The sequence below is a fragment of the Marinovum algicola genome (assembly GCF_900109145.1).
In the GTDB taxonomy this organism is placed as follows: domain Bacteria; phylum Pseudomonadota; class Alphaproteobacteria; order Rhodobacterales; family Rhodobacteraceae; genus Marinovum; species Marinovum algicola.
Genome location: NZ_FNYY01000002.1, coordinates 221,759 through 333,101, shown reverse-complemented (window position 1 = coordinate 333,101; position 111,343 = coordinate 221,759). Strand labels below are relative to the sequence as shown.

Annotated in this window: 109 protein-coding genes and 3 riboswitches (2 of these 112 cut by a window edge); of the genes, 63 read left to right on the top strand and 46 right to left on the bottom strand. The window is 66.8% G+C overall.

Annotated features, from left to right (window positions below; all coding sequences use genetic code 11):
• The 4 genes from BMW90_RS04590 to BMW90_RS04575 all read left to right on the top strand — a co-directional run.
• Window positions 1–353 carry the final stretch of an NAD(P)/FAD-dependent oxidoreductase gene (locus BMW90_RS04590; RefSeq protein WP_074835230.1) on the top strand. The gene continues 865 nt to the left of window position 1, outside the view, so only the last 353 of its 1,218 coding nucleotides appear in the window; the start codon falls outside the window, past its left edge; the stop codon is at window positions 351–353.
• 216 nt (window positions 354–569) lie between these two features.
• On the top strand, window positions 570–1,601 hold the full coding sequence (locus tag BMW90_RS04585) for an amino acid ABC transporter substrate-binding protein (RefSeq protein WP_048530769.1): 1,032 nt from the start codon (window positions 570–572) through the stop codon (window positions 1,599–1,601).
• Between the two features lie 69 nt (window positions 1,602–1,670).
• Window positions 1,671–2,807: an ABC transporter permease subunit gene (locus BMW90_RS04580; RefSeq protein ID WP_083415950.1), complete on the top strand. Its 1,137-nt coding sequence runs from the start codon at window positions 1,671–1,673 to the stop codon at window positions 2,805–2,807.
• A 1-nt stretch (window position 2,808) separates the two neighbouring features.
• Window positions 2,809–3,888, top strand: coding sequence for an amino acid ABC transporter permease (locus BMW90_RS04575; RefSeq protein ID WP_074835227.1), 1,080 nt, complete (start codon window positions 2,809–2,811; stop codon window positions 3,886–3,888).
• Window positions 3,889–4,022: 134 nt separating this feature from the next.
• Here the strand turns inward: BMW90_RS04575 and BMW90_RS04570 are convergent, their stop codons facing one another.
• Window positions 4,023–4,658: a VOC family protein gene (locus tag BMW90_RS04570; protein WP_074835225.1), complete on the bottom strand. Its 636-nt coding sequence runs from the start codon at window positions 4,656–4,658 to the stop codon at window positions 4,023–4,025.
• A gap of 2 nt (window positions 4,659–4,660) precedes the next feature.
• Window positions 4,661–5,845, bottom strand: a complete 1,185-nt coding sequence (gene metC / locus BMW90_RS04565; RefSeq protein WP_074835224.1) for a cystathionine beta-lyase — start codon at window positions 5,843–5,845, stop codon at window positions 4,661–4,663.
• A gap of 102 nt (window positions 5,846–5,947) precedes the next feature.
• On the opposite strand from metC, the gene BMW90_RS04560 reads away from it, so the two are divergent.
• Window positions 5,948–8,254 carry a molybdopterin-dependent oxidoreductase gene (locus BMW90_RS04560; RefSeq protein WP_074835444.1) on the top strand — a complete coding sequence of 769 codons (2,307 nt, stop codon included), beginning with the start codon at window positions 5,948–5,950 and terminating at the stop codon, window positions 8,252–8,254.
• A gap of 33 nt (window positions 8,255–8,287) precedes the next feature.
• Window positions 8,288–9,058, top strand: a complete 771-nt coding sequence (locus BMW90_RS04555) for an IclR family transcriptional regulator (protein WP_048530781.1) — start codon at window positions 8,288–8,290, stop codon at window positions 9,056–9,058.
• A 157-nt stretch (window positions 9,059–9,215) separates the two neighbouring features.
• On the opposite strand, the gene BMW90_RS04550 is transcribed toward BMW90_RS04555, so the two are convergent.
• Window positions 9,216–9,620 carry a rhodanese-like domain-containing protein gene (locus BMW90_RS04550; protein ID WP_048530783.1) on the bottom strand — a complete coding sequence of 135 codons (405 nt, stop codon included), beginning with the start codon at window positions 9,618–9,620 and terminating at the stop codon, window positions 9,216–9,218.
• Window positions 9,621–9,745: 125 nt separating this feature from the next.
• Here BMW90_RS04550 and BMW90_RS04545 point away from each other — a divergent pair, with 125 nt between their 5' ends.
• The 7 genes from BMW90_RS04545 to BMW90_RS04515 are packed head-to-tail and all read left to right on the top strand — an operon-like array spanning window position 9,746 to window position 18,482.
• A complete protein-coding gene (locus BMW90_RS04545) occupies window positions 9,746–11,020 on the top strand; it encodes an NAD(P)/FAD-dependent oxidoreductase (RefSeq protein ID WP_048530785.1) in 1,275 nt (424 codons plus the stop codon).
• Window positions 11,021–11,023: 3 nt separating this feature from the next.
• Window positions 11,024–13,111, top strand: coding sequence for a hydantoinase/oxoprolinase family protein (locus BMW90_RS04540; protein ID WP_074835223.1), 2,088 nt, complete (start codon window positions 11,024–11,026; stop codon window positions 13,109–13,111).
• Complete coding sequence (locus BMW90_RS04535) at window positions 13,108–14,754, top strand: hydantoinase B/oxoprolinase family protein (RefSeq protein ID WP_074835221.1); 1,647 nt, start codon at window positions 13,108–13,110, stop codon at window positions 14,752–14,754. Before BMW90_RS04540 ends, BMW90_RS04535 begins: the two co-directional genes overlap by 4 nt.
• A 4-nt stretch (window positions 14,755–14,758) precedes the next feature.
• Entirely contained in the window at window positions 14,759–15,460 is a 702-nt protein-coding gene (locus BMW90_RS04530; RefSeq protein WP_083415965.1) for an SDR family NAD(P)-dependent oxidoreductase, read from the top strand.
• A 12-nt stretch (window positions 15,461–15,472) separates the two neighbouring features.
• Window positions 15,473–17,386 carry a propionyl-CoA synthetase gene (locus BMW90_RS04525; protein ID WP_074835218.1) on the top strand — a complete coding sequence of 638 codons (1,914 nt, stop codon included), beginning with the start codon at window positions 15,473–15,475 and terminating at the stop codon, window positions 17,384–17,386.
• The gene (locus tag BMW90_RS04520) at window positions 17,383–17,733 is read left to right on the top strand and encodes a RidA family protein (protein ID WP_074835216.1); all 351 of its coding nucleotides are present in this window, start codon (window positions 17,383–17,385) and stop codon (window positions 17,731–17,733) included. Before BMW90_RS04525 ends, BMW90_RS04520 begins: the two co-directional genes overlap by 4 nt.
• Window positions 17,734–17,744: 11 nt before the next feature.
• Entirely contained in the window at window positions 17,745–18,482 is a 738-nt protein-coding gene (locus BMW90_RS04515) for an amino acid ABC transporter ATP-binding protein (protein ID WP_083415949.1), read from the top strand.
• Between the two features lie 90 nt (window positions 18,483–18,572).
• Here the strand turns inward: BMW90_RS04515 and BMW90_RS04510 are convergent, their stop codons facing one another.
• The 4 genes from BMW90_RS04510 to BMW90_RS04495 all read right to left on the bottom strand — a co-directional run bounded on the left by BMW90_RS04510 (window position 18,573) and on the right by BMW90_RS04495 (window position 22,662).
• A complete protein-coding gene (locus BMW90_RS04510) occupies window positions 18,573–19,253 on the bottom strand; it encodes a GntR family transcriptional regulator (protein ID WP_048530798.1) in 681 nt (226 codons plus the stop codon).
• A 143-nt stretch (window positions 19,254–19,396) separates the two neighbouring features.
• Window positions 19,397–20,377, bottom strand: a complete 981-nt coding sequence (locus tag BMW90_RS04505) for a 2-dehydropantoate 2-reductase (RefSeq protein ID WP_074835213.1) — start codon at window positions 20,375–20,377, stop codon at window positions 19,397–19,399.
• Entirely contained in the window at window positions 20,374–21,915 is a 1,542-nt protein-coding gene (locus tag BMW90_RS04500) for an acyl--CoA ligase (protein ID WP_074835212.1), read from the bottom strand. The genes BMW90_RS04505 and BMW90_RS04500 overlap by 4 nt, the downstream gene beginning before the upstream one ends.
• Window positions 21,916–21,975: 60 nt before the next feature.
• Window positions 21,976–22,662 carry a fumarylacetoacetate hydrolase family protein gene (locus BMW90_RS04495; protein WP_074835210.1) on the bottom strand — a complete coding sequence of 229 codons (687 nt, stop codon included), beginning with the start codon at window positions 22,660–22,662 and terminating at the stop codon, window positions 21,976–21,978.
• A gap of 184 nt (window positions 22,663–22,846) precedes the next feature.
• Between BMW90_RS04495 and BMW90_RS04490 the strand changes: the two genes are divergently transcribed.
• From BMW90_RS04490 to BMW90_RS04470, 5 genes are all read left to right on the top strand, one after another.
• Window positions 22,847–23,521 (top strand): FadR/GntR family transcriptional regulator, encoded by a 675-nt coding sequence (locus BMW90_RS04490; RefSeq protein WP_244526426.1) that lies wholly within the window; start codon window positions 22,847–22,849, stop codon window positions 23,519–23,521.
• Between the two features lie 81 nt (window positions 23,522–23,602).
• Entirely contained in the window at window positions 23,603–24,583 is a 981-nt protein-coding gene (locus BMW90_RS04485) for an ABC transporter substrate-binding protein (protein ID WP_211568852.1), read from the top strand.
• A 73-nt stretch (window positions 24,584–24,656) separates the two neighbouring features.
• Window positions 24,657–25,418 (top strand): ABC transporter permease, encoded by a 762-nt coding sequence (locus tag BMW90_RS04480; RefSeq protein WP_048530806.1) that lies wholly within the window; start codon window positions 24,657–24,659, stop codon window positions 25,416–25,418.
• The gene (locus tag BMW90_RS04475; protein WP_048533719.1) at window positions 25,405–26,205 is read left to right on the top strand and encodes an ABC transporter ATP-binding protein; all 801 of its coding nucleotides are present in this window, start codon (window positions 25,405–25,407) and stop codon (window positions 26,203–26,205) included. Before BMW90_RS04480 ends, BMW90_RS04475 begins: the two co-directional genes overlap by 14 nt.
• Window positions 26,206–26,209: 4 nt before the next feature.
• Entirely contained in the window at window positions 26,210–26,962 is a 753-nt protein-coding gene (locus tag BMW90_RS04470) for an ABC transporter permease (RefSeq protein ID WP_048530808.1), read from the top strand.
• Window positions 26,963–27,063: 101 nt separating this feature from the next.
• Here the strand turns inward: BMW90_RS04470 and BMW90_RS04465 are convergent, their stop codons facing one another.
• Entirely contained in the window at window positions 27,064–27,450 is a 387-nt protein-coding gene (locus BMW90_RS04465) for a YciI family protein (RefSeq protein WP_074835441.1), read from the bottom strand.
• A 91-nt stretch (window positions 27,451–27,541) separates the two neighbouring features.
• On the opposite strand from BMW90_RS04465, the gene BMW90_RS04460 reads away from it, so the two are divergent.
• From BMW90_RS04460 to BMW90_RS04430, 7 genes are read left to right on the top strand one after another with little or no spacing between them, the layout of a single operon-like run.
• Window positions 27,542–28,435 (top strand): fumarylacetoacetate hydrolase family protein, encoded by an 894-nt coding sequence (locus BMW90_RS04460; protein WP_074835209.1) that lies wholly within the window; start codon window positions 27,542–27,544, stop codon window positions 28,433–28,435.
• Window positions 28,432–29,088 (top strand): malonic semialdehyde reductase, encoded by a 657-nt coding sequence (locus tag BMW90_RS04455; protein WP_244526425.1) that lies wholly within the window; start codon window positions 28,432–28,434, stop codon window positions 29,086–29,088. The genes BMW90_RS04460 and BMW90_RS04455 overlap by 4 nt, the downstream gene beginning before the upstream one ends.
• A gap of 6 nt (window positions 29,089–29,094) precedes the next feature.
• The gene (locus BMW90_RS04450) at window positions 29,095–29,550 is read left to right on the top strand and encodes an OsmC family protein (RefSeq protein WP_074835207.1); all 456 of its coding nucleotides are present in this window, start codon (window positions 29,095–29,097) and stop codon (window positions 29,548–29,550) included.
• 32 nt (window positions 29,551–29,582) lie between these two features.
• A complete protein-coding gene (locus BMW90_RS04445) occupies window positions 29,583–30,668 on the top strand; it encodes a C4-dicarboxylate TRAP transporter substrate-binding protein (RefSeq protein ID WP_074835206.1) in 1,086 nt (361 codons plus the stop codon).
• A gap of 31 nt (window positions 30,669–30,699) precedes the next feature.
• Window positions 30,700–31,212, top strand: coding sequence for a TRAP transporter small permease subunit (locus BMW90_RS04440; protein ID WP_244526424.1), 513 nt, complete (start codon window positions 30,700–30,702; stop codon window positions 31,210–31,212).
• Window positions 31,209–32,516, top strand: coding sequence for a TRAP transporter large permease (locus BMW90_RS04435; RefSeq protein WP_048530817.1), 1,308 nt, complete (start codon window positions 31,209–31,211; stop codon window positions 32,514–32,516). The genes BMW90_RS04440 and BMW90_RS04435 overlap by 4 nt, the downstream gene beginning before the upstream one ends.
• Before the next feature lie 11 nt (window positions 32,517–32,527).
• Window positions 32,528–33,397, top strand: coding sequence for a dioxygenase family protein (locus tag BMW90_RS04430; RefSeq protein ID WP_074835203.1), 870 nt, complete (start codon window positions 32,528–32,530; stop codon window positions 33,395–33,397).
• Between the two features lie 33 nt (window positions 33,398–33,430).
• On the opposite strand, the gene cobF is transcribed toward BMW90_RS04430, so the two are convergent.
• From cobF to cbiE, 7 genes are all read right to left on the bottom strand, one after another.
• Window positions 33,431–34,174, bottom strand: a complete 744-nt coding sequence (gene cobF / locus BMW90_RS04425) for a precorrin-6A synthase (deacetylating) (RefSeq protein WP_074835201.1) — start codon at window positions 34,172–34,174, stop codon at window positions 33,431–33,433.
• Between the two features lie 69 nt (window positions 34,175–34,243).
• Window positions 34,244–34,921 carry an energy-coupling factor ABC transporter permease gene (locus BMW90_RS04420; RefSeq protein ID WP_074835200.1) on the bottom strand — a complete coding sequence of 226 codons (678 nt, stop codon included), beginning with the start codon at window positions 34,919–34,921 and terminating at the stop codon, window positions 34,244–34,246.
• A 57-nt stretch (window positions 34,922–34,978) separates the two neighbouring features.
• A riboswitch (cobalamin riboswitch) is annotated at window positions 34,979–35,160 on the bottom strand.
• Between the two features lie 33 nt (window positions 35,161–35,193).
• Window positions 35,194–35,928 (bottom strand): uroporphyrinogen-III C-methyltransferase, encoded by a 735-nt coding sequence (gene cobA / locus BMW90_RS04415; RefSeq protein ID WP_074835198.1) that lies wholly within the window; start codon window positions 35,926–35,928, stop codon window positions 35,194–35,196.
• Entirely contained in the window at window positions 35,925–37,241 is a 1,317-nt protein-coding gene (locus BMW90_RS04410) for a cobyrinic acid a,c-diamide synthase CobB (protein WP_074835196.1), read from the bottom strand. The genes cobA and BMW90_RS04410 overlap by 4 nt, the downstream gene beginning before the upstream one ends.
• Window positions 37,234–38,046 carry a precorrin-4 C(11)-methyltransferase gene (gene cobM, locus BMW90_RS04405; RefSeq protein ID WP_074835195.1) on the bottom strand — a complete coding sequence of 271 codons (813 nt, stop codon included), beginning with the start codon at window positions 38,044–38,046 and terminating at the stop codon, window positions 37,234–37,236. The genes BMW90_RS04410 and cobM overlap by 8 nt, the downstream gene beginning before the upstream one ends.
• Entirely contained in the window at window positions 38,043–38,423 is a 381-nt protein-coding gene (locus BMW90_RS04400; RefSeq protein WP_074835438.1) for a cobalamin biosynthesis protein, read from the bottom strand. Before BMW90_RS04400 ends, cobM begins: the two co-directional genes overlap by 4 nt.
• Window positions 38,420–39,628 (bottom strand): precorrin-6y C5,15-methyltransferase (decarboxylating) subunit CbiE, encoded by a 1,209-nt coding sequence (cbiE, locus tag BMW90_RS04395; protein WP_074835193.1) that lies wholly within the window; start codon window positions 39,626–39,628, stop codon window positions 38,420–38,422. The genes BMW90_RS04400 and cbiE overlap by 4 nt, the downstream gene beginning before the upstream one ends.
• Between cbiE and BMW90_RS04390 the strand changes: the two genes are divergently transcribed.
• A complete protein-coding gene (locus BMW90_RS04390) occupies window positions 39,627–40,382 on the top strand; it encodes a cobalt-precorrin-6A reductase (protein ID WP_074835192.1) in 756 nt (251 codons plus the stop codon). The genes cbiE and BMW90_RS04390 overlap by 2 nt on opposite strands.
• On the opposite strand, the gene cobJ is transcribed toward BMW90_RS04390, so the two are convergent.
• Genes cobJ through BMW90_RS04355 form a run of 7 tightly spaced genes read right to left on the bottom strand, consistent with a single transcriptional unit; the run spans window position 40,355 to window position 48,419 of the window.
• Window positions 40,355–41,107 (bottom strand): precorrin-3B C(17)-methyltransferase, encoded by a 753-nt coding sequence (cobJ, locus tag BMW90_RS04385; RefSeq protein WP_074835190.1) that lies wholly within the window; start codon window positions 41,105–41,107, stop codon window positions 40,355–40,357. The two genes, BMW90_RS04390 and cobJ, sit on opposite strands and share 28 nt — an antisense overlap.
• Window positions 41,104–41,871 carry a precorrin-2 C(20)-methyltransferase gene (cobI, locus tag BMW90_RS04380; protein ID WP_074835188.1) on the bottom strand — a complete coding sequence of 256 codons (768 nt, stop codon included), beginning with the start codon at window positions 41,869–41,871 and terminating at the stop codon, window positions 41,104–41,106. Before cobI ends, cobJ begins: the two co-directional genes overlap by 4 nt.
• On the bottom strand, window positions 41,868–42,497 hold the full coding sequence (locus BMW90_RS04375) for a precorrin-8X methylmutase (RefSeq protein ID WP_074835187.1): 630 nt from the start codon (window positions 42,495–42,497) through the stop codon (window positions 41,868–41,870). Before BMW90_RS04375 ends, cobI begins: the two co-directional genes overlap by 4 nt.
• On the bottom strand, window positions 42,498–43,631 hold the full coding sequence (locus BMW90_RS04370) for a hypothetical protein (RefSeq protein WP_074835185.1): 1,134 nt from the start codon (window positions 43,629–43,631) through the stop codon (window positions 42,498–42,500).
• Window positions 43,628–46,936, bottom strand: a complete 3,309-nt coding sequence (gene cobN, locus BMW90_RS04365; protein ID WP_074835184.1) for a cobaltochelatase subunit CobN — start codon at window positions 46,934–46,936, stop codon at window positions 43,628–43,630. The genes BMW90_RS04370 and cobN overlap by 4 nt, the downstream gene beginning before the upstream one ends.
• 7 nt (window positions 46,937–46,943) lie before the next feature.
• Window positions 46,944–48,002, bottom strand: a complete 1,059-nt coding sequence (gene cobW / locus BMW90_RS04360) for a cobalamin biosynthesis protein CobW (RefSeq protein ID WP_074835182.1) — start codon at window positions 48,000–48,002, stop codon at window positions 46,944–46,946.
• 3 nt (window positions 48,003–48,005) lie between these two features.
• The gene (locus tag BMW90_RS04355; protein WP_048530846.1) at window positions 48,006–48,419 is read right to left on the bottom strand and encodes a DUF1636 family protein; all 414 of its coding nucleotides are present in this window, start codon (window positions 48,417–48,419) and stop codon (window positions 48,006–48,008) included.
• 90 nt (window positions 48,420–48,509) lie between these two features.
• A riboswitch (cobalamin riboswitch) is annotated at window positions 48,510–48,735 on the bottom strand.
• Between the two features lie 36 nt (window positions 48,736–48,771).
• Here BMW90_RS04355 and cobO point away from each other — a divergent pair.
• Window positions 48,772–49,383, top strand: coding sequence for a cob(I)yrinic acid a,c-diamide adenosyltransferase (gene cobO, locus BMW90_RS04350; protein WP_048530848.1), 612 nt, complete (start codon window positions 48,772–48,774; stop codon window positions 49,381–49,383).
• Between the two features lie 16 nt (window positions 49,384–49,399).
• On the top strand, window positions 49,400–50,845 hold the full coding sequence (locus BMW90_RS04345; RefSeq protein ID WP_074835181.1) for a cobyric acid synthase: 1,446 nt from the start codon (window positions 49,400–49,402) through the stop codon (window positions 50,843–50,845).
• Here BMW90_RS04345 and cobD read toward each other — a convergent pair.
• Genes cobD through BMW90_RS04325 form a run of 4 tightly spaced genes read right to left on the bottom strand, consistent with a single transcriptional unit; the run spans window position 50,842 to window position 54,180 of the window.
• Window positions 50,842–51,837, bottom strand: a complete 996-nt coding sequence (gene cobD / locus BMW90_RS04340) for a threonine-phosphate decarboxylase CobD (RefSeq protein WP_074835437.1) — start codon at window positions 51,835–51,837, stop codon at window positions 50,842–50,844. The genes BMW90_RS04345 and cobD overlap by 4 nt on opposite strands.
• Window positions 51,834–52,784, bottom strand: coding sequence for an adenosylcobinamide-phosphate synthase CbiB (cbiB, locus tag BMW90_RS04335; protein ID WP_074835179.1), 951 nt, complete (start codon window positions 52,782–52,784; stop codon window positions 51,834–51,836). The genes cobD and cbiB overlap by 4 nt, the downstream gene beginning before the upstream one ends.
• Window positions 52,781–53,566, bottom strand: a complete 786-nt coding sequence (locus BMW90_RS04330; protein WP_074835177.1) for a hypothetical protein — start codon at window positions 53,564–53,566, stop codon at window positions 52,781–52,783. The genes cbiB and BMW90_RS04330 overlap by 4 nt, the downstream gene beginning before the upstream one ends.
• Window positions 53,563–54,180: a histidine phosphatase family protein gene (locus tag BMW90_RS04325; protein ID WP_074835175.1), complete on the bottom strand. Its 618-nt coding sequence runs from the start codon at window positions 54,178–54,180 to the stop codon at window positions 53,563–53,565. Before BMW90_RS04325 ends, BMW90_RS04330 begins: the two co-directional genes overlap by 4 nt.
• Before the next feature lie 22 nt (window positions 54,181–54,202).
• On the opposite strand from BMW90_RS04325, the gene cobU reads away from it, so the two are divergent.
• Genes cobU through cobS form a run of 3 tightly spaced genes read left to right on the top strand, consistent with a single transcriptional unit; the run spans window position 54,203 to window position 56,482 of the window.
• The gene (gene cobU, locus BMW90_RS04320) at window positions 54,203–54,739 is read left to right on the top strand and encodes a bifunctional adenosylcobinamide kinase/adenosylcobinamide-phosphate guanylyltransferase (protein ID WP_074835436.1); all 537 of its coding nucleotides are present in this window, start codon (window positions 54,203–54,205) and stop codon (window positions 54,737–54,739) included.
• On the top strand, window positions 54,723–55,739 hold the full coding sequence (gene cobT, locus BMW90_RS04315; protein WP_074835173.1) for a nicotinate-nucleotide--dimethylbenzimidazole phosphoribosyltransferase: 1,017 nt from the start codon (window positions 54,723–54,725) through the stop codon (window positions 55,737–55,739). The genes cobU and cobT overlap by 17 nt, the downstream gene beginning before the upstream one ends.
• Window positions 55,736–56,482: an adenosylcobinamide-GDP ribazoletransferase gene (gene cobS, locus BMW90_RS04310; protein WP_074835170.1), complete on the top strand. Its 747-nt coding sequence runs from the start codon at window positions 55,736–55,738 to the stop codon at window positions 56,480–56,482. Before cobT ends, cobS begins: the two co-directional genes overlap by 4 nt.
• Window positions 56,483–56,487: 5 nt before the next feature.
• Here cobS and bluB read toward each other — a convergent pair whose 3' ends face one another.
• Together bluB and BMW90_RS04300 are read right to left on the bottom strand one after the other, a co-directional pair.
• Window positions 56,488–57,171, bottom strand: a complete 684-nt coding sequence (bluB, locus tag BMW90_RS04305; RefSeq protein WP_048530862.1) for a 5,6-dimethylbenzimidazole synthase — start codon at window positions 57,169–57,171, stop codon at window positions 56,488–56,490.
• Between the two features lie 46 nt (window positions 57,172–57,217).
• Window positions 57,218–57,399, bottom strand: a riboswitch (cobalamin riboswitch).
• Window positions 57,400–57,438: 39 nt separating this feature from the next.
• Window positions 57,439–58,500 carry a LacI family DNA-binding transcriptional regulator gene (locus BMW90_RS04300; protein WP_074835435.1) on the bottom strand — a complete coding sequence of 354 codons (1,062 nt, stop codon included), beginning with the start codon at window positions 58,498–58,500 and terminating at the stop codon, window positions 57,439–57,441.
• 154 nt (window positions 58,501–58,654) lie between these two features.
• Between BMW90_RS04300 and BMW90_RS04295 the strand changes: the two genes are divergently transcribed.
• From BMW90_RS04295 to BMW90_RS04240, 12 genes are all read left to right on the top strand, one after another.
• Window positions 58,655–58,837 carry a hypothetical protein gene (locus BMW90_RS04295; protein ID WP_048530865.1) on the top strand — a complete coding sequence of 61 codons (183 nt, stop codon included), beginning with the start codon at window positions 58,655–58,657 and terminating at the stop codon, window positions 58,835–58,837.
• A gap of 22 nt (window positions 58,838–58,859) precedes the next feature.
• Window positions 58,860–60,005, top strand: a complete 1,146-nt coding sequence (locus tag BMW90_RS04290) for a TRAP transporter substrate-binding protein (RefSeq protein ID WP_048530867.1) — start codon at window positions 58,860–58,862, stop codon at window positions 60,003–60,005.
• A 102-nt stretch (window positions 60,006–60,107) separates the two neighbouring features.
• Window positions 60,108–60,623, top strand: coding sequence for a TRAP transporter small permease (locus BMW90_RS04285; RefSeq protein WP_048530869.1), 516 nt, complete (start codon window positions 60,108–60,110; stop codon window positions 60,621–60,623).
• 10 nt (window positions 60,624–60,633) lie between these two features.
• Window positions 60,634–61,962 (top strand): TRAP transporter large permease, encoded by a 1,329-nt coding sequence (locus tag BMW90_RS04280; RefSeq protein WP_048530870.1) that lies wholly within the window; start codon window positions 60,634–60,636, stop codon window positions 61,960–61,962.
• Between the two features lie 11 nt (window positions 61,963–61,973).
• Complete coding sequence (gene hisD, locus BMW90_RS04275) at window positions 61,974–63,281, top strand: histidinol dehydrogenase (RefSeq protein ID WP_074835168.1); 1,308 nt, start codon at window positions 61,974–61,976, stop codon at window positions 63,279–63,281.
• Between the two features lie 4 nt (window positions 63,282–63,285).
• Window positions 63,286–64,044: an SDR family NAD(P)-dependent oxidoreductase gene (locus tag BMW90_RS04270; RefSeq protein WP_074835166.1), complete on the top strand. Its 759-nt coding sequence runs from the start codon at window positions 63,286–63,288 to the stop codon at window positions 64,042–64,044.
• Window positions 64,041–65,030: a zinc-dependent alcohol dehydrogenase gene (locus tag BMW90_RS04265; RefSeq protein ID WP_048530876.1), complete on the top strand. Its 990-nt coding sequence runs from the start codon at window positions 64,041–64,043 to the stop codon at window positions 65,028–65,030. The genes BMW90_RS04270 and BMW90_RS04265 overlap by 4 nt, the downstream gene beginning before the upstream one ends.
• 3 nt (window positions 65,031–65,033) lie before the next feature.
• The gene (locus BMW90_RS04260) at window positions 65,034–65,324 is read left to right on the top strand and encodes a UxaA family hydrolase (protein WP_048530878.1); all 291 of its coding nucleotides are present in this window, start codon (window positions 65,034–65,036) and stop codon (window positions 65,322–65,324) included.
• A 43-nt stretch (window positions 65,325–65,367) separates the two neighbouring features.
• Window positions 65,368–66,549, top strand: coding sequence for a UxaA family hydrolase (locus BMW90_RS04255; RefSeq protein ID WP_074835164.1), 1,182 nt, complete (start codon window positions 65,368–65,370; stop codon window positions 66,547–66,549).
• Window positions 66,550–66,602: 53 nt separating this feature from the next.
• Entirely contained in the window at window positions 66,603–67,613 is a 1,011-nt protein-coding gene (locus BMW90_RS04250; protein ID WP_074835162.1) for an Ldh family oxidoreductase, read from the top strand.
• Entirely contained in the window at window positions 67,606–68,646 is a 1,041-nt protein-coding gene (locus BMW90_RS04245) for a YeiH family protein (RefSeq protein WP_074835160.1), read from the top strand. Before BMW90_RS04250 ends, BMW90_RS04245 begins: the two co-directional genes overlap by 8 nt.
• 94 nt (window positions 68,647–68,740) lie before the next feature.
• Entirely contained in the window at window positions 68,741–69,130 is a 390-nt protein-coding gene (locus BMW90_RS04240) for a carboxymuconolactone decarboxylase family protein (RefSeq protein WP_074835158.1), read from the top strand.
• A gap of 17 nt (window positions 69,131–69,147) precedes the next feature.
• On the opposite strand, the gene BMW90_RS04235 is transcribed toward BMW90_RS04240, so the two are convergent.
• The 6 genes from BMW90_RS04235 to BMW90_RS04210 all read right to left on the bottom strand — a co-directional run bounded on the left by BMW90_RS04235 (window position 69,148) and on the right by BMW90_RS04210 (window position 76,244).
• Window positions 69,148–70,644 (bottom strand): sulfatase family protein, encoded by a 1,497-nt coding sequence (locus BMW90_RS04235; protein ID WP_074835156.1) that lies wholly within the window; start codon window positions 70,642–70,644, stop codon window positions 69,148–69,150.
• 3 nt (window positions 70,645–70,647) lie between these two features.
• Window positions 70,648–72,138, bottom strand: coding sequence for a choline-sulfatase (betC, locus tag BMW90_RS04230; protein WP_074835154.1), 1,491 nt, complete (start codon window positions 72,136–72,138; stop codon window positions 70,648–70,650).
• Window positions 72,135–73,166, bottom strand: coding sequence for a PdxA family dehydrogenase (locus BMW90_RS04225; RefSeq protein WP_074835434.1), 1,032 nt, complete (start codon window positions 73,164–73,166; stop codon window positions 72,135–72,137). Before BMW90_RS04225 ends, betC begins: the two co-directional genes overlap by 4 nt.
• Window positions 73,167–73,219: 53 nt before the next feature.
• Complete coding sequence (locus BMW90_RS04220) at window positions 73,220–74,731, bottom strand: tripartite tricarboxylate transporter permease (protein ID WP_074835152.1); 1,512 nt, start codon at window positions 74,729–74,731, stop codon at window positions 73,220–73,222.
• Window positions 74,732–74,743: 12 nt separating this feature from the next.
• Window positions 74,744–75,214: a tripartite tricarboxylate transporter TctB family protein gene (locus BMW90_RS04215; protein ID WP_074835151.1), complete on the bottom strand. Its 471-nt coding sequence runs from the start codon at window positions 75,212–75,214 to the stop codon at window positions 74,744–74,746.
• A 73-nt stretch (window positions 75,215–75,287) separates the two neighbouring features.
• Complete coding sequence (locus tag BMW90_RS04210) at window positions 75,288–76,244, bottom strand: tripartite tricarboxylate transporter substrate binding protein (protein WP_074835149.1); 957 nt, start codon at window positions 76,242–76,244, stop codon at window positions 75,288–75,290.
• 261 nt (window positions 76,245–76,505) lie between these two features.
• Here BMW90_RS04210 and BMW90_RS04205 point away from each other — a divergent pair, with 261 nt between their 5' ends.
• The gene (locus BMW90_RS04205; protein ID WP_244526423.1) at window positions 76,506–77,198 is read left to right on the top strand and encodes a GntR family transcriptional regulator; all 693 of its coding nucleotides are present in this window, start codon (window positions 76,506–76,508) and stop codon (window positions 77,196–77,198) included.
• A 20-nt stretch (window positions 77,199–77,218) separates the two neighbouring features.
• Here the strand turns inward: BMW90_RS04205 and BMW90_RS04200 are convergent, their stop codons facing one another.
• From BMW90_RS04200 to BMW90_RS04160, 9 genes are all read right to left on the bottom strand, one after another.
• Entirely contained in the window at window positions 77,219–78,979 is a 1,761-nt protein-coding gene (locus BMW90_RS04200; protein ID WP_074835148.1) for a sigma-54-dependent Fis family transcriptional regulator, read from the bottom strand.
• A gap of 96 nt (window positions 78,980–79,075) precedes the next feature.
• A complete protein-coding gene (locus BMW90_RS26620; RefSeq protein WP_048530897.1) occupies window positions 79,076–80,176 on the bottom strand; it encodes an NAD(P)/FAD-dependent oxidoreductase in 1,101 nt (366 codons plus the stop codon).
• Complete coding sequence (locus BMW90_RS26615; protein ID WP_074835147.1) at window positions 80,173–81,198, bottom strand: histone deacetylase family protein; 1,026 nt, start codon at window positions 81,196–81,198, stop codon at window positions 80,173–80,175. Before BMW90_RS26615 ends, BMW90_RS26620 begins: the two co-directional genes overlap by 4 nt.
• Before the next feature lie 88 nt (window positions 81,199–81,286).
• Window positions 81,287–82,213 carry a 3,5-dioxohexanoate:acetyl-CoA acetone transferase gene (locus BMW90_RS04185; protein ID WP_074835145.1) on the bottom strand — a complete coding sequence of 309 codons (927 nt, stop codon included), beginning with the start codon at window positions 82,211–82,213 and terminating at the stop codon, window positions 81,287–81,289.
• 1 nt (window position 82,214) lies between these two features.
• On the bottom strand, window positions 82,215–83,552 hold the full coding sequence (locus BMW90_RS04180) for an aminotransferase family protein (protein ID WP_074835144.1): 1,338 nt from the start codon (window positions 83,550–83,552) through the stop codon (window positions 82,215–82,217).
• A 1-nt stretch (window position 83,553) separates the two neighbouring features.
• Window positions 83,554–84,630: an ABC transporter ATP-binding protein gene (locus tag BMW90_RS04175; protein WP_074835142.1), complete on the bottom strand. Its 1,077-nt coding sequence runs from the start codon at window positions 84,628–84,630 to the stop codon at window positions 83,554–83,556.
• Window positions 84,631–84,682: 52 nt separating this feature from the next.
• Window positions 84,683–85,831: an extracellular solute-binding protein gene (locus BMW90_RS04170; protein WP_244526422.1), complete on the bottom strand. Its 1,149-nt coding sequence runs from the start codon at window positions 85,829–85,831 to the stop codon at window positions 84,683–84,685.
• Window positions 85,832–85,869: 38 nt separating this feature from the next.
• Window positions 85,870–86,661: an ABC transporter permease gene (locus tag BMW90_RS04165; protein ID WP_048530908.1), complete on the bottom strand. Its 792-nt coding sequence runs from the start codon at window positions 86,659–86,661 to the stop codon at window positions 85,870–85,872.
• Window positions 86,661–87,527 carry an ABC transporter permease gene (locus BMW90_RS04160; RefSeq protein WP_048530910.1) on the bottom strand — a complete coding sequence of 289 codons (867 nt, stop codon included), beginning with the start codon at window positions 87,525–87,527 and terminating at the stop codon, window positions 86,661–86,663. The genes BMW90_RS04165 and BMW90_RS04160 overlap by 1 nt, the downstream gene beginning before the upstream one ends.
• 94 nt (window positions 87,528–87,621) lie before the next feature.
• On the opposite strand from BMW90_RS04160, the gene BMW90_RS04155 reads away from it, so the two are divergent.
• From BMW90_RS04155 to BMW90_RS04140, 4 genes are all read left to right on the top strand, one after another.
• Window positions 87,622–88,614 (top strand): LysR family transcriptional regulator, encoded by a 993-nt coding sequence (locus tag BMW90_RS04155; RefSeq protein ID WP_074835141.1) that lies wholly within the window; start codon window positions 87,622–87,624, stop codon window positions 88,612–88,614.
• 383 nt (window positions 88,615–88,997) lie between these two features.
• Window positions 88,998–89,288 carry a hypothetical protein gene (locus BMW90_RS04150; protein WP_074835139.1) on the top strand — a complete coding sequence of 97 codons (291 nt, stop codon included), beginning with the start codon at window positions 88,998–89,000 and terminating at the stop codon, window positions 89,286–89,288.
• Window positions 89,289–90,425 carry a WD40 repeat domain-containing protein gene (locus BMW90_RS04145; RefSeq protein WP_074835138.1) on the top strand — a complete coding sequence of 379 codons (1,137 nt, stop codon included), beginning with the start codon at window positions 89,289–89,291 and terminating at the stop codon, window positions 90,423–90,425.
• A gap of 25 nt (window positions 90,426–90,450) precedes the next feature.
• A complete protein-coding gene (locus BMW90_RS04140; protein WP_048530918.1) occupies window positions 90,451–90,630 on the top strand; it encodes a hypothetical protein in 180 nt (59 codons plus the stop codon).
• Here the strand turns inward: BMW90_RS04140 and BMW90_RS04135 are convergent.
• On the bottom strand, window positions 90,627–91,580 hold the full coding sequence (locus tag BMW90_RS04135; RefSeq protein ID WP_074835137.1) for a hypothetical protein: 954 nt from the start codon (window positions 91,578–91,580) through the stop codon (window positions 90,627–90,629). The two genes, BMW90_RS04140 and BMW90_RS04135, sit on opposite strands and share 4 nt — an antisense overlap.
• Window positions 91,581–91,663: 83 nt before the next feature.
• Here BMW90_RS04135 and BMW90_RS04130 point away from each other — a divergent pair, with 83 nt between their 5' ends.
• The 13 genes from BMW90_RS04130 to BMW90_RS04070 all read left to right on the top strand — a co-directional run bounded on the left by BMW90_RS04130 (window position 91,664) and on the right by BMW90_RS04070 (window position 107,958).
• Window positions 91,664–92,902, top strand: coding sequence for an RNA polymerase factor sigma-54 (locus tag BMW90_RS04130; RefSeq protein WP_074835136.1), 1,239 nt, complete (start codon window positions 91,664–91,666; stop codon window positions 92,900–92,902).
• A 472-nt stretch (window positions 92,903–93,374) separates the two neighbouring features.
• Entirely contained in the window at window positions 93,375–95,039 is a 1,665-nt protein-coding gene (locus BMW90_RS04125) for an aromatic/alkene/methane monooxygenase hydroxylase/oxygenase subunit alpha (RefSeq protein WP_074835134.1), read from the top strand.
• 76 nt (window positions 95,040–95,115) lie between these two features.
• Entirely contained in the window at window positions 95,116–96,174 is a 1,059-nt protein-coding gene (locus BMW90_RS04120; RefSeq protein ID WP_074835133.1) for a 2Fe-2S iron-sulfur cluster-binding protein, read from the top strand.
• A gap of 47 nt (window positions 96,175–96,221) precedes the next feature.
• A complete protein-coding gene (locus BMW90_RS04115) occupies window positions 96,222–97,283 on the top strand; it encodes an aromatic/alkene monooxygenase hydroxylase subunit beta (protein WP_074835131.1) in 1,062 nt (353 codons plus the stop codon).
• Between the two features lie 21 nt (window positions 97,284–97,304).
• A complete protein-coding gene (locus tag BMW90_RS04110) occupies window positions 97,305–97,679 on the top strand; it encodes an MmoB/DmpM family protein (protein WP_048530927.1) in 375 nt (124 codons plus the stop codon).
• A 90-nt stretch (window positions 97,680–97,769) separates the two neighbouring features.
• Window positions 97,770–98,795, top strand: a complete 1,026-nt coding sequence (locus BMW90_RS04105; RefSeq protein ID WP_074835130.1) for an amidohydrolase family protein — start codon at window positions 97,770–97,772, stop codon at window positions 98,793–98,795.
• A 4-nt stretch (window positions 98,796–98,799) separates the two neighbouring features.
• Window positions 98,800–99,603, top strand: coding sequence for an iron-sulfur cluster assembly protein (locus tag BMW90_RS04100; protein ID WP_074835129.1), 804 nt, complete (start codon window positions 98,800–98,802; stop codon window positions 99,601–99,603).
• Window positions 99,604–99,669: 66 nt separating this feature from the next.
• A complete protein-coding gene (gene groEL / locus BMW90_RS04095) occupies window positions 99,670–101,301 on the top strand; it encodes a molecular chaperone GroEL (RefSeq protein WP_074835127.1) in 1,632 nt (543 codons plus the stop codon).
• A gap of 60 nt (window positions 101,302–101,361) precedes the next feature.
• Window positions 101,362–102,405, top strand: coding sequence for an NAD(P)-dependent alcohol dehydrogenase (locus tag BMW90_RS04090; protein WP_048530934.1), 1,044 nt, complete (start codon window positions 101,362–101,364; stop codon window positions 102,403–102,405).
• A gap of 105 nt (window positions 102,406–102,510) precedes the next feature.
• Window positions 102,511–102,906, top strand: coding sequence for a VOC family protein (locus BMW90_RS04085; RefSeq protein WP_048530937.1), 396 nt, complete (start codon window positions 102,511–102,513; stop codon window positions 102,904–102,906).
• A gap of 87 nt (window positions 102,907–102,993) precedes the next feature.
• Complete coding sequence (gene katG / locus BMW90_RS04080; RefSeq protein WP_074835126.1) at window positions 102,994–105,210, top strand: catalase/peroxidase HPI; 2,217 nt, start codon at window positions 102,994–102,996, stop codon at window positions 105,208–105,210.
• 184 nt (window positions 105,211–105,394) lie between these two features.
• Window positions 105,395–105,886, top strand: coding sequence for a hypothetical protein (locus tag BMW90_RS04075; protein ID WP_074835124.1), 492 nt, complete (start codon window positions 105,395–105,397; stop codon window positions 105,884–105,886).
• Between the two features lie 71 nt (window positions 105,887–105,957).
• The gene (locus BMW90_RS04070) at window positions 105,958–107,958 is read left to right on the top strand and encodes a sigma-54-dependent Fis family transcriptional regulator (protein WP_083415944.1); all 2,001 of its coding nucleotides are present in this window, start codon (window positions 105,958–105,960) and stop codon (window positions 107,956–107,958) included.
• Window positions 107,959–107,979: 21 nt separating this feature from the next.
• On the opposite strand, the gene BMW90_RS27270 is transcribed toward BMW90_RS04070, so the two are convergent.
• Both BMW90_RS27270 and BMW90_RS27265 read right to left on the bottom strand, forming a co-directional pair.
• A complete protein-coding gene (locus BMW90_RS27270; protein ID WP_083415943.1) occupies window positions 107,980–108,834 on the bottom strand; it encodes a sulfatase family protein in 855 nt (284 codons plus the stop codon).
• Window positions 108,835–109,509: a sulfatase-like hydrolase/transferase gene (locus tag BMW90_RS27265; RefSeq protein WP_170850509.1), complete on the bottom strand. Its 675-nt coding sequence runs from the start codon at window positions 109,507–109,509 to the stop codon at window positions 108,835–108,837.
• A gap of 136 nt (window positions 109,510–109,645) precedes the next feature.
• Between BMW90_RS27265 and BMW90_RS04060 the strand changes: the two genes are divergently transcribed.
• Window positions 109,646–110,869, top strand: coding sequence for an ABC transporter substrate-binding protein (locus BMW90_RS04060; protein ID WP_074835122.1), 1,224 nt, complete (start codon window positions 109,646–109,648; stop codon window positions 110,867–110,869).
• Window positions 110,870–110,933: 64 nt separating this feature from the next.
• A protein-coding gene (locus BMW90_RS04055) for a carbohydrate ABC transporter permease (protein ID WP_083415941.1) crosses the window boundary here: on the top strand, window positions 110,934–111,343 show its 5' portion. The gene runs 175 nt beyond the window's last position; the window shows 410 of its 585 coding nt (coding positions 1–410); its start codon is at window positions 110,934–110,936; the stop codon falls past the right edge of the window.

The window sequence follows — 111,343 nt, the reverse complement described above, 5'->3', positions numbered from 1 at the left end:
CGGTGGCACCGGACGATTTCGACATGGATTTCGCGCTCTGGGAAGATCGCGTCTGGCCGATCCTCGCCGCCCGCATCCCGCAGTTCGAGGCGATCAAGGTAACGGCGCAATGGGCCGGGCATTACGCGATGAACACCTTCGACCACAACGCGATTACCGGCCCGCACCCGGAGCTGGCGAATTTCATCTTCCTCAACGGCTTTTCCGGCCACGGGCTGCAACAATCTCCGGCGATGGGGCGCGGGACGGCGGAATGGCTGACCCATGGCGCCTATCGCACGCTGGACCTGTCGCCCTTCCACTACGATCGCATCCTTGCCCGGCGTCCGATCACCGAAGACGCGGTGATCTGAGGCCCGGCCGATCCGGCTCTGCCCCTGCATTGCGCAACCGCTTCACCACACGCCCAAATTTTACCCGCTCCCCGGCACGGCAGGGCGCCGCGGCCGGGCCGTTGCCCGCCGGTGGCGCCCGGCCGGGAAGGAAAACTGTTGACTCAAAGGAAATTCGGTAACATTCTGTATGACAGCACATGCGTGCCGAAATATGGAACAATGGGGAAGTCAATCATGAGCAAGTTTCTGGCGGCTGGGGCCATCGTGGCGGCAAGTCTCGCGGCACCGCAGATGGCGGCCGCGCAAAGCGAGACGGTGAAACAGATCGAAGAGCGCGGCACCTTGCTGTGCTCGGGTCACAACGGCAGCTATTTCGGCTTTGTCGAGGTCAACGACAACAACGAATGGAAGGGGCTCGACATCGACCTCTGCCGCGCGCTGACCACCGCCATCCTTGGCGATCCGACCAAGAACCAGATCGTGCCTCTGAGCTGGGCGCAGCGCTTTCCGGCGCTGCAATCCGGCGATGTCGACGTCATCATCAAGGCCACAGGCTGGACCATGGGCCGCGACACCGAGCAGGGGCTGCAATTCAGCCTGCCGTATTTCTTTGGCGGTGCCCAGCTCATGGCGCATGGCGACCTGGGGGTGACCGAGGCCTCTGGTCTGGCCGGCGGCACGATCTGCGTCGAGGCCGGCACCACCATCGAGCGGCTGGTGGCCAACTACCTCAACACCGAGAACATCGAACACAACATGGTCAGCTATGAAAGCGCCGCAGAGCTGCGCTCGGCCTACCTGGCCAATCGTTGCGATGCCTTCGCCGCCTGGGGGCCGTTCCTCGCCGTGCTGCGCGCCACCGAGATCGACAACCCGGATGCGCATGTGATCCTCGACGATCAGCTCTCGGCCGAACCGATCGCGGCCGCGATGCGCCAGGGCGACGAGAACTTCGTCGATGTGGTCAACTGGATGCTGGCCGCGCTGCTGATCGCCGAGGAAGAGGGCGTCACCTCCGAAAACGTCGAAGAGATGGCCGCAACCCCGCCCAACCCGCGGGTCGCCCGCCTTCTGGGCGCCGAACCGGGCATTGGCGAACGTCTGGGCATGCGAGACAGCTGGGCGCGGGAAATGATCGCCGCGGTCGGCAATTTCGGCGAGATCTACGACCGCAATCTCGGCAAGGACAGCCCCTACAAGCTGGAGCGGGGGCTGAACAACCTGTGGAGCCATGGCGGTGTTCTCTACGCCCCGATCCTCGACTAGACATCACGACACACCCAGGCGCCGCCCCGGTCGGGGCGGCGCCGCAGAGCGCATTTTCCGGGGGACGACATGACAGCGGCAGAGCAACTTCGGGCAAGGGCCAGATACCGCAGGCTGGGGATGCAGGCGGCGCTGGTCGTCGTCACGCTTCTGGCGGTCTGGGGCGCGGTTTCGAACGCGCAATACAACCTGACCCGGTTGAACATGACCAGCGGCTTCGGCTTTCTCGAGCGGGGCACCGGCTGGAACTATTCTTTTTCGCTGGTCGAACGCTCGATCAACGACAGCTATGCCTACACCCTGTTCATCGGCTTGCTGAACACGCTTTTCGTGGGGTTCATCTGCATCGTCACCACCACGATCTTCGGCTTTCTGATCGGCACGATGCGCGATGTCCGCCACCCGGCGCTGCGCTTTGCCGCAAGCGTCTATGTGCAGATCTTCCGCAATATCCCGCTGATCCTGCAAGCGATCTTCCTGTACGCCATCCTGATCCACATGGGCGGTCCGCGACAGGCGGTGAGCCTGGGGGATGTGGCCTTTCTGTCGGGGCGCGGCGCGATGCTGCCCGGGCTCAACGTCAGTCCGACGGTGGCGGTGGCGCTGCTCCTGGCCTCGCTGGCCCTTGGCGTGGCGCTGATCCTGGCGCGGCCGGTTTTCTGGCGCGGGCTGGCGCTTTGGGCCGGCGGCAGCCTGGGGCTGGCACTGGCGGTGGCGCTGGTGCTGCGGCCCGAGGGCGAAAGCCTCTTGTCGTTGCCGGAGCTTCAGGGGCTGCGGTTCACCGGCGGCATCTCTGTGCCGATCGAGCTCTTTGCGCTGATCGCCGCGATCACGCTCTATGGCAGCGCCTATGTGGCCGAGATCGTGCGCGGCGGTCTGGCGCAGGTGCCGCGCGGGCTGGTCGAGGCGGGGCAGGCGCTGGGGCTGAGCCGGGCGGCGATCTGGTCGCGGATCAAGGTGCCGATGGCGCTGCGCAGCATCATCCCGCCGCTGGGCAACCAGTGGATCTTCATGATGAAGGCCACCACCATCGGCATCGCCATCGGCTTTTCCGACCTGTTCTACATCACCGTCAATGCGATCAGCCAGTCGGGCCAGACGCTCGAGCTGATCGCGATGCTGATGCTCACCTTCCTCGCCATCAACTATTCCATCGCGCTGTTCACCAACTGGCTGAACGCCCGCCTGCAATTGAAGGAGCACTGAGATGGCCGTTGCCGAAATCATCCCGCCCAGCCGTTTCGAGACCTCGCGCCGGCTGTTTCTCAAGCGCGGTTTCGGCTCGCCCGGCTCGCTGGCGATCTCGGTGATCGTCTTTGTCGTGCTGGGCTGGATCGCCTGGAGCTTTCTTGACTGGGCGGTGCTGCGCGCGGTCTGGCGCCAGGAGAACGTCGAAGCCTGCGGCCAGGGCGGCGCCTGCTGGGCGGTGATCGACGCGCGCCACCGGCTGATCCTGTTCGGCACCTATCCCTTCGGGGAACACTGGCGCTCGGCGCTGGCGGCGCTGGCGATCATCGCCACGGTGGTGCTGTCCTGCCTGCCGGCGATGTGGCAGGCGCGGCGGCTGGCGGCGCTCTGGGTACTGGGATTCGCGAGCTACTACCTGTTGATGGAGGGCAGCCTGCTGGGCTTGCCGCAGGTGACCACTGATGGCTGGGGCGGGCTGTCGCTGACGCTCTTTCTGTTTGCCGCGGTGGTGCTGCTCGGCATGCCGATGGGGCTCGGGCTGGCGCTGATGCGCCGGTCGGAGATGCCGGTGGTGCGTTGGTTTGCCATGGGGCTGATCGACACCATCCGGTCGCTGCCGCTGGTGACCACGCTGTTCACCGCCGCCGTGGTGGTGCCTCTGTTCCTGCCGTCCTGGCTCGAGGGCGACAAGATCTGGCGGGTGATCATCGCCTTCGCGCTGTTCTTTGCCTGCTATCAGGCCGAGGTGTTTCGCGGCGGGTTCCAGGCGATCCCCAAAGGCCAGGTCGAGGCCGGCAAGGCGCTGGGTCTGGGCTATTGGAGCATCCTCGGGCGGATCGTGTTGCCGCAGGTCTTTCGCCATGCCTTGCCCTCGACGATCAACATGGTGGTCGTGACCTTCAAGGAAACCGCGATCGTGACGATCATCGGCTTCTTCGACATCCTGGCCTCGGGCAAGACGGCCTTTGGCACCGCGGAGTGGGCGCCCTATTACATCGAGGTCTATCTCTTCGTGGCGGCGATCTATTGGGTGTTCATCTTTTCGCTCGGTCAATATGGCGAGTATCTGAAGCGGCGGATGACCTTGTCCGAGCGGTGATGCGGGGAGGGGCGCGACGTCTGCGCCCCGCCCGGGCACCTGGTTTCCGAATTGAGCCGGCGCGGCATGCGCAAAGAGAAAGCCCGAAACCGTCCTGCGACGGCTTCGGGCTCTTCTCTGCGCGGCACCTGTCGTCAGTCGAGCACCACGGTCCCCTGCGGTGTTTCGAGCGCAAAGGACAGCGCCGCCTCGCCCTGGCGCACCTCGGCCAGATGATCCACCCGCAAGGCCTTCAGCATATCCGTCAGAGCCTCGGGATCGGGATGCGACAGCCGCACCGTTTTCAGCCGAACGCCAAGGTCCTGCTGGCCGGCGCTGGGATGCGGACCGGGCGACCATTCGATGAAGGCCGGCAGCAGCCCGCCCATCGGCAGGCTGCCATCCGCTGGCACCGTCAGTCGCCAGGACCGCTCGCCGCGGGCAAAGGGCACCACTTCGCCCAGATCGACCGGGCTGGCGGCGATCACCGCGTCGAGATCGTCGGTCCCCACCACCCAGCAAAGCGCGCGGGGCCGCGCGGCGAGCCGCGCCCGGGTGGCGGGATCGTCGAGCGTGAACCAGCGGGTGCGGCCGGGATCGGGCGCCTCGGGGTCGATGGCGATCAGTTCGAGAAAGCTCTCGTTGCCGGATTGCATGACGCAGTTGTGGGTGCTCATCGCGTCGTGTTTGCCGCCGCGCGGCACGGTGACGCCCAGCGTCTCTTGCAGCACCGCGACGCCCTCGTCGAGGCTCTGTGTGCCGATGGCGAAATGGTCGATCTTGTTGTGCATGTTCACTCCGATGCGGGGTTCAGAAGCGGGAGGGCGGCGGCGAGATCGGCCTTCAGGCTCGCGGTCTCTTCCAGCCCGATGTTGAAACGGACAAGCTGGCCATCCTCGGCCCATGTCCCGGCGCTGCGTTGCGGGGTGACCGGCAGCACGAGGCTCTCGTAACCGCCCCAGCTGACGCCGATGCCGAAGTGATGCAGCGCATCGACGAAGGCGGCGATCTGCGCATCGGAGCAGGGGTGGAAGACCACCGCAAAAAGCCCCGCAGCGCCGGTGAAATCGCGTTTCCAGTGCTCGTGTCCGGGGCAGTCGGGAAAGGCCGGATGCAGCACCCGTTTTACCTGTGGCTGCGCGGCCAGCCAGGCCGCCATCTCGCGCCCGGCGGCGTCGAAATGCGCCATCCGCAGTTTCAGCGTGCGCAGGCCGCGCAGCGCCAGGAACACCTCCTGACCGCCGGTCTTGTCGCCCACCTCCATCACCGTCTTGCGGATGTCCCGTGCATGGGCGGTGGTGCTGGCGATCATGCCCATCATGCAATCGGAATGGCCGCTGAGGTATTTCGACAGCGAGGCCACCACCACATCGACGCCGAGGCGCAGCGCCCGGCAATTGACCGGCGTGGCCCAGGTGCCGTCCAGCACCGAGGGCACGCCAGCCGCCCGCGCGGCGCCGGCGATGGCGGGGATGTCGGGCACCTCGAAGGTGCCCGAGCCCGGCGCCTCGAACATCACCGCGCAGGTGGTGTCGCGGATCAGCCCGGCAATGCTGGCGCCGATCATCGGATCGAAATACTCGGTTTCGACCCCCATGCGCGCCAGCACCCCGTCACAGAAGGCACGGGTGTTGCCATAGACATGGTCGGCCACCAGCAGATGCGCGCCGGGGCGGACAAAGGTCATCAAGGTCAGGCTGATCGCGGCGACCCCGGAGGAGGTGAGCGTCACGCCCGCCGCCTGTTCGAGCTCTGCCAGCGCCTGTTCCAGCTCGAAGACCGCAGTATTGCCATAACGTCCGTAATACAGCGTGCCACTGTCATAGCGGGCGTCCCGGGCGGCCTCGAAAGCGGCCAGACTGTCGAATACCATTGTGGATCCGAGCTCGATCGGCAAATTGACGTGGCGGCCCTCGACGCGCGCGGGGCGGCCGGTCTGAACCAGGGCATCGGCAAGGGGGGCAGGGGGATGCGGCATGTTGGTCTCGCGCTGATGTGTCGAATTAGAAGATGACAGTCCGCGCTGGGTGTGTCAATATATGGCATAATCGTTTTGTATATCGGCACACAGGTGAAGGTCATGAGCGAACGACAGACAAAGCTGACGGCAAGCCATTGGGGTGTCGGGCTGGCGACGATCGAGGGCGGACGCGTTGTATCGGTGGCGGGCCACCCGGCGGATCCCGCAGCCTCGGAGATCAACGCCAATATCCCCGGCAGCCTGCATGGCAGGGCGCGGGTGCGCCGCCCGGCGGTGCGCAAGAGCTGGCTGGCGGGCAGGCCCGGCGCGGTGCCGCGTGGCCAGGACAGCTTTGTCGAGGTCAGCTGGGAACGGGCGCTCGACCTGATCGCCGCCGAGCTCACCCGCGTGCGCGCGGCCCATGGCAACCGCGGTATCTTTGCCGGCTCTTACGGCTGGTCGAGCGCCGGGCGGTTCCATCACGCGCAGAGCCAGCTCAAGCGGTTCCTCAACACCATCGGCGGCTTTGTCCGCTCCGAGGGCAATTACAGCTACAATGCCGCGCTTGGTCTGATGCCGCATATCGTCGGCCCCTATCGCAGCCATGTGGCCCAGGCGACGCGCTGGCCGGTGATCGCGAAACACGCCGATCTGGTGGTGATGTTCGGCGGCATGGCGCTGCGCAACACCCAGGTCAGCGATGGCGGGGTCTCGCGTCACCGAATGGCGGGCAACCTCGCGGCCTGCGTCGAAAACGGTGTCTCCTTCGTCAACATCAGCCCGCTGCGAAGCGATGCCGCCGAAGTGCTGCGGGCCGAATGGATGCCGGCGCGGCCCGGCTCCGACACCGCTCTGATGCTGGGGCTGGCGCATACCTTGCTGCGCGAGGGGCTGCACGACCCGGCTTTTCTGGCGCGTTACACCGTCGGCTTCGACCGGATCGAGGCCTATCTGACCGGCGCCGCGGATGGCGTGGCCAAGGATGCGGACTGGGCCGAGGCGCAGACCGGCGTCGCGGCCGAGCGCATCCGCGCGCTGGCCCGGCGGATGGCGGCGGGGCGCACCATGATCTCGGTCGCGGCCGGTGTGCAGCGCACGGATTACGGCGAACAGCCGATGTGGATGGCGGTGACGCTGGCGGCGATGCTGGGGCAGATCGGCCTGCCCGGCGGCGGCTATACCGTGGGTTACGGGGTCAACGCCAATATCGGCAATATCGAGCGCCCGTTCCGCTGGGGCACGATCTCTCAGGGGGTGAACCCGGTCACCGATTTCATTCCGGTCGCAATGATCAGCGAGATGCTGCTCAACCCCGGCGGCAGCTATCGTTATCAGGGCGAAACGCGCACCTTTCCCGAGGCGCGGCTGGTCTGGTGGGCCGGGGGAAATCCGTTCCACCACCATCAGGATCTGAACCGGCTGCATCGCGCCTTCCAGACGCCCGATACGGTGATCGTCAACGAGGTCAACTGGACCGCCACGGCGCGCCATGCCGATATCGTGCTGCCGGTGGCCGCCGCGCAGGAGCGGACCGATTTCGGCGCCGGCAAATCCGACAATGCGCTGGTGCCGATGCCGCGGCTGGTGGCGCCCGTGGGCGAGGCGCGGGTGGAATATGACATCTACGCCGATCTCGCCGCGCGGCTGGGCGTGGCCGAGGATTTCACCGAAGGCAAGACCGCCGACGGCTGGCTGCACGAGATCTGGGAACTGACCCGCAGCCGGGGGCGGGAGAAGGGCTTTGACCTGCCGGACTGGGAGAGCTTTCTCGCCGGTGACGTGATCGCGCTGGACGACCCGAGCCCCGATCAGGTCTTTCTCGCCGGGTATCGCGCCGACCTCGAGGCGCATCCGTTGCCGACGCCCAGCGGCCGCATCGAGATATTTTCCGAGACCATCGCCGGCTTTGACCTGCCCGACTGCAAGGGCCATCCCGCGTGGTTCCCGCCGCGCGATCTGGCCGCGGGGCAGGGCGCGGCGTACCCGCTGGCGTTGCTCTCGGGCCAGCCCAAGACCCGGCTGCACAGCCAGCTCGACAATGGCGCCTACAGCCTCAGCCACAAGGTGGCGGGGCGCGAGCCGGTGCTGATCCATCCCGAGGATGCGCAGGCGCGCGGCATCGCCGAGGGGGCGGTGGTCGAACTCTACAATGCGCGCGGGCGCTGTCTGGCGGGGGCACGGGTCACCGACGAGGTGCACCCCGGCTGCGTCTTTCTCTGGACCGGTGCCTGGTGGGATCCGGATTTTGCCGCCCCCCAGGCCCGCGACCGCCACGGCAACCCCAACGTGCTGACCCATGACCTGCGCACCTCGTCGCTGACCCAGAGCCCGGCGGCGCATTCCGCGCGGGTCGAGGTTCGCCGGTTCGAGGGCACGCCGCCGCCGGTCGAGGCGCATGATCCGCCGGCTTTCGACGCGGCACCATAACTGATAACAAGACAAAAACAGGATCCGACAGACATGAACATGGACGCCCCGAAAGAGCCCAAGGTGGATTCGACGCTGTCAAAGGGCCTGTCGATCCTCGAAAACCTCGTCGCCTCGCAAGAGGGCAAGGGTGTCACCGATCTGTCCAAGGAGCTGGGGCTGACCAAGTCCAACACCTTTCGCCTGCTGCAAACGCTGGTGACGCTGGGCTATGTGCAGCACCTGCCCGACAAGACCTATTCCGCCACGCTCAAGACCTGGCGGGTCGGGCGGGCCTCGGTCGAGAATCTGAACCTGCGGGAGCTGGCGGCGCCCGAACTGTCCTTCCTGTCGCAGGAAACCGGCGAGACGGTCTATCTGGCGGTGCGCGAGGGGCTCTCGGTGGTCTATATCGACAAGGTCGACAGTCAGAAACCGATCCGCTCGTGGAACGCCATCGGCGGCACCGCGCCGCTGCATTGCGTCGGCACCGGCAAGGCCATTCTGGCGGCCGATTACGACAAGCTGCGCGATCAGATCGGCCCCGCGCTGACGCGGCACACCGACCGGACGCTGACCGATCCGGGCGCGCTCGAGGCCGATCTCGGGCGCACGCTCAAGCGCGGCTTTGCCTATGACACCGGCGAGTTTCGCGACCGCATCCTGAGCTTTGGCGCCGCCATCACCCTGCCGGGCGGCGAGCCGGTCGGCGCGCTGGGCATCTCGCTGCCCGACATCAACATGCCGGAGGGCGGCGAAGAACGTTTCGGCGCGCTGGTGGCGCATGCGGCCCGCTCGGTCTCGGCCAAGCTGGGCAGCCGTTAGCAGCGGGCGGCGCCCGGGCGTCACGACGCGGGCTTGCGCGCGGAGGAGACGCGCCCCGGACGGGATCCGGGGCCTCTGGCCGGTTAAGGGCGAGGTCCCGGAGCAGGTCCGGGACGGGTGTTGAGATGCGCGTGCGTCCGGACTGTGCGCGTCCGTCTCAGGATTTCGGTTCGGGGAATTCCACCGGGCCGCCCTGTTTCTCCCAGGTCGAGAAGCCGTCTTTCAGGTGCGCGGCCTCGAACCCCATGTCCTGAAGCGTGGCCGTGGTCAGCGCCGAACGCCAGCCCGAGGCGCAGTGGAAGACGAATTTCTTGTCCTCCTGCGCAAAGATGTCCTTGAAATAGGGGCTGTCCGGGTCGACCCAGAATTCGATCATCCCGCGCGGCGCGTGAAAGCTGCCCGGGATATAGCCGCTGCGCTGGCGCTCGCGCACGTCGCGGATATCAACCACCACGACATTCGGATCGTCCAGCATGGCGATCAGGTCGCCGGTTTCAATCTCTTCGATACGGGCGCGGGCATCGGCCACCATCTGGGCCGAAGAGGTCTTGAGCTGTGCCATGGTCTTTCCTTCGTTCTGAATTGTGCTGATATATAGAACTGATATTTCGTATATTGACACACTGGCGGCACCCATGCAAGCCTTTGCGCAGAGAGGACAGCCCCTCGCAGAAGGAGATTCGATACATGACCGCACAGGACGCAATATCGCTCTGGGACGCCTCTGCGCAGGAGCCCGACTATCGTGCGCCGCTGGATGGCGACGTCTCGGTGGATGTGGCCATCGTCGGCGGCGGCTTTACCGGTCTGTCGACCGCGCTGCACTGCGCCGAAAAGGGACTTTCGGCGCATGTGATCGAGGCCGAGCAGATCGGCTATGGCGGCTCGGGCCGCAATGTCGGGCTGGTCAATGCCGCGCTCTGGCTGCCGCCCCGCAAGGTGCGTGAGCAGCTGGGCGACACCTATGGCCCGCGCTTCATCAAGCGCTTCGGCAAGGGGCCGGAATATGTCTTTTCGCTGATCGAGAAACACCAGATTCGCTGCGAGGTGACCCGCACCGGCACCATTCACGCCGCCCATGGCCCCAGCGGTTTTGCCGATCTTCAGGACCGGCACAAGGAATGGCAGCGGCTGGGCGAACCGGTCGATCTTCTGGGCCGTGACGAGGTATCCCGGTTGATCGGCACCGATCATTTCCACGGCGGTCTGGTCGATCACCGCTGCGGCACCATCAACCCGATGGGTTATTGCCGGGGGCTGGCGCGCGCCGCGCTGGGCGCCGGGGCCAAGATCAGCACCGGCCTGCGCGCCACCCGGCTGCACCGCGACGGCGACCTGTGGAAGGTCGAGACCACGAAGGGCGTGATCACCGCCAAGGCGGTGGTGCTGGGCACCAATGCCTATTCCGACGATCTCTGGCCCGGGCTCAAACGCATCTACACGATCATCAACTATTTCCAGCTGGCGACCCGGCCGCTGGGGCCGGAGGCCAGCTACATCCTGCCCGGCCGGCAGGGCGTCTGGGACACCGGGCAGATCATGTTCAACGTGCGCCGCGACGCCTATGACCGGCTGTTGATCGGCTCCATGGGCAAGGTCATGGGGCACAAGGATCGTGGGCTGTCGCATCGCTGGGCCAGAAAGCAGATTGCCCGGCTCTTCCCCAAGCTCGGCCCGGTCGAATTCGAGGAGGCCTGGCACGGCCAGATCGCCATGACCCCCGACCATTTGCCACGGATTCACGAGCTTGCACCCAACCTCTTTACCCCGATAGGCTACAACGGGCGCGGCATCACCACCGGCACCATGTTCGGCGAAACCATGGCCGGGCTGCTGACCGGCATGGACCGTGCCGATCTGCCGCTGCCGATGACCGAGATGTCCACGGTGCCGGCGGCGCCCCTGATGTCGCGGCTCTATCAATCCGCCTTTACCGCCAACCAGCTACTCAAGGCCATCTGACCCATGACCAATCCCATGATCCGCGTCGGCGTCGACATCGGCGGCACCTTCACCGACGTCGCGCTCGCCCATCCCGAAGGTCTGTCGACCTGCAAGGTGCTGACCAATTACTCCCAGCCGGAACAGGCCATCCTCGACGGCATCTCGATTGCCGCCGACAAGGCCGGCATCGCCCTCGGCCGGATCGGCCAGGTGATTCACGGCACCACGCTGGTCACCAATGCGCTGATCGAACGGCGCGGTGCGCGGCTGGCCTTCATCACCACCGAGGGCTTTCGCGACGTCATCGAGATGCGCTCGGAAAACCGCTTCGAGCAATACGACCTGAACCTCTCGCTGCCCAAGCCGCTGGTGCCGCGCGAGGATCGCTTTACCCTGAGCGAACGCATGGGCCCCGAAGGCGAGGTGCTGCTGCCGCTGGCCGCCGCCGAGGTCGATGCGATGGTGCAGCGGGTGCTGGAGGGCGGCTACGAGGCGGTGGCCATCGGGCTGATGCACGCCTATGCCAATGACGCCCACGAACGCCAGATCGCCGAGGCGCTGCGCGCCGCCGCGCCGGAGCTGTCGATCTCGCTCTCCTCGGTGATCTCGCCGCAGATGCGCGAGCTGCCGCGGTTCAACACGGTGATCGCCAATGCCTATGTACAGCCGCAGGTCGCCGATTACCTCGGCCGGCTGGTGCACCGGCTGGGCGAGGCCGGGGTCACGGCGCCGGTCTTCATGCTGCATTCCGGCGGCGGGCTGATCTCGGTCGAGGTGGCGGCGGAACAGCCGGTCCGGCTGCTCGAATCCGGCCCGGCGGGCGGCGCGATCTTTGCCGCCGATTTCGCCCGCGGCCATAAGCTCGACTCGGTACTCTCCTTCGACATGGGCGGCACCACCGCCAAGATCTGCCTGATCGAGGACGGCGCGCCGAAGACCGCCAATACCTTCGAGGTGGCGCGCACCTATCGGTTCAAGAAAGGCTCCGGCATGACGGTTTCGACCCCGGTCGTCGAGATGGTCGAGATCGGGGCGGGGGGCGGCTCGATCGCCTCGATCGACGCGCTCGGCCGCATCCAGGTGGGGCCGCGCTCGGCTGGCTCCGAGCCGGGACCGGCCTGTTACGGCAAAGGTGGCCAGGAGCCGACAGTGACCGATGCCAATCTGCTGCTCGGCCGGCTCGACCCCGAGAATTTCGCCGGCGGCGCGATCCCGCTGTCGGTGGCGGCCTCGGAGACCTCCGTGGCCACCCGGCTGGCCGAAAACCTCGGGATGAGCGCCTCTGACGCGGCCTTCGGCGTGACCGAGATGGTCGACGAGAACATGGCCAATGCCGCCCGCGTCCACACCGTGGAAAACGGCCGCGACATCGAGCATTTCACCATGATCGGCTTTGGCGGCGGCGCGCCGCTGCATGCCTGCCGGCTGGCCGAGAAGCTGGGGATTGCCGAACTGATCATCCCGCCGGGGGCCGGGGTCGGCTCGGCCATCGGGTTCCTCAAGGCACCGTTCAGCTACGAGGCGACGCGGGGGCTGTTCCAGCGGCTCGATGCTTTCGACGCCGCCGGCGTCAATGCCGCGCTGGCCGAGCTGGAAGAGGAGGCGACGGCCTTTGTCGCCGCCGGGGCCGAGGCGGCGGAAACCACGACCCGGCTCACCGCCTTCATGCGCTATGCGGGGCAGGGCTGGGAGATCCCCGTGGTGCTGCCCTACAAAACATTTGCCGACGGTGACAAGGACGAGATCCTCACCGCCTTCGAGACTGCCTATCGCACGCTCTTCGGCCGGGTGATCGAGGGTCTGGGCATCGAGATCACCAATTGGTCGCTGGTGGTGGCCTCGGTGTTGCCGGAAACCCCGCCGGTGGCGCGCCATGCGTGCGGCGCCGGGGTCACCGCCCGGCGCAAGCGCCAGTTCTACGATGCCGCCCTGCGCCAGACTGTCGAGGCGCGCGAGGTCGACCGCGCCGAGATGGCTGCCGGCTGCGCCGTCGACGGCCCGGCGATCATCGTCGAGAACGAAACCACAACCATCGTCACCTCGGGCTATCGCTGCGTCGGCCAGGGCGACGGCAGCCTGCGCCTGATCCGCAAGGGAGATATCGCATGACCCCGACAGCCATTGACTATCAGATCATGTGGAACCGCCTGATCGCGGTGGTGGAGGAACAGGCGACAACGCTGATCCGCACCGCGTTCTCGACCTCGGTGCGAGAAGCCGGCGATCTTTCGGCCGGGCTGTTCGACCGGCAGGGCCGGATGATGGCGCAGGCGGTGACCGGCACGCCGGGGCATGTGAATGCCATGGCCGAAAGCGTCACCCATTTCGTGCGCGAGATCGGGCCGCAGAACATCTTCGAAGGCGATGTCTTCATCACCAATGATCCCTGGATGGGCACCGGCCACCTGCATGATATCACCGTCGTCTCGCCCTCGTTCCGCGACGGTCGACACATCGGCTTTTTCGCCTGCACCGCGCATGTGGTCGACATCGGCGGGCGCGGCTTTGGCCCGGACGGCAACGAGGTCTATGAAGAGGGCCTGCTGATCCCGATCATGAAATTCGCCGAACGCGGCACAGTGGCGCGCGAGCTGATCCGCCTGGTGCGCGCCAATGTGCGCGAGCCCGATCAGGTGGTGGGCGACATGTATTCGCTGGCGGCCTGCAACGAGGCCGGCGATCGGCGGTTGCAGGCGATGATGGGCGAGTTCGGCATTGCCGATCTCGACGGCCTGTCCGACTTCATCATCGACGCCAGCCGCAAGGCCACCCGCGAGGCCATCGCCCAGGTGCCTGACGGGCAATTCAGCCACCAGATGCAGGTTGACGGCTATGACGCGCCGGTGCGGATGCAGGTGCAGCTCGACATCGACGGCGACAGCCTGAAGGCCGATTTCGCCGGCACTTCGGGAATGAGCCGCTTCGGGGTGAACTGTCCCGAGGTCTATACCCGCGCCTATGCCTGTTATGGTCTGAAATGCGCCATCGCTCCGCAGGTGCCCAACAACACCGGTTCGCTGGAGCCCTTCGAGATCACCGCGCCGGAAGGTTGCATCCTCGCCGCCAAACGGCCGGCGCCGGTCTCGGTGCGCCACGTTCTGGGCCATCTGGTGCCCGATGTGGTGCTGGGCGCGTTGCATCAGGCGCTGCCGAACACCGTGCCGGCCGAGGGGGCCAGCGCGCTCTGGAACATCCAGATTTCCGCCCGGCCCAGCGATCCCGACAGCGGGCTGCCGGGGCGCGAGGTGCTGATGTTCAACTCGGGCGGCACCGGCGCGCGCCCCGCGCTCGACGGGCTGTCGGCCACGGCCTTCCCGTCCGGCGTCTCGACGATGAGCGTCGAGGCGACGGAACATGTCGGCCCGATCACCGTCTGGCGCAAGGATCTGCGCGAAGGCTCCGGCGGCGCCGGGGCGCAGCGCGGCGGGCTGGGCCAGATCATCGAGATCGAGGCGCGCGCGGGCTATGATTTCTATTTCAACGCCATGTTCGACCGGGTCGACAATCCGGCGCAGGGGCGCGACGGTGGCGGCGCGGGTGCGCCGGGCCGGGTGGAACTGGCCGATGGCACGCAGCTGCGCAGCAAGGGCCGGCAGCTGGTCAGGAACGGCCAGCGCCTGCGGCTCAGCCTGCCGGGCGGCGGCGGCTATGGCGCGCCCGAGGATCGCGACCCGAGCCGGGTGGCAGACGACCTGCGCGCCGGGCTGATCGCGCCGGAGCAGGCCGAACAGGACTATGGATACAAAGGATAAGATGATGACGCAGACACCTCTCGCACTGATCACCGGCGGCGCCCAGGGCATCGGCTATGCCTGCGCCGAGGCCCTCAAGGAAGACGGCTTTGACGTGATCCTCGCTGATATCAACGCCGAAGGCGTGGCCGAGGCCGGCGACAAGCTGGGCGCCGTGGCCGCCATCACCTGCGACATGGGCGATGTCAGCCAGATCGAGGCAATGTTCGCCCGCATCGCCGAGGACCACGGGCCGCTCTCGGCGCTGGTCAACAACGCCGGTGTCGCCATGCCGGGCGATTTCCTGAGCTACGATCTGGACAGCTGGGAGCGGGTGATCGACATCAACCTGCGCGGCGTTTTCCTGGCGACCCAGACGGCGGCGCGGAGCATGGTGGAAAACGGCATTGAAGGCGCCATCGTCAACATGTCGTCGATCAATGCCCAGGTGGCGATCCCGGCGATCCCGGCCTATTGCGCCTCCAAGGGCGGCGTCATGCAGCTGACCAAGGCGGCCTCGCTGGCGCTGGCCAAGCACAACATCCGCGTCAACGCCAACCCCGAGGCCTTCAAGGTGGCCATGTCGCGTACCCCGCTGGGCCGCGCCGGCTCGGCCCGCGAGATCGGCGACGTGGTGGCCTTCCTCTGCTCGAAAAAGGCCAGCTACATCACCGGCGAGACGATCTACGTCGATGGCGGTCGCCTCGGCCTGAACTACACCTGCTAGAGGCGTCATTCCATGTCCCGATACGCTGAAACCTATGCCGCGTGGCAGGCCGATCCCCAGGGCTTCTGGCAGGAGGCGGCAAAGGAGATCGACTGGTTCACTCCGGCGACCTCCGTCTTCAATCCCGACAGCGGGGTTTACGGCCGCTGGTTCGACGGCGCAACCTGCAACACCTGCTACAATTGCGTCGACCGCCATGTCGCGGACGGCCACGGCGACCGGCTGGCGGTGATCCACGACAGCCCGGTGACCGGGCAGGTGACGCGGCATACCTACGCCGAGGTGCAGGCGCAGGTCAGCGCGCTGGCCTCGGTGTTGCGGGGCATGGGCGTGGCCAAGGGTGACCGCGTGGTGATCTACATGCCGATGGTGGCCGAGGCGGTCTTTGCCATGCTGGCCTGCGCCCGTCTGGGCGCGGTGCATTCGGTGGTTTTCGGCGGCTTCGCGGCGGCCGAGCTGGCCACGCGGATCGAGGATGCGACGCCCCGCGCGGTGATCTCGGCCTCCTGCGGGATCGAGCCGGGGCGGGTGATCGCCTACAAGCCCTTGCTCGACGAGGCGATCTCGCTCTCGGAGCACAAGCCCGCGCATTGCGTGATCCTGCAAAGGGAGACCCTGCGCTGCGATCTGACCCCGGGCCGCGACGTCGATTATGCCGCGGCGGTGAGGGCCGCCGTCGCCGCCGGCGAAGGCACGGAATGCGTCGAGGTCGCGGCGACCGATCCGCTTTATATCCTCTACACTTCGGGCACCACCGGCCAGCCCAAGGGCGTGGTACGCGATAATGGCGGCCATATGGTGGCGCTGAAATGGACGATGCAGCACCACTACGGCGTGCAGCCGGGCGAGGTGTTCTGGGCGGCCTCCGACGTCGGCTGGGTCGTCGGCCATTCCTACATCTGCTACGGGCCCCTGCTGCATGGTGCGACGACCGTGGTCTATGAGGGCAAACCGGTCGGCACACCCGATGCCGGCGCCTTCTGGCGGGTGATCCGCGATCACGGGGTTGTCGCGCTCTTTACCGCGCCGACGGCGCTGCGCGCGGTCCGCAAGGAAGACCCGGCAGGCGCGCGGATCGGCGATTATGACCTGAGCCGGTTCCGCACCCTCTTTCTGGCCGGGGAACGCTCGGATCCGGCGACGATCGAATGGGCGCAGGAGAAACTCGATCGCCCGGTGATCGATCACTGGTGGCAAACCGAGACCGGCTGGCCGATGTCGGGCAATCCGGTCGGGCTGGGGGCCTTTCCGGTCAAGCTCGGCTCTCCGGGCAAACCGATGCCGGGCTATGACATCCGGGTGCTCGACGACGACGGCCAGGAGGTGGCGCCCGGCACGCTGGGAAATATCGCCTGCAAGCTGCCGCTGCCGCCTTCGGGCTTTCCGACGCTGTGGAACGCGCCGGAGCGCTTCCTCAGTTCCTACATGCAGGAGTTTCCCGGCTATTACGCCACCTCGGATGCCGGCGTGATCGACGAGGATGGCTATGTCTTCATCATGGCGCGCACCGATGACATCATCAATGTCGCCGGCCACCGGCTGTCGACCGGGGCGATGGAGGAGGTGATTGCCAGCCATGCCGACATTGCCGAATGCGCGGTGGTCGGCAAGGCGGATGCGCTCAAGGGGCAGATGCCGCTGGGCTTTTTCGTCACCAACGACGGCGCCGACCGCGATCCGGCAGAGTTGGAACGCGAGCTGGTGCAGCTGGTGCGCGCAAAAATCGGCGCGGTGGCGGCCTTCAAATGCGCGCTCGAGGTCAAGCGCCTGCCCAAGACCCGCTCGGGCAAGGTGCTGCGCGGCACGGTACAGAAGATCGCCGACGGCGCCAGCTTCAAGATGCCGGCGGCAATCGACGACCCGGCCATTCTCGATGAAATCACCGCGGCGCTGAAAGCCCGCAACCTGATAGGACATTCCGCATGATAGAGCGTCTTCACACCGGTCCCCGGATGAGCAAGATCGTCAAGCACAACGGCACCATCTACCTCTGCGGTCAGGTCGGCGCCGGCGACGGCGTGAGCGCGCAGACCCGCGACTGCCTGGCGCGCATCGATGCTCTTCTGGCCGAGGCCGGATCGGACCGCGGCCACATCCTGCAAGCCATCGTCTGGCTCGCCGACATGGCGGATTTCGCCGAGATGAACGCGGTCTGGGATGCCTGGGTGCCCGAGGGCCGGGCCCCGGCGCGGGCCTGTGGCGAGGCGCGTCTGGCCCGCGATGCGCTGAAGGTCGAGATCATCATCACCGCGGCCGAAGCGCCCGCAGCCTGAGGAGAATGCCGATGACCCCCGCCGTCGAAATGCGAAATGTCAACAAGTGGTACGGCTCCTATCACGCGCTGCGCGATGTCACCCTCTCGGTGGCCAAGGGCGAGAAGATCGTTGTCTGCGGGCCGTCGGGCTCGGGCAAGTCGACCATGATCCGCACCATCAACCAGCTCGAGGAGCACCAGTCCGGCGAGATCCTGGTGAACGGCGAGCCGATCCTCGCCGACGCACCCAATATCGAGGAAATGCGCCGCGAGGTGGGGATGTGCTTTCAGCATTTCAACCTGTTCCCGCATCTCAGCATCCTCGAGAACTGCACCCTGGCACCGATGCTGGCGCGCAAGCTGCCGCAGGCCGAGGCGGAAGAGACCGCCATGCGCTTTCTCGACAAGGTCCAGATCGGCAATCAGGCGCGCAAATACCCCGGCCAGCTTTCGGGCGGGCAGCAGCAGCGGGTGGCCATCGCCCGGGCGCTCTGCATGAAACCCGAGATTCTGCTCTTCGACGAGCCGACCTCGGCGCTCGATCCCGAGATGATCGGCGAGGTACTCGACGTCATGGTGACCCTGGCGCAAGAGGGCATGACGATGATCTGCGTCACCCACGAGATGGGCTTTGCCCGCAAGGTGGCCGATCGGGTGCTGTTCATGGATGCCGGCGAGATCATCGAGGAAAACGATCCCGAGAGCTTCTTTACCGCGCCGAAAAACCCGCGCACGCGAAGCTTTCTCGATCAGGTGCTGACCCACTGACCCCGGCCGCCGGCTTGGAAAGGCGCGGGCGTTCGCCCCGGGGTGCCATGCGCCGGCGGTGACCGGTCAGCCGGCGGGATGCGACGACCGTCAGCCGAAGGTCCCGTCGCCCAGCAATCCGGCCAGGAATTCGCCGGTCAGCTTGTAGTGATCGAGCAGCCGCGTGCTTGCGGTATCGGCGTCGCGGGCGATGGCGGCGGCCAGGATGCCGGCGTGTTCCTCGGCCACGTCCCGCTGCTGATATTCCAGCGCCTTTCCGGCGAGGAAACGGTAACGGATGTTCAGATCGTACAATTGCGAGCAGAACTTGAGCAGGATGGGCGAGGGGGCATTGGCCAGCAGCGTCATGTGAAAGGCCTTGTGCAGATCCTCGAAATCGGCGCTGCCGGCTGCCTGGGATCGTTGCATCCGATGATGCGCGAGCACGACCGTCTCTTCCCAGTCCTGGGTGAAATGCGCGATGCTTTCGCGCAGTGCCATGTCTTCCAGAACGCAGCGGAGACGCAGAATCTCGCGGAAATTCTCGGCGCTGATCTCTGCCGTGCGAAAGCCTCGCTGGTCGATGCGTTCAACCAGGTTGTCGGAGGTCAGAAGGCTGAGCGCTTCGCGAATGGGCGAGGCGCCGGTGTCGAGCCGCTTGCGCAGCCCGTCGATCTTGAGCTTTTCGCCGGGCTTCAGCTCGCCGATGACGATCATGCTTCGCAATCTCTCGTAGGCCCGGTTCGTCGCCGAGCCCGAAGGAGCGCCGATATCTGGTTCATGTGTGTTCATTTCCGCCTCCTTGAGCAATATTATCGATATTTCGGAGGCATTCAATATCCCAGAGTGCGCTGCGACCGCCTTGGCCCGGGGCGCGGTCTGGGATTTTCCGGCGCTCTTCAGGCGCCGCTCCAGCGGAGTGAATGTGACGGGGGCTAGTGATACAGGCCGGCCACGCGGCCGCGCAGGGCGACCAGCGCGAGCACGGTGTCGAGCGTCGGCGTGGGAGTGTCCGTCAACCGCCCGAGTTCCTGGACCGCCCCAACCAAGGCATCGATTTCCATCGGCCGGCCGGCGTCGAGATCCTGCCACATCGAGGTGCGATGCGCCCCCACTGCCGCGCCGCCATCGATCCGGCGTTCGACATCGATGGGGAATTTCACCCCCAGCTTCTCGGCGATCTCCTGCGCTTCGCGCATCATGCCGCGCGCGACCGCCCGCGTACCGGGATCGGTGCAGAGCACCTCAAGCGTGGCATGGGTCAGCGCCGAGATCGGATTGAAAGACAGGTTGCCCCAAAGCTTGACCCAGATTTCATCGCGGATGCGGGGGCGCACCGGCGCTTTCAGACCGGCCGCCGCAAGGGCCCTGGACAGCGCCAGCGCGCGGTCGGATTTCGTGCCGTCCGGCTCGCCAAGCGAAAAGCGATTGCCTTCGATATGCGTGATGACGCCGGGCCGGGTGACCTCGGCCGCCGGATAGACGACGCAGCCCAGTACCCGGTCGGGGCCAAAGCCGTTCCATTGCGCGTCGCCGGGGTCGACCGAGGCAAGCCTCGTGCCTTCGAATGCGCCGCCATGTTTGTGAAAATACCACCACGGTACACCGTTCACGCCGCTGACGATGGTGGTGTCGGCGCCGATCAGAGGGGTCATCCGGGTCACCACCGGCGGCACGGAATGCGCCTTGAGGGTGACGATCACGTAATCCTGTACCCCCAGCGCCGCCGGGTCGTCGGACGCGGTGACCGGCACGGTGACCGGGGCTTTGTCGTTTTCGTGCAGGGTCAGCCCGTTTGCCTGCATCGCGGCCAGATGCGGCCCGCGCGCGACCAGGCTGACATCGGCTCCGGCCTGCGCGAGCTTGACGCCCATGTAGCCGCCGATGGCCCCGGCGCCAAAGATGCAGATCTTCATGCGTCGGCCTCCATCAGGCCCAGCGTTTCGGCCATGCCGATGCGCTGGATCTTGCCGGTCGCGCCCTTGGGGATCTCGTCGAGCAGGAGGACGCGGCGGGGCACCTTGAAATCGGCCAAGCGTTCGGCGGCGAAGGCGCGGATGCCCTGCTCGTCGAGCGACGACCCTTCCGCGAGAACCGCCGCCGCGGCGATCTCTTCGCCGAGTTTCGGATGCGGCACGGCAAAACAGACGACCTGGGCAATCTCGGGGTGGCTCAACAGCGCGGCGTCGACCTCGAGCGGGCTTATTTTTTCGCCGCCGCGATTGATGATCTCCTTCAGCCGGCCGGTCAACCGGAGATAGCCTTCGGCGTCGAAGGCCCCCTGATCGCCGGTGCGGAACCAGCGCTTGCCCCCGGCCTCGAAAAAATTTTCGGCATTGGCCTTGGGGTTGCCCTCATAGCCCGGGGTGACATTCGGGCCGCTGATGACGATCTCGCCGGTGGCGGCGCGGTCGAGCAGGCGGTTTTCCGTCTCGTCGGCAATCGCCACTTCCGGCCCGGCGGCAATGCCGACCGATCCGGGCTTCTGGGCGCGGGGCGGCAGCGGGTTGCAGCACATCTGATGCGCGGCTTCGGTCATGCCATAGGCCTCGATCACCGGCGCGCCGAAAGTGGCCGTCAGCTCTTGCATCACCGGCGCCGGCAGCGAGGCGGAGGACGACCGCAGGAACCGCACCGGCGCCCGCGCGATGATCTCGCTGTTGCGGGCGGCGCGGGACAGGATCGCTTGGTGCATGGTCGGCACCGCTGTGAACCAGCTGGGCCGAACCTCGTCGAGCTGGGCAAAGAACTTCAGCGCATTGAAGCCCGAAGCGCAGCTGATCCGCGCGCCGGCGGCAAGCGAGGCCGAGACCGCGGCAATCAGCCCGTGAATGTGAAACAGCGGCATGACGTTCAGGCAGCAATCCTCCGGCGTCAGGTCCAGCGAGGCGCTGACGTTTCGCGCCGAGGCGGCGACGTTGGCGTGCAGCAGGGGCACGATCTTGGGCCGCGAGGTCGTGCCGGAGGTGTGCAGGATCAGGGCGGTGTCGTCGGCCTCGGGCGCGGTGGTGTCGCACCTGTCGCCGGCGGTCTCGGTCGACAGCGTGAAGGTGCCGGCGGGATCGCGCGCCGAGGCGGTCAGCCGCAGCACCCGGATGCCGAACCGGGCGGCGGCGGGTAGGGCCGGGCCGTCGTATTCCGCGGCCACCACCAGCGCCTTGGCCTTGAGGTCTTCGAGGTAGAACTCGTATTCCTCCTGCCGGTAGGCCGGGTTCAGCGGTGCCGCGGTGGCGGTCTGGGCGATGGTGACAAAGGCGGTGGCCATCTCGGGCCCGTTGGGCAGCACGATGGCGACCCGGTCGCCCCGACCGATGCCCTGGCCGTGCAGGGCCGCGCCGACCTCGCCGGTCAGGTCGCGCAGGGCGCCGTAGGTCAGCCAGTCGCGCCCGGGTGCGCCGATGGCCGGGGCGGTGGCGGCATGCGCCGCGATCAGGGTGGCGAGGGTCTGGCTCATGGCGGGCTCCGCTTGGATGCGGGCCGCCCGGCGGGGGCGGCCCCTGTCAGGTGGCTGGGATCAGACGACCGGGATTTTCAGGCTGCCGAGGCCCTCGATGCTCAGTTCCATGACATCGCCTCTGGTGATCGGGCCGACGCCGGCGGGCGTGCCCGAGAGAATCACGTCGCCTGGCGCCAGTTCGAAATGGTCCGACAGATAGGAAATCATCTCCGGCACCTTCCAGATCATCTGGTTCAGGTCGCCTTCCTGCTTGGTCTCGCCATTCACCGTCAGTTCGAGCCGCCCCTCGGAGGGGTGGCCGATGTCCGAGGCCGGCAGGATCGGCCCGATCGGGGCCGATCGCTCGAAGGCCTTGCCCACTTCCCAGGGGCGGCCCTTCTTCTTGGCCGCGCCCTGGAGGTCGCGCCGCGTCATGTCGAGCGACAGCGCGTAGCCGAAGACATGGTCGAGCGCCGAATCGACCGGAATGTTGACGCCGCCGGTCTTGAGCGCAACGGCCATCTCGGCCTCGTAATGCACGTCGTCGGACTTTGTGGGGTAGGGGAATTTTCCCGAAGGATCGAGATTGTCGGGATTCTTCTGGAAGAAGAACGGCGGGTCGCGGTCGGGGTCGTCGCCCATCTCGATGGCGTGCGCGGCGTAATTGCGCCCGATGCAATAGACCCTGCGCACCGGGAACAGGGCATCGTTGCCGGCAATCGGCAGCCCCACGGGCTGCGGCGGTTCGATGATGTAATCGGGCATGGTTCCTCCAGGTTTTTTGATTCGTTGCTAAAGTCATAAGCTCAGATCAATTTTGGATCAATCCGAAGAGACTGCGATAATATCGATTTTATTTCTTGCAATATAGGATTGATCGGCCATAATCGATCCAATATCTCAGAATTGGTTGATCAATCTGAGGTTAGACAGCGAAATGGACAAACCAATGCACATTAGCCGCGAGGCCAGCGTGGACAGTCTGAAAGCCTTTATCGACGCGGGCGGTTATGCGCCCGGTGACCGGCTTCCGGCAGAGCGGGATCTGATCGGCGCATTGGGAATGACGCGCACCACGCTGCGCCGGGCGCTGGAAGCGCTTGAACATGAGGGGCTGATCTGGCGGCACGTGGGCAAGGGCACCTTTCTGGCCGAGCCCAAATCTGCCAGGGACGTGCTGGAATTGCCCGACATCGGCCACCATCTGACCCCGGTCAAGGTGATGCGCGCCCGGTTGAGCATCGAGCCGGCCATCGCCCGCGAGGCGGCGGTCAATGCCTCGGGCCGCGCGGTGGCTCAGATCATGCAGGCGGTCGAAAGCTGCGAACAGGCAGAGACCTGGGCCGAGTACGAGGCGCATGACGACGCCTTTCACCATGCGGTGGCGGTGGCCTCGGACAATCTTTTGCTGGTCACGCTCTATGACCAGATGAACAAGGTTCAGCGCAACGTGGCCTGGCGCAGGGTGGTGCGCGAAAGCATCCGCCCGCCGCGCAGCCACACCAGTTTCGAGGAGCACAGGAAAATCGCCGCCGCCGTCGAGGCGCGCGATCCGATGGGGGCGCATGATGCCATGCGCCGGCATATCGGATCGGTGTCGGCGCGCCTGTTCGGGGAGATCTGAGAGCAGGCCGACAGGGGGGAAGACGGAAAATCCGCACCCGCCCTCGGTAGGGACCAAAGCAAAATCCAAGGGAGGAACACGATGAAACATCTACTGCGCAAGACCACGGCGTGGATCGCCGGGGCGGTGATGGCCGGCGGCCTGATGCTGCCGGCACTCGCCGAGGCGGACACGATCAAGATTGCCCTGGCCGAGACGCCATCCGATGAGCTGGCAGCTTTCTTCGTCGCGCTGGAACGTGCCAAGGCCAACGGGCTGGACTATGAATGGACCGCTTTCTCGGATGAAGAGCTTGCCATCCAGGCGGTGCTGAGTGGCCAGATGGATATCGGCTTCGGCACGCCCTATGCGGCGATGCAACGGTCCCGGGCGCCGATCCGGATTATCTTCCAGCTGTCCAAGCTGAAGTTCTTCCCGGTCACGACCACCAAATACGAAGAGCTCGAGGATCTCGATGGAGAGCCGATCCTGCTGCATTCGCGGGGCGGCGGCACCGATTCCATCGCCAATGTGATCGAGGAGCGGCTGGGCATCGAATTCGGCGAACGGTCCTACGTGCCGGGATCGTCGAACCGGGTGGCGGCGCTGCTTGGCGGCCAGGCGGACGCCACGATCATCGACCTGTCGAACACCAACAAGCTGATGCGCAGCCCCGAGGCCGACCGGTTCAACGTGCTCGAGATGTTCGAGGTTGAGGCGTCGGATGAGGCGCTGTTCGCCAATCTCGACTGGATCCAGAACAACGAGGAAGACGTGCAGATCTTTGTCGATGCCCTGCTCAGCACCTATCGCGACATGCACGAGGATCCGACGATCATCCGCCGCGAGACCAATCCCGACGGTCCGATCGGCCAGTTGCCCGAACAGATCCTGGGCGAGCTTGACGGCTTTTACGGCGATGCGGTCGACGCCGGGCTGTATTCCAAGGATGGCGGCGGCAGGGTCGCGGCCAATGCCGATCTCGAATGGTACTCGGCGGCGGGTCAGCTCGAAGGCGATCCGTCGGACCTGAATATCGAGGACTTCTGGTATCTCGCGCCGCTCGACAATGCGATGAACTGATCTCCGACGCGCAATCCGAGCCGCCTGCGGCCCGGATTGCACCCTTTCATCCCACAATAGGGGACATCACCCCATGGCGAACCGTTCGCTCTATCTGAAAATCCTGTCTGCCGTCATCATCTTCGGCGCGTGGGAGATCGCCGGCAGAATACCTGTCAGCTACGCCTTTCCCACCTTCCTCGAATCCATGGCCGCGCTGGGCAATATGGCCTTGGACGGGCGGCTGTGGGAGGCCTATGCCGAAACCCTGCGGCCGCTTGTCGTCGGCGTTGCGATCTCCACCGTCCTGGGCATCGGGCTCGGGCTCTGGATCGGGCTCAGCAAATTCTTCGACTGGCTGGTCTCGCCGATCTTCATCGTGATGCAATCGGCGCCACTGGCCGCGCTGATCCCGCTTCTGGTGATGGCCTATGGCATCGGGCTGACGTCCAAGGTCTTTGTGGTCTGCATCATGGCCATGCCGGTGATCGTCCTGAACACTGCCAGCGCGGTGCGTCACACGCCGGAATCGATGAAGGAGATGTGCAAATCCTTTCTCGGCACGCGCACCGACATGTTGATCAAGATCATCATTCCCGCCGCCTCGCCGCTGATCTTCTCGGGGCTGCGCCTTGGCGTGTCCGCCGGTTTCATCGGCGCCATTCTGGCCGAACTCAAGATCACGCCAACCGGTGTCGGCGACATCATCACCTTCAGCCGCTCGATTGCCGATTACCCCAGCATGTATGCGGCGATCTTTTCCATCATCGTGCTTGCGGTTCTGTTTCTGAACCTGCTGGAGCGCACCGAAAAAACCCTCTTCAAAGGACACGACCGTGGATATGTCTCTGATTAAGGAAGCCCCTGCGACGGCAGAACCCGCTCTGAGCGAAATCGCTGTCTCCGTCCGAAACATCTCGAAGAACTATGGCGCGGTCGAGGCGCTGAAGGATCTGACGCTGGAGTTTCCGCGCGGCCAGCTGACCTCGCTGCTCGGGCCTTCGGGCTGCGGCAAGACCACATTGCTGAAGATCATCGCCGGCCTTCTGGAGCCGACCTCGGGCGAGGTCGAGGTCAATGGCAAGCCGGTGACCGGCCCGGGTCCGAACCGCGCCTTTGTCTTTCAGGATTTCGCGCTGCTGCCCTGGGCCACGGTGATGCGCAACGTCGCCTTCGGGCTGGAACTGCGCAGCATCAACAAGTCCAAGCGCGAGGACATCGCCGCGAAATACATCAAGGAAGTCGGGCTTGGTGGGTTCGAAAACAGCTACCCGCACGAGCTGTCCGGCGGCATGCGCCAGCGGGTCGGTCTGGCCCGCGCTCTGTCGGTCGATGCCAAGGTGTTGCTGATGGATGAACCCTTCTCGGCGGTCGACGAGCAGACCCGGCGCAAGTTCCAGGAGGACCTTCTGGGCCTGGTGCAAAACGAGAACAAAACCTTCATCTTCGTTACCCATTCGATCGAAGAGGCGGTCTATGTCTCGGACCAGATCGCCATCCTTCTGCCGCGCCCAAGCCGGGTGTCCGAGATCATCCGCCCCTCGGGCTTTCGCCACAAGGATCACGACCAGATCCGCCGTGACCCGGAATATCTCGATATCGTCGACGATATCTGGGCCTCGCTGCGCAGCTACGTGGAGTGATGACATGAAGCTCTTCGGCTACAACCTGCCCGGCATGTCCTCGCTGATCATCTGGGGGCTGCTCTGGGAGCTGATCGGGCAGCTGGACGTGACCTTCTTTGTTCCGCCGCTGTCGGAAGTTCTGGCCACGCTGTTCGAGATCATCGGCACGCCCGCCTTTCTCAAGGCGCTTGGCGAAACCGGCTATGCCTTTGTGGTGGGGGTGTTCTTTGCCGTCTTCATCGGCATTCCGGTCGGCATCCTGATGGGGCGCTCGCGGCTGCTGGACGAATTGCTGCTGCCTTGGGTCAATGTGTTTCTCAGCGCTCCGCTGACGGCATTGGTCCCGGTGCTGATGGTGCTGTTCGGCTTCGGCATGAAGTCGATCATCATCACCACGACCTTGTTCGCGATCTGGATCATCATCCTGAACTCGCGGGCGGGGGTGAAACAGATCAACCGATCACTGGTCGAAATGGCGAAATCCTTCGGCGCCTCGCCGGCTGACGCCTTCTTCAAGATCTACTTCTGGGCCGCACTGCCCGAGATCCTCGGCGGGGTCCGCATCGGCGTCATTCGGGCGGTCAAGGGGGTGATCATCGGTCAGCTTCTGATCTCGATCGTCGGCTTCGGCGCGCTGTTTGAGCTCTATTCGTCGAACTTCCTGATGGCGCATTTCTGGGCCGTTCTGATCGTGCTCTTCGCGCTGGCGTTCACCATCGCCGAGTTTCTGGCCTACCTCGAACGGCGCGTCGCCTATTACGCGGCGAAACGCTGATCCGACGGGCCGCCGCGCGGTGGCCCGTCACGGCAAACTATGCGAGCAGTAAGGGAAGGGGGGGCGGTTTGGCCCCCCCTTTGGCTGCCTGGGGGCCGGTCTCAGGTCAGGCTGACGTTTTGGCCCGACAGCTCGACGGAGAGGGTGATCGATCCCTCGTTGATCAACCAGCGGCGCAGGGTGAAGCTGCGCGCGCCGGCGCGGTGCATCGGGTCGTTCTCGGCCAGACTGCGCGCCGCCTCGAACGAGGCCGCGCGATAGATGATCAGCCCCATGCCCTCCATCATCTCGCCGCTCTCGTCCGACATCGGCCCGGCAAAGACCAGCACGCCCTCAGCCTCGAGCCGGGCCTGATAGGCCAGATGATCGGGCAGCGCGGCTTTGACGTCGGCACCATCGCCGGCCGGCACCGATTGAACCACAAAAAGCTCCAGCGCCAGCGCGCCGCGCGACCGGGCTTCGGACATGTAATCATTCCATTTTGGCATGTTTTCGACCTCCATACTCAAAAACATCGATTTTGTTTGACCTGAGTATTTTTTATCGGCAAAAATATCTGCAATCAAGCTGGAGGAATCGATGCGTCTGCTGGTGGGAAGTGTATCCGGGAAACGGGCCGTCTTTGCGGTCGACGGGGACAAGGCGGTCAATTTGACCGAGGCTGTAACCGGGATCGGGGACGACCTGGCGGCGCTGATCGCCGATCCGTCGTTGCTGGAACAGGCCCAGGAAAAGGCCCGGGAGCTGGCGCGGGGCGCCAAGGGCGTCGCGGTGTCCGACATTACGCCGGCGCTGCCGGTCTCTGCACCGCCGACGATCATCTGTCTCGGTCTCAACTACACCGATCACATCAAGGAAGGCGGTTACGAGATTCCCGACTACCCGGCGCTTTTCATGCGCGGGCAACAGTCGATCATGGCGGCGGGCCAGCCGATGGTGCGGCCGGGGTGTTCCGATCATCTGGATTACGAGGCCGAGCTGATGGTGATCATCGGCAAGGGCGGGCGGCATATTTCCGAAGCCCAGGCGCTGGAGCATGTGTTCGGCTATACGGTGTTCAATGACGGCTCGGTGCGCGATTACCAGCGCAAGACACACCAATGGACACCGGGCAAGAATTTCGACGCCACCGGCGCCATCGGGCCGTTCGTGGTGACGCCGGAGGATCTGCCCGAAGGCGCCTCAGGGCTGAAGATCGAGAGCCGGGTGGGCGCCGAGATCCTGCAAAGCTCGAACACCGGCAATATGATCTGGTCGGTGGCCCAGACGATTGCCACGATCTCGGAATATACCACGCTTCAGCCCGGCGACCACATCGCCATGGGAACGCCGCCGGGTGTCGGCCACGCCAAGAAACCCAGGCCGCGCTGGCTCAAGCCCGGCGAAACCGTCGAGATCGAGATCGAGGGCATCGGCATCTGTGCCAGCCCGGTGGTGGACGAAGCCGAAATCGGACGGGAAGCCGCGGAATGATGCGTGAACCCACGGATATCCGCCGCCAGCAGGCGCAACGGGCGGTGCAGGCACTGCGGGCGCGGGTCGACCGGCTGGACGATGATGCCATCGATCTGATCCTGCGCGATGCGCGGTCACATTACGCCTGGACCGACCGGCCGGTTGGCGAGGATCTGCTGCGTACCCTGTTCGAGATCACCATCGCCGGGCCGACCAGCATGAACACCTGCCCGGCACGCTTTGTCTTTGTGACCTCGGAGGCGGGCAAGGACCGGCTGGCGAAATCGCTCAAGGCCAAGAACATCGACAAGATGCGCGCCGCGCCGGTGACCGCGATCGTCGCTTGGGATCCGCTCTACTGGCAACGGCTGGATTTCCTGTTCCCGCACGAGGATCGCAAGCATCTGTTCGACGGCAAGGAGGATTACGCCGAAATCACCGCCTTCCGCAACGCAACGCTGCAAGGGGCCTATCTGATGATCGCGGCCCGGGCGCTCGGGCTCGACGTGGGGGCGATGTCGGGTTTTTCCAACGAGATCGTGGACCAGGAGTTCTTTGCCGAAAATGGCTGGAAATCCAATTTCCTGGTCAATCTCGGTTATGCCGACGAAAGCGCGCTGTTCCAGAAACTGCCGCGGTTTACGTTCGACGATATCTGCGAAATCCTGTGAGGCGCCATGGCGATCAGACCAAAGACCAAAATGACGATCAAGCTGGCGGGCCGGGGTACCAGCCACTCGCGCAGTGAGGCCGAAATTGACGGCAACACCGTGGTGATCGACGAGCCGGTGGCCCGCGGCGGCACCAATGACGGGCCGTCACCCACTGCCACCGCCTATGCGGCGCTGATCGGTTGCACCAATGTGATCGGCCACAAATGCGCCCACAGCCTGGGCATCGACATCGGCAATCTTGCCTTTGACATGGAAGTCGATTTCGATCGGCGCGGGGTGCTTCTGATGGAGGAGGTGGACGTGCCCTTTACCGCCATCCGGCTGGCCGTGGCCGCCGATGGGCCATGCACCGAAGAAGAGCTGCAAAACGTGGCCGCGGAGACCGCCAAATTTTGCGCGATCTCGAAACTGTTCGAAAGATCCGGAACGGACCTGAACATCACCTGGCGCAAGGGCTGAACGCCCGCGTCACACTTTGGGAGGAGACTGACATGTTCAATTCATTCGCTAAACGCGCGGTGCTCGGGCTTGCGCTGAGCACCGGGGCCTTGCCCGCATACGCGACCGAGACGATCAAGGCGGTGGTGATCGACGGCTATCCGGCCCGGGCGCTCTGGGTGCAGGAGTTCACCAATTTCTTCATTCCCGAGGTCGACAAGCGGCTCGCCGAGACCGGCAATTACCAGATGGACTGGCAGGAAAGCTATGGCGGCACCATCGTCAAGCCCAAGGGCGTGCTCGAGGGCATCAAGCTCGGGCTGGGCGACATCGGCATCGTGACGACGATCTTTCACAATTCGAAACTGCCGAGCCAGGCGATTGCGGCGGCCACGCCGTTTGTCGCCGCCGATGCCCGCGCCGTGGCCAGGGCGGTGGATGAGATCGCCAAGGAATTTCCGGCGATGCAAACCGAGTTCGACGCGCAGAACCAGGTCTATCTGGCGACCGGCGTGGTGCTTGACACCTACCAGATCTTCTCGCGCGAGCCGGTCGAGAGCCTGGCCGATATCGAGGGTGACAAGGTTGCCGGCGCCGGCATGAACCTGCGCTATCTCGAAGGCATCCAGGGCGCGGCCGGGGTGCGCGGCGGGTTGACCGATTTCTACAACATGGTGCAGACCGGCCTTGTCGATCACGCCATGCTCTGGCCGGAAGCCGCGGCGACCTTCAAGATCTCCGAGGTCGCGCCCTATATGCTGCGCGCCGATCTTGGCGCGGTGAATTCCAAGACGATCACCGTGAACAAGGACTATTGGGAGGGGCTGCCGGCCGAGGTGCAAGAGGCGCTGCAAGAGGTCGCCGTGCTCTACCGCGATCACGTCGCGGGCATCGCCATGGACCGCGCCGAGGAAAGCCGCAACGCCTATGTCGCCGCCGGCGGCACGATCACGGAACTGGGGGAGGACCAGCGCGCGGCCTGGGCCGACGCGATGCCGAATATCGCGGCGGAATGGGCCAAGGGGCTGGACGATTCCGGCCAGCCCGGCACCGAGATGCTTCAGGCCTACATGGCCAAGCTGAAAGACGCGGGCTTTACCCCGGTGCGCGATTGGGCCGCCGACGCGGCCACCAACTGAGCCCGGTCAGGCAAAGCTGGTGCGCAGCGCTGTGAAACGACTTGCCGACGGCATTGCGATGGCCGCCAATGCCGCCGGCACCCTCGTCGTCGTCCTGCTTGTCGCGGTGGTGAATTATGACATCATCGCCCGCGGATTGTTCAATCGCCCCTTTCTCGGAGCGGTGGAAGTGGTGCAATTCTCCATGGTTCTCATCGTCTTTCTGCAACTGCCCGACGTCATCCGCGTCGGCCGGCTGACCCGATCCGACGGCTTTCTGGGGCTGCTCGCGGTGCGCGCGCCACGCAAGGGCCGGCTGCTCAGCCGTGCCATCGACCTGATCAGCGCCATCTTCATGGCGCTGGTGGTCTATGCCATGTGGCCCGAGTTCCTGGAAATGTGGGCCTCGCAGGATTATTTCGGCGTGCCCGGGGTGTTCACCGCGCCCTGGTGGCCGGTCAAGCTTGTCATCCTGCTCAGCGCGGGGCTCTGTGTCGTGCATTTCCTGCTGCATGTCGCCCGCCCGCTGATCGATGACCAACCGGAACTGGAAAGCGGATCATGACGCCGGTCGAAATTGGCCTTTTCTCGATCGTCGCGATCATCGTGCTGATCTATCTCGGGGTCTATATCCCGATTGCGCTGGGAATGGTGAGCTTTCTCGCCATCTGGATCATGCGCGACAACATCGACCTGTCCTTTGCGCTGCTCAAGATCGCCATCGGCGACAGTGCGATGGAATACACCTTTGCCACGATTCCGCTCTTTACCTTCATGGGGCTGATTGTCTCCAAGGCGGGGCTGGGGGCCGATATCTATGCGGTGATGAACCAGGGCTTTCGCCGCATCACCGGCGGCATCGGCATGGCGACCGTGGGGGCCAATGCGGTGTTTGCCGCGGTCACCGGCTCGTCGATCGCCAGCGCCTCGGTGTTTTCCAAGATGTCGGTGCCCGAGATGCTGAACTTCGACTACAACCCGCGGTTCGCCGTGGGGGTTGTTGCGGGCTCTTCGGTGCTGGGCATGATCATTCCGCCCTCGGCCATGCTGATCATCTATTCCTTCGTGGCCGAGCAATCGGTGGGCGAGATGTTCCTGGCCGGCGTGGTGCCCGGTCTGATGCTGGCAGCGGCATATGTCGCGGCGATCTGGCTGATGGCGCGGCTGACGCCGGGCTTTGTCGGTGGCCGCGAGGTCGAAGCTGCGACCCTGATGCCCTGGTCCGAGATCGCGGTGAAATTGGGGCCGATCGCCGGTCTGATCCTCGTCGTGCTGGGCGGCATCTACACCGGCTGGACCACCCCGGTCGAAGCCGGCGCGGCGGGCTCTGCTCTCGGTATCGTCATCGCGGCGCTGCGCCGCCGGATCACCTGGCGCAGCTTCTGGGAAACCGTGATCGAGACCGGCCATATCACCGCCGCGATCCTGTTTCTGATCACCGCCGCCTCGATGTATGCCCGGATGCTCGGGCTGGCCGGGCTGCCCAACGAATTGCAGACCATCCTGGCCGCCAACGAGTTCTCGTTCTTCTGGATCATGGTGCTGCTGGTGGTGCTGATGCTGTTTCTCGGCACCATCCTCGACACCGCCTCGATCATCCTGATCGTGGTGCCGCTGTTCCTGCCGCTGATCGAGGCGCTGGGGCTCAGCCTGGTCTGGTTCGGCATTGTCGCGGTGGTGGCGGCCGAGATCGGGCTGCTGACGCCGCCGCTGGGGCTGAGCTGCTTTGTCATCAAGGCCACGCTCGACGATGCGCGGATCTCGCTCAAGGACGTGTTTCTCGGGGCGCTGCCCTTTGCCTTTGTCATGCTGGTGGTGCTGGTGCTGCTGATCCGCTTTCCCGCCCTCAGCCTTGCCATTCTGAATTAGAGGTTTGCCCTATGCGCAATGTCACCCAGGAAAACATCACCGACGCCTTCATCAGCTACATGGGCGAAGAGACCGACCCCCGCCTGCGCGAAGTGATGACCAGCCTTGTCCGCCACCTGCATGCCTTTGCCAAGGAGGTGAACCTGACCCACGCGGAATGGCAGACCGGGATCGCCTTTCTCGAGCGCGCCGGCGAGATTTCGGATGCCGAGCGGCATGAATTCGTGCTGCTTTCGGATGTGCTGGGCCTGTCGTCGCTGGTCGACATGCTGCATTCGACGGCCGAGGGCACCTCGTCCTCGGTGCTGGGGCCGTTCCATATCTCCGGCTCGCCACCGCTGCCGGTGGGCGGAGATCTGCGGGGCGAGACCGAGGCGCCGGTGCTGCTGGTCGAAGGCGTGGTGAAAGACCCCGAGGGCAATCCGATCCCCGGCGCCCGGCTCGACATCTGGCAGACCGCGCCGAACGGGCTTTATTCCAGCCAGGACCCGGAACAGGATACCTATGATTTCCATGGGCTTCAGACGGTGGGCGCCGATGGACGGTACGCCTTCACCACGGTCAAGCCGGTGGAATATACCGTGCCCTCGGATGGGCCGGTGGGCGACATTCTGCGCGCCTGCGGCCGCCATCCCTGGCGGCCCTCGCACCTGCATTTCATTGCCGAGGCCGAGGGCTTCCGCCCGCTGGTGACCGAGGTCTTTCCCGAGGACGCCCCCTATCTCGATCAGGATACGGTGTTCGGCGTGCGCGCGGATCTGGTGATGCGCTATCAGCCTATGCCGGCGGGCAGTTTCCCGGCGACGGGCTTCGACCTGTCCGGCAGGGTGCCCGGCGATTACCTGAAGGTGACCTTCGATCTCACATTGGTCGCGGCCTGAGGCCGGGCCGGCGCCGGCCGCGGCGGGACGGTCTCAGGCAGGGGACCGACGCAGCAGATAGGTGTCCATGATCCAGCCATGGCGGGCGCGGGCCTCGGCCCGGGTGGCGGTGATATCGGCGGCGGTGTCGGCCAGCGGCCCGGCGCGCAACAGCTGCGCCTCGCTGCCGAGGTAGGCGCCCCACCAGATATGCAGACCGGCGGGATCGAGGTCGCGGAAGCTGCAAGCGCCATCGAGCATCACCACCAGGGTTTCTTCGTCCTGCGGGAAGCCATGGGAGCGGAGCTGTCGCCCGGTGGTAACCCGGATCGGGCCATCGACGGTGTTGAGCGGGATCGCATGCGCGGCGGTGAGCGCCTGCACGGCGGTGATGCCCGGCACAACGCGCAGGCGCGGGCAGGGCGTCAGCCGCCGCGCGATCCTGAGCGTGCTGTCATAAAGCGCCGGATCGCCCCAGACCATCAGGGCCACCGGGCCCGGCGGCGTCTCGGGGCCGAGCGCCGCGATCCAGCGGCGGGCGATCTCGTCATGCCAGGCGCTGACGCGTGCGCCATAGGGCAGCGCCGGGTCGCGCTCGGGATAGGTGAAGGTGCGAATCTCGGCGTCGCTGCCCGCCGCCTCGAGGATGGCGTAGCGCAGCGCCGCCAGATCCTGTTTGTCATCGCCCTTGAGCGGCAGCAGGATGATCGCGGCCTCGCGCAGCGCCTGCATGCCTTCCAGCGTCACATGGGCGGGGCTGCCGGTGCCGATGCCGATCAGCCAGAGGTCCTTGATCATCGGAATGTCCTTTCACGCAGAAGTCCGGGGCGCGTGCGCGCCCCGGACCGGTTCAGCGGCCGTGCGGCGTTACGCCGAGCGGTAGAGCCGCGGTGCAAGCAGGCGCGCGACGCCGGTGTCGCGCAGCGCCTTGGCCCCGGCCAGCGCGGCCAGGTCGGCCAGCGGCTCGATCAGCAGCACCAGCATGTAGGCGGCGCCGAAGGTCCAGACCGACTGGAAGGTCGCGGCGGTGACGCCCTGGCCATAGAACGCCCAGAAGGCGACCCAGGTCACCACACCGCCCTGGTAGACGGCCGAGAGCTTGAGCATGTCCTTGTAGGCCAGATCGACATAGGCGGTGTCACGCGGGATGATCCGGCGCGCCAGCGCCGAGGCGGCAAAGAGCGGCACCAGCAGCGTGGTGACATTGACGAAATACATCGGCATGTCGGTGGGGGCAAAGAACAGCCCCTGGATCAGCAGCCCGATCGCCAGGCCCAGCGCCGCCGGCGCCGTGCCGAGCAACAGGAAGAGAGTCGAGCCGAGGATGAAATGCACTTCCGAGATGCCGACCGGGAAATTCGGAAGCACTTCGAAAAACAGCAGAGCGCCGATGGTGGCAAGCAGAGTCCGCAAGGCAAAGGCGCCGGAGTTGGTGCGCGACAGATCGTCCACGGTCTGCTTGGCGGTATAGGTCGCCGCCCCTGCGGCGGTGGTGTAGGCGAAGGTCATCTTGGCGCCGTCAACGACGCCGGGTTCGATATGCATGTCAGTTCCTTTCTCGTGATGCTGCCCCTCCGGCAGCGGAAATTGCCCGTGCGGGCGTGGAAAAGGGGGCACATGGCAGGTCTCCTGACTTGCGGGTCATCGCGCCTCGGCCCTTCCCGGCCTCGCGGCCAGTGGGACGTTCCTCGGCACTCTCCGCTTACAGTTGCGGGGGCAGTCCGGGAGTTGCACCCGGTTCCCTGTGGCCACTCGCGCGGCGCACCATGCTTTCCTTGTGGTCCGGGGCTGTCCCCGGCGTCTGTGATCTGTCTGCCTTACTCCTCTGCCAGTGGACCGAAAAAGATGAGCCCGGCCTTGTCGCCGGTTTCGCGGGCCAGCGCCTCGGCGAGGCTGGCGACGCTGTGCCGGGTCAGTTTCTGGTCGGGGCGGCTGACCGATTCCGCGAGCAGCGCCGGGGTGTCGGGCGGCAGGCCCTGGGCGATGAGCTTGGCGGCGAGGCCGGGAAAGGTGCGTTTGCCCATGAAGATCGCGGTCACCGCCGTGGGATCGGCCAGGGCGGCAAGGTTGGCGTCTTCCGGCAGGGTCCCGCTGATGTCATGGCCGGTGGCGAATTGCACCCGCCGCGCGGTGAGCCGGCGGGTCAGCGGTATGCCGGCGGCGGCGGCGGCGGCACAGGCCGAAGGCACGCCGGGGATGATCTCATAGCCGAGCCCGGCTGCCTTGAGCGCCGTGATCTCCTCTTCGAGCCGGCCGAAGATACCGCTGTCGCCGGATTTCAGCCGTACCACGCGTTGGCCGGTGCGGGCGTAATCCACCAGCAGCCGGCTGACGTGATCCTGTCGCGGCGAGGGCCGCCCGGCGCGTTTGCCGACGCCGACAAGATCGGCGCCGTCGCGGGCCAGCTCGAGGATCGGGCCGGAGGACAGATCGTCATACAACACCGCATCGGCGCGTCCCAGCCGATCCACCGCCTTGACGGTCAGCAGCTCGGGATCGCCGGGGCCGGAGCTGACGAAGCTGACGATGCCCTGGTGGGTGTCCTGCGTCATGCCGTCTCCTCGGCCGAGATGAGGTGAAAGAAGCTGCCCGAGACCCGGCCGCGCAGGGATCCGGTTTCCGGCACCGGCGTGCCGTCGGCATCGGTGACCGCCGCCAGCGGTGCGTCGGGCTGCTCGAGGATGGTGGAATAGTGGAATTCGTGGCCGCGCAGCGCGGTGCCGGCGGCATGGCCCGGCATCGGCGCCTTCAGCGTCGCGCGGCGATAACCCAGGTGGAACTTGCGCGTCTCGTAGCTGGTGACCAGCCCCAGCAGCCCGGCCATCCGGTGGGCTGTGCCCTGTTTGTCGATCAGCGCCGCGCCCAGCGCCATGTATCCGCCGCATTCGCCATGCACCGGCCGGCGCTCGGCGTGGCGGCGCAGCCCGGCGCGGAAGTTTTCGGCGGCGGCGAGCCGGCCGGCGTGCAGCTCGGGATAGCCGCCGGGCAGCCAGACCACATCGGCCTGCGGATCGGGCGGTTCGTCGGCCAAAGGCGAGAACGGCAGGATCTCGGCCCCGGCGTCGTGCCAGCCCTGAAGCAGATGCGGATAGGTGAAGGAAAACGCCGCATCCCGGGCAATGGCGATGCGCTGGGCCGGCGGTGGCGGCAGGGCGGATGCGTCCGGCACCGGCAGGCCGCGCGCGGCAGCGCGCAGCGCGGCCAGGTCGACATGGTCGCGCAGGAAGGCGGCATAGGTGGCGATGGCAGCCTCGAGGTCGGGATGTTCGACCGCCTGGATCAGTCCCAGGTGCCGCTCCGGCAGGGCAAGGTCGCCGCGCCGGGGCAGTACGCCCAGCACCGGCAGACCGGCCTGCTCCATCCCCAGCCGTGCCAGCCGTTCGTGCCGGGGCGAGGCGACTCGGTTGAGGATCACCCCGGCAAAGGGCAGCTCGGGCCTGTAGGTCCGAAAGCCCAGCGCCGTGGCGGCGGCGCTCTGCGCCTGACCGCTGACGTCGAGCACCAGCACCACCGGCCAGCCCATCGCCAGCGCCGTCTCGGCGCTGGAGCCGAAGCCCTGCTGGCCGCGGGTGGCGACGCCGTCGTAGAGCCCCATCGAGCCCTCGGCGACGCAGATATCGGCGCCCGCGGCCTGCGAAGCAATCGCCTGCCACAGACCGGCGCCCATCGCCCAGCCGTCCAGGTTGAAGCTGTGGCGGCCGCTGGCGGCGCGGTGAAAGGCCGGATCGATGTAGTCGGGGCCGGATTTGAACGGCTGCACCTGCAAGCCGTCCTCGGCCAGCGCCCGCAACAGCCCCAGCATGACGGTAGTCTTGCCGGTGCCCGAGGAGGGCGCCGAGATCAGCAGGCCGGGAACATCAGCCATGTGTCGCGGCTCCCTCGGCGTCGGGGGTCCAGTCGGTCCAGGGGCTGTCGGCGCTCTGCGGCCGGTAGCGCCGGTCGTAGTCGACGGCATAGAGGCAGCTTTCGTCAAAGCCTTCGCCGGCCAGCGCCGGGCCGACGAGGATCAGCGCGGTGCGGGTGATGCCGCCGTCAAGTTGCGCCTCGATGTCGGCCAGGGTGCCGCGCAGGATCTTCTGGTCCGGCCAGCTCGCGCGGTAGACCACCGCCACCGGGCAATCCGCGCCATAGGCGGGGGTGAGATCGGCGACGACCCGGGCGATTTTCTGGATCGAGAGGTGAAGGGCCAGCGTCGCGCCTGTGGCAGCGAAATTGGTCAGGCTCTCGCCTTGGGGCATCGAGGAGGCACGGCCGGGGGTGCGGGTCAATACCACCGATTGCGCCAGCCCGGGCAACGTCAGCTCGGCGCCAAGCGCGGCGGCGGCGGCGGCAAAAGCTGGCACTCCGGGGGTGACCGAGACCGGGATGTCCAGCGCCTTGAGCCGGCGCATCTGTTCGCCCATCGCCGACCAGACCGAGAGGTCGCCGGAATGCAGCCGCGCCACATCCTGACCGGCGGCATGGGCATCGCGGATCTCGTCGATGATCCGGTCGAGGTCGAGCGGCGCGGTGTTCACGATGCGCGCGCCCGGCGGGCAATGTTGCAGGATCGCCTCGGGCACCAGCGAGCCGGCATAGAGGCAGACCGGGCAGGCGGCGATGATGTCGCGGCCGCGCAGGGTCAGAAGATCGGGGGCGCCGGGGCCGGCGCCGATGAAGTGAACGGTCATTGGGTCTGTCCTTCGGGGAGAGACATGGCCAGCGCGCAGCTGGCCATGCGGTCTGCGGAGATCATCCGGGGCGCGAGCAGCCGCGCGCCGGGGCCGGCGGCGGCCAGCGCGGTGGCTTCGGCCACCGAGCCGGTGCCGCGCGCGGCCGCGACGCGCGGCGAATGGGTGTGGGTAGCCTGCGGCGTCAGGGCCTCGGGCGCGACGGGGCAGACGGGCAGGTCGAGCGCCGCCGACAAGGCGCGGAACTGCGCGGTGCCGGCCTTGTCGGCGGCGGTGGCGAGGCCGGATACGGGGTGATCCCCGCGCGCCCGGTCAAAGGCATCGCGCAGGCTCGCCGCACTGGCATCGCGGCGAAATCCGAAGCCCGCGACGATCATCGCGCCCACCGCCATTGCACCACCGGATAGGCCGATTTCCAGCCGCGTTTCGGCCCGATCGGCGCCACCGAAGACAGCGCGACGCGCAGCAAGTCGCCGCCGTGTTCCGCCTGTGCCGCGACGAGCAGCGCCTCGGTCTCCAGCGTCACCGCATTGGCGACAAGGCGCGGACGTCCGGGAAGTCGTACCAGGTGCGCCAGCAGCTCGGGCCCCAGCCCGCCGCCGACAAAGACCGCGTCGGGCGGCGGCAACCGGTCCAGCGCCGCCGGCGCCGCGCCGGTGACGACCTGCAACTGCTCGACACCCAGACGCGCGGCATTGCCGGCGATGCGGGCGGCCCGGTCGGCGCGGGGCTCGATCGTGGTGGCGGTCAGGCTCGGATCGGCAAGCAGCCATTCGATGCCGATCGAGCCCGAGCCGCCGCCGATGTCCCAGAGATGCTCACCCGGCCGGGGCGCCAGCGCCGAGAGGGTCAGCGCCCGGATCGGCCGCTTGGTGATCTGGCCGTCATTGTCGAACCAGCTGTCCGGCCGCCCCGAGGCCAGGGGCAGCACCGCGCCTTGCCCCGCCACCTCCAGCGCGACACAGACCGGCGCGGCAAAGCTCTGATCGGCCAGCGCCTCGGCGCAGCTCTCGGTGAGGCGCTCGCGCGGGCCGCCGAGGCATTCCATCACCGTCAGCCCGGTGGCGCCAAAGCCCTGCGCGACGAGATAGTCGCAGAGTTCGGCCACCGCCGTGCCATCGCGCAGAAGGACGATCAGCCGCTGCCCCGGTGCCATTTGCGGCCGCAGCCGGGCCAGCGGCGCGGCGTGCAGGCCGAGGCAGGCGGTGCGTTCCAGCGGCCAGCCCAGGCGTGCCGCCGCCAGCGAAAAGGTCGCACGGCCAGGAAAGGCCCGCCATTCGCCGCGCGACAGCCGCCGCGCCAGCACCGCGCCGGCGCCGAACCAGAAAGGATCGCCGGAGGCCAGCACCACCACCTGCCGTCCGCGCAGGCCCATCAGCCGGGTCACGCCGTCGGCGAAGGGCACCGGCCAGTCCAACCGCTCGGCCCCGGGTGCGGTTTCGCGCGCCGGCAGAAGCGACAGGTGACGCGGCGGGCCGAAGACGATTTCCGCCCGCGCCAGCGCGCTTCGGCTTGCAGCGCAGAGCCCGTCCGGGCCATCTTCGCCGAGACCGACGATGGTGAGCCAGGGAGCCTCAGACATGCAACCGAACCTTCTGGTGCTGGGCGGCACGCTCGAAGCCACGCGGCTGTGCCAAAGGCTGGCCGAGGCCGGGCTGCGCGGCACCGTGTCGATGGCCGGCCGTGTTGCCAATCCGGCGGCGCAGGCGCTGCCGCTGCGGATCGGCGGCTTTGGCGGCGCCGAGGGGCTGGCGCGCTATCTTGCCGAGGCGCGGATCAGCCATGTGATCGATGCCACCCATCCTTTTGCCGCACAGATGAGCGCACATGCCGTCGCCGCCTGTGACGCGCGCGCGGTGCCGCTGATCGCGCTGACCCGCGCGCGCTGGCAGCAGACCGCCGCCGACCGCTGGACGCGGGTGAGTGATATCGCCGGCGCGGTGGCGGCGCTGGACACCCCGGCGACGCGGGTGATGCTGGCGGTGGGGCGCATGCATCTGCCGGCCTTCACCGTCAATCCGCAGCATTTCTACCTGCTGCGGCTGGTCGATCCGCCGGTCACGCCGCCCGCCTTTCCCGACCATGCGGTGATCGTCGACCGGGGCCCGTTCCGGCAGGAGGCTGATGCCGCGCTGCTTGACCGGCACGGGATCGAGGTGGTGGTGTCCAAGAATTCCGGCGGCAGCGGCGCCTTTGCCAAGATCGCCGCCGCGCGGGTGCTGGGCCTGCCGGTGATCATGATCGACCGGCCCGCGATCCCGCCGCGCCCGGAAACCCACGACCCGGAGGAGGTGCTGCGCTGGCTGGCTCATGCCGGCACCGAACGCGGGGTATAGACGATCGGACCGCCCTGCCGCGCGATCAGCCGGGTTGTCGAGGCGCCGACGATCACCAGGGTGCGCATATCGGCCATCTCGGGCGTGGTTTCCGGCAGCGGCACCACCCGGATCTCTTCCTCGGGGGTTGAAACGGCGCGGGCAAAGATCACCGGCCGGGCATCGCCGCAGGCGGTCTTGAGCAGGTCGAGCGCGCGGCGGAACCCGTCGGGCCGCGACTTCGAGCGCGGGTTGTAGAAGGCCATGGCGAAATCGGCCTCGACGGCAAGGCGCAGGCGCTTTTCGATCAGCGCCCAGGGCTTGAGATTGTCGCTGAGGTTGAGGGTGCAGAAATCATGCCCCAGCGGCGCCCCGGCGCGGGCGGCGGCGGCCAGCATCGCGGTGATCCCCGGCAGCACGCGGATCTCGAGGTCGCGCCAGGCGGGCGGCCCGGCTTCGAGCGCCTCGAAAACCGCCGAGGCCATGGCAAAGACGCCGGGATCGCCGGATGAAACGACGACCACGCGCCGGCCAGCGGCGGCCATTTCCAGCGCATGGCGCGACCGGTCGATCTCGACGCGATTGTCCGAGGGATGCAGCGTCAGCCCGGGCCGTGGCGCCACGCGGGCGACATAGGGGATATAGCCCACCACGTCGGTCGCCTCGGCCAGCGCGGCACGGACCTCGGGGGTGACGAGGCCATCGGCCCCGGGGCCGAGACCGGCGATGACAAGCCAGCCGCTCATGGCCGGCGCCCCTGTCCGTGCACGATGATGATCGAGAAATAGGGGGTGATCCTTTCCTCGGCCTCGGACAGACGCTGCACGGTCTGATCGGGCATGGCGGCATATTCCACCAGCCAGGCGGCCTCGAAACGGCCGGCGCGGCGCAGGGCGCGGCGGATCTTGTCGATATTGCGGCCGATCTTCATGACGACCAGCGCATCGGCCTGCTGCATCTGGGTCACCAGCACCTCTTCCGGCAAGGTGCCCATCAGCGTGGCAAGCACGTCGTCGCCCCAGGTGATCGGCGCATCGGTCGCGGCCCAGGCCGCGCCCATGCCGGTGATCGCCGGCACCACTTGGACCGGCACCAGATCGCGCAGCCGGGCATGCAAGTGCATGAAGGAGCCATAGAAGAACGGATCGCCCTCGGCCAGAACCAGCACGTCGTGCCCGGCCTCGGCCAGCGCCTGCAATCGCGTGGTGCAGTCGCTGTAGAAGGCCGAGAGCAGCGCGTTGTAACGCGGATCGGTCAGCGGAATTTCCGTGGTCACCGGATATTCCATGGCGATCTCGACCACGCCGTCGGGCAGCATCCCCTCGACGATGCGCCGCGCCTGGCCGCTGCGCCCGGCCTTGCGGAAATAGGCCACGTGGCTGGCGCCACGCAACAGCCGGTCGGCGCGCACCGACATCAGCTCGGGATCGCCCGGCCCGAGGCCGACCCCCCAGATCGTGCCTTTCACCGCCTGCGCCGCCGCCGCCCGGACCTCCTGCTGCACGGTCATTCCGCGCGGCTCGCGATGGCGTTGATCGCCGCGACTGTGATCGCGCTGCCGCCGAGCCGGCCCTCGACGATGCAGCAGGGCACCGGCTGCGCCTGCCAGAGCGCCGCCTTGCTTTCCATCGCGCCGACAAAGCCCACCGGGCAGCCGATAATCGCCGCCGGGCGCGGGCAGTTGGGGTCTTCGAGCATGTTGAGCAGGTGAAACAGCGCCGTCGGCGCATTGCCGATCGCCACCAGCGCGCCGGCGAGCCGGGGCCGCCAGAGCTCGAGCGCCGCCGCCGAACGGGTGTTGTTCATGTAGCGCGCGAGTTCCGGCACCGCCGGGTCTTGCAGGGTGCAGATCACCGCGTTGTCGGCCGGCAGGCGCGGCCGGGTGACCCCCTCCGAGACCATGCGCGCATCGCAGAACACGGGCGCACCGGCGGCCAGCGCGGCCCGCGCGGCACGGGCAAAGCCCGGCGAGAAGCGGATGTCGCGCTCCAGGCCGACGAGCCCGGCGGCATGGATCATCCGCACCGCGATCGGCTCTTCCTCGGGGTCGAAGCGGGCGAGATCGGCCTCGGCCCGGATCGTCGCGAAACTCTGCTTGTAGATGGCGGCGCCATCCTTTTCGTAATCGTAGGGCATTCAGGTCATTCCGATCAGGTCAATGAGGTGCGAAGGGGCAAGGCCGCGCCGCGCAGGCGGGTCGGCCGCCGTGCCGTTGCGGACAAGGTCGAAGCCGCCATCGCGCCCCACGAGGGTGATATCGGCGGCGCGCGGATTGGCGCAGCCCTTGGCGCAGCCCGAGACATGCAGGCGGCCACGGGTGCGCGGCGCGAGCTGTCGCGCCAGAGCGCGGGTGTCGACGGTGGCGCGCGGGCAGAGCGGCGCACCGGGGCAGGCGTCCACCTCGAGCAGCCGCGCCCCCGGCGTGGTGACAAAGCCCGGCGCGGCGATGGCGCGGGCGTGGCGCAGGCGGATCAGCCGGCCCAGCATCGGCCGCAGCGCCACTGCGCCGCTCCTCCGCATCACCGCCTCCAGCGCCGCGGCCTCCAGGCTGCCGAAAGGCGCGCCGAGGATCATATCCGCGGCTTCGGGGCCGGGCACCGGCGGCGCGGATTGCGCCCGTGGCGCGGCTTCCTGCCAGCACTGCGGCAGGGGCTGGCGGCGCAGATGCCGTGCCATCCGGCCGGCCGTGCGGCCGCCGGTCTCGACAAACCATTGCGCCAGCGCGGCCATCGCGGCCATGGCGCCATCTTCGGCAATCCTCCGGCCCCGCGCCGCGCCATCGGCACGCAGGATCAGCCCGCCGTCGGTGGCCAGCTCGAACCGGAAATCGCCGGAGCCGGCGCCCAGCACCGCCCGGGCCCCGGTGTCGAGCACGACGCCCATCTTCTCGGGCAGGGGGGGCAGGCCGGGCAGGGTGGCCAGCAGCCCGTCATAAAGCCTGTCGGTCAGGTCGCCTGCCGCGCGGTCGGGGGCGACGAGGATGTTGCGGCGGCTTTCCTGCGCCGGGTCGCTGTCGATCAGGCCGTGGCCGTCAAGCGCCTGCAAGAGCTTCGGGTGATCCTCGGATGAGACGCCGCGGATTTGCAGGTTGCCGCGCGAGGTCAGCTCGATCAGCCCCGAGCCATAGCGCCGCGACAGATCGCAGAGCGCCAGCACCTGAACCGCCGAGACCTCGCCGCGAAACGGCCGCAGCCGCACCACCAAGCCGTCGCCCGAGCGCATCGGACGATGGGCGCCGGGGCACCAGCCCTTGACCAGCGGCGCGCTCATGTCGCGGCCGCCATTTCGGCCAGCACGGAATTGCGCTGCGACCGCCAGAGTCCGGCCTGCCAGAGCGCGCGGAACCGATCCTGCATCGCGGCATGGGCGCCGGGGTTGGCGGCGCGCAGAAAGGCCTCGGTCTCGGGGTCGCCCAGCGTCGCGGCATGATAGAGATCGAAGAGATGCGGCGCCACCGCCCCGGCGAGATGGGCAAAGGCGGCCATATGTTCGAGCGTCGCGGCAATCTCGGCGGCGCCGCGAAAGCCGTGCCGTCGCATCCCGGCGATCCAGCGCGGATTGGCGGCGCGGGCCTGCACCACGCGGGCGATTTCCTCGGGCAGGGCGCGGGCACGGGGCCGGTCGGGGCGGGTGCTGTCAAGGTGATAGAGCCGGGCGTTGCCGCCGGTCACCCCCTGCGCGGCGGCAAAGCCGGCCTCATGCGCGGCGTAATCGGCCGCCAGCAGAAGATCGGTCTCGGGCAGGTCCTGAAGGTGCACGAAGCTGTCGGCCCCGGCCACCCGGTCGCGGAGGCCGCTGCTGTCGTGCCGTGCGCTGTCGCCGTCCAGCGCCCAGCTTGAAGCCCGGAGCCAGGCCTCGCCGGCGGCGGCGCGGGCGGGCGCGCCGGAGCTGTCGGGCAGATCGCCCAGCCCCAGCCCGAAGCTGCCCGGCGCCGGGCCGTAGACCCGCGCGCCGACCTCGCGGCCGGCATAGGGGTTCCAGTCGGGCGCCTCGTCGCGCGCCGCCAAGGCCCGCACGGCGCGGGAAAACAGCGCCGACAGCGCCGGAAAGACATCGCGGAACAGGCCCGAGACCCGCAGAGTGACGTCAATGCGCGGCCGGTCGAGCTCGGCGATCGGCAGCACCTCGATGCCGGAGACCCGTTCCGACCCGGCGTCCCAGACCGGCCGCACACCCAGCAGGTGCAGTGCCATGGCAAATTCCTCCCCCGCCGTGCGCATGGTGGCCGAGCCCCAGAGATCGACGATCAGCCCGCGTGGCCAGTCGCCCTCGTCCTGAAGATGCCGGCGCACCAGTTCTTCGGCCAGTGTCACGCCCTGGGCAAAGGCCGATCGGGTCGGCACGGCACGCGGATCGGTGGTAAAGAGGTTGCGGCCGGTGGGCAGCACGTCGGCGCGGCCGCGATAGGGCGAACCCGAGGGCCCGCCCGCGATCCGCTGGCCGGCAAGCGCGGCCGGCAGCGCCGCCCGTTCCTGCGCCACGGCATCGGCGATGGAGGGATCGGTGCTGTCGGCGCGGCCCCAGACATGCAGCCCCTCGCCGAACTGGCTTTCCTTGATGTCACAGACAAAGCGGTCGATGCGGGTGATCGCCTCGGCGGTGGAGCTGGCGCGATCGAGGCCCAGGTCGTCCTCGACGCCGCGCGCCTGCGCCTCGGCGCGGATATCGGCCTGAAGCCGGTCGCGGCGGCGTGGATCGAGCCCGTCGGCATTGGAGAACTCGTCCAGCAGCGCCTCGAGATGGGCCAGCCGGTCGGGCGTGTCGCTGTCGGCCAGAGGCGGTGGCAGATGGCCTAGCGTCACCGCGCCGATCCGCCGCTTGGCCTGCGCCGCCTCGCCGGGATCGTTGACGATGAAGGGATAGATCACCGGCAAGGCGCCGGTCAGCGCCTCGGGCCAGCAGGTCTCGGACAAGGCAACGGATTTCCCGGGCAGCCATTCCAGCGTGCCATGGGCGCCAATGTGGATCAGCGCATCGGCACGGTTCTGAAGCATCAGGTAAAAGGCGACATAGCCGTGGCGGGGCACCCGCGAGAGATCGTGGTAGTCGTCGTCGCGCGCCCGCGTCTCGCCGCGCTCGGGCTGCAAGGCGACCAGCGCGCCGCCGAGGTCGACGGCGGCAAAGTGAAAGGCGCCGTCACGGCAGAGCGCATCCGTCTCCGGCGGCCCCCAGCTCTCGGCAAGCTGGTCGCGCAACGGCTCGGGCAGGCGGTCGAGGGCATCGTGATAGGCCGCAAGCGGCAGCTTGATCGCGTCGCTCTGCAACCGCGTGGTGAGATCGCCGGCCTCGGCGATGTCGTGGCCCGCCGCGCGCAGATCGGACAGGATCGCCTTGGCCGAGGCGGGTGCGTCGAGCCCCACCGCATGGCCGAGGTTCCAGTGCTTGCCGGGATAGGTCGAGAGCACCAGCGCCAGCCGCCGTTCCGCCGGAGCGCGCCCGGCGAGACGCAGCCAGCCGCCGACCCGCGCGACCAGCGCGGCGATGCGCTCCGGCACCGGCCTGTGTTGCCGGCGGGCGAATTGCAGGTCGGGGTCGCGCTCGGCCTCTGCCTTGAACGACACCACGCCACCCATCAGCCGGCCGTCGACTTCCGGCAGCACCACATGCATCGCCAGATCGGCTGGCGACAGCCCGCGTTCGGCGGCTTGCCAGGCGGCGTGCGTCGAGGTGGCGAGGGCCGCCTGAAACACCGGCACGCCGGCGGCGTCGAGCACCGAGGCCCCGGCCGCGCCACGGCCGGAAAAGGCGGTGAGATTGACAATGGCGTCGGGCGATTGCGCGCTGACCGTGGCGCGCAGGTCTTCGGTCAGTTCCGGCGGCTTGAGCGAGGGTGCGTAGAGCCCGATGACTTCGGCGCCCGCGGCCCGGAAGGCGGCAAACAGCGCCTCGACCGGCGCCATGTCGGCCGCCACCAGATAGGAGCGGTAGAACACCAAGAGAAGCTTGCGGCCCGCCAGCGGCCCGTCCTGGACCGGTGCCGGGCGCGGCGGATCGGCATCGGGGGCCATCGCGCCGGTCTCGGGCGTCCAGAGTCCCATTGGCGGCAACGCCTTGGAGCCGGGGACCGGAGCGGCATAGAGCCCCGAAGCCAGCGCCAGCTGCGCCAGCGCCGCCTGTGCGGCCACCGCGCCGCCGGTGTCGCAGAGATGCGCCAGCCGCCGGAGCGTCGAGACCGGCAGGGTCGAGACCGCGTCGAGCCGGGCATCCTCGCGGCCGTCCGCCGGCAGCACGGCCAGCGCGATGCCGCGCGACTGCGCCAGCGCGGAAAGCTGGCGCAGACCGTAATCCCAATAGGGCACGCCGCCGATCAGTCGGACCAGGATGCCCTTGGCCCCGGCCAGCGTCTGTTCGACGTAGGTGTCGACCGACAGCGGATGCTGCAAGGCCGCGAGGCTGGCCAGCCGCAGCGTCGGCAGCGCCCCGGCCGGCCCGCCGCCGCGATGCCAGGCGGCGGCGAAAGCCCCGAGGTCGCTGTCGGAGAACGACAGCACGACGAGATCGGCCGGGTCTTGCCCCAGGTCGACCGGCGTGCCGGTATCCTCCAGCCCGTGGCTTTCGCGAAAGACGACGTGCACCGGCGGGTTACTCCGCGGGCTGCGGCGCGAGGTCGGTCAGCGCGGCGCGGATTTCCTCCGGGCGCAGGTCGTCATGTTCGGCGATCACCACCAGCCGGCCCCGGCGGGCCTCGTCGGAGGCCCAGAGCCGGTCGAACTGGTGGCGCACCCGCGCGCCCACCGCCTGCACCAGCAGGCGCATCGGCTTGCCGGCAACCGAGGCATGGCCCTTGACCCGCAGGATGTTGTGGCTCTTGGCCAGGCGCTCGATCGCGGCGACCAGATCGGCGGCATCGGCCAGCTCGGGGAGGTCGACGACGACGCTTTCGAAATCCTCGTGATCGTGGTCATGCGGGGTGTCGTGGTGGCTGGGCCGTGCGTCGAGATCGCTCTCGGCGGCGGCGCCGAGGCCGAGGATGATGCGCGGATCGACCGCGCCTTCGGCGACCTCGACCACCGGCAGCACCCGCGGCGCCTCGGCGGCGATCAGATCCCTGGCCCGGGCGACGCCCTCCGGCCCGGCAAGGTCGGGCTTGGTCAGCAGCACGATGTCGGCGCAGGCGATCTGGTCTTCGAAGACCTCCGACAGCGGCGTTTCGTGGTCGAGGCTGTCGTCGGCCAGCCGCTGCGCATCCACCGCCGCGACGTCGGGGGCAAAGCGGCCCGCCGCCACCGCCTCGGCATCGGCCAGGGCGATCACCCCGTCGACCGTGACGCGGGCACGGATCGCCGGCCATTCGAAGGCCTTGAGCAGCGGCTTGGGCAGGGCGAGCCCCGAGGTCTCGATCAGGATGTGATCGGGGCGCGGGTCGAGCGCCATCAGCGCCTCGATGGTGGGGATGAAATCATCTGCCACGGTGCAGCAGATGCAGCCATTGGCAAGTTCGACGATGTTCTCGGCCGGGCAGTCGGGAATGGCGCAGCCCCGCAGGATCTCGCCATCGACGCCGACATCGCCGAATTCGTTGACCACCACCGCCAGCCGACGGCCGCCGGGGTTCTGCATTAGATGGGTGATCAGCGTCGTCTTGCCGGCGCCGAGAAAGCCGGTGACGATGGTGACGGGGAGTTTGGCGAGATCGCTCATGGGTCAGGCGTCCTTGGGTGTGGCAATGATCGGGGGAATGCGGGTCAGGCAGTTGCGCTTGAAATGCTCGGGCCGTTCGCGCCAGGGAATCACCCCGTCGGCGGCCGCGTGATACTGCGCCGCGCCGGCCAGCAGCATTTCGGCGCCGTCGGTCTCGTCGACGTTGGAAAAGACATAGGTCCATTTCCCGGCGCCGCCGCGCAGGGCGACGGTGCAGGCGTTGGAACAGTTTTGCAGGCATTCCACCGGCGTCACCCGCAGCCCTTCGGGCGCACCGGTGGCGGTGATCCGGTCAAAGAGCACCTGGCCGGGGCGGCGGTCATCCTCGGGCGCGGCGCCCTTGCGGCGGCAGGTCACGCAGACCAGCAGCTCGGTTGTGGTGGCGGTGGTGTCCTGCTCGTGCGCAGAGTCTTTCATTCTCGCGTGCCCCATCGGCTTGGCAGACAGGGGTATCGGCGGAATGGTGGCCGGCAACGGACACACTCCGACACCGGCACACCCCGTCCGGTCTCATCAGTCGGGCTGGCAGGTCTCCCGGCTCACGGAATTCTGGGCCCGGGGCCCGGCGGTCGCTCTGCCTTCCCGGCCTGTCAGGCCAGTGGCTTCGAGCGCCCTTTTCCGTTCACGGTCGCGGGGGCGGCTGCGTTTCGCCCGGGCGTCCCGTCACGGGGCACCAGGGTTACACATTCCCTTTTCACCTGTTTACACAGGCACCAGCGTCAGGGCACATGGGACGAATTCCGTATACGAGTCAAGTCCGGAGATGGGGATGATCGAAGAGAAAAACGCGCGCCACGCCGAGAAGATGAAGAAGATCAAGGCCGCGCGGGATCGCATGATGGCGACCAAGACCGACGAGAAGGGCCTGATCCTCGTGCATACCGGCACCGGCAAGGGCAAGTCGTCCTCGGGGTTCGGGATGATCCTGCGCTGTATCGCCCATGGCATGCCCTGCGCGGTGGTGCAGTTCATCAAGGGTAATTGGATCACCGGCGAGGCCGAAATGATCCGCAACCGCTTTGCCGAGGAATGCCGGTTCTTCGTTTCCGGAGAAGGCTTTACCTGGGAAACCCAGGACCGCGCCCGCGACATCGCCGCGGCGCAGGCCGGCTGGGAGATCGCCAAGAGCCAGATCCTCGACCCCGAGATCCGGTTCGTGCTGCTCGACGAGATCAACATCGCGCTGCGCAACGATTATCTCGATATCGACGACGTGGTCGCGTTTCTGCAAACCCGCAAGCCGGAGATGACCCATGTCTGCCTGACCGGGCGCAATGCCAAGCCCGAGCTGATCGAGGCGGCGGATCTGGTGACCGAGATGACGCTTGTCAAACATCCGTTCCGCGATGGCATCAAGGCCCAGAAGGGCGTGGAATTCTGAGCCGGGGAGCCGTCGCATGCCGGCGCTGATGATCCAGGGCACCGGCTCCAATGTCGGCAAGTCGATGCTGGTGGCCGGGCTCTGCCGCGCCGCCCGTCGGCGCGGGCTGAGCGTGGCGCCGTTCAAGTCGCAGAACATGTCGAACAATGCCGCCGTGACCCCCGAGGGCGGCGAGATCGGCCGGGCGCAGGCGCTTCAGGCGCTGGCCTGCGGCCTGGCGCCACATGTCGACATGAACCCGGTGCTGCTCAAGCCCGAGACCGATATCGGCGCCCAGGTGGTGGTGCAGGGCAAGCGTCTGACCACCGCGCGGGCGCGCGACTACGGCCAGATGAAACCACGGCTGATGGCGGCGGTGCTCGAGAGTTTCGAACGCCTGAAGGCGGCGCATGATCTGGTGATCGTCGAGGGCGCGGGCAGCCCGGCCGAGGTCAACCTGCGGCGCGGCGACATCGCCAACATGGGCTTTGCCGAGGCGGCGGAGGTGCCGGTGGTGCTCTGTGGCGACATCGACCGGGGCGGGGTGATCGCGCAGATCGTCGGCACCCAAGCGGTGCTGCCCGAGGGTGACCGCGCCCGCATCGCCGGGTTTCTGATCAACAAGTTCCGCGGCGATCCGACACTGTTCGATGACGGGTACCGGATGATCGAGGCGCAGACCGGCTGGCGCGGCTTTGGCGTCGCGCCCTGGTTTCCCGAGGCCTGGCGGCTGCCGGCCGAGGATGCGCTCGACATTGCGCCGCCGCGCGGCCGCGACGGGCTGCATGTGGTCTGTCTCCAGTTCTCGCGGATCGCCAATTTCGACGATCTCGATCCGCTGGTGCAGGAACCGGGGGCGCGGGTCACCATGCTGCCGCCGGGCCGGGCCATTCCGGGCGATGCGGACCTGGTCATCCTGCCGGGGTCGAAATCGACCCGTGCCGATCTCGATTTCCTGCGCCGGCAGGGCTGGGATATCGACTTAGCGGCGCATCGCCGGCGCGGTGGCCGCATCCTCGGCATCTGCGGCGGCTATCAGATGCTGGGCCAGGTTGTGGCCGATCCAGAGGGCATCGAAGGGCCGCCGGGCGAGACCCCGGGGCTGGGGCTTCTGGACATCACCACGGTGATGGGCGGCGACAAGAGCCTGCGGCTGGTGCAGGCGTGCCATGCCACGTTGAAACAGGCGTTTTGCGGCTACGAGATCCACATCGGCCGTTCCGACGGCCCGGACCGACGGCGCCCCTTTGCCGAGATCGCGGGCCAGCCCGAAGGCGCCTGTTCGGCCGATGGTCTGGTCAGCGGCAGCTATCTGCACGGCATGTTCGCCGATGATGGATTCCGCCGGGCCTGGCTGACGCGGCTTGGCGCGCGGGCCTCGGATCTCGGCTATGATGACGGTGTCGAGGCGACGCTGGATGCGCTGGCGGACCATCTCGAGACGCATCTCGACGTGGCGGGCCTGTTGGGGCTGGCGCGTTAGGCGGTGACGGTGGCGAAGGCCCGTTCAAGTTGCCGCCAGCGGTCGGCCGGTGGCAGCCCGAGGCGGATCCACCGCTGCGAATAGGGAAACACCCGCGACCAGACGTGATGCGCCGCCAGCCGGTCCTGCGCCGCCTGCGCATCCGGCGCGGCATAGGTGCGAAACAGCGGTGTGCCACCGACCAGCGGCCAGCCTGAGGCGGCGGCCAGCCGGTCGAGCCGCGCCGCGTCCTGCGCCAGCCGGCGACAGGTTGCCTGCTGCCAGCCGGTGTCGGTCAGGGCGGCGCTGGCGATCTCGATCGCGGGCCCCGAGATCGGCCAGGGCCCGGCCAGCTCGGCCAGCCGGGTGGCCAGAGGCCCCTGCGCCAGGGCAAAGCCCAGCCGCAGGCCGGCCAGCCCGTAGAACTTGCCGAATGACCGCAGCACCACGACATTGGCCAGCGCCGCGCCAAGTCGCGGCGCGACCGAGAGCGCCGGCTCGGGATCGGCAAAGCTTTCGTCGACGATCAGCAGCCCGACGGTATCCGCCACCTGTTCCAGCCGCTCCGGCGACAGGCGGCCGCCGTCGGGGTTGTTGGGGTTGACCACCACCGCCAGATCGGCGCCCTCGGCCGCCTGTGCCGTGGTCACCGGCGTCACCTGCCAGCCGGCGCTGCGCAGCGCGGCGGCATGTTCGTTGTAGGTCGGCGACAGCACGGCGGCGCGGCCCGGCGGCCGCAGCCAGGGCACAAGCTGAATGGCGCCCTGCGCGCCATGGGTGGGCAGGATCCGGGCCGACGTGGCATAGGCCTGGCGGGCGGCGGCGATCAGCCCGTCCATCGCGCGCTTGCGCGGCAGGGCGGCCCAGGCCTCGGGCGAGATCGCCGGCACCGGAAAGGGCGCCGGGTTGATGCCGGTCGACAGGTCGAGCCAGGCCGGGGCGGTGCCGCCAAAGCGGGCCAGCGCGGCCTCGAGATTGCCGCCGTGATCTCTGGGAGGGGGTGCATCGGTCATCGCGGCCACCCCAACAACATCGCCGCGCAGAGCGCAAGGGCCAGCAGCGCCATGCTGCGCCGGTAGAGCGCCAGCGCCCGCCCGAGATCCTCGGGCCCCGGGTCGGGTGCGCCGGCGTTGAGCCAGGGTTCCTCGGCGATCCGGTCGCCATAGATCCGCGGCCCCGACAGCCGGACCCCGAGCGCCGCCGCCATCGCGCCTTCGGGCCAGCCGGCATTGGGCGACCGGTGGCGCGGCGCGTCGCGGCGCATCACCCGCAGGCAGTGCCGCAGGTGGCGCCCCGAGGCCAGCGCGAACACCCCCCCGGTCAGCCGCGCCGGGATCAGGTTGGCGAGATCGTCGATCCGGGCGGCGACCTTGCCGAAGGCCTCGTAGCGCGGGTTGCGATGGCCGATCATCGAATCCAGCGTGTTGATCGCCTTGTAGGCGGCAATTCCGGGCAGCCCGGCGACCGCGCCCCAGAACAGCGGCGCGACAATCCCGTCAGAGCTGTTCTCGGCCAGGCTTTCGGTGGCGGCGCGGGCCACCCCGGCGGGGTCGAGGTGGCGCGGATCGCGGCCGACGATCATCGCCACTGCCTGACGCGCCGCCGCAAGGTTGCCGCGCGCCAGCGGCCGGGCCACGGCGGCGACATGATCGTGCATTGCGCGCAGGGCGATCAGCGGCCAGGCCAGAATGGCGCCCAGCAGGCTGCCCGCCAGAGTATCGGGCAACAGCGCCTGGACGGCCCAGGCCGGCACGGCGGCCAGCGTCAGGATCACCGCGACCGTGAGCGCCCCGGCGATCAGCCTCCGGCGGCGGGGCCCGCTGTTCAGCCGCCGCTCCAATGCGGAGATCGCCCGGCCCAGCCAGGTGACCGGATGGCCGATCGCCGCGAACAGCCGATCGGGCCAGCCAAAGGCCAGATCGAGCGCCATGCCGGCCAGCATCATCAGGGCAAAACTCATGCGCCCCCCGCCGGAAAGGTGATCCTCTGCCGAAACCCGGCCTCGGCCAGCGCCTGCACCGCGCCGGCGGGCACCGTGCCGGGGGCAAAGATCAGCCCGCGGGCCGCGCCGGTATGCGCCCGCAGCCAGCCCAGTGCGCCCTGCGCGCGCGCCAGGTCTGCCGTCGGATCCGCTGCCGGGCCGCGCCGGGCGGTGCATCGCGCCGCCGAAGTGCTGGCCAGCGCGGCGACGCGGCGCAGATCCCCGGCCTCGGTCGCTGCCGCCCAGTCTGCCACCAGGTCGGTGATATCGTCGAAGTCGCTGTCGTCCGGGTCGGTACGCTCGGCGGCGCCAAAGAAGCCGCCGACGATGGCGCAGGGCGGTGGCGGCGCCAGCGGGCGCAGCACGCGGCCCGCACGCGAGGCCCAGAGCAGCCGGTCGGGCCGGGGGAACATCAGCGGATCGCTGGCACCTTCTACCGCGATACAGGCTGCGGCCAGCGCTTCCGGCGGGCCTCGGAAGCCCCAGACCCGCGCCAGCGCCACCAGCGTCGCGGTCGAGGCGCCGGCGCCGCCGCCGACTGGCATCTGCCGCCGGCTGCCGGTGCCGGCCGGGCAGAGGCCCAGCGCCCGGGCGAAGGCCGTCAGCTGCGCCTCTGAGAAGGGCGGGGGCGTCGGGCCCGGGGTGTCGACGCGGAGCGCGGCGCAGGGCAGGGTGACCAGCGCCACCGGGCCCTCCGGGCCAATGCGGCCCTGAAGCCATTCGCCGAAATGGCCGGCGACGGAAACCTCGGGTCCGCTCATGCCAGGTTCGCGCCGATCACCGAGACCGGCCCCTCGGGCCCGCAGCGCAGCCGCGTGGCGGAGAGGGTGGCGACCTCGAAGGCCAGCCCGGCGGAAAGCAGTCCGGTCACCTGCGACAGCGCCGCGCGGATCACCCCGGCATGCACCACCAGCACCAGCGGCGCCGGCATCTGCGCGGCGGCCTGTCCATGCTCGGCCAGCGCCGGCGCCACCCGGGCGCAGAGATCGGCGAAACTCTCGCCTCCGGGCGGGGCGTATTGCGCCAGATCGGCGCCGGACATCGGGCCGAGATCGGGAAGCGCATCGTAGGGCAGCCCCTCGTGGGCGCCGAAATCCTGCTCCCAGAGCCGCGCGTCGGGCTGCGCGGCCTGCGCCGGCCAGAGCGCGGCGGCGGTCTGCCGGCAGCGTCGGGCGGGGCTGGTCATCACCCGGCCGGGCAGGGGCAGGGCGGCGCGCAGCCGGGCGATGTCTGCCGCCACCAGAGCCGCCGAAGGATCGCTGCGGCCGCAGAGCCGGCCGGGCGTGGCCACCGGGGCATGGCGCAGCAGGATCAGCTCTGCCGCGACGCCGGGTTTCGCGGCTGCCTGGCGGGTTTGTTCTTCACATTCATTCATTTTGGTGTTTTTCCATGCGGAAATGTACAAGTCGATCCTCATCACCGGCGGCGCGCGCTCTGGCAAATCCACCCTTGCGGAACGCAAGGCGCTCGCGCCCTGTGGCCGCGCCGTCTATATCGCCACCGCCGAAATCTGGCCCGGCGATACCGAGATGGCCGAGCGGATCGCCCGGCATCAGGCCCGGCGCGGCGCAGACTGGCACAACCTGCATGCCCCGCGCGATCTTTGCGCGGCGCTGCGCGGCAGCGACAGCGCCGGCGGGCCGCCGCGGCTGGTGGATTGCCTGACGCTGTGGATGACGAACCTGCTGCTGGCCGAGGCCGACTGGCGCGCCGAAGTGCGGGCGCTGGCGGCCGAGACGGCCCGGCAGGAGGCGCCGGTGATCTTTGTCACCAATGAGGTCGGGATGGGCATCGTGCCGGAAAACGCCCTGGCGCGCCGGTTTCGGGATGCCGCCGGCTGGATGAATCAGGCCATGGCCGAGGCCTGCGACGAGGTCTGGCTTGCGGTGGCGGGCTATCCAACGAGGGTGAAACCGAATGAGCATACTTTCTGACATCACGTCTTTCGCGGAGCTGTCCGGTCTGGCCGCGACGCTGCCGGTGGCGGATGCGGCAGCGGCACAGGCCGCGACCGCGCGGCAGATGAGCCTGACCAAGCCGCCGGGCGCGCTGGGCCGGCTCGAGGAGCTGGCGATCTTCATGGCCGGCTGGCAGCGGGTCGAGCGGCCGGCGATCGACCGGGCGCAGGCGCTGGTCTTTGCCGGCAACCACGGGGTCTGCGCCCAGGGGGTGAACCCCTTTCCGCAGGAGGTCACGGCGCAGATGGTCGCCAATTTCGCCGCCGGCGGCGCGGCGATCAACCAGCTCTGCCGGGTGGCCGGCGCCGAGCTTTCGGTGATTGCCTGCGATCTCGACCGGCCGACCGGCGACATCACCCAGGCCGAGGCGATGACCGAGGCCGAGACCCTGGCCGAGATGCGTCGCGGTGCGGAGGCGGTGGCCGAGGATGCACAGATCGTGCTGCTGGGCGAAATGGGCATCGGCAATTCCACCGTCGCGGCGGCGCTGGCCTGCGCCGCCTTTGGCGGAGCGGCGGGCGACTGGATCGGGCGCGGCACCGGCTCGGACGAGGCCGGATTGCTGCGCAAGGAGCGCGCGGTGGCGGCGGCTTGCGCCCGGCATGCGGCGGCGCGCGGGCTGGGCCTTCTGGCGGCGCTGGGCGGGCGCGAACAGGCGGCGATCTGCGGCGCGGTGCTGGCGGCGCGGGCGCGGCGCATTCCGGTGATCCTCGACGGCTTCATCTGTACCGCGGCCACGGCGCCGCTCTTTGCCGCCGATCCGCGCCTGCTCGACCATTGTCTGGTCGGCCATGTCAGCCGCGAGCCGGGCCATGCCCGCCTGCTCGAGGCGATGGGCAAGGCGCCGATCCTGGCGCTCGACATGGCGTTGGGCGAGGGCTCCGGCGCGGCGGTGGCGCTGAGCGTGCTGCGCGCGGCGCTGGAATGCCACAACGGCATGGCGACCTTTGCCGAGGCCGGGGTCGCGGGCGGATGAACGCTGCCCTGCGCGAGTTCCGGGTCGCGCTGATGCTGCTCTCGCGCCTGCCGGCCGGCCGGATCGAGGGCGCCGCGCCGAACCTTGCCGACGCGCGCTGGGCCTTTCCGCTGGTCGGTTTGGCGCTGGGGCTGATCGGCTGGGCGGTGCATGCCGGCGCATTGGCGTCGGGCGCTCCGGCCCCGGTGGCGGCGGTGCTCGCCCTGGCGGCGCTGGCGCTGGCCACCGGCGCGCTGCATTTCGACGGGCTGGCGGATTTCGCCGACGGCATCGGCGGCGGGCGCGACCGCGCCCATGCGCTCGAGATCATGCGCGACAGCCGGGTCGGCAGCTACGGTGTCCTGGCGCTGATCCTGATCGTCGCGCTCTGGCTGGCGGCGCTGGCTTCGCTCGGGGCGGCGGCCGGGCTGGCGCCGTTCCTCGCCATCGGCGCGCTCAGCCGGGTGGCCATGATCGGCTTGCAGGAGACCCTGCCCGCCGCGCGTTCCGACGGCCTGGGCCGGATGGCGGCCGGGCGCTCCGGCCGGGCGCGGCTGAGCGCCGCCGCCGCGGTGCTGCTGGCCGGTCTGGCGCTGGGCTGGCAGGGGGCGGCGCTGGTCGCGACCTGCGCGGTGATCGCCGCCGGCATCGGCGTTCTGGCCCGGCGCAAGCTGGGCGGGATCACCGGCGACGTTCTGGGCGCGACGCAGCTTCTGGCCGAGGCGTTCTGCTGGGCGGTTCTGGCCACCTTCTGGCCGGGCTGAGCCGCTCATGCGCCGGCCGGCTCCCAGCGGTCGGTCATGATCAGACTGTCGAGCGGCAGGGTCTGCCGCCAGCCGCGCGCCGCCAGCTCGGGCCGGTCGAAGAGCTCGGAGACATGGCCGAGGCAGAGGTAGGCGACGATCTCGACGTGATCCGGCAGCCCGAGAATGGCGCGCAGATCGTCGGGCCGAAAGATGCTGACCCAGCCCATGCCGATGCCCTCGGCACGGGCGGCAAGCCACATGTTCTGCACCGCGCAGACCGTCGAATAGAGGTCCATGTCGCGATTGTGGGTGCGCCCGAGCACCACCTTGCCGCCCCGGGTGCGGTCGCAGGTCACCGCGATGTTGAGCGGCGCCTTGCGGATGCCCTCGAGCTTCAGCGACCGGTAGGTCGATTGCCGCTCTTCGGGAAACATTTCCGCCGCCTCGTCATTGGCGGCGGCAAAGGCGCTGGCGATGCGGTGTTTCTGCGCCGGGTCGCGGATCAGGATGAAGTTCCAGGGTTGCATGTGCCCGACCGACGGCGCGGCATGACCGGCCTCGAGTATCCGCCGCAGCCGGTCCGGGGCGATCGGATCGGGCAGGAATTCGTCGCGCACATCGCGGCGCGCGGCGATGACGTCATAGAGCGCACGGCGTTCGGCAGAAGAGAAGACGCGCGCCGGAGCGGGCGCGGGGGGGTGCAGCATGGTATGGCCTCCGCATGGCTGACAGCGGCCCGTGGTGTCCAGCCACGGAACCTGGTGTCACCAGGCCGGTCTTCTGGCTTGGGTTCCTCCCCGGCGGACGCCTTCCCGGGCCGCAGGGCCCGGTGGCAAAATGTCCGACAGGTCCCCCTCACAGCGGCGGGCCCGCGCCGGTCTTGCACCGGCTTCCCGATTCTCCCCTCTCGGGGCACCTGGTGGCGCGACTATAGATCGACCGGTCGCAGAGACAAGCGCCGAGAGTGCGGCAGGTCAGGGGGCCCGGTCGGGCGCCGGCCCCAGCGAGTCGCGCAGGATAACCGTCGCCTCGAGCTCGACGCTGGGGCCGGGGTCTTCGCCGGCGCGCATCGCAAACAGAAGACTGGCCGCGCCCTTGCCCATGTTGCGATGGGGCACATGCACGGTGGTCAGCGCCGGGGTCACGATCTCGGCGATCTCGATGTCGTCGAAGCCGGTGATCGACAGATCGCCGGGCACGTCGAGCCCCATCTTGCGGGCCTGGGTCAGGGCGCCGGCCGCCAGCACGTCGTTGCCGCACATCACGGCCGTGGGGCGCGGGGTGGTGTGCATGAGCTGCTCCAGCGCCTGTGCACCATTGGCGATGGAATAGGCCGTCTCGACGACGGCCAGGGTCTCCGGGTCCAATCCGCGCGCCGTCATCGCATCCACCAGCCCCTGCGACCGCTGCCGGGCGCGGTCGTTGTTGCGGCGGTCGGCGGTGATCAGCGCCAGCCTGCGGTGGCCCCGGTCGAGAACCGCGTCGGCCAGGGATTTCATCGCCTTGCGATTGTCGAAGCCGATTGAAACCCGCCCTTCGTCGCCGTCGTAGACCCAGGCGATCACATAGGGCACCTGGCGCTTTTGCAGGAAGCTGTAGCATTTTGGCGGCCGGTCATGGCCGATCAGGAGCAGCGCATCGGCGCCGCGCGCGACAAGGCTGTGAATCTGCTGTTCCTCGAGTTCGGGGCTGTAGGAGGAAGAGGCCACCAGAAGGGTGATGCCCTGTTGCCGCAATGCCTCCTGAAAGGCCTGAAGTCCGCGGGCGAAAATGGCGTTTTCCATCGTCGGGACGATGGCGCCAAAGGTGTTGGTGCGCCGGGCGGCCAGGGCCTGGGCCCCGAAATTCGGCGCGTAGCCCATGGCGCGCACCGCATCGAGCACCTTCTTGCGGGTGGCGTCCGATACCACCGCCGGATTGTTCAGGCAGCGCGAGACCGTTGCCGTCGAAACGCCGGCACGGGCGGCGACATCCTCGAGTTTCGGCGTGTCGCTCCCCTGGCGGCTGTCCTGACGTCGATTCGGCACTTTAACCATCAGTTTTCCCGATTCCGGCCTTTGCGGCACTATAAAAAAAACATCGCTGACAAGCATATAACAGGAAAACACGCGGCTTGTCATGTAAGCGCTTGCATTGAGCGACTGTAAGCGCTTACATTTGTCTTGCCCGAGTCGTGGAAAGGACCTGCCCGTGTTTCTGATCTCAGCAATCACTCTGTTTGCAGTCTTTGTCGCGAACGTGCTCGTCGGCGCTTTGGGAGGCGCACAGTTTCTGGGGGACGTGGGGGAGATGCTGCTGCTGTTTGCGGCCTCGGTGACCTTTGTTCTCGCGATTCTTCGGCGAGAGGCGGCGGAGAAGTCCGACCGCAGCTAACGAACCATTTTGGGAGGAAAACATGGATCGTGACAATCTTGAACGCGCCGCGATGGGGCGCCGCAATTTTCTGAAACTTGCCGGCTCCGGCAGCTTTACCGCGGCGCTGGTGGCCGGTGCCGGTGGCATGCTCTGGTCGAGCGAGGCGGCGGCCCAGACCGCCCGGGAGGAAAAAGAGCGCATGGCCGCCGCCGATCACGTGATGACGCTGGCCACCGCCTATGTGCTGGGCGCGTCGCGCAGCTATCCGATCATGCAGCTCGACCTGAAGGAAAACATCCAGAACGCCACCAACGGCAAGGTCTACGTCAAGCTTGCCCCCGGCGGCCAGCTTGGCGCCGGCGGCGCGCTGGTGCAGGCGGTGCAGACCGGGACGATCCAGTGCGCGCAGCATTCGCTGTCGAATTTCGCGCCCTTCGCCAGCGCCGTCGATCTGATCAACATGCCGTATTTCTGCGGCTCGAACCAGCGGTTCACCAACCTGGTCAATTCCGACGCCTGGAAAGGCGAGGTGCATCCCGGCATCGAGGCCGCCGGCTTCAAGCCGCTGTTCTACGTGGTGATCGATCCCCGGGTCGTGGCGGTGCGCAAGGGCGGCAACAAGGTGATCACGCCCGCCGATCTGAAAGGCGTGAAATTCCGCGTGCCGGGCTCGAAGATGCTGCAACAATATTACGGCATGGTCGGCGCCAATCCGACGCCGGTGGCCTGGGGCGAGACGCCTTCGGCGATCAAGCAGGGCGTGGCCGATGCGCTCGATCCCTCGGTCGGCGCGCTGTTTGTCTTTGGCTTCAAGGACATCCTGAGCCATGTCACCTTTACCCAGGCGGTGCCTGACAGTCAGGTCTATTCGGTCAACCTCGAATGGTTCAACGCGCTGCCCGCCGACGTGCAGGAAGGCATTGAATTCGCCGGCGAAATGACCGCGCAGCAAAACCTGGCCAAAGTGCCGGCGGCGCGCGCCCACGCGATGTACGAGCTGACCAAATCGGGCGTCGAGTTCCACACGCTGACCGACGACCAGCTTGCCGAATGGCAGGACGCCGGCGGCTACCAGCGCTCGGAATGGGACGATTTCAAGGTCGAGCTTGCCGGTTCGATGGAGACCTTCAACCGGCTCGAAGAAGCGGCCGGCACCATGGGCCGCTACTACGTGCACGACGCCTGAGGCTTCTGACAGGGGCGGCCCGGGCCGCCCCATCGCTTCGATTGACTGCAAACTGGAGCGGTCGGCGGCGCCTGACGCGTCGCGCGACCACAGGAGACTTTTATGTCGAATGCCTTGCGGAAACTCGATCAGAACGCCGAACGCTGGCTGCTTCTGGTTTTCTACACGATGCTCGTCGTGACCATGTTCATCGAGGTTCTGCGGCGCGAAGTGCTGTCCTATTCCTCGATCTGGGGCGAAGAGATCGTCCGCTATTCCTTTATCTACCTGGCCTGGATCGGTGCCGCCGCGGCGGTGCGCCAGCGCGGTCACATCCGCATCGACGTGCTGATGCAATATGTCGGCCCGCGGGTGAAGGCGGCGCTCTACCTGTTCGGCGATGCCGTGATGTTCGGCGTGGCGCTGATCGCCTTTTACTGGTCGTTCGAGACGGTGCTGGTCTCGGCCAAGTTCGGCTCGGTCACCCACGGTCTGCGGGTCAGTCAGGTCTGGTTCCTCTCAGCGGTGCCCTTGGGCTTTGCCCTGGTGATCCTGCGCCTCGTTCAGTCCTTCATCCGGGACTTCACCGATCTTCGTCACGGGCGCCCCGTGTACGAAGGCGACAAGCTTTTCGACTGAGGAGACGGCCATGCTTTGGAACCAACTCGATCAGACCGTCGAACTCGGCTGGGATTTCTACGGCCCTGTGATCCTCTTCGTGCTTCTGGTGGCGCTGGCAGTACCGGTCTGGGCGGCGATCGGCGCCTCGGCCATCGCGATGCTGCTCTTGTCGGGCGCGCTGCCACTGAGCCTGGTGGGCGAGAGCCTGTTCCACGGAATCGACCATTTCGCGCTGACCGCCGTGCCGCTCTTTATCCTGACCGGCGACGTGCTGGTGCGGACCGGGCTCTCGCGCAAGTTTCTCGACGTGGCCGAGGCGCTGACACAGTTCGCCAAGGGCGGTTTCGGCTCGGCCACGGTGCTGGTCTGCGGCATGTTCGCGGCGATCTCCGGCTCCGACGCCGCCGGCGCCGCCGCCGTCGGCCGGATGACGATCAACCGACTGGTCGAGAGCGGCTATCCGCGGCCCTATGCCTGTGCGCTGGTCGCCGCCGGGGCCTGCACCGGCATCCTGATCCCGCCGTCGATCGCCTATATCATCATCGGCCTGGTGCTGGGGATTTCCGCCTCGACGCTGTTCCTGGCCGCCGTGATCCCCGGCCTGGCCATCCTGCTGTCGATCCTCGCCACCAATATCATCATGAACCGGCTTTACGGCTGGGAGGGCGGCGGCAACGTCTCGGCGGGCGAATACCTGACGAACCTCGGCAAGGCGCTGAAATCCGGCTGGTATGCCTTTATCGTGCCCGGCATCATCTTCTTCGGCATCTTCTCGGGGCGGATGACCCCGACCGAAGCCGGCGCCACCGCGGTGGTGGTGACCATCATCATGGGCTTCATCCTCGGCACCCTGAGACTGTCCGATTTCCCCTCGATGCTGGTCAGCTCGGCCAAGGTCAACGGGATCATCCTGCCGATCATCGCCTTTTCGCTGCCGCTGGCGCAGGCGCTGGCCATCCTCGGGGTGCCGCAGGGCTTTGTCGCCGCCGCCACCTCGGTCAGCAGCGAACCCTGGGTGCTGATCGGAATGATGGTTGTCATCCTGATCGCCGCCGGCTGCGTGATGGAGACGACGCCCAACATCGTCATCCTCGCGCCGATCCTCAAGCCGCTGGCCGACGACATCGGGATGAACGAGATCCAGTTCTGCATCATGATGATCACTGCGCTGGGGGTGGGCTTCATCACGCCGCCTCTGGGGCTCAACCTCTTTGTCGTCTCGGGGCTGACCGGCGAGTCGATCCTGAAGATCGCCTACAGGGCCATCCCCTTCGTGCTCTTCATGCTGATCGTGACCCTGTTCATCGCCTATCTGCCGACGATTTCCACCATCCTTCTGCCTGACATCTTCAAATAGGAGCCCAGCTCATGACCCGTGAATACCTGAAAAAAGCCACTCTGACCTCCAAGAGCGACGCCTCCGACACCAAGAAGATCGTGCGCGGCATCCTCGACGAGATCGAGGCCGGTGGCGACGAGGCGGCGCTGGCGTATGCCAAGAAGTTCGACAAATACGAAGGCGAGATCATCCTCTCGCCGGAGGCCATCGCCGCGGCCGCGGCGCAGGTGCCGGACAAGCTCAAGCGTGACATCGAGTTCAGCCACGCCAACGTCAAGCGGTTTGCCGAGGCTCAGCTCGGCACGGTCCGGGATTTCGAGGTCGAGGTGGTGCCGGGCTTTGTCGCCGGGCAGAAGGCGATCCCGGTGAATGCGGCGGGCTGTTATGTGCCCGGCGGGCGCTACAGCCACATCGCCAGCGCGATCATGACGGTGACCACCGCCAAGGTGGCAGGCTGCAAGAACATCGTCGCATGTTCGCCGCCGCGCCCCGAGATCGGCATCGCACCGGCGATCATCTATGCCGCGCATGTCTGCGGCGCCGACAAGATCCTCGCCATGGGCGGCGTGCAGGGGGTGGCGGCGATGACCTACGGGCTCTTCGATCTGCCCAAGGCCAACATCCTGGTCGGCCCCGGCAATCAATTCGTCGCTGAGGCCAAGCGCATGCTGTTCGGCCGGGTCGGCATCGACATGATCGCCGGTCCGACCGACAGCCTCGTGCTGGCCGACGAGACCGCCGATCCGATGGTGGTTGCCGCCGATCTGGTGGGCCAGGCCGAACATGGCTACAACTCGCCGGTCTGGCTGGTCACCGACAACCGCGCGCTGGCCGAAGAGGTCATGCGCCTGGTGCCGCTGCTGATCGACGATCTGCCCGAGGTGAACCGCGATAATGCCACCGCCGCCTGGCGTGATTATGCCGAGGTGATCGTCTGCGCCGACCGTGAGGAAATGGCCGCCACCTCCGACGACTACGCGCCCGAGCACCTGACGGTGCAGGCCGCCGATCTCGACTGGTGGCTGGAGCGGCTGAGCTGCTACGGCTCGCTCTTCCTCGGCGAGGAAACCACCGTGGCGTTTGGCGACAAGGCCTCGGGCACCAACCACGTTCTGCCGACCTCGGGCGCGGCCAGCTACACCGGCGGCCTGAGCGTGCACAAGTACATGAAGATCGTGACCTGGCAGCGGGCCACCAAGGAGGGCGCCCGCCCGGTGGCCGAGGCCACGGCGCGGATCGCGCGGCTCGAGGGAATGGAAGGCCACGCCCGCACCGCTGACATCCGGCTGAAGAAGTACTTTCCAGACGAGACCTTCGACCTGACGGCGGAAGGCTGAGCCGATGCGGGGCGATGACCTTTTCTCGGTCGCCGGCAAGGTGGCCTGCGTCACCGGCGCCAGCTCGGGGCTTGGCCGCCATGCGGCCGAGGTCCTGGCGCGGGCCGGAGCCAGCGTCATCGGCGTGGCGCGGCGGGCCGGCGCGCTGGCGGAATGGCAGGCCGGGGCCGGCGGGGCCTGCGCCGCCGTCGAAGGCGACGTGGCCGACCGCGACGGCCTGCCGGCGCTGGTCGACCGGATCTCGGCCCCTTTCGGCGCGCCCGACATCGTGGTCCATGCCGCCGGTCTCAACACCCGGCAGGCGGCCGATGACGTCACCCCCGAGGGGTGGGACGCGACGCTGGCGGTCAACCTTTCGGCACCGTTCTTTCTCAGTCAGCGGCTGGTGCCCGAGATGCGCGCCAGGGGCTGGGGGCGGATCGTGAATTTTGCCTCGCTGCAATCTTTCCGCGCCTTTCCCGGTGGTATCGCCTATGGCGCCACCAAGGGCGGTGTCACCCAACTCACCCGCGCCATGGCCGAGGCCTGGTCGGGCGACGGCATCACCGCCAACGCCATCGCGCCGGGCTTTTTCCGCACCGAGCTGACTGCGGCCGTGTTCGACGATCCTGACCGGGCCGCCCGCAATGCCGCCCAGACCTGCATCGGCCGCAATGGCGAACCCGAAGACCTCGACGGGCCGCTCAGGTTCTTGTGTTCGGATGCGTCGCGTTACGTGACCGGGCAGGTTCTCATGCTTGACGGGGGGTTCACCGCGAAATGAAAGCTCTGGTCTATACCGATGTCGAAACCCTGACCTACCGCGACGCCCCCGATCCCGAACCGGGCGCAGGCGAGGCCCTGATCCGGGTCGAGAGCGTCGGCATCTGCGGCTCGGACATGCATGCCTGGCTGGGGCATGACAACCGGCGCCCGGCGCCGCTGATCCTCGGTCACGAGGCGGCGGGAACGGTGGTTGGCGGCCCGCGTGACGGCGCGCGTGTCACGATCAATCCGCTGGTCACCTGCGGCGGCTGCCCGGCCTGCACCAGCGGCCGCGAGAACCTTTGCCCCGAACGGCAGATCATCTCGATGCCGCCGCGTGAGGGCGCCTTTGCCGATCTGCTGCGAATGCCCGAACGCAACCTGATCGCCGTGCCGGACGGCGTGCCGCTGGCCAAGGCCGCGCTGGCCGAGCCGCTGGCGGTGAGCTGGCACGCGGTGCGGCTCGGGCTGGCGGCGCTGCATCCTTCGGCCGAGCGGCGGGCGCTGATCCTCGGCGGCGGGGCCATCGGCCTGGCCGCGGCGCTGGCACTGCGGGCGATGGGGGTAGATGAGGTCACCGTGGTCGAGCCCAACGACGCGCGCCGCGCCTATCTGACCGAGCGCTGCGGGCTTCGGGCGGTGCCGGCCGCCGAGGGCGCCCATCCGATCGTCGTCGATGCGGTGGGGTTTGCCGTCACCCGCGCCACGGCCTCGGCGCTGGCCGAGCCCGGCGGGGTGATCGTGCACATCGGTCTGGGCGAGGACGCGGGCGGGCTCGATCTGCGCCGCATGACCCTGCAAGAGATCACCTTCATCGGCACCTATACCTATACCGCACAGGACTTTCGCGACACCGCGGCCGCCCTGTTCGACGGACGTCTCGGCCCGCTCGACTGGACCGAGATCCGCCCGCTTTCCGACGGCGCCGCGGCGTTCCGGGACATTCGGTCCGGGCAAAGCGCGGCGCCGAAAATCATCCTTCAACCTGACAATCAAGGAGTCTGAACCATGGCTGAAATCCCCCATCTGCTGGTCCACGAACATGACGACAACGTCGGTGTCGTCGTGGTCGAAGGCCTGAGCGCCGGCACCGACATGCTGGTCTGCGTCACGCATGACAATTCGACCTTCCGACTGACCTCCGGCGCCGATGTGCCGATCGGCCACAAGGTCGCGCTCAAGGACCTCAAAGAAGGCGACACCGCCATCAAGTACGGCGAGGACATCGGCAAGATCATCGCCGACATCCCCAAAGGCGCCCATGTCCACACCCACAACTGCAAAACCAAGCGCTGGTAAGCCCCTCTCCAGCAGCGAAACGGTCGCGATAAAGGAAAGCCCCATGGCCTCTAAATATTCCAACATGACAGTGCGCGCCTACCGCCGTGAAAACGGCCGGGTCGGTGTCCGCAACCACGTCGTCATCCTGCCGGTCGACGACATTTCCAACGCCGCCTGCGAGGCGGTTGCCAACAACGTCAAGGGCACGCTGGCGATCCCGCATGCCTATGGCCGGTTGCAGTTCGGCGAGGATCTCGAGGTGCATTTCCGTACCATGATCGGCACCGGCGCCAACCCCAATGTGCATTCTGTCGTGGTGATCGGCATCGAGCCCGGCTGGACCAAGCGCATCGCCGACGGCATCCGCGCCACCGGCAAGGAAGTGGCCGAGTTCTCGATCGAGCAGAAAGGCGATTTCGAGACGATCCGGGCCGCCAGCTGGGCCGCCAAGGATTTCGTTCACAAGGCGACCGAGGTGCAACGCGAGGAATGCTCGATTTCCGAGCTCTGGGTCTCGACCAAATGCGGCGAGAGCGACACCACCACCGGCCTCGGATCCTGCCCGACGGTCGGCAACATGTACGACAAGCTGCTGCCCGAGGGCATCACCGGCTTTTTCGGCGAAACCTCCGAGATCACCGGCGCCGAGCACATCTGCCAGAAACGCGCGATCAACGAAGAGGTGGGCGAGCGCTGGCACAAGATGTGGAAGGCCTACCAGGACGACGTGATCTTTGCCCATCAGACCGATGACCTCAGCGACAGCCAGCCCACCAAGGGCAATATCGAAGGCGGCCTGACCACCATCGAGGAGAAGGCGCTGGGCAACCTCGAGAAGATCGGCCGCACCTCGCAGTTCATCGACATTCTCGAACCGGCCGAGGCGCCGCAGTCGGGCAATGGTCTCTATTTCATGGACTCCTCCTCGGCAGCCGCGGAATGCGTGACGCTGATGGCCGCCGGCGGCGCGGTCATCCACACCTTCCCGACCGGGCAGGGCAACGTCGTGGGCAACCCGATCGTGCCGGTGATCAAGATCACCGCCAACCCGCGCACCGTGCGCACCATGAGCGAGCATGTCGACGTCGATGTCTCCGGCATCCTGCGCCGCGAACAGACCATCGACGAGGCCGGCGACGCGCTGATCGAGATGATCTGCCGGACCGCGAACGGTCGCAACACCGCGGCCGAGGCGCTAGGCCATCGCGAGTTCTCGATGACCAAGCTCTATCGCAGCGCCTGACCTGGCCCGGGGCGGCGCATCTCGCGCCGCCCGCACCGACGAAAGCTCCCGACATGCTTGAGACCGAAACCATCAGCCTTGCCGAGGCAGAGGCGCTGATCACCCGCGTGCTGGGCGCGCAGCGCGTGCCCGAGGCGACGGCGGCCTCGGTGGCCCGGGCGCTTGTCGCGGCCGAGGCCGAAGGCCAGTCTGGCCACGGCTTTTCCCGGCTCGAGGATTACGTCGCCCAGGTCCGCTCGGGCAAGATCCGGGCCGCCGCCGAGATCACCTCGCGCAAGACCAGCCAGACCGGCCTGCGCACCGATGCCGGTTTCGGCTTTGCCTATCCGGCGCTCGACCGGGCGATCGACTGGGGCGCGCGGGTGGCGCGGTCTTATGGCACGGCCACCATGTCGGTGATGAATTCACACCATTGCGGCGCGCTGTCGGTGCAGGTCGAGAAGCTGGCCGCGCGTGGGCTGATCGCCATCATGGTGGCCAATGCGCCGCCCGCGATTGCGCCCTGGGGGGCCCGGACGCCGATTTTCGGCACCAATCCCGTCGCCTTTGCCGCGCCGCGCGGCGATGGCCCGCCGCTGGTGATCGACCTGTCGCTTTCCAAGGTGGCGCGCGGCAAGGTCATGCATGCCCGCAAGTCCGGCCGGCCTATCCCCGAGGGCTGGGCGCTCGATGCCGAAGGCGCGCCCACAACCGATCCCGAAGCCGCGCTTGCCGGATCGATGCTGCCGATCGGCGAGGCCAAGGGCACCGCGCTGGCGCTGATGGTCGAGATTCTCGCCGCCACCCTGACCGGCGCCAACCAGAGCCCCGAAGTCTCGTCGTTCTTTGACGCCGAGGGGCCGCCGCCCGGTGCCGGCCAGTTCCTGCTGGCCATCCGGCCCGACAACGACACCGCCTTTGCCGCCCGGCTGGACCGGCTCCTGCGCACAATCGACGCGCTCGAGGGCAGCCGCCTGCCGGGCAGCCGCCGCATCGCCGCGCTGGCCCGCGCCCGTGACCACGGGATCGATGTGCCGCGCTCCTATCTCGCTCTCGCACGGACACTCGCCAACCCCCATGACTGATCGCCAAGCCGGCCCGGCCGGGCTCTTCGAACGCCGCCTGCGGCCCCTGCTTCCCGGCGTGCTGATCGCCGGCATCATCGCGCTGGCCAGCCAGTTCGTCGCCGAGCACTACGGCGCGCCCGCGATGCTGCTGGCGCTGCTGTTCGGCATTTCGCTCAATTTCCTCGGCACCGAGGCGCAGAGCAAACGCGGCATCGACTTCGGCTCGCGGCAATTGCTGCGGCTGGGCGTGGCGCTGCTGGGGGTGCGGATCAGCGCCGATGTGCTGACGCTCCTCGGCTGGCCGGTGGTGCTGATGATCGTCGGCGCCGTCGTCGCAACCATTGGTTTCGGCCTTGCGGTGTCGCGGCTGTTCGGCTTCCGCTTTCGCTTTGCCTTTCTGTCGGCCGGGGCGGTGGCGATCTGCGGCGCCTCGGCCGCCATGGCCATCGCCGCGATCCTGCCGCGCGACGCGCGCTCGGAGGAGCGGCTGATCTTTACCGTGGTCTCGGTCACGCTGCTTTCGACATTGGCGATGATCGTCTATCCGGTGCTCGCCGCCGCCATCGGCTTCGACGATCGCACCACCGGCATCTTCATCGGGGCAACGGTGCATGACGTGGCCCAGGTGGTGGGGGCCGGCTTCTCGGTGTCGGAAGAGACCGGCAATGTCGCCACCCTGGTCAAGCTCCTGCGGGTTGTCATGCTGGCGCCGGTGGTGGTGATTGCGGCGCTCGCGATCCGCAGCTTTGCCAATGGCGGCGAGATCGACGGTCGCCGGCCGCCGCTGGTGCCGGTCTTTGTGCTGGGGTTCGTGGTGCTGGCCGCCCTGCGCAGCGCCGGGCTGGTGCCGGAACTGCTGGTTCAGGTCGCGTCAGAGGCCTCGCGCTGGCTTCTGGTGATCGCGATTGCCGCCGTCGGCCTCAAGACCCAGCCTCGGGACATCCTCAATGTCGGTCTGCCGGCGGTTGCGCTTCTGGTGGCCGAGACCGCGTTCCTGGCCGGGCTGATCGGGCTGGCGCTGCGCTTACTGCCGCACACCCTGCTCGGGTGACCGATGGCGGCCGGCAGGAACGGTCGCAATGGCCGATCCGGCGGTGTAGACAGGGGCCGGTGGCCGGCCAACGGCCAAGCTGAAGGGAGCCGACATGAGCAGTTTCGACGAAGATCTTTTCCTCAAGGGGCGGGCGCAACGCGAGGCGACGCTGGGCGCGGACTACGTCGAGAAGAACCTCGCCGCCGCCGATGACTTTACCCGGCCGTTCCAGGAGGCGATGACCGCCTGGTGCTGGGGGTTCGGCTGGGGCGACGAGGTGATCGACGCCAAGACCCGGTCGATGATGAACCTGTCGATGATCGGCGCGCTGGGCAAGATGACCGAATGGGAGATCCATTGCCGCGGCGCGCTCAACAATGGGGTCAGCAAGGAAGAGATCCGCGCCATCATCCATGTGGTGGGCATCTACTGCGGCGTGCCGCAGGCGCAGGAATGCTTCCGCGTGGCACGCAAGGTCCTGGCCGAGAACGATATGCTCTGAGCGGCCGAACCGGCCGGTCAGGGCACCTCGATCGCCGCCGGTTTGACGGTGGTTTCGAGATAGGCGGCGCCCTCGGCATGGGTCATGAAACCAGGCGGCGGAAACGCCATCTCGAGGCCCCAGGCGTCGCCCGTCTCCTCCATGTTCCGCACCACCCGGGCATCGAGTTCGGCCTGCACCGCGCCAAAGGCCGGATCATCCACGAGGTTGATCAGCTCGTCGCGGTCGGCGGTCTGATCGAAAAGGTAGAGCGGCCGGTCCTGCTTGCGCACATAAAGCCAGTCGGGGGTGCGAATGCCGCGCTCGGGCTTGACGTGGCGTTCGCTGCGGCCGCCGAAATCGGCTTTCATCAATTCGAACTGCACGTGATCGCGGGTGGGAATATCCTCTGCCCCCTCCAGCAGCGAGAGATAGCTGGTGCCCTGTACACTGTCGGGAACCTCGGCACCGCACGCCTCCAGCAGCGTGGGCATGGTGTCCACCGCCACATCGACCAGCGATGTCACCCGCTTGCCGGCGGCGAACGTGCCCGGATAGCGGATCAGCAAAGGCACCTGCGCCGAGGCGCGATAGGCCTGCCGCTTGATCCCGCAATAGCTACCGTGCTGGCCCAGCATGTCGCCGTGGTCAGAAAAGAAGACGACGATGGTGTCTTCCGCGATGCCCTGGGCATCCAGCCAGTTCAGCAGCCGCCCGACATTGTGATCGACGTTGGAGATCATGCCGTAATACTCGGCCACGAACTTGCGGATCTGCGCCTCGGTTTCGATCTCCGGGTCCTGGCCCTCGATCTTGTCGGCCTTGGAGCGTTCGCCGAAGTTGTCATCGCCGTCGAAGTCGCGCGCGGTACGTTCCTGGGCCCGGCGCTTTTGCAGCTCGGGGTTCGGCGTGCCCTTGGGCAGGGTGATCTTGTCGGGGTCGTACATCCGCCGCCAGTGCTCGGGCATGTCCATCGGGAAATGCGGCGGGCCGAAGCAGACGTAGGCGAGGAAGGGGTCGCCCTTGGCGCGGGCGCTCTGCATGAATTCGATGGTGTGATCCGTCTGGAAATCCGGCTCGTAGCGGCGGCAGCGATAGGGCTGGTCGGTGTCGCGGTAAAAGATCGCATCCATGTAGTAGTGGCCGCGATTGTAGCCGACGAAATGATCGAACCCCATGCGGTCGGGCCCCGGCGGCACAAAGCCCGGTTTCGGCCCGCCGTAGAGGTGCCACTTGCCGATGTAGCCGGACCGATAGCCCCGCGCATTGAGGATCGGCGCCAGCGAGGGCTGATCGGTGTCGATCGGGAAGTGGTTGGAATAGAGCCCCGCCTTGTGGGCATATTTCCCGGTCAGAAGCGAGGCGCGGAACGGTGTGCAGAGCGGGTAAGAGGTGAAGGCCTCGTCGAAGCAGGTGCCTTCATTGGCCAGCCGGTCGAGATGCGGGGTCTTGACGTCGGGGTTGCCGGAAAACCCGGCGCAGTCATAGCGCATCTGGTCGGCATAGATCATCAGGATGTTGGGTTGCTTGGTCATCGCTTACACCGTGGCCGGTTTGTTGACGCCGCGCACATATTGCCGGCTGGCATCGAAAAGGGGCTGATAATCCCAGTGATAGCCGCCATTGGTCGACAGCGCGTCATGCAGGAAACTGCGGGTTTCCTTTTCCTTCGCGGCCCGTCGGGTCATCGCCTCGACGTCGTAGCGGCCGAGCAGCCGGTCCTTCAGCTGCGTCTTGATCGCGGCGTGCGCCGGATCGGTCGACAGGTCGGTTTGCTCGTCGGGATCCCTGGCCAGGTCGAACAGCAGTTCCGGCGCGTTGCGCGTCCAGGCGTATTTGAAATCGCCCTGCCGGATCGCCAGCCAGGGCTCGATCACGCCGGGACCGAAATACTCGGCAATCGCCTCGTCTTTCACGCTGTCGCTGCGCGCCATCAGCAGGCCGAGGAAACTGCCGCTCTGGTCGCTGCCGTAACGGTCCGACGTCTCCCTTGCACCGCCAAGCTCGGCGAAGGTCGGGCAGAGATCGGCCAGCGAGACACATTCGGCCCGTCGCCCCGGCGCGATGCGCTTGGGGTTGTGCCAGATCATCGGCACCTGCATCGAGCCTTCGTAGAAGCTGCGTTTGAACCACATGCCGCGTTCGCCCAGCATGTCGCCATGATCCGAGGTGAAGACGATCACCGTGTCGTCATAAAGGCCCAGGTGCTTCAGCTCGGCCACCAGCTCTCCGACGTAATCGTCAAGATGCGAGATCATGGCGTAATAGGCGCGGCGCGAGGCGCGGATGGTGTCGTCGCAGGGCGGCGCCTGATCGATGCCGTGGTGGATGTGCAGCCATTCGGTGGTCGGGTGCGGTGCCTCGTCCGCAGGGATGCGGGGCAGGGCGATCTCGGTGTCGTCGTAGCGGCCCCAGTACTCCGGCACCGATTGATAGGCCTCGTGCGGCTGGGTGTAGGAGACATGCAGGAACCACGGCTGATCGTGGCTTTCCAGCACACGGGACCGCAGGAATTCCAGCGACCGGTACTGCACCTCGGCGTCGTAAAGCAGCTGGTTGTTGGTCTTGCAGAGCCCGCTGACCGCCAGTTTCTTGACCGAGGTGCCTTCGCGATGCACCGGCCCCCAGGACCAGGGAATGGTCCAGTCGAAGCCCGAGGGATACATGTCGGTGGTCAGCCGCCGGTCAAAGCCGTGCAACTGGTCCGGCCCGATGAAATGGCATTTGCCGGATACCACGCATTCATACCCGGCCGCGCGCAGGAAATGCGCCACGGTGGGGATCTCGGCCCGGAACTCGGCGCCGTTGCCCCAGACCTCATGCGTCGAGGGCAACCGGCCCGAGAATTGCGAGGCCCGCGCCGGGCAGCAGATGGGTGAATTGGAATAGGCGTTTTCCATCACCACGCCCTCGGCGGCCAGCGCATCGAGATTGGGCGTCTTTGACTGGGCGTCGTCGCGGTACATCGACAGCACGAAAGCGGTCAGTTGGTCGGCCTGGACAAAGAGGATATTGGGCTGATCGCTCATGCCGCTTCCCCTTCGCCGAGGGGCAGGCCCTTGGCGGTCAGCGCCGCGCGGCGGGCCAGCTCATGCGCCTTGAGGATCGCATTGGGCCGCGCCTTGCCTTGCCCGGCGATGTCAAACGCGGTGCCATGGGCGGGGGTGGCCAGGATGAAGGGCAGCCCGCCGAAATAGGTGACGCCATCGTCGAACCCCATCAGCTTGGTCGCGATCTGGCATTGGTCGTGATACATCGACAGCACGGCGGGAATGCCCTCGTCCTGCACGGTGAGAAAGATCGTGTCGGCGGGATAGGGCCCCGCGACGTTCAGGCCCCGGGCCTTGGCCTTTTCGATGGCGGGGGCGATGATGTCGATCTCCTCGCGGCCAAAGGCGCCTTCGTCGCCGTTGTGCGGGTTCAGCCCCGAGACCGCGATGCGCGGATCGGCATAGCCGAAGCGCCGCAACTCGCGGTCGAAATAGGTGAGGACATCGAGGATCGCGTCTTCGCTGATCGCGCCGGCGATGGCCGAGATCGGGATGTGAGAGGTGACGCGGGTGGTCCAGAGGTGGCCGATGGTGTTGATCTCGGTCGAGCGCTCGGTAAAGCCCATGTAATCGGCGATCCCGGCCTTGTAGCCTTCGAAATGATGGCCCGCCTTGTGGATCGAGGCCTTGTTGACCGGCGCCCAGACAAAGGCGTCGATCAGCCCGGCCGCCGACAGATCGGCCGCGTGACAGCCGATCTGGTAGTCCGCCAGCCCGGCCTGGGCGCTGGTCTTGCCGACGTCGATATCCCCGTAGTGCAGCGTGTCGAAGTGGTAGAAGACCACCGGATCGGGGCTGGCAATCGCGGCCTCGATATCGGTGAAGCGGGGCAGGTCGGTGGCGACGCCCGCCACCTCGCGGCCCATGTCGAAGATCCTGGGGTGGCCCGCGATCACGCGTTTGCAGCCACGGGTGATCTCGGGGTGGTCCAGCGTGCGGGCCACCAGTTCCGGGCCGACGCCGCCGGCATCGCCGAGGGTCGAGAGGATCACGGGGGTATCTGTCATCAGTCGTTCCATAACTTTGCGTTGCGAGACGCGCCGGCGGCCCGGCGCCCCGTTCATTCGTCGTTGCCGGTCGGAAGCGCGGCCTGGTTGGCGCGCCAGGCGCCAAGCGCCTTGGCAATCAGCGGGCCGCAGATCCCGACCACCGAGAGCAGCAGGAAGACCAGCGCGATCGGCTGTTGCAGGATCGCCCAGAGATTGCCGTCATAGATCAGGTAGCTCTGTTTCAGCGAGGTTTCGATCAGCTCGCCCAGGATGAGCCCCATGACGATGGGTGCGGGGGCAAAGCCGTGGCGGTTGAGAAAGAAGCCGAGGATCGCGAAAAAGACCATGACGCCGACGTCGAACATGCTCTGCTGCAACGAGAAGGCGCCAAGCGCGGCAAGGCAGATCACGCAGGGCCAGAGGATCGTGGTGGGGATCAGGGTGATCCGGCTGAAGAACTTGGCACCGACCATGCCGTAGATCAGGAAGCAGATATTGGCCCCCAGCATGGCACCGAAGATGCCGGCCAGCAGGTCCGGCTGTTCGGCAAAAAGCGCCGGGCCCGGCCGCAGCCCGAGGATCAGCATCGCGGTCAGGATGATCGCGGTCGAGCCGCCGCCGGGGATGCCCAGCGCCAGGGTCGGCACCATGGTGCCGCCGGTCGCGGCATTGTTGGCGGCCTCGGGCGCGGCGAGGCCTTCGATTGCGCCCTTGCCGAACTGGTCCTTGTGTTTCGACCAGCGCATTTCCTCGTTATAGGCGATCATCGCCGCGACCTTGCCGCCCTCGGCGGGCAGGATGCCGATGAAGGTGCCGATGCCGGTGGCGCGCAGCACGGTGCGCCAGATCGCCTTGAAGTCCTGCAACGAAGGCAGCTTGGTCACGCCCTCGGCCACCAGTTCGCGTTTGACCTTGGTCTGGGTGGCCTGGCGCAGCAATTCGCCGCCGGCAAAGATGCCGATCATGATCTGCACCACGGCAATGCCTTCGTAAAGGTCGGCCTGACCGAAGGTGAAGCGCTCGATCCCGGTTGTCAGATCGGTGCCCACGGTGGCCAGCAGCAGGCCGAAGGCACCGCCGATGAAGTTCTTGACCATCGAGTTGCCGCTGATCGAGGCCAGCATCGACATGCCGAAAACCGCCAGCGCAAAGAACTCGGCCGGGCCGAAGTGATAGGCGACGCGGGCCAGCAGCGGCGTGGCCACGATCATCACCAGGATGCCGAGAATGCCGCCGATGGCGCTGGAGAAGGTGGCGATGCCCAGCGCCCGGCCGGCCTCGCCTTTCTGGGCCATGGGAAAGCCGTCAAAGGTGGTCATCGCCGCGGCTGGCGTGCCCGGCGTGTTGATCAGGATGGCGGTGATCGAGCCGCCATAGGTGGTGGCGCAATAGACGATGGCACAGAGCGCGATGCCGGTGGTCGGGTCCATGCGGACCACGAAGGGCAGCATCAGCGCAATCAGGATGACCGAGCCCAGCCCCGGCAGCGCGCCGACGATCAGGCCGACCAGCGTGCCGGCGGCGATGATGAAGAGGTTATAGGGGTCCGCAAGGAATTGCAGGACAAGCAGAAAGGGTTCCATCGGGTGCAATCCTCAGGGCAGGGGGACGTTCATGATCAGGCGGAACAGCAGGTAGACAAAGCCCGCGAAGCCGGCAAAGCTGAGCGCCATAAGGCGCCAGCGGCGTTCCCCCCAGAGCAGCGACAGGGCGGGCAGGAACAGCACCAGCGCCGGGAAGGTGCCGATCACCGGCATCAGTGCCACAAAGCCGATCAGCAGCGCCGCGGTCAGCACCACGATCAGCGGGATTGGCCCCTTCGGCTTGAGCATTTCCAACTCCTCGGCCGAGGGCCGCAGCGCGGTGACGGCCTGGATCACGCCGAGGCCGAACATGATCGCCAGGATGGCGCGGGGAAAGACCGTGGGCTGAATGCCCTGGGCGAGGATCGGCGGCACCTTCTTGAAGCTGAAGGTCACCGCAAAGAGGACCACGGCAAAGGCCATGACGACCAGCGCTTCGATAAGCCGGGTGCGGTCGATGGTACGGTGGGCGGGGTGTGACATGGGCGTCCTGTATCTTGAGACGGAATGCGAAAGGCGGCCGGCCCGGGGGGAGGCGTCCGGGCCGGCCGGGGCCTCAGCCGCCCATCAGTTCCTTGGCGACGGCCTGATAGCCATCATACATCCTGTCGAACTGTGCGCCGAAGACCTCGCGCCCGGCAATGCTGCGGGCGTCCTGGCCCGACCCGGCGAGATATTCGAGATAGCCCTCGCTGTTCATCGACTGGATCAGCGCCGCTTCCAGTTTGGCGATCACCGGTTCGGGAGTGCCCTTGAGCACGCCGATGCCGCGCACCACCTCGATATCGACCGGCATGCCGACTTCGTGGCCGGTGGGAATGTCGGGCGAATTGGCCGAGCGTTCCGGCGTCAGGATCGCCAGTGCCTCGACCTGGCCGGCCTTGGCCTGGGATTCGAATTCGTCGAAGTTCAGCAGGGCCACGTCGACATTGCCGTTGATCACGTTGATGATGATCTCGCCGGATTTCTCGAACGGCACATAGACTTGGTTCTGCATCTCGAGCGCATTGCGGAAGATCAGGGCGCTGACATGCGGATTGCCGCCGACCTTGGTGCCGGCCTGCTTGACGCTGTTGTTCTGCACATAGTCGATGAACTCCGCCGCATCGGCAAATCGACCGGCTTTCACCACCACGAATTCCGGATCGACGGTGCCGCGCACCAGCGGAATGATGTCGTCCCTGGTTAGATCGACGGTGCCACGCATCATGGTCAGCGCGGTGCCGGCATTGACGATGAACAGGGTCTGCCCGTCGGCCGGTTTGCCGGCGGCGTATTTCAGCGTGTTGGTGGCCACGCCGCCGGTTTTCGACAGGTGCAGGAAGTCGCCGCCGAGGATCTCGCCGGCGCGTTCGGTCGCAAACCGCAGGAAGATGTCCGATCCGCCGCCGGGCTTGGAATTGTTGATGACCTCGATCGGGCCGTCAGGGAAGCCCTCGGCCAGGGCGGGGGCCGCCGCTGCGGCCAGGGCCAGCCCGGCAAGGGCGCCGGTGATCTGCTTGGAAAGGGGCATGTGTTCCTCCTCTGAACGTGCCGGTGTCTGACGATGACCCCCGCTCCTCCGGGGTTTCGTGCTTGACATGAATCATGGTATACGGTTTTTGGTATACCAAGACAAGGCGGAATTTGCGGGCAGCGTTTTGCGGCGGTCGGAGACCCCGGTTATCCTGCGCCACGGTCTGTTGTCTGGAAACGCGAAGCGATAGGCTTGGCTGTGGTGCAGGCAGATGATCTGCGGCAGGACGGCCGGCAGGAGGGTATGGTAGAGATGTCCTTGAAAGACCTGATAGGCGACAATCTGGCCGCCGAGCGGCCCAAGAGCCTGGCCGAGCAATCGGCCGACAAGCTGCGCGAGCTGATCCTGCTCGAACGGCTGCCGGCGGGCCTGTCGCTGAACGAGAGGGAGCTTTCGGCCCTGCTCGGGATCAGCCGCACGCCGGTGCGCGATGCCATCCGGCTGCTCGAGGTCGAGGGGCTGGTGGATTACATCGACGGCCGTCTCAGGGTGGCCGATCCCTCGATGGAGACGCTGTCGCATTGGCTGATGATCCAGGGCGCGCTCGAAGGGCTGGCGGGGGAGCAGGCCTGCGCCCAGGCCACCGAAGCCGAACTGGCGCAGATCGCGGCCCTGCATCGGCAGATGGTCGACATGGCCGAAGGCGAGGACGGGCTTCAACGGTTCCGGCTGGATATGGATTTTCACCGTGCGATCGTACGGGCAGCGCATAATCCGCCGCTGATCGAAACCCACAATCAATACAACACCCGGCTGTGGCGGGCGCGATATGTCTCGTCCCAGCGGCGGGCCAACCGCAAGCAGCAGATGGCCAAGCACCAGGGCATCGTCGATGCCCTGCAACGGCGGGATGCCGCGGCGGCCTCCGCGGCGCTGATCGACCATCTGCGCAATGCCATCGGCAATATCGAAGCCGCCCGCAGCGAAGTGCAGGCGGCCGCCGGCGAGTGAGCGGCGCGGCCCCGGGCGGCTCAGGCCGGTGGTGTCAGGCCGGCCCGGCGCATGCGGCGCAGCACGGTCGAGCGGTTCACCCCCAGCCGGCGGGCCGCCCGGGACATGTTCCAGCCGCAGGCCTCCAGCACTGATTCCAGGCTCTCCTCGGCGACCGGCGCCACGGCTTGCTCGGCCGGCGGCGGCAGATCGGGCAGGTCGATCACCTCGCCATCGCAGAGCGCCACGGCGACATCGAGCAGCCGGCCAAGCTCGTGCAGGTTGCCGGGCCAGACCCGCCCGGTCAGATCGGCCCGCGCGGTCGGTGACAGGCGTTTTTCGCCCTGGGTCCGGCGCCGCAGCAGCCGGTCGAGCAGCCAGCCCAGATCCTGCCGCTTGCGCAGCGGCGGCAGGGCCAGCGTCGCGCCGGTGAGGCGATAGAACAGCGGCGTGTGGAACCGCCCCTGCTGCATCGCCAGCGCCAGATCGGTGCAGCAGGTCGCCACCGGCCGCAACCCGGGGCGTTCGTCGAGCAGGGAGGTCAGCAGCGGCTGCACCGCTGGCGGCAGTTCCTCGACCCGCCGCAGCAGAAGCGTGGCGCGGCAGGGACCGGCGGGCCCCAGCGCGTCGGGCAGGCTCTCCGGGGTCAACGCCGCGCAATCCACCGCGATCAGGCTGCGCCGGGCGCCGCCGGCCACATGGACCGCCCGCGCCAGCCGCATCTTGCCGCTGCCGGTTTCGCCACAGAGCAGCAGCGGCACCTCGGTCGGCGCCAGCCGTTCGGCCTTGGCCAGCAGGCGCTGCATGCCGGGATCGGCGCCGGCCAGCGCATCCAGCGGGCCGCCGCTCTGGCGCAGCCGGCGGGTCAGAGCGCCTGCGGTTCTGGGGGCCTGCGGCGCGATGGCGTGGCCGAACAGCGCGCCGCCGTCGCGCAGGTTGACCACACGATCCTCGGTCGGCCGGTCGCGCATCAGATCGGGCAGGTCGTCGACCGAGAGGTCCAGCAGGGTCTCGAGCCGCTGGCCGAGCAGCGAGCCGCCATCGCCCCGGAACATTTTCTCGGCGCCCCGGGTAAAGCCGATGATCCGCCCCGCTCCGTCCAGCGTCACCGCCGCCTCGGGATCGACATCGAGAAACTCGGGGCTGGCGGAAAAGCGCAGCACCCATTCGCGGCGGCTCTGCGCCATCAGGTTCGCCATCTCGACCCGCCGCGCCGAGGAGGTCACCAGGCTCATCGCCAGGTTCTGGCTCGATTTCGGCGACGGCGATTGCAACAGCGAGATGTCGAGCACCGCAGCCAGTTGCCCGAGGCTGTCATAGACCGGCGCGGCAGTGCAGGAGAGTGCGGTATGGGCATTTCCGAAATGGTCGTCCTGATGGATCGTCACCGGCTCGCCGGTCACGATGCAGGCGCCGGCGGCGCTGGTGCCGGCCAGATCCTCGGACCAGTTCGCCCCCATGAACAAGCCGGCGCCGCGCAGATCATCCTCGAAATCGGGATCGCCAAAGAAATCGACGCAAACGCCTTTGGCGTCGGTCAGCAGCACGGTGTAATTCTGCCGCGCCACCTGTCGGAACAGGCTTTGCAGGCCGGAACGGGCCGAGGCGATCATCCGCTCGGCCTGCATGCGATGCTCGCGCAGCTCGGTTTCGGTGACGATATGCGCCGGATCGGCACGGGCCGGATCGAGGCCATGGACTTCGACGCAGCGTTTCCACGAGTCCGCGACCTGGCTGTCGCGCCCGGTGGCGCCGCCTTCGAGAACTCGCTCGATTTCCTCGACGTGATGGCGTGCGATCATGTCTTCCGTTCGGTTTGGCTGGCGACATGCTACGCCGGATCGCCGCAAAAGGCGATGCGCCAAAAGTCGGAGCCGTGCCGGACGGGCCTCTGCTGCTCAGGCCGCGAAACGGCCCGGCGCCAGCGCGGCGATCACGGCATCGGCCAGTTGCGGCGCGGTGCCTGCGACCAGATCGGCGGTCAGCCGCGACAGCGCCGGCGCGGTCTGCACGCCATAGCCGCCCTGGCCGGCCAGCCAGAAAAACCCCTCGCACTCGGGGTCATGGCCAACCACCGGCGTGCGATCGGGCGCAAAGCTGCGCAGCCCGGCCCAGCTGTGTTCGACCCGGGTGACCGAAATGCTGACCGCCTGTTCGAACCGGTACAGCCCTTCGGCCAGCACCATGTCATCGGCCCAGGCGTCATGCGGCTCGACCGGGTCTTCGTCGGCCGGGCTGACCATCAGCTTGCCGGCCTCGGGCTTGGCATACCAGCGTTCGGAGGCCGAGACGAACAGCGGCCAGGCGCGCAGGTCATACCCCTCGGGCGCCGGCAGGATCGCGGCCGAGCGGCGCAACGGGTGCAGCGGGATCGGCGTGGCGCCGGCCATCCGGGCAACCGCCGCCGACCAGGCGCCGGCGGCATTGACCAGCAGCGGCGCCTGATAGCTCCGGCCGCCGGCGGTCACCTGCCAGAGTCCGGCGTCGCGGCGGATTGCCGTGACCGGGGCATCGGTTTCGACCCGGCTGCCGCGCTGTTTCAGCAGCCGGGCATAGCCCGACAGCATGCGGTCGACATCGATATCCTGGGCGTCGCGCTCGATGGCGGCGCCGGCGATGATCTCGGGGCGCAGGATCGGTACCAGCTCGACCGCCTGCGCGGGGCTCAGCCGCTCCAACCCCTCGGCGCCGCTGCAATAGGCCTCGAGCGCGTCCAGTTCGTCTTCGGTCGCCACCATCATCTCGCCGCGCGGCGACAGCAGGCTGCGCTCCGAGACCCCCTCGGGCGCTTCGAGAAACCCGGCGGCGGCGGCATTGAGCGCGCGCAGGGTGGCATTGCCGTAGTTGCGGATGAAGATCGCCGCCGAGCGGCCGGTGGCGTGATAGCCGATCTGCCGCTCGGCCTCGAGCACGCAGACCGAGCGATCGGCGGCAAGCTCGGCACCGGCGCCAATTCCGGCGATGCCACCGCCGATGATGAGAACATCCGCCCGGGTCACGATGCCTCCTGAAACCCGGTCAGGGTTCGCGTCAGATTGGCCCCGAGCGTGTCGGACAGATAGCCGCCCTCCTGCACGAAGAGCACCGGCAAGCCGGTGGCGGCGATTGCCGCGCCGATCCTGGCAAAGCCGTCCTGGGTCACCGCCAGCCCCTGGAACGGATCGTCGATCGAGGCGTCGAGGCCAAGCGCCACAACCAGCGCCTCGGTGCCGAAGTTGCGCACCCGTTGCAATGCGGTGGTCAGCGCCTCGAGAAAGCCGTCGTCGTTGGTGCCGCGCGGCAGTGGCAGGTTGAGGTTGCAGCCAAGGCCCCGACCGGCGCCGCGCTCCTGGGCATGGCCCCAGAAAAACGGGTAGAACCGCGCCGGATCGGCGTGGATCGATACCGTGAGCACGTCGTCGCGCTCGTAGAACATGCCCTGCGTGCCATTGCCGTGATGCACGTCGACATCGAGGATCGCCGGGCGCAGCCCGGCGGCGCGCAGTCGTTCGGCGGCAATGCCTGAATTGTTGAGAAAGCAGAACCCGCCGGCAAGATCGGCAAAGGCGTGATGGCCCGGCGGACGCGACAGCGCATAGGCGGCCTGCGCGCCCGCGCGCAGCAGATCGGCGCCGGTGACGGCGCTCTGGGCCGACCAATAGGCCGCGTCCCATGTGCCTTGCGAGATCGGGCAAGCGGTGTCGGCCTGGTGATACCCGGCCTGACCGACGGCGGATTTCGGATAGCTGTCGCGCCGGTTGGCCGGGTGGATGTTGGGGATCACCTCTTCGCCGGCACCTTCGATCCGGCGCCAGCGGGTGTGGATGGTTTCCAGAAAGGTCAGATATTCCGGCGTATGCACCGCCGCAATCGGGCCGAGACCGGCATCGGCAGGCGCCTGAAAGTCACAACCGGCCTCTTCGGCGGCGGATTTCAGCACCTCGATCCGGCGGGGCTGTTCCGGGTTGGGCCGGATCGCTCCATTGGCCATGAAATGCTTGGGGTCGTGGTGCCATTGGCGGGGGTCGAAGATGGCCTTCATCGTATCTGCTCCTTGGCCTTTGGGGCGGCCTCTTGCGGGGTCGCTTCATGCGGGGCGGCGTCTCTGGCCGGTTTTGGTGTCACTGCCATCAAATCGCCGTCCTGTCAGCGCCCTTGAGGCCCAGCATCTGCCGGGCGTCACCGGGGCTGGCCACCTCGCGGCCCAGCGCTTCGACGATCCGGCGGATCTTGTCGACCTGTGCCGCATTGCCGGGCGCCAATTGCCCGCGCGCGATCATCAGGTTGTCTTCCAGCCCGACGCGCACATGCCCGCCCATGGCGGCGGCCATGGTCGCCATCGGCAGCTGGTGCCGCCCGGCGGCCAGCACCGAGAACATGTAACCGTCGCCGAACAGCTTGTCGGCGATGGTCTTCATGTGGGTCAGGTTCTCGGGGTCGGGGCCGATGCCGCCGAGGACGCCAAAGACGAACTGGATGAAGAACGGTGGCGCCACAAGCCCGCGATCGGCGAAATGCCGCAGCATGTAGAGATGGCCGACGTCGTAGCATTCGAATTCGAACCGCGCGCCGCGCTCCTGGCCCAATTGGCGCAGGATGCCGGCGATGTCGCGCGGGGTGTTCTTGAACACCAGATCGTCAGAGGTTTCGAGGAACGGTTTTTCCCAGTCGTGTTGCCACTCCGTGACGCGCTCCGCCGCCGGGTAGAGGGCAAAGTTCATCGATCCCATGTTGAGGCTGCACATTTCGGGCTCGGCCCGGATCGGCGCCGCCAGCCGTTCGTCCAGTGTCATCGTGGCGCTGCCGCCGGTGGTGATGTTGAGCACCGCGCCGCTGGCCTGTTTGATCCGCGGCAGGAAAGCCATGAAATGCGCCGGATCGGACGAGGGGCGGCCGGTTTCGGGATCGCGGGCGTGCAGGTGCAGGATCGCCGCGCCGGCCTCGGCGGCCGCGATCGACTGGCGGGCGATCTCTTCTGCCGTCACCGGCAGATGTGGCGACATCGACGGCGTGTGGATCGATCCGGTGATGGCGCAGGTGATGAGGATCCTGGACATCTCACTGCGCCTCCATCGCCGGGGCGATCTCTTGCGTGAGCTGGGCCAGCGCCCCATCCAGACCGTCGATCAGCTCATCGATATGGCCGCCGTTCAGGATCAGCGGCGGGCAGACAAGCACGTGATCGCCCTCGAGCCCGTCACGGGTGCGGCGCGAATAGACGATCAGCCCGCGGTCGTAGGCGATGTCGACAAAGCGTTGATGGGCGTTCAGATGTTTCGGCAGGGGGGCCTTGGTGGCGCGGTCCGACATGAATTCGAAGGCGGTGAGCAGGCCCTTGCCGCGCACGTCGCCGATGATCTCGTGGCGCTGCATCAGCCCGCCAAGCCGCGCCAACAGGATTTCGCCCATGGCGGCGGCATTGGCGCAGAGGTCCTGCCGGTCGATCTCCTCCATCACCGCCAGCCCGGCGGCGCAGGCCAGCGGATTGCCGGCATAGGTGAAGCCATGGGCAAAGCCGCCGGCATCCAGCACCGGCTCGACCAGACGCCGATCGGCCACCATCGCCCCGAGCGGCGCATAGCCCGAGCCCAGCCCCTTGGACATGACCAAGATATCCGGCCGCAGGCCCCAGTGATCGCCGCCGAGAAAGGCGCCGGTGCGCCCGGCGCCGGTCATCACCTCGTCGGCGATCAGCAGCACCCCGAAGCGGTCGCAGATCGCCCGTACCCGCTCGAGATAGCCCGGCGGCGGCACCAGCGCCCCGGTCGAGGCGCCGCCGATCGGTTCGAGGATGAAGCCCAGCACGCTTTCCGGCCCCTCGGCCTCGATCCGGGCCTCGAGCATGTCGGCATAATGCTGTCCGGTCTCGCGGGCGGTCGGGTCGAACCCCTCGAGATAGGCGCGCGGCGCCGGGATCATCGGCATTTGTTGCATCATCGGCGCGAAGGGCTCGGTCAGCGGCGCATAGCCGGTGACCGCCAGCGCGCCCAGGGTACAGCCGTGATAGGAGGGGCGGCGCGAGATCACCTTCCAGCGCCGCGGCGCGCCCCGGGCAAGCGCATGTTGCCGCGCCAGTTTCAGCGCGCTTTCCACCGCCTCGGAGCCGCCCGAGACAAAGAACACCCGGTCCAGCCCCTCGGGCATCTTGCCGGCCAGCCGGCGGGCCAGTGTCTCGGAGGCTTCGGTTTCGAAATGCAGGCGGTAGCCGAAGGTCGATTTCTCCATCTGCCGCCGCATCGCGGCCAGCACGTTCTCGTTGGAATGGCCGATGTTGCAGACCATGGCACCGGAAGAGCCATCAAGGTAGCGGCGGCCGTTCTTGTCCCACATATAGACGCCGCGCGCCTGGTCCAGCACCGGCTTGCGGCCGCGGCCCTGGTAGAAGAGATTGCTCATGTCATGCCCCCGGCAGCCCGGCGCAGTCCCTCGGGCGGAAGGCGGCGGTGACCTGGGTGCCTTTGGCAAAGGGGTGGCCGTCGATCATGTTGATCGCCTGCAACTGCCGGTCGCCGGCGCGGATGAAATAGCGCACGGTCTGGCCCTGGTAATCCACGGTTTCCACCACGGCCGGGGCGGTCACCATGCCTGGCGCCTCGGCATCCTCGGCCAGCAACAGAAGCTTTTCTGCGCGCAGCACCAGCTTGGCCGGGCCGGGGCGCACCTCGGGGGCCTTGTCGACCGGCACCGGCACGGCGCCAAAGACCGGCACGTCGAGCTGCACGGCATCGCGCCCGGTGTCGGTGCAACGGCTTTCGAGGATGTTGGAGGCGCCGAGGAAATTGGCGACGAACTCGCTGGCCGGGCGGTTGTAGACCTCTTCCGGGGTGCCGACCTGTTCGACCCGTCCGGCGCTCATCACGACGATCCGGTCGGACATCGCCAGAGCCTCGGACTGGTCATGGGTGACAAACACCGTGGTCACGCCGATCTTGTCCTGGATGCGCTTGAGCTCGACGCGCATGTCCTCGCGCAGGTTGGCATCAAGCGCCGAGAGCGGCTCGTCGAGCAACAGCACATCGGGTTCGATGACGATGGCGCGGGCCAGGGCAATGCGCTGCTGCTGGCCGCCGGAAAGTTCGCGCGGATAGCGCCCGCCGACATCCGGCAGCTGCACCAGATCGAGCGCCGCCTGCACCCGGCCGGCGATCTCGGATTTCGGCACATCGCGGTATTTCAGGCCAAAGGCGACGTTGTCGGCCACGCTCTTGTGCGGAAAGAGCGCATAGTTCTGGAACACGATCCCGAGGTTGCGCTTGTGGATCGGCACGTCATTCACCCGCCGCCCGCCAATCAGGATCTCGCCTTCGGTCGGATCGAGCAATCCGGCGATCATCCGCAGATTGGTGGTCTTGCCACAGCCCGACGGGCCCAGAAGCGTCAGGAAGGTGCCTTCGGGGATCTCGAGGCTGGTGGGGTGTACGGCGGTAAAGCTGCCGAACCGCTTGACGATATTGTCGAGGACGACGGAACTCACGGGGAATGTCTCCGGTCAGGGCCCCCTCCGGCAACCGGAGGGGGCGGAGGTGTCAGTAGCCCTTCTGCACGCGGCCGAAGGTTTTCGACCAATCGGCCTCGCGGCCGTTCCAATAGGCCGGATCGGCAAAGGTCAGCCCGTCGAGCGTGCCCGAGGGATCGAAGGCCGGCAGGGTCGGTATCTTGGCTCCGAGGTCGATCTGTTGCGGGTCGAGCGCCGGCGGGTAGTTCTGGCCCTCGGCCACGGCGATCGCGGTCTCCGGTGCCAGCATGAAGTTCAGCAGCTCCTCGCAGGCCTCCATCGGCGACCCCTTGATGACGAACATGCATTCCTGCCAGCCAAAGCCATTGGGCGGATCCATGTAGCCGATGTCATGGCCCTGTTCCTGCAAGGCAAAGATCCGGCCCGACCAGCCTTCGGTGACATGGATTTCCTCTTCTGCCAGCAGGCTCATCAGCTCGGCGCCCGAGTTCCAGTACTTCAGCGCCAGGTCGCGGTGCTGGCGCACGGCATCCCAGGCGGCCTCTTCGTCGGTGATGCCGTTGGGATCCTGGTCGGTTTGCAGCGCCGCGTACCACATCCGCGTGCGCCAGTCGGACCAGCCGCCGATCTTGCCCTTGTGGGCTTCGTCGATGAGGATGCGCGCGCCTTTCTCCTGCATCTCCGCGTCCGAGATATAGGCCCGGTTGTAGGCCAGCCCGGTGGTGCCGTAGTCGTAGGGCACACAGCTCAGCGTGCCGTTGGTCACCTTGCGGAACACCTCGGTCAGCTTGGGAATGACGAATTTCAGGTTGGGAATGTTGTCTTCGTTCAACTCGCTGCTGAGGCCGAGGTTGTGATAGCGCGCGTAATCGAACACGCCCGAGAGATGGGCGATGTTGAATTCGCCGGGCTGGCTGGCCTTGATCCGCGACAGGTATTCGTCGGCGCCGCCAAAGGTGCCATCGACCACCTCGATGCCGGTCTTGGCGGTAAAGGGGTCAAAGGCGTTTTCGCGCAGTGCCTCGGAGACCACGCCGCCCCAGCCGTCAAAGCGCACCTGGCTTACGGTCTGTGCCAGCGCGCGGTAGGGCGTCACCAGCCCGTAGGCCGCGCCGGCCGCGCCGAGCAGGCCGAGGAACTGGCGGCGCTCCAGCCCGCCGTTCATGTAGCGTTCGCGCAGCCGTTCGTATCGGGTTGTGTTGTCGATCTTTCGGGTCATTGTCGTCTCCTTGTCGGGTGAATGGGTGCAGGCGGTTCTCAGGTGCCGCTCTTGCGGGCGAGATGTCGGGCGATCGCCGCCCCGAGCAGGGGCAGGCCGACCGTCATGACAATCATCACGGTGCCAAGCGCGTTGATCTCGGGGCTGATCGAATTGCGCAGCATGGCGAAAATCTGGGTCGGCACGGTCTCGACGCCGCCGGGTTTCCAGAACAGCGTGCCGGTGATGTCGTCGAAACTGATGGTGAAGGCAAAGAGCGCCCCGGCCAGCACCGCTGGCAGCATCAGCGGCAGGGTGATCTGAAAGAAGGCCTGCACCGGGCTGGCGCCCAGGCTCATCGCCGCTTCCTCGACGTCGCGGCGGATGGCGATCAACCGCGCCTGCACCACCAGGATCACGAAGGGCAGGGTAAAGATCACATGGCCGAAGAGCAGCAGGGCAAAGCTCTTGTGCAGGCCGAGAAAGTTGAGGAACAGCAGCAGCGCCACCGCCAGCACGACCTCGGGCACCAGGATCGGCGCGATCAGCAGGGTCGAGATCGCATTGGCGCCCGGCACCCGGTAGCGCACCAGGGCGAGGCTGGCCAGCACCCCGAGCGTGGTCGAGATCGCCGCCGTCAGCAGGCCCAGAACGATCGAGGTGCGAAAGGCGCGCATGATGGCGTCGTTCTGCGCCAGCTCGACGAACCAGCGCAGGGAAAACCCGGTCATCGGGAAGGCACCGAACTGGCTGGCGTTGAAGCTCAGCAGCACCACCACCGCAACCGGCAGGAACATGAAGCCATAGACCAGCACGGTCCAGAGTCGGATCGCCTGCCATCCCCAGCGCATCAGCCCAGCCCCTTCATCAACTGCGCCATGCCGAGATAGCGGTTGTAGATCATCACCAGCACGCCGAGCACCACCAGAAGCATCAGGCTCAGCGCCGAGCCGAGCGGCCAGTTGAGCTGGGTGATGATCGCCTCGAAGACCAGGTTGGCAAACATCGCGTCGCGCGGCCCGCCCAGCACCAGCGGCGTGATATAGGTGCCGGCGCCCAGCACGAAACACAGCAGCCCGCCGGCGGCGAGGCCGGGCAGAGACAGCGGCAGCGTGACTTGCAGGAACGCCTGCCATCGCGTGGCGCCCAGAGAATTGGCGGCATCCTCGAGATTGGTGTCGATGCCGTCGAGCGAGACAAAGACATTGAGCACCATGAAGGGCAGCAGGAAATGCACCAGCCCGAGGATCACGGTCGCCTCGTTGTAGAGCATGTTCAATGGCTCGCTGATGACCCCGATGCCCAGTAGCAGTGTGTTGAGCGCGCCGGAGACGCCGAGGATGTTGATCCAGCTCATCGTGCGGATGATGTAGCTGATCCAGAACGGCAGCATCAGCAGCAACAGCAGGATCATCTTGTTGCCGCGCGAGCGGGCAATGAAATAGGCCGCCGGATAGCCCATCAGCGCACAGACCAGCGTTGTGATGGCGGCAATCCGCAGGGTCGAGATCAGGATGTCGCGATAAAACCGGTCGGTCAGCGCCTCGCGCCAGTTGTCGAGGTGGAAGCCGGGCAGATCCGCACCGGTCGCGCTGCGCAGCCAGAAACTGTAGACCACGATAAAGACCAGCGGCACGAAAAGCAGCAGGGTCACCGCGCTGAGGGCAGGGGCCAGTAGGATCCAGGGTTGGCGTGCCTCACGGGCTTCGACGGACATCCGCTCTCTCGTGTGATGAAACTTGCGCAAAGCATGCGAAGCGGGCAATCATAGATCAAATAGATAATCGGAATTTTCAATATAGATGAAATCTATGATCCCGCCTGATCGGCCCGACGCCCCCGACAACGATCCGCATTTCGAACCCGAGCGCATTGCCCGCGAGCTTGACTGGAACCTGCTGCGCACCTTCGTGGTGCTGGCCGACAGCCGGTCTGTCACCGAGGCGGCGCAACGCCTGCGGCTCAAGCAGCCGTCGGTTTCGGCGGCGCTGCGGCGGCTCGAAGAGCGGTTGGGTCGCAAGCTGGTCGACCGGTCGCCGGGGCATTTCGCCCTGACCGATGCCGGCCGTCTGCTCTATCGCGAGGCGGTCGAGATCAACGGATCGGTGCTGCGGCTCTCGACGCTGGTGCGCGAACTGACCGACGAGGTGCAGGGCCATGTGAAGATCTGCGCCGCAAGCCATGTGGTCTGCCCGCTGCTCGATCAGGCGCTGGCCGAATTTCATCGCGCCCATCCGCGCGCCAGCCTGTCGATCGAGGTGCATTCCAGCGCCGATGCGATCGCCGAGGTGATGGCCAAGCGCGCCTCCTTTGCGGTCTGCCTGGTGCGCGATCACAATCCGCGGCTGGAGTACCGCCGGCTCTACCGCGAATTCTTCGGGCTGTTCTGCGGCCCGGCGCATCCGCTGTTCGGGCGCGACGATCTTAGCCTCGCCGATCTCGCCGGGCATGCCTCGGTCAGCTTCGAGACCGACCGGCTTCAGGACGTGCTGCGGCCGGTCACGCTGATGCGCGCCCAGGCCGAGCTGGGCCAGCGCATCACCGGCATCTCGTCGCATCTCGAAGAGGTGCGGCGAATGATCATCGCCGGCCTCGGCATCGGGCCGCTGCCGGTGCATGTGGCGGCGCGCGATGTGCGCGACGGGCTGCTCTGGCAATTGCCGCCCTACAGCGATCTGCCGGCGATCGACGTGCATGTTGTCTGGAACAGCCGGGCGGTCAAGAACCGCGCCGAAGACCTGTTGTTGCACGGCATCCTCGACGCCATCGAGGCCACGCCGATGGAGGCGCGCACCTACCGTTGACCGGTCTCAGCCACCGGACGGGCAGCCCATTCGGCCATGCCCGGGATCAAGCAATTGATTCGCCCGGGCCGCCAACCCGGAAAAGCCTTCCGCAATGCAGCGAGGCCACCTGTGGAACGCGCCGTTACACAGCGCGAACGGAAGCGTAACGCAACTTTACACTCTTGCGGCGCGCGGCCCGAAAATGCCGCGAATTCCGCCCGCCGCGCCCGAAAACATTGCGTCACCCAGTTGCTGGGCTAGCCTGTTCGCCACTCAAGACCATCGGCCATCCGGGGAGGGGAGACGATGCGCGACAGACCTTTGGCCCAGGAGCAGTCCGGGGGCCCCGGAGACGTGCGGCCTTGGCCCGGCCCTTTGCCCGCCGAAGGCCGGGGGATGCCATGACAGATCGGCTGCGCGACATCGACGCCATCCTCCGCGACCGCCTGGCAGCCACGCAGGCGATTGCGGAGGCCAATACCGAACAGATGCGGCTGAACCAAAAGGCGAGCGGCATGATGGTGCTCGAAATGAAAGACGCCCGCGACGGCGTGACCGACAGCGAGCACGAAGCGGCCATGGCGCGCAACGCGGCCGCGCTGGATGACAATCTCCACAGGATCACCCGGTTGGAACAGGCGCTCTCGTCGCTCGACGAAGAGCTGGCTGCCGCCGTCAGGAAGGACAGTTGAATGACCGAACACAAACCGCCGCAAGCGATGACGCTTTTCGATCTGATCGCCCGCACATGGGCGCTGAAAACCGAGGTCAGAGGCCTGGCCTTCAACGCCAGCGGCAGCGCGCTCTCGGCGCTGCTGGCGGATGGCCGGCTGGCCTTCGTTTCGGTCAAGGACGCCGAAAGCCCGGACAGCCGGGTGCGGGTCGAGGCCGATACCGGACGGGCCAACATCCGCCCGAGAACCAAGCCGCTGCCGCCGCCGGTGATCACCGAGGTGCCGGTCGCGCGGCTGGAGGTCCGGCCCGGCCGCCTGGGCGATCAGGGGCTTGCCTTTGCCCATGCCGAAACCGGCCTGTTGTGGCGCGCCACCGCCCGTGGCCAGGTGCTGGCGATGAACGCCGCCCCGCGTTTGGCGCCGACGGCGCTGGCGGCGCTGCCGCGGGCCGGCCTGCTGGCGGCGGGTTTCGGCAGCCGGCTGTCGCTTCTGGCCGAGGCGGGCGGCGCCGAGATCGCCTGTCTCGAACTGCCGCATGCGGTCGCGCGGATTGCAGTTTCGGCCGATGAAACCCGGCTTGCCTGCTGGGGCGACGGGCAGGTGAGCCTTGTGGGAGTCAAAGAGCCGGCGCTTGGCTCGACGATTGCCTGTGCCGGCGATCTGCTCGAACTGACGTGGTCGCCCTGCGGGCGCTGGCTGCTGGGCGGTTGCCGCGACAAGGCGCTGCTGCTGGTCGATGTCGCGGCCGGCACGGCCGACCGCATCGTCGATTTTCCGGCGCCGGTGCACAATGTGGCTGTCAGCCCGGCGGCCGATGCGATGGTCGCCTCCGGGGCCTTTCGCGTTGTCGGCTGGCGCTTGCCCGATCTGCCGTTCGGCACCCACGACGGCACGCCGATCGAGACCGGCAAGCCGGGGCTGACGCTGGTGGACCGGATCGCCGTGCACCCCAGCCGCGATCTCTGCGCGGTGGGATATGGCACCGGGCTGGTGATGCTCTGCCGCATCGGCCATGGCGACGAGATGCTGGTGCGCGAGGGCACTGGCGATGCGGTGACCGCGCTGGCCTGGTCCGACGATGGCGCGCATCTTGCCATTGGCGGCACCGACGGCGGGCTGTCGATCGCGACATTTCCGAACAACATGTTCAAGTAAGACGAAACTTCAGGGAGGGAGACCCATGACACAAGCGCTGACCACGGAAGAGCAAAGCAAGGACCGCTACTTTCAGCAACTGGCCAAGGTGGCCGAGGAAATGGTCGAGGACCACGGCAAGGATTTTGCCGCCGGCGCGCTGGTTCTGGCGGCGCGCTGGGTGGCGGAGAACCGCCTCGGCACGCCGCAGGACGTCAAGCACTAGTGACGTTTCGCCGTCTGCCGGGGGGCGGTGGGCGGCGCCGAAAGACTCTGGATCTGATTGACGAGAATGTCGCAGAGCGGCGCGGCCAGGGCGGCCAGCGGGCTGGGCTGCGTCTCGTCGCGGGCCGCCGCTTTCAGCGCCCGGGTCAGGGCGGGTTCGACCAATTGCGCAAAGGCGCAGAGCTCATGCATGCGGAAGGTAGCAAAATGCAGCGAGTCGCCGTTCAGCAGAACATGGTCCTGCGGCCGGGCGGGCACGCCGGTGGACAGCGCATTGCTGTGTACCGCCGCCCCCAGCGTCGTCAGCACCGATTTGCGCCACTTGGCATAGTCGGTGTCGGCGGAATGATCGATGCCCACGGCATAAAGCCGTTCCGAGATGCTGCGAAAGGCGCGGCCGCCGGCGATATGGCGCCGCCAGAAGTCGCTGGCCTCTTCGGCGGTGCGGCAGGCGGCAAAGCGCGCCGCCAGTTTGCGGCGGATCAGGATCACCAGCGCCATGTCGACATCTTCCGAGATCGCGCGCGCGATCTGCATCGCCGGCATCGGCAGGTCGGTCAGCGCCAGCAGGCGCAGCGCCGCCAGCTGTTCGGTCAGCCGCGCCGAGATCGCCGCCAGCCCGTGCCATTGCGCCGGGCTCAGCCCCGGCGTGCCCTGCTGTCGCCCGGCATTGGCAGCACCATGCAAGGCCCGCACCCAGATCACGGATTGATCGAACAGGAACACGAGATCCACATCGGTGCTGCTGGCCGAGGTCTCGACGCGGGGCAGTGCGCGAAAGCCCTGAAGGCTGCGGATGGCCAGGCGCCAATGGCTGTCGAAATCGAGGCCGGCGGCCGACCAGAGCTGGGTAATCCGCGCCAGAAGCTGCGGCGACAAACCGGGATAGGACAATTCGGGCGCGGCGCCGTCAAGCGGCACGATACCGCCGATCGGGGGGTGTTGGCTCATCTCGCAGCGGTCCCTGAGGTTCGTTCACAGAGGATAGCCGGGCCGGGCGGCGCAGGGCCAGTGTTTTGTCGGGAGGCGGGCACATGAGGCCGGGTCTGCACCTGCGCGCACGGCAAAGCCAGGTATTCCGGCTGGGCCAGGTGGTGCGGCTGTTGCAGATGTCGGCGGCCGAGCTTGACGCCCATCTGGCCGAGGCGGCTCGCGACAATCCGATGCTGGTGCTGCGGCCACGACCGCTGGCGCCCGGGGCCACCGATGTGCTTGAAATGGCGGCGGTGGCGGAGGCCAACAGTCTTTATGACCACGTTTTCCGTGAGCTTACCGGGCTGATCGGGCAGGGCGGGCTGATGGCCCGGGTGATCACCGCGCTGGTCGCCGAGCTGGAGCCGTCGGGCTGGCTCGGGCGCGGGGTCGACGAGATTGCCGAGGGGCTGGGGCTGGGACAGGATCTGATCGCCGCGGCGCTGCGGCTGGTGCAGAAACGGGTCGAGCCGGCGGGATTGTTCGCGCGGGACTTGCAGGAATGTCTGCGGCTTCAACTCGAAGAGCGCGACAGGATGAGCGCGGCCATGCGGCTGGTGCTGTCCCATCTTCCGGTGCTCGAAACCGGCGGCCCGGCAGGTCTGGTGGCGGCCACCGGGCTGGCGGCAGAGACGGTGCAGGCCTGCCTCGCGGAGCTGCGGCAGCTCGATCCCAAGCCGGGCAGTGGCTTTTCCAGCGATCCGACGCTGATGCGTGAACCCGATGTCCGGCTGACCCCCACAGGCGATGGCTGGGAGATCGAATTCCTGTCGTCCTTGCAAGAGGATGTCGCCATCTCCGGTGTGCCGCGCGGCACCGGCGCCGAGACGCGGGCGGCGCTGGCCCGGGCGCGGGCGCTGAAACAGGCGCTGGCGATCCGCCGTTCGGCCCTGCGGCAGGTGGTGGGCGAGATCGTCGCGCGCCAGGGCGCCTTCTTCCGCGACGGGCCGGCGGCGCTGGCACCGATGACCATGTCCGAGATCGCGGCGGAGACCGGGTTTCATCTCAGCACCGTCAGCCGGGTGTTGAACGGCCTTCTGATCGAGGGTCCGAACGGGATCACCGCCGCACGGACGCTGTTCGGCGGCGCGGCTTCGGCGGCGGCGACACAGTCGAAACCGGCGGTGCAGGCACGGCTTCGCGCCTTGCTGGCGGGCGAGAATCCGAGACAGCCACTGTCCGACCGGCGGCTGACGGCGCTGCTGGAAGGCGAAGGCATCGCGATCTCGCGGCGGGTGGTGGCGAATTACCGGCGGGAGATCGGGGTTCCGGCAGCCGCAAAACGCCGGCTGCGGGCCTGATCTCCACCTCTCATTCCCTCCCGAGACCGAACACAGAACGGCGTCCGGCTCACCCGGGCGCCGTTTCGTGTTGCATACCTGACCGGGCCGCCGCTGACGGGTGTAACGCGGTGTAATGTCGCGGCTGAAACAGGGTGTAACGTTCTGCGACACTCTGGCCCTTTTCGGCGCGTCACGACCGTAGGCCCGAAAACCTGCGCAAGAAATTTCATCAAAAATAAACGTTCTATATCAGCGTATTAGCGAAAAAATACCGCGCGACTTTTACAAAGCCCGAATTCTGGAACCGGTCTTGCCACAAGTAGGGCACAAGCCGCGGCGTCCACCGGACGGGCGGCAGCAAGAACGAAGGACGGGAGCGCGATCTCCACAACCTTTGCCGAGAACCGGCGCCCCCGGGCGCGCAAACGAAACGGCAAAAGCCGCCAACAGGCCGGGCACCCGGCCGCAGAGCTGTAAGGAGGCTCATGGCATGACTTTGACGCTTAACAAGATCACGTCGCAACGTGGTATCTCGGTTGGGGAGGCCACCAAGAAGATCTCCGATCTCGGATGGAATCCGTCTTACGTGCAGGAGGCCAGCACCTTCCCGACGGATTACAAGATCACCAAGGCCCCGCGCGACCCGATGAAGCAGGTCCTGCGCTCCTACTTCCCGATGGAAGAGGAAAAGGACAACCGGGTCTATGGCGCGCTGGATGCCGCCCTGCGCGGTGACATGTTCCGCAATGTCGAACCCCGCTGGATCGAGTGGATGAAGCTCTTTCTGGCGATCATCCCGTTCCCCGAGATCTCGGCCGCGCGCTCGATGGCCATGGTGGCGCGCCTGTCGCCGGGCGAGGACCTGCGCACCGGCTTCACCATGCAGATGGTCGATGAATTCCGCCACTCCACGATTCAGATGAACCTGAAGAAGTGGTACATGGAGAACTACATCGATCCGGCCGGTTTCGACATCACCGAAGAGGCCTTCGGCAAGTGCTACGCCACCACCATCGGCCGGCAGTTCGGCGAGGGGTTCATCACCGGCGACACCATGACCGCCGCCTGCATGTATCTGACCGTCGTGGCCGAGACCGCCTTTACCAACACGCTCTTCGTGGCGATGCCGTCGGAAGCGGCGCGCAATGGCGACTATGCGCTGCCCACGGTGTTCCTCTCGGTCCAGTCGGACGAGAGCCGCCACATCGGCAACGGGCATTCGCTGCTGATGGCGGCGCTGAAGGAGCCCGAGAACCACCTTCTGCTGGAACGCGACCTGAAATACGCCTTCTGGCAGAACCATGCCATCGTCGACGCCGCCATCGGCACGTTCATCGAATACGGCACCACCAACCGCGACAAGGAAAAGGAATCCTACGCCGAGATGTGGCACCGCTGGATCTTCGAGGATTACTACCGGACCTACATGCTGCCGCTCGAGAAATACGGCGTGAAGGTGCACCACGACGACGTTCAGGAAGCCTGGAAGCGGATCACCGAAAAGAACTACGTCCACAAGGTCGCACAGTTCTTTGCCGTCGGCTGGCCGGTCAACTTCTGGCGGATCGAGGCCCAGACCGAGAAGGACTTCGAGTGGTTCGAGCACAAGTACCCGGGCTGGTACGCCGAGTTCGGCGAGTTCTGGAAATGGTACGCCAAGCTGTCGAAGCCGGGCGAGACCGTCGTCACCTTCAATCAGGACACCGGCTATGTCTATCCGCACCGCTGCTGGTCCTGCCTCGTGCCCTGCCTGATCCGCGAGGACATGGTGGTCGACGAGATCGACGGCGAGCTGCACACCTTTGCCCATGAGCTGGACCGCTGGACCGCGGTCGAGGCCTTTTCTGATGAATTCCAGGGCCGGCCGACCCCGGCAATGGGCAAGTTCTCGGGCAAGCGCGAATGGGAAAGCGTCTATGACGGCTGGGATCTCGCGGATGCGATCAAGGACCTCAACTTCGTCCGCGACGACGGCGAGACCCTGACCGCCCAGCCGCACCTGCGCTTCGACAACAAGGACATGTGGAAGCTCGAGCATGTGCGCGGCCACACCCTGCGTTCGCCGCTGAACATGCTGCGCAACATGAACGAGGCCGACCGCGCGGCGCATATCGCCGAATACCAGGCCGGCTTCACCATCAACCCCTGCAACTGATCGCAGACCGCGGGGGCCGCATCCGGCCCCCGCACCCCGAGGCGTCAGACGGCGCGTCGATGAAAGGGAGGACACGATGACGGACACGTATAACGTCCGATTGGAACCGGTCGGTGTGGAATTCGAGGTCGAAGACGGCGAATACATCCTCGACGCCGCGTTCCGCCAGGGCATTGCCCTGCCGCACGGCTGCAAGGAGGGCCAATGCTCGGCCTGCAAATGCGTCCAGCTCGACGGCGAGAGCGAGATGGAGAATTATTCCACATTCGCGCTGAACGACATGGAAAAGGACGGCGGCCATATCCTGATGTGCCGGTCGCTGGCGTTCAGCGATCTCGAGATCGAACTTCTCAACTATGATGAGGAGGTGCTGTCGAAATCCATTCCGGTCAAGCAATACTCCGGCAAGATCGTCGACTTCCAGAAACTCACCCATGACATTCGCGGGGTTCAAATCGAACTGGATGCGCCTTTGAAATTCTGGGCGGGCCAATATGTCGACATCACGGTCAAAACCGAAGCGGGGGAGGAGATTACACGCTCGTTCTCCATGGCAAATCCGCCGAGCGAAACCCAGAAACTCGGCTTCATCATCAAAAAATACCCCGACGGACGGTTCAGCAACGAGCTTGACGACGGCGGCATCAAAGCCGGCGCCGACGTCCGCGTCGAAGGCCCCTACGGAATGTGCTTCCGACGCGAGGACCGACAGGGACCGGTGATCCTGGTGGGCGCGGGCTCGGGCATGTCACCGGTCTGGTCGATCCTGAACGACCACATCGCCAGCGGCGAGGACCGCCCGGTCTATTTCTACTATGGCGCCCGCTCGCAAAGCGACCTGTTCAAGCTCGACGAGATCGCCGCGCTGACCGCCGCGCATCCAACCGTCGAGTTCATCCCGGTGCTGAGCCACGAGGACGAGGCCAACGGATGGGAGGGCGCGCGCGGCTTCGTGCATGAATACGTCGACAGCCATCTCAAGGAGCTGGGGATCGACGGCGCGGGCGATGTCTATGCCTGCGGCCCGCCGCCGATGATCGACGCGCTGACCCCGGTGCTCTTCATGCACGACTTCGACACCGATCGCATCTTCTACGACAAGTTCACCCCCACTTCCGGTTCTTCGACCCATTGAGACGGGTCGAACGCTAGTGACGTGAACACAACACAAGGGAGGCTACCATGGTAGCAACATCAAGTTCTGTCGGATCCGGCGCTGCCGGCGCGGCGCAATTCGCCGGCTCGAAAAGCCGCAAATACAACTACTTCGAGCCGCGCGGCAAGCGGGCGACGCATTATGAGGACGTCACCGTCGACGTGCAGCCCGATCCCGAGCGCTACCTGATCCAGAACTGGATCATCGAATTCGAGGGCGGCAAGGGCGGCGGCGCCTATCGGAAGGACAACACCGCCGCGCTGTCGTCGAACTGGCACGCCTTTCGTGCCCCGGATCAGGAATGGGAACGCACCCATTACCAGCGCCAGTCCAAGATCGAGACCATGGTGCAGAACGTCATCGCCAATGCCCGCAAGGCCGGCGCGCACAAGGCTTTTGACAAGGCTTGGCAGATGATCCTGCAAAAGCACCTGGGCGCTTGGAAACACGCGGAATTCGGCCTTGGCACCTCGCTCATGCAGGCGCAGCGCTATGGCTACACCCAGATGATCAACAATGCCACGCTGACCAATTCGTCTTACAAGATGCGCCTGAGCCAGGACATCACGCTCTATCTGGCCGAAATCGGCATGGACATCGACGGCTGGTCGGACGAACTGGGCAAGCAGGCCTGGCTGGAGGACCCGATCTGGCAGCCCTGCCGCGAGGCGATCGAGACGATCATGGGCTCCGAGGATTACCTCGAGCAGTATTTCGCCATCAACATCGTGTTCGAGCCGATGGTGGGCGAGCTGGTCCGCTCGGGCTTCTTCATGCAGGCGGCGGCGGCCAACAATGATTTCATCACCCCGCCGGTGATTTCGGCCGCCGAGGCGGATTTCGAGCGCAATCTCGCCAATACCGTCGATCTGATCTACCTGCTGGCGCATGACGAAGAGCACGGGCCGCACAACCGCGCGCTCTTCAAGTCCTGGCTCGCGAAACATGGCGCCCTGGCCGAAAAGGCCGCCGCCGCATTGCAGCCGATCTGGTCGCAGCCGCATTCCAAGCCGGTGTCCTTCGAAGACGTGAAAGCGGTCTCGAAAGAGCGCCTCGATCACATCGTCGCCGAGCTGGGGCTCGAGTAACCTTCTGAAAGGAAAAGAGATATGTCTACCGTAGCGCGCAATGCGTCGAACCAGAACATCTTCAAATCGATGAAGGACATCGATCTGACCTCGCGCGAAGTCTCGCATCAATGCGGCGTCACCATGAACGACAGCGTCGAGGCCCGCGCCATCGCCGAATTCATGGAGGAGAACGACCCCAGAGTGACGATCACCTACAACCCGGCGACCATCCGCATCGACGGCGAGGGCAAGCTGATCTTCAAGATGGACGAGATCACCGAATACCTCGGTCGCGAGATGACCGCCGAGACCTTCGAGGTCAATACCTCCACCCACTACGGGCGGATGGTGCGCGTCGACGACGACACCGTGATCCTGTTCGGCGACATGAACGAGGTTATGGAATACATCTGATCGCCGCGTTTCGCGGATGACCGGCTCCGGGGTCCGGCACCCCGACCCCGGAGCCGACAGCAAACTCAGCCACACGCAAGGGAGGACACCATGTACACGACCAAGGACGGAAAAGAGATCTTCGTGCTCGACGGCCACACCCATTTCTGGGACGGCAGCCCCGAGAACCAGGCCAATGTGCACGGCAAGCAGTTCATCGAATGTTTCTACGCCTATCACACCAACCTCAGCCCGCCGGAACAGCTCTGGGAAAAGGCGAAGTTTGAGAAATACAGCGAAGACGACATCTATCGCGACCTGTTCGTCGACGGCCCCAATGACATGGCGATCATCCAGACCACGGTGCTGAGCGACTTCTACAAGAAGGGCTTCGGCTGTCTGGAACGTTCGAACGAGATGGCCAAGCGCCACCCCGAGCGCTTCATCGTCAACGGCAGCTTCGATCCGCGCGATGGCGAGAAGGCGCTGGAATACATCCATTACATGAAGGAGACCTACGATATCTCCGGCGTGAAGATGTACACCGCCGAGTGGAACGGTGACAGCAAGGGCTGGGCGCTGAACGATCCGGCTGCCTACAAATGCTTCGAGCTGTGTGACAAGCTGGGCATCAAGAACATCCACGTCCACAAGGGCCCGACGATCATCCCGCTGTCGAAGGATGCGTTCAGCGTCGATGACGTCGATTACGCCGCCACCGATTTCCAGAACCTGAACTGGATCGTCGAACATTGCGGTCTGCCCCGGCTCGACGATTTCTGCTGGATCGCCACGCAGGAAACCAATGTCTATGCCGGGCTTGCCGTGGCCATGCCCTTCATCCATTCCCGCCCGCGCTACTTCGGCGAGGTCATGGCCGAACTGCTCTGGTGGGTGGGCGAGGACAAGATCCTGTTTGGCTCGGACTATGCGATCTGGACGCCGAAATGGCTGGTCGATCAGTTCATGGACTATCAGATCCCCGATGACATCTCGGCCGAGCGCGGCGGCGTGCAGCTGACCGACGAAATCAAGGAGAAGATCCTCGGGCTCAACGCGGCGAAACTCTACGGCATCGATGTCGCCGCCAAGAAGGCCGAACTGGCCGGCGCCCCCGTGCAGATCGCGGCGGAGTAGGGGCATGCTGGTCGCCAATCTGAAAAAGGAACTGGAGCTCGAGGTCTGGGAGCGTCTTGATGGCGTGACCGACCCCGAGCTGGATGAACCGATCACCGACATGGGCTTTGTCGAAGCGGTCGAGGTGACGGATGCCAGAAAGGTGCGGGTGGCGTTTCGCCTTCCCACCTACTGGTGCTCGCCGAACTTCGCCTTTCTCATGGCCTTCGGCATCCGCCGCGAGGTGATGGCCTTGCCCTGGGTGGCCGAGGCCGAGGTGCTGCTCAACGATCACTGCTTCGGTGACAAGGTCAACGAAGGCGTCAACAGCGGCCGCGCGTTTACCGAGATCTTCGCAGAGTACTGCGACGGCGCGCGGCTGGACGAGGTGGTGGAAACCTTCCTCGCCAAGGCCTTCGACCGGCGCCAGGAGACGGTGCTCTTGGGGCTTCAGGCGCTGGGCCACGAACCGGCAGAGATCACCGCGATGACGCTCGGCGCGCTGCGCCGGGTGGCGTTCAGCGGTGAAGAGGAGCTGCGGCAATTGCCGCGTTACCTCGACCTGCTGCTGGCGCAGGGGCTGGCATCAGAGCCGCAGGACCTGGCCTTTCCCACCTGGGACGGTGACGAGATCGCGCCGCATGAGCTGCGCGCGCATCTGACCAAGCTGCGCAGCACCCGGATCAACATGGAGTTCAACGGCGCGCTTTGCCGGGGGCTTGCCAAGACGCGCTACAAGGAAGTCGAGATCGGGCCCGACGGGCCGCAGCTGATCGACTTCATCGCCGGGCGGGTGCCGCCCCGCGACGAGGGCGTGACGGCCACCTAAGCGGCCGGCATCACACGACAAAACAAGGGAGGACGCCCCGCATCCGCGGCGGCGAAGGAGGAAGATATGGCGAAACTCATGGTACACGGCAAGACCGCCCGCAACTGCCTGGCCCGCGGTGTCGCGCGGCTGGCGGCGGCGGTGGAACCCACCCTCGGGCCCAAGGGGCTCAACGCGATGGTCGACCGGCCGGTCGGTACGCCGCTGGTCACCCGCGACGGGGTCAGCATCGCCTGCGAGATCGAGCTGAACGACCGGTTCGAGAACATGGGCGCCCAGGTGGTGCGCGAAGTCTCGATGCAGACCAACGACGTCGCCGGCGACGGCACCACCACCGCCATCGTGCTGGCCAATGCGCTGATCCAGCGCGGCGTCGATCTGACCGACAATGGCGTCAAGCCGGTCGATCTCTGCAAGGGCATCGACCTTGCCGTCAACCGCGTGGTGGCGGCCATCGACGCCTCGTCGCGCGACTGCGACGATCACCCGGAATATCTCGAAGCGGTGGCGCGGGTGTCCTCGACCGACCCCAAGCTCGGCGAACTGGTGGCCGAGGCCTATCGCCGGGTCGGCCGCGACGGCGTGATTTCGGCCGATTTCGGCGTCACCATCGACACCACGATGGAGGTGGTCGAAGGCATGTCCTTCGAGCGCGGCTACATCTCGCACCACATGGTCACCGACCGCGAGACCATGGAAGCGGTGCTGCGCAACCCGCTGATCCTGATGACCGATCAGAAGATTCTCAAGCCCGAGCTGCTGGACCCCGCGATCGCGATTGCCGAAGAGGAGGGCAGGCCGCTCCTGATCATCGCCGAGGAGATCGCGCCCGAGGTGGTTGTGCGGCTGCTCGACACTGGCGGCGCCGGTAAGTTCCTGATCGTGCACCCGCCGGAATACGGCCATTGGCGCACCGCGATGATGGACGATCTGGCAATCCTCACCGGCGGCGAGGTGCTGGCCCGCGACCTCGGCAAGAAGATCGAGAATGTCACCCGCGCCCAACTGGGCGGCTGCGAGACCGTGCGCTGCCATGCCTCCGGCACCTCGATCCTGCGCGGCGAGGGCGATGCGGCTGCGATCACCGCAAGGCGAAATCAGGTGCAGCGCCAGCATGACAATGCCCCGCCCAATATCGACAAGGACAAGCTGCGCGAGCGGCTGTCGAAACTTACCGGCGGCAGCGCGATCATCTATGCCGGCGGCTTCACGCCGGTGGAGCAGAAGCGGACGATCCAGCTGATCGAGGATGCGCTCTGCGCGGTGCAGGCGGCGGCCGAGGATGGCGTGGTTGCCGGCGGCGGCACGGCCCTGGCGCAGATCGCCGATTGCCTCGATACGCTCGACGCGCTGGGCGACGTGGCCAAGGGCATCCAATTGGTGCGCTCGATCCTGACCGAGCCGTTGCGCCGCATCGCCCGCAATGCCGGGGCTGACGTCGCCGCGGTGGCGCAGGCGGTGGCCGAGGGCCCGGCGGGCCATGGCTATGACGCCGCGACCGGCAGCTTCGGCGACATGTACGCCGCCGGCATCATCGATCCGGCCCGCGTGCCGGCCTCGGCGCTGGTCAATGCGGCCTCGGTGGCGACGCTGATCCTGACCACGGAAACCCTGGTCGGCGATCTCGAAGAGGGCGAGGCCGATCCCACCGAAGGCCCGGCCCGCGGCGGCGGCGCCGAGCTGCTGGGCCGCGCCTGAGCGCTGGTGCTCCCCCGGGGCCGGCCCGACCGGCCCCGTTCAGACACAAGGAACAAGACCATGAAAGCAGCGAGACTCTACGAATACGACCCCGCGATGAACGTCGAACTGGCCATCGAGGAGGTCGCCGCACCGACCATCGCGGCGCCTGACGAGGTGATCGTCAAGGTCGGCGCCGCCGGCCTCTGCCGCACCGATCTGCATATCATCGAAGGTGTCTGGAAGGACATCATGGACACCGAAGGCAACCTTCTGCCCTATGTCATGGGCCATGAAAACGCCGGCTGGGTCGAGGACGTGGGCAGCAATGTCACCTCGGTCAAACCCGGTGACGCGGTGATCTGTCACCCGTTCAACGCCTGCGGCATCTGCCTGAGCTGCCGCTATGGCCACGACATGTACTGCGATCACGGCAAGTTTCCGGGGCTTGGCCTCGACGGCGGCTTTGCCGAGTATTTCAAGACCAACGAACGCTCGATCATCAAGCTGAACACCGGCATCACGCCGCTGGAGGTGGCGCCGATGGCCGATGCGGGCATCACCGCCTATCGCGCCGCCAAGAAGGCCGCCAAGCTGCTAAATCCCGGCGGTTACGTGCTGCTCCTGGGGATTGGCGGGCTCGGCCATATCGCACTTCAGGTGTTGAAACACACCTGTGGCGCGCGGGTCATCGCCGTCGACCGCGAACCGGCGGCGCAGGCGCTGGCCCGCGATTTGGGCGCAGACATCGTGCTGGATGGCGGGCCGAACCTGATTGAGGAGGTCAAGGATTTGACGGGCGGCGGTGCGCATGTGGCCATCGATTTCGTCGGCGAGCATGGCACCGAAAACCTCTGCTGGCGGCTGCTGCGCCAGGGTGGCGAGCTGATCATGGTGGGCTACGGTGGCGAGGTGCGGGTGCCGACGCTGGAACTGGTGGCCAATGAGATCAAGATCGGCGGCAGCCTCGTCGGCGATTTCGTCGAGCTGGTCGAGCTGATGGAGATGAACGCCGACGGCAAGGTCAGGATGCACCAGACCGAATACAAGCTGGCCAACATCAACCAGGCGATCACCGATTTCAAGGATCGCAAGTTCACCGGGCGGGGCGTGATCGTACCCTGATCACCCGCCCGGCTCCCCGAAGCGCCTTCTCGGGCGCTCCGCCCTGCGGTCGTTTGCCTTCCGTCACGGCCGCAGGGCCCAACGCTTCAACCGCCGAGGTGCGACATGGCCAAAGCCATTCATTCGATGATCCGCGTGCGTGACGCGGATCGCTCCGTGGCCTTCTACCGCGCGGCCTTTGGCCTCGAGGTGGCCGACCGGATCGAGTTCGACGATTTCACGCTGATCTATCTGTCGAACGACGAAACGCCGTTCGAGCTCGAGCTGACCGTCAACAAGGGCACCGAGGAGGCTTACGATCTGGGCACGGGTTACGGCCATCTCGCGTTCAGCGTCGCGGATGTGGCGGCCGAGCATGCGCGCTTTGCGGCAGAAGGGCTTGCCCCGCGCAAGCTGGTCGATTTCCGGCACGCGGGCCGGCGGCTGGCGCGCTTCTTCTTCGTCAAGGACCCCGATGGCTACGAGATCGAGGTCCTGCAACGCGCCGGGCGTTTCAAATGAGACACCGGCAAACCACCTGACAGACCGATGCCCGGCGGCCCCACCGGCCGCCGGGGCACTCCAAGATACGTAACAAGGGACAAGACCATGGATGGAAACGATTTGCGGCCGGTGGGCGGTTGCCCAGTGATGCACGGCACGACGAACCGGGCAGGGCGCAGCAACCGCGACTGGTGGCCGAACCAGCTCAACCTGTCGGTGCTGCACCAGCATCCGCCGGCGGCCGATCCGATGCCCGAGGGCTTTGACTATGCCGCGGCTTTCAAGGCGCTCGATCTCGATGCGGTGAAATCCGATCTGACCGCGCTGATGACCGACAGCAAGCAGTGGTGGCCGGCGGATTACGGCCACTACGGCCCGCTTTTCATCCGCATGGCCTGGCACAGCGCCGGCACCTACCGCACCGCCGACGGGCGCGGCGGCGCCTCGACCGGCAACCAGCGTTTTGCGCCTCTGAATTCCTGGCCCGACAACGGCAATCTCGACAAGGCCCGTCGACTGCTCTGGCCGATCAAGGAGAAATACGGCAACGCGATCTCCTGGGCCGACCTGATGATCCTGGCCGGCAATGTCGCCATCGAGAGCATGGGCGGCCGGACCTTCGGCTTTGGCGGCGGCCGCGCCGATATCTGGGCCCCCGAAGAGGATGCCTATTGGGGCGCCGAGGAGGAATGGCTGGCAACCTCGGACCGGCCCAACAGCCGCTATTCCGGCGCGCGCGAGCTGGAAAACCCGCTGGCCGCGGTGCAGATGGGGCTGATCTACGTCAACCCGGAGGGGCCCGACGGCGTGCCCGATCCGCTGGCCTCGGCGCGTGACATCCGCGACACCTTTGGCCGGATGGCGATGGATGACGAAGAGACCGTCGCCCTGGTCGCCGGCGGCCACACCTTCGGCAAGGCCCATGGCGCCGGCGATCCGGCACTGGTCGGCGCCGAGCCCGAGGGCTGCCCGGTACAGGAGATGGGGTTCGGCTGGAAGAACGGCCACAAGAGCGGCCGGGGCGTCGACACCACCACATCGGGCATCGAGGGGCCCTGGACGGCCAACCCGACGCAATGGGACATGGGCTATCTCGACCTGCTGCTCGGCTATGACTGGGAACTGACAAAAAGCCCGGCAGGGGCGCATATCTGGCACGCCAGGGGGCTGACCGACGATGACCACGCGCCGCAGGTCGATGGCTCGGGCGACCGGGTGCCGGTGATGATGACCACCGCCGACATGGCGATGCGCATGGACCCGGCCTTTGGCGCGATCTCGCGGCGGTTTCACGAGAACCCCGAGGAATTTGCCGAGGCCTTCGCCCGCGCCTGGTTCAAGCTGACCCACCGCGACATGGGGCCCCGGGCCCGGTATCTCGGCAAGGAGGTGCCGGCGGAAGAGCTGATCTGGCAGGACCCGGTGCCGCCGGTCGATCATCCGCTGATCGACGCCAGGGACGCGGCCGCGCTGAAGGCGGAGATCCTCGGCTCGGGCCTGTCGGTGGCCGATTGCGTCTGGGTCGCCTGGGCTTCGGCATCGAGCTATCGCGGATCGGACAAGCGCGGCGGTGCCAATGGCGCGCGTCTTCGACTGGCGCCGCAAAAGGACTGGGCGGCCAATGATCCGGCGCGGCTGGCGCGGGTGCTCGACGTGCTGGAGGGACTTGCCGCCGATTTCAACGGCGGCACCTCTGGAGGCAAGAAGGTCTCGCTGGCCGATGTCATCGTGCTGGCCGGCAACGCCGGGGTGGAGGCAGCGGCCAGGGCCGGCGGCCATGAGGTGCAGGTGGCCTTCACCCCGGGCCGCACCGACGCCAGGGAGGATCAGACCGACGCCGCCTCTTTCGAGCCGATGGAGCCGATTGCCGACGGGTTCCGCAACTTCGAAAAGGCGGCCTATACCGTGCCCGCCGAGGCGCTGCTGGTCGACAAGGCGCAGCTTCTTGGGCTGAGCGCGCCCGAGTTGACGGCGTTGGTCGGCGGGCTGCGTGTGATCGGCGCGACCCATGGCGGCACCGCTACCGGCGTGCTGACCGACCGTCCCGGCACGCTCAGCGCCGATTTCTTCGCCAATATTCTCGACATGGATATCGAATGGCTGCCGATCGACGGTGCCGAACGGGTGTTTGACGGCTGCGACCGCGCCAGCGGCGCGAAGAAATGGAGCGCCTCGCGTGTCGATCTGGTGTTCGGCTCGAATTCGCAGCTTCGGGCGCTGGCCGAGGTCTATGCCGGGCGGGACAACGCCGGGCTCTTTGTCAGTGATTTTGTCGCCGCCTGGACCAAGGTGATGAACGCTGACCGGTTCGATCTCGACTGAGGCAGCATCCGGCAGGTCTCTGCCGGGCAGCCCATCCGCCGGGGGCCGCGCAGATGGCCCCCGGCACGCGCCGCAGGAGCGGCGCCCTGCATCGCAGGGCCGGGCGGGCCGATGGCCCTACGACCTTAAAGCTTTGGCATCGGGCGCGCCCTTCTGCTAACACATGAACACGGGAGGAAAACCAGTGGTTGATATTTTCTCGAAACGCGAGGGGCCGCGTCTCGAAGACGTCAAGGCCCGGCGTCTGCTGACCCAGAATGCCGGCACGATCCGCAAACTGGCGGATCAGATCAGCAATGGCGGCTTTAGCAAGATGCAGGCCGATCAGGCGCGCCGCCGCGAGCCGCCCAAGCCCGACGGGCTGATCATCCATGACCTCAAGGCGCGGGTGACAAGCGATGTGGCCGAGCCCTATGTCAAGGTGAGCCTGAACAACCGCGTTGTCCTGGTCGACAGATCGACCGGTCGCCAGATGCAGATGCTGGGCGAGATCCGCGGCAGCGTCCTCTCGAAGCGTTTTGTGCTGGCCAGCAGCGAGAACGGGTTCTTTTCACCGCTGGACCCCGAGATGCAGGCCGCCCTGGCGCATCTCGACGGGGTCGAGATCACCGATGCATTCAGTGACCGAGACCTGGCGGACCGCCTCGAAGACGTGCTTGTGCCGCGCGACGAATGACCCATTCGCCGCGCCTTTGTTATCCGTAACCGACCGAAGGACATGCAACCAGGCCTGACAAAGGGGCCCTGATGACAGACTCGAAAAGCAAGAGGCCGCAAGGATTGCCCGACCGTTCCAGCTATTCGGAATATGACACCCGCGAGGCCAGGGAACGGTTTGTAAGCACCGGCTCCTCGGTCGATGAACGGCCTCCGAAGGTGCGCGAGGAGATCCTCGATTCCTGGCGCCGGAGCCGGGATTCCGGTGTCGACGCCGCCAGCCTGGCGTCGCGCAAGGTCTATGATGAGCAACAGATCCACCTCAGGCGCGAGCGCAATACCGCGCTGCGCAAGGCGGCCTCGGCGGCGTTCAAACGGCTGGAACCGCATTTGAAGGAGGCCCGGACAATCCTGATCCTGGCCGATGATCAGGGCGTCATCATCGATGCCATCGGCGATGCTCATGTGCTCGACGAAGGCCAGGAGATCCACCTGGAACTGGGCGGCGACTGGAGTGAAAAGACCATTGGAACCAATGGCATCGGCACCGCGCTCAAGACCGGAAAACCGGCCTATGTGCATGCGACCGAGCATTTCGCCGAAGGGGTGCAGGCCTGGACCTGCGCCGGGGCGCCGATCTTCGATCCCTTCACCCAGACGATCATCGGCGTGGTCGACCTCTCGGGGCCGCCGCAGATCTTTCGTCAGCATAATGTGGCGCTGGTGTTGGCCGCCGCGCGCGAGATCGAGATTGCGCTGGCCGAGCAGAAACAGGTCGAGCGGACGCAACTGCTCGAGGCCTTCCTGGTGTCGGATTACAGCCGCGCGCATGAAAGCGTGGTGCTGGTCGATCAATCCGGCCGGGTGCTGTTCCGGCGCGGGTTCGAAGAGGACATGCTGCGCCAGGCCAAGGAGCTTTCGGTGGGCCACAAGCTGTTGCCCAAGCTCGAGGGGCTGTCGGATCAGGACATTCCCAAGCTCCTGCCGCTGAACGTCGAGGCGGAGGGCATCGAGCGGCTCAAACTCGAAGGCGTGTTTCGTGGCGCGGCGCTGTTTCTCAAGGATCGCAGCGCGCTCAGGCCCAAGGCAGGCGAAACCTGCAAGATCAAGCCGCGCGCCAATGTCAGCGAGGCGCAGATCCAGATCGTCGGAACCTCGCCCAAGATGGTTGATGCCATGGGTCTGGCCGAACGGGCGGCGCTGGCCAATGTCTCGGTGCTGATCCATGGCGAGACCGGCGTCGGCAAAGAGCTCTTCGCGCGGCTGATCCACAGCCGTCTGCCTGATGACAAGGCGCCTTATGTGCCGGTCAACTGCGCCGCGATCTCCAGCGATCTGATCGGGGCGGAGCTGTTCGGCTATGCCGAGGGTGCCTTTACCGGTGCGGCGCAGGGCGGGCGCACCGGCAAGTTCGAGCTGGCCAATGGCGGTGTGCTCTGCCTCGATGAGATCGGCGACATGCCGATCGAGTTACAACCCTATCTTTTGCGGGCGCTGGAACAGCGGGCGATCTATCGCATCGGCGACAGCCAACGCCGACGGGTCGACGTGCGGCTGGTGGCGATGACAAACCGCGATCTGCGACAGGAGATCGAGAAAGGCAATTTCCGCCGCGACCTGTTCTATCGCCTTGGCGTGATGACCATCGAAGTGCCGCCGCTGCGTGAACGCGGCGATGACGTGATCGCGCTGCTGGAGCATTTCTCGCAGCATTACGCCGAAGAGACCGGCCAGGCGCCGCTGACTTTTACCGACAAGGTGCGGGAACTGCTGAGGCGCTATCAATGGCCCGGCAACGTGCGCGAGCTGCGCAACGCGGTGCAGCGTTTTTACCTGATCAAGACCGACAGCCTGGTGACCGAGCGCGACCTGCCGCCGGAGATCCTCGACGATTTCGAAGGCGGCGCCGAGGATTCGCTCGAACATATCCTCGGCGGCCACTCCGGCGATCTGGAAAGCATCGAGGCGAGCGCCATCCGGCGGACGATCCTTGCGGAAAACGGCAATCTGTCCAAGGTCGCCCAGGTGCTGGGCATCTCGCGTCCGACCCTCTATCGCAAGATGAAACGCTACCGGATCCGCAAGGGCTGACCGCGCCGGCCTTTGGCGGCGTCAGTGCCAGCCGACGCGCGGCGCGGCGGGGATCCTGTCGTCGGGCCGGGATCGGATCATGTCGGTATGCTCGCGCCGGATTGCGGCATAGGCGGGGTCGTCGAAGCGATTGACCATCTCGTCGGGGTCGTCGTGCAGGTCGTAGAGCTCGCAGGTCCCGGTGCGCAGATCCATCGACATGCGGCAGCGGGCGCTGCGGACGGTCATCAAATCCATATCCACGGCCGAGCGCTGGCTGTCCACCTCGTACTCCGACAGGGCGAAGTCGCGGCTCTCCTGGCCGGTCCAGAGCCCGCGCCACGAGCGGCCATGCCCCTCCGGGGCGGCCAGCCCGGCAAGATCGGCCGCCGTCGCAAGGACATCCACGGTGCCGACCGGATCATCGATGACCCGGCCCCCGGGGATGCCGGGGCCGCGGATCAGGCAGGGCACCCGCAGCAACCCGTCATAGAGCATCGGCCCCTTCAGCAGCAGCCCGTGATCGCCCAGCCATTCACCGTGATCGCTGATGAAGATGACATAGGTATTGTCCAGCTCGCCGGCGGTCTCCAGCGCATGCAGGATACGCCCGACTTCATGGTCGACGGCAGAGATCATGCCGAAATAGATGCGGGTGATGTCGCGCAGGGCGGCGTCGGTCAGCTCGCCTTTCTGCCCCCAGTCGATGCCGCCGGCATTGTGCTCGGCGCCTTGGTTGATCGGCCTGGCGCGGTCCTCGACAAAGGCGCGGTGCCACCAGGGGCGGTTCTCCAGGTCGAGTTCGGAATGCCGGGCAATCGTCACCTCCTCGGGCGTGTAGCTGTCGCACCAGGGTTTCGGTGCCAGAAAGGGCGGGTGCGGATCGGGAAAGGACACTCAGGCCATCAGCGGCCTGTCATCCTTGTTTTCGATCATCTCGATCGCGCGGTCGCCGATCCAGGGCGAGGAATGCCAGGGCGCCTCCAGCGCCGAGCGCCAGGCCTGAAAATGCGCGGTGTCCGGCGTCAGCCGGTCCTTGGCCCGGTCCCAGCGCGCCTGGCCGCCGCCGTGCAGATCGAGCCAGTATTCGTAATGCAGCGCCTCGGGCGGCGCGTACCATTGGGTGTGGTGATGCGGCCGCAGCATCAGTTGCACATCGTCAAACCCCATGTAGCTGCCCCGCCAGTCGGGGGCGAAATCGCCGGCGCTCTTGTAACATTCGGGTCGGCCGGTGGGCGCAAAGGTCTGCTGGCTGGAGAGATGCGCCTTGCCGATGAAATGCGTGGCATATCCGGCCTTGCCAAAGGTGCCGCCGAGGCCCGCCGCGGCCAGCGCCTCGTCCAGGTCGCGGCCATTGTCACGCACGCCGTGGCTGTAGGGTAGCTTGCCGGTCAGAATCGATGCCCGCGCCGCCTGACACATGGGATGCGGGGTGATGCATCTGGAAAACCGCACCCCGGCCCGGCCGATCCGGTCAAGGTTGGGGGTGCGGACGCCGCGCCCCTCCGCGCCGATGCAATCGCCACGCTGCTGATCGGTCGAGATCAGGATGACATTGGGTTTTCGCGTCATGACAGGGCTCCTTGCGTCGGTCTTGGCATCGGGCCTGGGCAGGCTTTGCCGTGAGTTCAGGTTAAACATATTATGAAAGATGTACAATTCCAAAAATATAATGTACGAAATGTCAGAAGAGAGAGGAGCTTCAGAAATGATTCGTACTTTTGGCATTGCGGCAACCCTGACCGCTGGTCTGATCGGCGCGGCGCAGGCGCAGACCGTGCTTGATGTGGTTGCCTGGAAGGGCAATGAGGCCGAGCCCGCGGGGCTGCCCGGGCTGATCGAGAAATTCGAGGCCGCGCACCCCGATATCGAGGTCGAGCTGACTTATGTGGCGCGCAAGGATGTGGACAAGGTGATCCCGCCGCGTCTGCAAGGCGGCAATCCGCCGGATGTGACGATGGTCGACAGCGCGCTAGTCGATCTCTGGGGCGGGGCGGGATTTCTGACCGATCTGGGCACCGACAGCCCCTGGTATGACCGCATGGTGCCAGCGGTGCGCGAGGTGATGACAAGCGACGGGCAGATCCTTGTCTATCCGCTGGAAGTCATCGGCATGGGCAATTTCGTCAACATGGACCTGCTGGCCAAGGTGGGGATCGAGACCGCGCCGGTCACCCTCGAGGCGCTGAAGGCCGCCTGCCGGGCGCTGGCGGAAGAGGGGATCGCGCCGATGATCTTTGCCGGCGGTTTTCCCGCCATGCTGTTTGTCGGCGCAAACGGCATCGATCCCAAGGGCATCTCGCCAGCGGAATACGGCACGGGCGCGCGGATGTTCGTGGAGGACGCCAATTTCAATGCGTCGCTGGATTCGGTGCGCGATCTTGTGGCCGCCGAGTGTTTCGACCCCGCGCTTCAGGCCGGGCTGGACCCCTGGGCCACCGCGCCGCAGGAGTTTCGGGCCGGCAATGTGGCGATCCTGCCGCAGGGCGCATGGAACATCGGCAACTTCTCCGATGTCGAAGGTCTGACCTATCAGTTCGCGCCGATGCCGTCGGCCTTTTCCGATCACGGCCTGGCGCTCGATCTGGTGGGGCCGGGCTGGGCCATTCCGCGCGACGCCGAACATCCCGAGGCCGCGCGTGCCTGGATCGATTTCTTCGCCGAAGAGGAAAACCTGCGCGTGTTCCTCGAGGCCGAGGGCGCCTACAGCCCCTATGTCGGCGGCCGCGACACGATGCCGGACCTGGCAGCCCCCTATACCGCCGCCCGGGCCGCAGGCAGCCTGATCCTCTGGCCGTTCTCGACGCTGGCCTTTCCCAAGCCGCTGCAATCGGAGTGGGAAGACAGCATCACCGGCTTCCTGCTGAACATCGACAAGCCCAACGAGGACACGTTGCAGCGTTGGGATGACGTGGTCGAAGACAATCTCTGACCCATGGGTGGCCCGGCGCAACCATGCTGGGCCACCACCACCATCAACAGTGCAGGAGGGGGCCATGCGGGCGCGACACTCACTTTACCTTTTCACCATACCGGCGCTGCTGGTGATCGGGCTGTTCTTTGTCCACCCGATCATTCTGACCTTCGACATGAGCCTGACCAACTTCAAGGGCATCGGCGAGGCCAAGGAGGTGGGCTGGCGCAACTACGAACGCATCTTCGGCCGTGACCGCTACCTCCGCGAAATCTGGCTGACGCTTTGGTATACGGTGATCGTGGTCTCGGCGCTGACCGTGACGGGGCTGTTCTTTGCCGCCATGCTGCACCGGTTGCCGCTGATCCGCAATTTCAGCCGCGCCGCGCTTTATACCCCGGCGATGATGTCTTTTGTCGTGGTGGGGTATGTCTGGCAGTTCCTCTATTCGCCCCTGAACGGCGGCATCAACGTGGCGCTGCGCGATCTGGG

What these genes read in the sequence shown, in the direction of transcription:
- BMW90_RS04585 (WP_048530769.1), top strand. Translation starts at nt 570, where the DNA reads ATGAGCAAGTTTCTGGCGGCTGGGGCCATCGTGGCGGCAAGTCTCGCG.
- BMW90_RS04580 (WP_083415950.1), top strand. Translation starts at nt 1,671, where the DNA reads ATGACAGCGGCAGAGCAACTTCGGGCAAGGGCCAGATACCGCAGGCTG.
- BMW90_RS04575 (WP_074835227.1), top strand. Translation starts at nt 2,809, where the DNA reads ATGGCCGTTGCCGAAATCATCCCGCCCAGCCGTTTCGAGACCTCGCGC.
- BMW90_RS04570 (WP_074835225.1), bottom strand. Translation starts at nt 4,658, where the DNA reads ATGCACAACAAGATCGACCATTTCGCCATCGGCACACAGAGCCTCGAC.
- metC (WP_074835224.1), bottom strand. Translation starts at nt 5,845, where the DNA reads ATGCCGCATCCCCCTGCCCCCCTTGCCGATGCCCTGGTTCAGACCGGC.
- BMW90_RS04560 (WP_074835444.1), top strand. Translation starts at nt 5,948, where the DNA reads ATGAGCGAACGACAGACAAAGCTGACGGCAAGCCATTGGGGTGTCGGG.
- BMW90_RS04555 (WP_048530781.1), top strand. Translation starts at nt 8,288, where the DNA reads ATGAACATGGACGCCCCGAAAGAGCCCAAGGTGGATTCGACGCTGTCA.
- BMW90_RS04550 (WP_048530783.1), bottom strand. Translation starts at nt 9,620, where the DNA reads ATGGCACAGCTCAAGACCTCTTCGGCCCAGATGGTGGCCGATGCCCGC.
- BMW90_RS04545 (WP_048530785.1), top strand. Translation starts at nt 9,746, where the DNA reads ATGACCGCACAGGACGCAATATCGCTCTGGGACGCCTCTGCGCAGGAG.
- BMW90_RS04540 (WP_074835223.1), top strand. Translation starts at nt 11,024, where the DNA reads ATGACCAATCCCATGATCCGCGTCGGCGTCGACATCGGCGGCACCTTC.
- BMW90_RS04535 (WP_074835221.1), top strand. Translation starts at nt 13,108, where the DNA reads ATGACCCCGACAGCCATTGACTATCAGATCATGTGGAACCGCCTGATC.
- BMW90_RS04530 (WP_083415965.1), top strand. Translation starts at nt 14,759, where the DNA reads ATGACGCAGACACCTCTCGCACTGATCACCGGCGGCGCCCAGGGCATC.
- BMW90_RS04525 (WP_074835218.1), top strand. Translation starts at nt 15,473, where the DNA reads ATGTCCCGATACGCTGAAACCTATGCCGCGTGGCAGGCCGATCCCCAG.
- BMW90_RS04520 (WP_074835216.1), top strand. Translation starts at nt 17,383, where the DNA reads ATGATAGAGCGTCTTCACACCGGTCCCCGGATGAGCAAGATCGTCAAG.
- BMW90_RS04515 (WP_083415949.1), top strand. Translation starts at nt 17,745, where the DNA reads ATGACCCCCGCCGTCGAAATGCGAAATGTCAACAAGTGGTACGGCTCC.
- BMW90_RS04510 (WP_048530798.1), bottom strand. Translation starts at nt 19,253, where the DNA reads ATGAACACACATGAACCAGATATCGGCGCTCCTTCGGGCTCGGCGACG.
- BMW90_RS04505 (WP_074835213.1), bottom strand. Translation starts at nt 20,377, where the DNA reads ATGAAGATCTGCATCTTTGGCGCCGGGGCCATCGGCGGCTACATGGGC.
- BMW90_RS04500 (WP_074835212.1), bottom strand. Translation starts at nt 21,915, where the DNA reads ATGAGCCAGACCCTCGCCACCCTGATCGCGGCGCATGCCGCCACCGCC.
- BMW90_RS04495 (WP_074835210.1), bottom strand. Translation starts at nt 22,662, where the DNA reads ATGCCCGATTACATCATCGAACCGCCGCAGCCCGTGGGGCTGCCGATT.
- BMW90_RS04490 (WP_244526426.1), top strand. Translation starts at nt 22,847, where the DNA reads ATGCACATTAGCCGCGAGGCCAGCGTGGACAGTCTGAAAGCCTTTATC.
- BMW90_RS04485 (WP_211568852.1), top strand. Translation starts at nt 23,603, where the DNA reads ATGAAACATCTACTGCGCAAGACCACGGCGTGGATCGCCGGGGCGGTG.
- BMW90_RS04480 (WP_048530806.1), top strand. Translation starts at nt 24,657, where the DNA reads ATGGCGAACCGTTCGCTCTATCTGAAAATCCTGTCTGCCGTCATCATC.
- BMW90_RS04475 (WP_048533719.1), top strand. Translation starts at nt 25,405, where the DNA reads ATGTCTCTGATTAAGGAAGCCCCTGCGACGGCAGAACCCGCTCTGAGC.
- BMW90_RS04470 (WP_048530808.1), top strand. Translation starts at nt 26,210, where the DNA reads ATGAAGCTCTTCGGCTACAACCTGCCCGGCATGTCCTCGCTGATCATC.
- BMW90_RS04465 (WP_074835441.1), bottom strand. Translation starts at nt 27,450, where the DNA reads ATGCCAAAATGGAATGATTACATGTCCGAAGCCCGGTCGCGCGGCGCG.
- BMW90_RS04460 (WP_074835209.1), top strand. Translation starts at nt 27,542, where the DNA reads ATGCGTCTGCTGGTGGGAAGTGTATCCGGGAAACGGGCCGTCTTTGCG.
- BMW90_RS04455 (WP_244526425.1), top strand. Translation starts at nt 28,432, where the DNA reads ATGATGCGTGAACCCACGGATATCCGCCGCCAGCAGGCGCAACGGGCG.
- BMW90_RS04450 (WP_074835207.1), top strand. Translation starts at nt 29,095, where the DNA reads ATGGCGATCAGACCAAAGACCAAAATGACGATCAAGCTGGCGGGCCGG.
- BMW90_RS04445 (WP_074835206.1), top strand. Translation starts at nt 29,583, where the DNA reads ATGTTCAATTCATTCGCTAAACGCGCGGTGCTCGGGCTTGCGCTGAGC.
- BMW90_RS04435 (WP_048530817.1), top strand. Translation starts at nt 31,209, where the DNA reads ATGACGCCGGTCGAAATTGGCCTTTTCTCGATCGTCGCGATCATCGTG.
- BMW90_RS04430 (WP_074835203.1), top strand. Translation starts at nt 32,528, where the DNA reads ATGCGCAATGTCACCCAGGAAAACATCACCGACGCCTTCATCAGCTAC.
- cobF (WP_074835201.1), bottom strand. Translation starts at nt 34,174, where the DNA reads ATGATCAAGGACCTCTGGCTGATCGGCATCGGCACCGGCAGCCCCGCC.
- BMW90_RS04420 (WP_074835200.1), bottom strand. Translation starts at nt 34,921, where the DNA reads ATGCATATCGAACCCGGCGTCGTTGACGGCGCCAAGATGACCTTCGCC.
- cobA (WP_074835198.1), bottom strand. Translation starts at nt 35,928, where the DNA reads ATGACGCAGGACACCCACCAGGGCATCGTCAGCTTCGTCAGCTCCGGC.
- BMW90_RS04410 (WP_074835196.1), bottom strand. Translation starts at nt 37,241, where the DNA reads ATGGCTGATGTTCCCGGCCTGCTGATCTCGGCGCCCTCCTCGGGCACC.
- cobM (WP_074835195.1), bottom strand. Translation starts at nt 38,046, where the DNA reads ATGACCGTTCACTTCATCGGCGCCGGCCCCGGCGCCCCCGATCTTCTG.
- BMW90_RS04400 (WP_074835438.1), bottom strand. Translation starts at nt 38,423, where the DNA reads ATGATCGTCGCGGGCTTCGGATTTCGCCGCGATGCCAGTGCGGCGAGC.
- BMW90_RS04390 (WP_074835192.1), top strand. Translation starts at nt 39,627, where the DNA reads ATGCAACCGAACCTTCTGGTGCTGGGCGGCACGCTCGAAGCCACGCGG.
- cbiE (WP_074835193.1), bottom strand. Translation starts at nt 39,628, where the DNA reads ATGTCTGAGGCTCCCTGGCTCACCATCGTCGGTCTCGGCGAAGATGGC.
- cobJ (WP_074835190.1), bottom strand. Translation starts at nt 41,107, where the DNA reads ATGAGCGGCTGGCTTGTCATCGCCGGTCTCGGCCCCGGGGCCGATGGC.
- cobI (WP_074835188.1), bottom strand. Translation starts at nt 41,871, where the DNA reads ATGACCGTGCAGCAGGAGGTCCGGGCGGCGGCGGCGCAGGCGGTGAAA.
- BMW90_RS04375 (WP_074835187.1), bottom strand. Translation starts at nt 42,497, where the DNA reads ATGCCCTACGATTACGAAAAGGATGGCGCCGCCATCTACAAGCAGAGT.
- BMW90_RS04370 (WP_074835185.1), bottom strand. Translation starts at nt 43,631, where the DNA reads ATGAGCGCGCCGCTGGTCAAGGGCTGGTGCCCCGGCGCCCATCGTCCG.
- cobW (WP_074835182.1), bottom strand. Translation starts at nt 48,002, where the DNA reads ATGAGCGATCTCGCCAAACTCCCCGTCACCATCGTCACCGGCTTTCTC.
- BMW90_RS04355 (WP_048530846.1), bottom strand. Translation starts at nt 48,419, where the DNA reads ATGAAAGACTCTGCGCACGAGCAGGACACCACCGCCACCACAACCGAG.
- cobO (WP_048530848.1), top strand. Translation starts at nt 48,772, where the DNA reads ATGATCGAAGAGAAAAACGCGCGCCACGCCGAGAAGATGAAGAAGATC.
- BMW90_RS04345 (WP_074835181.1), top strand. Translation starts at nt 49,400, where the DNA reads ATGCCGGCGCTGATGATCCAGGGCACCGGCTCCAATGTCGGCAAGTCG.
- cobD (WP_074835437.1), bottom strand. Translation starts at nt 51,837, where the DNA reads ATGACCGATGCACCCCCTCCCAGAGATCACGGCGGCAATCTCGAGGCC.
- cbiB (WP_074835179.1), bottom strand. Translation starts at nt 52,784, where the DNA reads ATGAGTTTTGCCCTGATGATGCTGGCCGGCATGGCGCTCGATCTGGCC.
- BMW90_RS04330 (WP_074835177.1), bottom strand. Translation starts at nt 53,566, where the DNA reads ATGAGCGGACCCGAGGTTTCCGTCGCCGGCCATTTCGGCGAATGGCTT.
- BMW90_RS04325 (WP_074835175.1), bottom strand. Translation starts at nt 54,180, where the DNA reads ATGAATGAATGTGAAGAACAAACCCGCCAGGCAGCCGCGAAACCCGGC.
- cobU (WP_074835436.1), top strand. Translation starts at nt 54,203, where the DNA reads ATGTACAAGTCGATCCTCATCACCGGCGGCGCGCGCTCTGGCAAATCC.
- cobT (WP_074835173.1), top strand. Translation starts at nt 54,723, where the DNA reads ATGAGCATACTTTCTGACATCACGTCTTTCGCGGAGCTGTCCGGTCTG.
- cobS (WP_074835170.1), top strand. Translation starts at nt 55,736, where the DNA reads ATGAACGCTGCCCTGCGCGAGTTCCGGGTCGCGCTGATGCTGCTCTCG.
- bluB (WP_048530862.1), bottom strand. Translation starts at nt 57,171, where the DNA reads ATGCTGCACCCCCCCGCGCCCGCTCCGGCGCGCGTCTTCTCTTCTGCC.
- BMW90_RS04300 (WP_074835435.1), bottom strand. Translation starts at nt 58,500, where the DNA reads ATGGTTAAAGTGCCGAATCGACGTCAGGACAGCCGCCAGGGGAGCGAC.
- BMW90_RS04290 (WP_048530867.1), top strand. Translation starts at nt 58,860, where the DNA reads ATGGATCGTGACAATCTTGAACGCGCCGCGATGGGGCGCCGCAATTTT.
- BMW90_RS04285 (WP_048530869.1), top strand. Translation starts at nt 60,108, where the DNA reads ATGTCGAATGCCTTGCGGAAACTCGATCAGAACGCCGAACGCTGGCTG.
- BMW90_RS04280 (WP_048530870.1), top strand. Translation starts at nt 60,634, where the DNA reads ATGCTTTGGAACCAACTCGATCAGACCGTCGAACTCGGCTGGGATTTC.
- hisD (WP_074835168.1), top strand. Translation starts at nt 61,974, where the DNA reads ATGACCCGTGAATACCTGAAAAAAGCCACTCTGACCTCCAAGAGCGAC.
- BMW90_RS04270 (WP_074835166.1), top strand. Translation starts at nt 63,286, where the DNA reads ATGCGGGGCGATGACCTTTTCTCGGTCGCCGGCAAGGTGGCCTGCGTC.
- BMW90_RS04265 (WP_048530876.1), top strand. Translation starts at nt 64,041, where the DNA reads ATGAAAGCTCTGGTCTATACCGATGTCGAAACCCTGACCTACCGCGAC.
- BMW90_RS04260 (WP_048530878.1), top strand. Translation starts at nt 65,034, where the DNA reads ATGGCTGAAATCCCCCATCTGCTGGTCCACGAACATGACGACAACGTC.
- BMW90_RS04255 (WP_074835164.1), top strand. Translation starts at nt 65,368, where the DNA reads ATGGCCTCTAAATATTCCAACATGACAGTGCGCGCCTACCGCCGTGAA.
- BMW90_RS04250 (WP_074835162.1), top strand. Translation starts at nt 66,603, where the DNA reads ATGCTTGAGACCGAAACCATCAGCCTTGCCGAGGCAGAGGCGCTGATC.
- BMW90_RS04245 (WP_074835160.1), top strand. Translation starts at nt 67,606, where the DNA reads ATGACTGATCGCCAAGCCGGCCCGGCCGGGCTCTTCGAACGCCGCCTG.
- BMW90_RS04240 (WP_074835158.1), top strand. Translation starts at nt 68,741, where the DNA reads ATGAGCAGTTTCGACGAAGATCTTTTCCTCAAGGGGCGGGCGCAACGC.
- BMW90_RS04235 (WP_074835156.1), bottom strand. Translation starts at nt 70,644, where the DNA reads ATGACCAAGCAACCCAACATCCTGATGATCTATGCCGACCAGATGCGC.
- betC (WP_074835154.1), bottom strand. Translation starts at nt 72,138, where the DNA reads ATGAGCGATCAGCCCAATATCCTCTTTGTCCAGGCCGACCAACTGACC.
- BMW90_RS04225 (WP_074835434.1), bottom strand. Translation starts at nt 73,166, where the DNA reads ATGACAGATACCCCCGTGATCCTCTCGACCCTCGGCGATGCCGGCGGC.
- BMW90_RS04220 (WP_074835152.1), bottom strand. Translation starts at nt 74,731, where the DNA reads ATGGAACCCTTTCTGCTTGTCCTGCAATTCCTTGCGGACCCCTATAAC.
- BMW90_RS04215 (WP_074835151.1), bottom strand. Translation starts at nt 75,214, where the DNA reads ATGTCACACCCCGCCCACCGTACCATCGACCGCACCCGGCTTATCGAA.
- BMW90_RS04210 (WP_074835149.1), bottom strand. Translation starts at nt 76,244, where the DNA reads ATGCCCCTTTCCAAGCAGATCACCGGCGCCCTTGCCGGGCTGGCCCTG.
- BMW90_RS04200 (WP_074835148.1), bottom strand. Translation starts at nt 78,979, where the DNA reads ATGATCGCACGCCATCACGTCGAGGAAATCGAGCGAGTTCTCGAAGGC.
- BMW90_RS26615 (WP_074835147.1), bottom strand. Translation starts at nt 81,198, where the DNA reads ATGAAGGCCATCTTCGACCCCCGCCAATGGCACCACGACCCCAAGCAT.
- BMW90_RS04185 (WP_074835145.1), bottom strand. Translation starts at nt 82,213, where the DNA reads ATGTCCAGGATCCTCATCACCTGCGCCATCACCGGATCGATCCACACG.
- BMW90_RS04180 (WP_074835144.1), bottom strand. Translation starts at nt 83,552, where the DNA reads ATGAGCAATCTCTTCTACCAGGGCCGCGGCCGCAAGCCGGTGCTGGAC.
- BMW90_RS04170 (WP_244526422.1), bottom strand. Translation starts at nt 85,831, where the DNA reads ATGACCCGAAAGATCGACAACACAACCCGATACGAACGGCTGCGCGAA.
- BMW90_RS04165 (WP_048530908.1), bottom strand. Translation starts at nt 86,661, where the DNA reads ATGCGCTGGGGATGGCAGGCGATCCGACTCTGGACCGTGCTGGTCTAT.
- BMW90_RS04160 (WP_048530910.1), bottom strand. Translation starts at nt 87,527, where the DNA reads ATGTCCGTCGAAGCCCGTGAGGCACGCCAACCCTGGATCCTACTGGCC.
- BMW90_RS04155 (WP_074835141.1), top strand. Translation starts at nt 87,622, where the DNA reads ATGATCCCGCCTGATCGGCCCGACGCCCCCGACAACGATCCGCATTTC.
- BMW90_RS04150 (WP_074835139.1), top strand. Translation starts at nt 88,998, where the DNA reads ATGACAGATCGGCTGCGCGACATCGACGCCATCCTCCGCGACCGCCTG.
- BMW90_RS04145 (WP_074835138.1), top strand. Translation starts at nt 89,289, where the DNA reads ATGACCGAACACAAACCGCCGCAAGCGATGACGCTTTTCGATCTGATC.
- BMW90_RS04140 (WP_048530918.1), top strand. Translation starts at nt 90,451, where the DNA reads ATGACACAAGCGCTGACCACGGAAGAGCAAAGCAAGGACCGCTACTTT.
- BMW90_RS04135 (WP_074835137.1), bottom strand. Translation starts at nt 91,580, where the DNA reads ATGAGCCAACACCCCCCGATCGGCGGTATCGTGCCGCTTGACGGCGCC.
- BMW90_RS04130 (WP_074835136.1), top strand. Translation starts at nt 91,664, where the DNA reads ATGAGGCCGGGTCTGCACCTGCGCGCACGGCAAAGCCAGGTATTCCGG.
- BMW90_RS04125 (WP_074835134.1), top strand. Translation starts at nt 93,375, where the DNA reads ATGACTTTGACGCTTAACAAGATCACGTCGCAACGTGGTATCTCGGTT.
- BMW90_RS04120 (WP_074835133.1), top strand. Translation starts at nt 95,116, where the DNA reads ATGACGGACACGTATAACGTCCGATTGGAACCGGTCGGTGTGGAATTC.
- BMW90_RS04115 (WP_074835131.1), top strand. Translation starts at nt 96,222, where the DNA reads ATGGTAGCAACATCAAGTTCTGTCGGATCCGGCGCTGCCGGCGCGGCG.
- BMW90_RS04110 (WP_048530927.1), top strand. Translation starts at nt 97,305, where the DNA reads ATGTCTACCGTAGCGCGCAATGCGTCGAACCAGAACATCTTCAAATCG.
- BMW90_RS04105 (WP_074835130.1), top strand. Translation starts at nt 97,770, where the DNA reads ATGTACACGACCAAGGACGGAAAAGAGATCTTCGTGCTCGACGGCCAC.
- BMW90_RS04100 (WP_074835129.1), top strand. Translation starts at nt 98,800, where the DNA reads ATGCTGGTCGCCAATCTGAAAAAGGAACTGGAGCTCGAGGTCTGGGAG.
- groEL (WP_074835127.1), top strand. Translation starts at nt 99,670, where the DNA reads ATGGCGAAACTCATGGTACACGGCAAGACCGCCCGCAACTGCCTGGCC.
- BMW90_RS04090 (WP_048530934.1), top strand. Translation starts at nt 101,362, where the DNA reads ATGAAAGCAGCGAGACTCTACGAATACGACCCCGCGATGAACGTCGAA.
- BMW90_RS04085 (WP_048530937.1), top strand. Translation starts at nt 102,511, where the DNA reads ATGGCCAAAGCCATTCATTCGATGATCCGCGTGCGTGACGCGGATCGC.
- katG (WP_074835126.1), top strand. Translation starts at nt 102,994, where the DNA reads ATGGATGGAAACGATTTGCGGCCGGTGGGCGGTTGCCCAGTGATGCAC.
- BMW90_RS04070 (WP_083415944.1), top strand. Translation starts at nt 105,958, where the DNA reads ATGACAGACTCGAAAAGCAAGAGGCCGCAAGGATTGCCCGACCGTTCC.
- BMW90_RS27265 (WP_170850509.1), bottom strand. Translation starts at nt 109,509, where the DNA reads ATGACGCGAAAACCCAATGTCATCCTGATCTCGACCGATCAGCAGCGT.
- BMW90_RS04060 (WP_074835122.1), top strand. Translation starts at nt 109,646, where the DNA reads ATGATTCGTACTTTTGGCATTGCGGCAACCCTGACCGCTGGTCTGATC.